The sequence below is a fragment of the Natronomonas halophila genome (assembly GCF_013391085.1).
GTDB classification, from domain to species: Archaea; Halobacteriota; Halobacteria; order Halobacteriales; family Haloarculaceae; genus Natronomonas; species Natronomonas halophila.
In genome coordinates, this window is record NZ_CP058334.1 from 1,366,982 (window position 1) to 1,472,795 (window position 105,814).

Annotated in this window: 131 protein-coding genes (2 of these 131 cut by a window edge); 64 read left to right on the forward strand and 67 right to left on the reverse strand. The window is 65.6% G+C overall.

Going from position 1 to position 105,814, the window contains the following annotated elements:
- Positions 1-2,081: the 5' portion of a S8 family serine peptidase gene (locus HWV23_RS07465; protein WP_178291623.1), read on the reverse strand. It extends 1,081 nt beyond the left edge of the window; only the first 2,081 of its 3,162 coding nucleotides appear in the window; its start codon is at positions 2,079-2,081; the stop codon falls past the left edge of the window.
- A gap of 214 nt (positions 2,082-2,295) precedes the next feature.
- Here HWV23_RS07465 and ubaA point away from each other — a divergent pair, with 214 nt between their 5' ends.
- Positions 2,296-3,111, forward strand: coding sequence for an SAMP-activating enzyme E1 (gene ubaA, locus HWV23_RS07470; RefSeq protein ID WP_178289791.1), 816 nt, complete (start codon positions 2,296-2,298; stop codon positions 3,109-3,111).
- Positions 3,112-3,126: 15 nt separating this feature from the next.
- Here the strand turns inward: ubaA and HWV23_RS07475 are convergent, their stop codons facing one another.
- From HWV23_RS07475 to HWV23_RS07485, 3 genes are read right to left on the reverse strand one after another with little or no spacing between them, the layout of a single operon-like run.
- Positions 3,127-3,774, reverse strand: a complete 648-nt coding sequence (locus tag HWV23_RS07475; protein WP_178289792.1) for an HVO_2922 family protein — start codon at positions 3,772-3,774, stop codon at positions 3,127-3,129.
- A 60-nt stretch (positions 3,775-3,834) separates the two neighbouring features.
- Positions 3,835-4,254: a desampylase gene (locus HWV23_RS07480; RefSeq protein ID WP_178289793.1), complete on the reverse strand. Its 420-nt coding sequence runs from the start codon at positions 4,252-4,254 to the stop codon at positions 3,835-3,837.
- Between the two features lies 1 nt (position 4,255).
- Positions 4,256-5,167 carry an ABC transporter substrate-binding protein gene (locus tag HWV23_RS07485; protein WP_178289794.1) on the reverse strand — a complete coding sequence of 304 codons (912 nt, stop codon included), beginning with the start codon at positions 5,165-5,167 and terminating at the stop codon, positions 4,256-4,258.
- 53 nt (positions 5,168-5,220) lie between these two features.
- On the opposite strand from HWV23_RS07485, the gene HWV23_RS07490 reads away from it, so the two are divergent.
- Both HWV23_RS07490 and HWV23_RS07495 read left to right on the forward strand, forming a co-directional pair.
- The gene (locus tag HWV23_RS07490; protein ID WP_246282740.1) at positions 5,221-5,994 is read left to right on the forward strand and encodes a PHP domain-containing protein; all 774 of its coding nucleotides are present in this window, start codon (positions 5,221-5,223) and stop codon (positions 5,992-5,994) included.
- Positions 5,995-6,076: 82 nt separating this feature from the next.
- The gene (locus tag HWV23_RS07495; protein ID WP_178289795.1) at positions 6,077-6,502 is read left to right on the forward strand and encodes a hypothetical protein; all 426 of its coding nucleotides are present in this window, start codon (positions 6,077-6,079) and stop codon (positions 6,500-6,502) included.
- Positions 6,503-6,726: 224 nt separating this feature from the next.
- On the opposite strand, the gene HWV23_RS07500 is transcribed toward HWV23_RS07495, so the two are convergent.
- Positions 6,727-7,248 carry an archaemetzincin family Zn-dependent metalloprotease gene (locus HWV23_RS07500; RefSeq protein ID WP_178289796.1) on the reverse strand — a complete coding sequence of 174 codons (522 nt, stop codon included), beginning with the start codon at positions 7,246-7,248 and terminating at the stop codon, positions 6,727-6,729.
- A 39-nt stretch (positions 7,249-7,287) separates the two neighbouring features.
- On the opposite strand from HWV23_RS07500, the gene HWV23_RS07505 reads away from it, so the two are divergent.
- The 3 genes from HWV23_RS07505 to HWV23_RS07515 are packed head-to-tail and all read left to right on the forward strand — an operon-like array spanning position 7,288 to position 8,737.
- Positions 7,288-7,677: a UPF0146 family protein gene (locus HWV23_RS07505; RefSeq protein WP_178289797.1), complete on the forward strand. Its 390-nt coding sequence runs from the start codon at positions 7,288-7,290 to the stop codon at positions 7,675-7,677.
- Positions 7,674-8,543: a TIGR01548 family HAD-type hydrolase gene (locus tag HWV23_RS07510; RefSeq protein WP_178289798.1), complete on the forward strand. Its 870-nt coding sequence runs from the start codon at positions 7,674-7,676 to the stop codon at positions 8,541-8,543. The genes HWV23_RS07505 and HWV23_RS07510 overlap by 4 nt, the downstream gene beginning before the upstream one ends.
- The gene (locus tag HWV23_RS07515) at positions 8,540-8,737 is read left to right on the forward strand and encodes a hypothetical protein (RefSeq protein ID WP_178289799.1); all 198 of its coding nucleotides are present in this window, start codon (positions 8,540-8,542) and stop codon (positions 8,735-8,737) included. The genes HWV23_RS07510 and HWV23_RS07515 overlap by 4 nt, the downstream gene beginning before the upstream one ends.
- Here HWV23_RS07515 and HWV23_RS07520 read toward each other — a convergent pair.
- The 6 genes from HWV23_RS07520 to HWV23_RS07545 all read right to left on the reverse strand — a co-directional run bounded on the left by HWV23_RS07520 (position 8,734) and on the right by HWV23_RS07545 (position 15,540).
- Positions 8,734-9,198, reverse strand: coding sequence for a DUF7529 family protein (locus HWV23_RS07520; protein ID WP_178289800.1), 465 nt, complete (start codon positions 9,196-9,198; stop codon positions 8,734-8,736). The genes HWV23_RS07515 and HWV23_RS07520 overlap by 4 nt on opposite strands.
- 48 nt (positions 9,199-9,246) lie before the next feature.
- Positions 9,247-10,590, reverse strand: a complete 1,344-nt coding sequence (locus HWV23_RS07525; RefSeq protein ID WP_178289801.1) for an ABC transporter ATP-binding protein — start codon at positions 10,588-10,590, stop codon at positions 9,247-9,249.
- Positions 10,583-11,746 carry an ABC transporter ATP-binding protein gene (locus tag HWV23_RS07530; RefSeq protein WP_178291625.1) on the reverse strand — a complete coding sequence of 388 codons (1,164 nt, stop codon included), beginning with the start codon at positions 11,744-11,746 and terminating at the stop codon, positions 10,583-10,585. Before HWV23_RS07530 ends, HWV23_RS07525 begins: the two co-directional genes overlap by 8 nt.
- Position 11,747: 1 nt before the next feature.
- The gene (locus tag HWV23_RS07535) at positions 11,748-12,806 is read right to left on the reverse strand and encodes an ABC transporter permease (RefSeq protein WP_178289802.1); all 1,059 of its coding nucleotides are present in this window, start codon (positions 12,804-12,806) and stop codon (positions 11,748-11,750) included.
- Positions 12,806-13,795 carry an ABC transporter permease gene (locus HWV23_RS07540; RefSeq protein ID WP_178289803.1) on the reverse strand — a complete coding sequence of 330 codons (990 nt, stop codon included), beginning with the start codon at positions 13,793-13,795 and terminating at the stop codon, positions 12,806-12,808. The genes HWV23_RS07535 and HWV23_RS07540 overlap by 1 nt, the downstream gene beginning before the upstream one ends.
- A gap of 113 nt (positions 13,796-13,908) precedes the next feature.
- Positions 13,909-15,540, reverse strand: a complete 1,632-nt coding sequence (locus HWV23_RS07545) for an ABC transporter substrate-binding protein (protein WP_178289804.1) — start codon at positions 15,538-15,540, stop codon at positions 13,909-13,911.
- Between the two features lie 165 nt (positions 15,541-15,705).
- Here HWV23_RS07545 and npdG point away from each other — a divergent pair, with 165 nt between their 5' ends.
- A complete protein-coding gene (gene npdG / locus HWV23_RS07550) occupies positions 15,706-16,374 on the forward strand; it encodes an NADPH-dependent F420 reductase (protein ID WP_178289805.1) in 669 nt (222 codons plus the stop codon).
- 6 nt (positions 16,375-16,380) lie between these two features.
- Here npdG and HWV23_RS07555 read toward each other — a convergent pair whose 3' ends face one another.
- Positions 16,381-17,154, reverse strand: coding sequence for an ABC transporter permease (locus HWV23_RS07555; RefSeq protein ID WP_178289806.1), 774 nt, complete (start codon positions 17,152-17,154; stop codon positions 16,381-16,383).
- Positions 17,151-18,098 carry an ABC transporter ATP-binding protein gene (locus HWV23_RS07560; RefSeq protein ID WP_178289807.1) on the reverse strand — a complete coding sequence of 316 codons (948 nt, stop codon included), beginning with the start codon at positions 18,096-18,098 and terminating at the stop codon, positions 17,151-17,153. Before HWV23_RS07560 ends, HWV23_RS07555 begins: the two co-directional genes overlap by 4 nt.
- Before the next feature lie 133 nt (positions 18,099-18,231).
- Here HWV23_RS07560 and HWV23_RS07565 point away from each other — a divergent pair, with 133 nt between their 5' ends.
- A complete protein-coding gene (locus tag HWV23_RS07565) occupies positions 18,232-20,169 on the forward strand; it encodes a S15 peptidase family protein (RefSeq protein WP_178289808.1) in 1,938 nt (645 codons plus the stop codon).
- A 4-nt stretch (positions 20,170-20,173) separates the two neighbouring features.
- Here HWV23_RS07565 and HWV23_RS07570 read toward each other — a convergent pair whose 3' ends face one another.
- Positions 20,174-20,527, reverse strand: coding sequence for a cell division protein SepF (locus tag HWV23_RS07570; RefSeq protein WP_178289809.1), 354 nt, complete (start codon positions 20,525-20,527; stop codon positions 20,174-20,176).
- A gap of 147 nt (positions 20,528-20,674) precedes the next feature.
- Here HWV23_RS07570 and HWV23_RS07575 point away from each other — a divergent pair, with 147 nt between their 5' ends.
- The gene (locus HWV23_RS07575; RefSeq protein ID WP_178289810.1) at positions 20,675-21,445 is read left to right on the forward strand and encodes a DUF1028 domain-containing protein; all 771 of its coding nucleotides are present in this window, start codon (positions 20,675-20,677) and stop codon (positions 21,443-21,445) included.
- 247 nt (positions 21,446-21,692) lie between these two features.
- On the opposite strand, the gene HWV23_RS07580 is transcribed toward HWV23_RS07575, so the two are convergent.
- Positions 21,693-22,172 carry an RNA-binding protein gene (locus HWV23_RS07580; protein WP_178289811.1) on the reverse strand — a complete coding sequence of 160 codons (480 nt, stop codon included), beginning with the start codon at positions 22,170-22,172 and terminating at the stop codon, positions 21,693-21,695.
- A 110-nt stretch (positions 22,173-22,282) separates the two neighbouring features.
- Between HWV23_RS07580 and HWV23_RS07585 the strand changes: the two genes are divergently transcribed.
- Positions 22,283-23,293, forward strand: coding sequence for a threonine aldolase family protein (locus tag HWV23_RS07585; RefSeq protein ID WP_178289812.1), 1,011 nt, complete (start codon positions 22,283-22,285; stop codon positions 23,291-23,293).
- On the opposite strand, the gene HWV23_RS07590 is transcribed toward HWV23_RS07585, so the two are convergent.
- On the reverse strand, positions 23,294-23,491 hold the full coding sequence (locus tag HWV23_RS07590) for a DUF7859 family protein (RefSeq protein WP_178288261.1): 198 nt from the start codon (positions 23,489-23,491) through the stop codon (positions 23,294-23,296).
- Positions 23,492-23,568: 77 nt separating this feature from the next.
- Here HWV23_RS07590 and HWV23_RS07595 point away from each other — a divergent pair, with 77 nt between their 5' ends.
- Positions 23,569-24,354: an ArsR/SmtB family transcription factor gene (locus HWV23_RS07595; RefSeq protein ID WP_178289813.1), complete on the forward strand. Its 786-nt coding sequence runs from the start codon at positions 23,569-23,571 to the stop codon at positions 24,352-24,354.
- Between the two features lie 185 nt (positions 24,355-24,539).
- On the opposite strand, the gene HWV23_RS07600 is transcribed toward HWV23_RS07595, so the two are convergent.
- Positions 24,540-25,064 (reverse strand): metallophosphoesterase, encoded by a 525-nt coding sequence (locus HWV23_RS07600; RefSeq protein ID WP_178289814.1) that lies wholly within the window; start codon positions 25,062-25,064, stop codon positions 24,540-24,542.
- A gap of 66 nt (positions 25,065-25,130) precedes the next feature.
- Between HWV23_RS07600 and HWV23_RS07605 the strand changes: the two genes are divergently transcribed.
- The 5 genes from HWV23_RS07605 to hisE all read left to right on the forward strand — a co-directional run bounded on the left by HWV23_RS07605 (position 25,131) and on the right by hisE (position 28,000).
- Positions 25,131-26,096: a cation diffusion facilitator family transporter gene (locus HWV23_RS07605; protein ID WP_178289815.1), complete on the forward strand. Its 966-nt coding sequence runs from the start codon at positions 25,131-25,133 to the stop codon at positions 26,094-26,096.
- Positions 26,097-26,162: 66 nt separating this feature from the next.
- Positions 26,163-26,741 (forward strand): pyridoxal 5'-phosphate synthase glutaminase subunit PdxT, encoded by a 579-nt coding sequence (gene pdxT / locus HWV23_RS07610; protein WP_178289816.1) that lies wholly within the window; start codon positions 26,163-26,165, stop codon positions 26,739-26,741.
- Positions 26,742-26,787: 46 nt separating this feature from the next.
- Positions 26,788-27,189, forward strand: a complete 402-nt coding sequence (locus HWV23_RS07615) for an SHOCT domain-containing protein (protein WP_178289817.1) — start codon at positions 26,788-26,790, stop codon at positions 27,187-27,189.
- A 68-nt stretch (positions 27,190-27,257) separates the two neighbouring features.
- The gene (locus tag HWV23_RS07620; RefSeq protein WP_178289818.1) at positions 27,258-27,701 is read left to right on the forward strand and encodes a bifunctional nuclease family protein; all 444 of its coding nucleotides are present in this window, start codon (positions 27,258-27,260) and stop codon (positions 27,699-27,701) included.
- Entirely contained in the window at positions 27,701-28,000 is a 300-nt protein-coding gene (gene hisE / locus HWV23_RS07625; RefSeq protein ID WP_178289819.1) for a phosphoribosyl-ATP diphosphatase, read from the forward strand. Before HWV23_RS07620 ends, hisE begins: the two co-directional genes overlap by 1 nt.
- A 47-nt stretch (positions 28,001-28,047) precedes the next feature.
- Here hisE and HWV23_RS07630 read toward each other — a convergent pair whose 3' ends face one another.
- From HWV23_RS07630 to HWV23_RS07640, 3 genes are read right to left on the reverse strand one after another with little or no spacing between them, the layout of a single operon-like run.
- Positions 28,048-28,245 carry a hypothetical protein gene (locus HWV23_RS07630; protein ID WP_178289820.1) on the reverse strand — a complete coding sequence of 66 codons (198 nt, stop codon included), beginning with the start codon at positions 28,243-28,245 and terminating at the stop codon, positions 28,048-28,050.
- A gap of 43 nt (positions 28,246-28,288) precedes the next feature.
- Positions 28,289-28,609, reverse strand: a complete 321-nt coding sequence (locus HWV23_RS07635) for an ASCH domain-containing protein (RefSeq protein ID WP_178289821.1) — start codon at positions 28,607-28,609, stop codon at positions 28,289-28,291.
- A gap of 24 nt (positions 28,610-28,633) precedes the next feature.
- Positions 28,634-28,993 carry a DUF5518 domain-containing protein gene (locus HWV23_RS07640; protein WP_178289822.1) on the reverse strand — a complete coding sequence of 120 codons (360 nt, stop codon included), beginning with the start codon at positions 28,991-28,993 and terminating at the stop codon, positions 28,634-28,636.
- Between the two features lie 122 nt (positions 28,994-29,115).
- Between HWV23_RS07640 and HWV23_RS07645 the strand changes: the two genes are divergently transcribed.
- Both HWV23_RS07645 and HWV23_RS07650 read left to right on the forward strand, forming a co-directional pair.
- Positions 29,116-30,093 carry an NOG1 family protein gene (locus tag HWV23_RS07645; protein WP_178289823.1) on the forward strand — a complete coding sequence of 326 codons (978 nt, stop codon included), beginning with the start codon at positions 29,116-29,118 and terminating at the stop codon, positions 30,091-30,093.
- 162 nt (positions 30,094-30,255) lie between these two features.
- Positions 30,256-30,810 (forward strand): hypothetical protein, encoded by a 555-nt coding sequence (locus HWV23_RS07650; protein ID WP_178289824.1) that lies wholly within the window; start codon positions 30,256-30,258, stop codon positions 30,808-30,810.
- 75 nt (positions 30,811-30,885) lie between these two features.
- Here the strand turns inward: HWV23_RS07650 and HWV23_RS07655 are convergent, their stop codons facing one another.
- The 4 genes from HWV23_RS07655 to HWV23_RS07670 form a co-directional block, all read right to left on the reverse strand.
- On the reverse strand, positions 30,886-31,332 hold the full coding sequence (locus tag HWV23_RS07655; protein ID WP_178289825.1) for a hypothetical protein: 447 nt from the start codon (positions 31,330-31,332) through the stop codon (positions 30,886-30,888).
- Between the two features lie 76 nt (positions 31,333-31,408).
- Complete coding sequence (locus HWV23_RS07660) at positions 31,409-32,158, reverse strand: SIMPL domain-containing protein (RefSeq protein WP_178289826.1); 750 nt, start codon at positions 32,156-32,158, stop codon at positions 31,409-31,411.
- Between the two features lie 64 nt (positions 32,159-32,222).
- Positions 32,223-33,521: a TIGR00341 family protein gene (locus HWV23_RS07665; protein ID WP_178289827.1), complete on the reverse strand. Its 1,299-nt coding sequence runs from the start codon at positions 33,519-33,521 to the stop codon at positions 32,223-32,225.
- A gap of 71 nt (positions 33,522-33,592) precedes the next feature.
- Entirely contained in the window at positions 33,593-34,027 is a 435-nt protein-coding gene (locus HWV23_RS07670) for a universal stress protein (protein ID WP_178289828.1), read from the reverse strand.
- A 77-nt stretch (positions 34,028-34,104) separates the two neighbouring features.
- Here HWV23_RS07670 and HWV23_RS07675 point away from each other — a divergent pair, with 77 nt between their 5' ends.
- Together HWV23_RS07675 and HWV23_RS07680 are read left to right on the forward strand one after the other, a co-directional pair.
- On the forward strand, positions 34,105-34,542 hold the full coding sequence (locus HWV23_RS07675; protein ID WP_178289829.1) for a universal stress protein: 438 nt from the start codon (positions 34,105-34,107) through the stop codon (positions 34,540-34,542).
- Positions 34,543-34,609: 67 nt separating this feature from the next.
- Complete coding sequence (locus HWV23_RS07680) at positions 34,610-35,689, forward strand: DHH family phosphoesterase (protein WP_178289830.1); 1,080 nt, start codon at positions 34,610-34,612, stop codon at positions 35,687-35,689.
- A gap of 27 nt (positions 35,690-35,716) precedes the next feature.
- On the opposite strand, the gene HWV23_RS07685 is transcribed toward HWV23_RS07680, so the two are convergent.
- From HWV23_RS07685 to HWV23_RS07695, 3 genes are read right to left on the reverse strand one after another with little or no spacing between them, the layout of a single operon-like run.
- A complete protein-coding gene (locus HWV23_RS07685) occupies positions 35,717-36,169 on the reverse strand; it encodes a DUF5807 family protein (protein WP_178289831.1) in 453 nt (150 codons plus the stop codon).
- A complete protein-coding gene (locus tag HWV23_RS07690) occupies positions 36,166-36,579 on the reverse strand; it encodes a DUF7112 family protein (RefSeq protein WP_178289832.1) in 414 nt (137 codons plus the stop codon). Before HWV23_RS07690 ends, HWV23_RS07685 begins: the two co-directional genes overlap by 4 nt.
- Positions 36,580-36,599: 20 nt before the next feature.
- Positions 36,600-36,989 carry a 30S ribosomal protein S6e gene (locus HWV23_RS07695; RefSeq protein ID WP_178289833.1) on the reverse strand — a complete coding sequence of 130 codons (390 nt, stop codon included), beginning with the start codon at positions 36,987-36,989 and terminating at the stop codon, positions 36,600-36,602.
- A gap of 729 nt (positions 36,990-37,718) precedes the next feature.
- On the opposite strand from HWV23_RS07695, the gene engB reads away from it, so the two are divergent.
- On the forward strand, positions 37,719-38,339 hold the full coding sequence (engB, locus tag HWV23_RS07700; protein WP_178289834.1) for a GTP-binding protein EngB: 621 nt from the start codon (positions 37,719-37,721) through the stop codon (positions 38,337-38,339).
- Between the two features lie 398 nt (positions 38,340-38,737).
- On the opposite strand, the gene HWV23_RS07705 is transcribed toward engB, so the two are convergent.
- The 7 genes from HWV23_RS07705 to HWV23_RS07735 all read right to left on the reverse strand — a co-directional run bounded on the left by HWV23_RS07705 (position 38,738) and on the right by HWV23_RS07735 (position 45,437).
- On the reverse strand, positions 38,738-39,085 hold the full coding sequence (locus HWV23_RS07705; protein WP_178289835.1) for a DUF8109 family protein: 348 nt from the start codon (positions 39,083-39,085) through the stop codon (positions 38,738-38,740).
- A 109-nt stretch (positions 39,086-39,194) separates the two neighbouring features.
- Positions 39,195-39,893, reverse strand: a complete 699-nt coding sequence (locus HWV23_RS07710; RefSeq protein WP_178289836.1) for a TMEM165/GDT1 family protein — start codon at positions 39,891-39,893, stop codon at positions 39,195-39,197.
- 150 nt (positions 39,894-40,043) lie between these two features.
- On the reverse strand, positions 40,044-40,937 hold the full coding sequence (locus HWV23_RS07715) for an ABC transporter ATP-binding protein (RefSeq protein ID WP_246282741.1): 894 nt from the start codon (positions 40,935-40,937) through the stop codon (positions 40,044-40,046).
- A gap of 1 nt (position 40,938) precedes the next feature.
- Positions 40,939-42,102: a FecCD family ABC transporter permease gene (locus tag HWV23_RS07720; protein ID WP_178289837.1), complete on the reverse strand. Its 1,164-nt coding sequence runs from the start codon at positions 42,100-42,102 to the stop codon at positions 40,939-40,941.
- Between the two features lie 6 nt (positions 42,103-42,108).
- Positions 42,109-43,218, reverse strand: a complete 1,110-nt coding sequence (locus HWV23_RS07725; RefSeq protein ID WP_178289838.1) for an ABC transporter substrate-binding protein — start codon at positions 43,216-43,218, stop codon at positions 42,109-42,111.
- 172 nt (positions 43,219-43,390) lie between these two features.
- Entirely contained in the window at positions 43,391-44,149 is a 759-nt protein-coding gene (locus HWV23_RS07730) for an endonuclease/exonuclease/phosphatase family protein (RefSeq protein ID WP_178289839.1), read from the reverse strand.
- 43 nt (positions 44,150-44,192) lie between these two features.
- Positions 44,193-45,437, reverse strand: coding sequence for an eIF2B alpha/beta/delta subunit family protein (locus tag HWV23_RS07735; protein WP_178289840.1), 1,245 nt, complete (start codon positions 45,435-45,437; stop codon positions 44,193-44,195).
- Between the two features lie 55 nt (positions 45,438-45,492).
- On the opposite strand from HWV23_RS07735, the gene HWV23_RS07740 reads away from it, so the two are divergent.
- From HWV23_RS07740 to HWV23_RS07780, 9 genes are all read left to right on the forward strand, one after another.
- Positions 45,493-45,987, forward strand: coding sequence for a metallophosphoesterase family protein (locus tag HWV23_RS07740; RefSeq protein ID WP_178289841.1), 495 nt, complete (start codon positions 45,493-45,495; stop codon positions 45,985-45,987).
- A 47-nt stretch (positions 45,988-46,034) separates the two neighbouring features.
- Positions 46,035-46,787, forward strand: coding sequence for a coenzyme F420-0:L-glutamate ligase (locus HWV23_RS07745; protein ID WP_178289842.1), 753 nt, complete (start codon positions 46,035-46,037; stop codon positions 46,785-46,787).
- A 775-nt stretch (positions 46,788-47,562) separates the two neighbouring features.
- On the forward strand, positions 47,563-48,096 hold the full coding sequence (msrA, locus tag HWV23_RS07750) for a peptide-methionine (S)-S-oxide reductase MsrA (protein WP_178289843.1): 534 nt from the start codon (positions 47,563-47,565) through the stop codon (positions 48,094-48,096).
- A 76-nt stretch (positions 48,097-48,172) separates the two neighbouring features.
- On the forward strand, positions 48,173-48,604 hold the full coding sequence (locus HWV23_RS07755) for a universal stress protein (RefSeq protein WP_178289844.1): 432 nt from the start codon (positions 48,173-48,175) through the stop codon (positions 48,602-48,604).
- 150 nt (positions 48,605-48,754) lie between these two features.
- Positions 48,755-50,569, forward strand: coding sequence for a hypothetical protein (locus tag HWV23_RS07760; protein ID WP_178289845.1), 1,815 nt, complete (start codon positions 48,755-48,757; stop codon positions 50,567-50,569).
- A complete protein-coding gene (locus HWV23_RS07765; protein ID WP_178289846.1) occupies positions 50,569-50,985 on the forward strand; it encodes a DUF7287 family protein in 417 nt (138 codons plus the stop codon). Before HWV23_RS07760 ends, HWV23_RS07765 begins: the two co-directional genes overlap by 1 nt.
- 2 nt (positions 50,986-50,987) lie before the next feature.
- Positions 50,988-51,569, forward strand: coding sequence for a DUF7288 family protein (locus tag HWV23_RS07770; protein ID WP_178289847.1), 582 nt, complete (start codon positions 50,988-50,990; stop codon positions 51,567-51,569).
- Positions 51,557-52,006: a DUF7266 family protein gene (locus HWV23_RS07775; RefSeq protein ID WP_178289848.1), complete on the forward strand. Its 450-nt coding sequence runs from the start codon at positions 51,557-51,559 to the stop codon at positions 52,004-52,006. The genes HWV23_RS07770 and HWV23_RS07775 overlap by 13 nt, the downstream gene beginning before the upstream one ends.
- Positions 51,999-52,724 carry a DUF7289 family protein gene (locus tag HWV23_RS07780; protein ID WP_178289849.1) on the forward strand — a complete coding sequence of 242 codons (726 nt, stop codon included), beginning with the start codon at positions 51,999-52,001 and terminating at the stop codon, positions 52,722-52,724. Before HWV23_RS07775 ends, HWV23_RS07780 begins: the two co-directional genes overlap by 8 nt.
- Before the next feature lie 24 nt (positions 52,725-52,748).
- On the opposite strand, the gene HWV23_RS07785 is transcribed toward HWV23_RS07780, so the two are convergent.
- Positions 52,749-54,176 carry a DUF7289 family protein gene (locus HWV23_RS07785; protein WP_178289850.1) on the reverse strand — a complete coding sequence of 476 codons (1,428 nt, stop codon included), beginning with the start codon at positions 54,174-54,176 and terminating at the stop codon, positions 52,749-52,751.
- A gap of 101 nt (positions 54,177-54,277) precedes the next feature.
- Entirely contained in the window at positions 54,278-54,505 is a 228-nt protein-coding gene (locus tag HWV23_RS07790; protein WP_178289851.1) for a hypothetical protein, read from the reverse strand.
- An 86-nt stretch (positions 54,506-54,591) separates the two neighbouring features.
- Here HWV23_RS07790 and HWV23_RS07795 point away from each other — a divergent pair, with 86 nt between their 5' ends.
- From HWV23_RS07795 to HWV23_RS07810, 4 genes are all read left to right on the forward strand, one after another.
- A complete protein-coding gene (locus tag HWV23_RS07795) occupies positions 54,592-55,263 on the forward strand; it encodes a helix-hairpin-helix domain-containing protein (protein WP_178289852.1) in 672 nt (223 codons plus the stop codon).
- Between the two features lie 43 nt (positions 55,264-55,306).
- Positions 55,307-55,753, forward strand: a complete 447-nt coding sequence (locus HWV23_RS07800) for a hypothetical protein (protein ID WP_178289853.1) — start codon at positions 55,307-55,309, stop codon at positions 55,751-55,753.
- 25 nt (positions 55,754-55,778) lie between these two features.
- Positions 55,779-56,546 carry an enoyl-CoA hydratase/isomerase family protein gene (locus HWV23_RS07805; RefSeq protein WP_178289854.1) on the forward strand — a complete coding sequence of 256 codons (768 nt, stop codon included), beginning with the start codon at positions 55,779-55,781 and terminating at the stop codon, positions 56,544-56,546.
- A gap of 101 nt (positions 56,547-56,647) precedes the next feature.
- Entirely contained in the window at positions 56,648-57,592 is a 945-nt protein-coding gene (locus tag HWV23_RS07810; RefSeq protein ID WP_246282742.1) for a ferritin family protein, read from the forward strand.
- Positions 57,593-57,751: 159 nt separating this feature from the next.
- Here HWV23_RS07810 and HWV23_RS07815 read toward each other — a convergent pair whose 3' ends face one another.
- Positions 57,752-59,065, reverse strand: coding sequence for an MFS transporter (locus tag HWV23_RS07815; protein ID WP_178289855.1), 1,314 nt, complete (start codon positions 59,063-59,065; stop codon positions 57,752-57,754).
- A 368-nt stretch (positions 59,066-59,433) separates the two neighbouring features.
- A complete protein-coding gene (locus HWV23_RS07820) occupies positions 59,434-59,925 on the reverse strand; it encodes an HTH domain-containing protein (protein WP_178289856.1) in 492 nt (163 codons plus the stop codon).
- Positions 59,926-60,722: 797 nt separating this feature from the next.
- On the opposite strand from HWV23_RS07820, the gene HWV23_RS17180 reads away from it, so the two are divergent.
- Genes HWV23_RS17180 through HWV23_RS17255 form a run of 3 tightly spaced genes read left to right on the forward strand, consistent with a single transcriptional unit; the run spans position 60,723 to position 61,946 of the window.
- Positions 60,723-60,845 carry a hypothetical protein gene (locus HWV23_RS17180; protein WP_281362696.1) on the forward strand — a complete coding sequence of 41 codons (123 nt, stop codon included), beginning with the start codon at positions 60,723-60,725 and terminating at the stop codon, positions 60,843-60,845.
- A gap of 12 nt (positions 60,846-60,857) precedes the next feature.
- Positions 60,858-61,757, forward strand: coding sequence for an NAD(+) synthase (nadE, locus tag HWV23_RS07825; protein ID WP_178289857.1), 900 nt, complete (start codon positions 60,858-60,860; stop codon positions 61,755-61,757).
- A 21-nt stretch (positions 61,758-61,778) separates the two neighbouring features.
- Positions 61,779-61,946 (forward strand): DUF7317 family protein, encoded by a 168-nt coding sequence (locus HWV23_RS17255; protein WP_425487436.1) that lies wholly within the window; start codon positions 61,779-61,781, stop codon positions 61,944-61,946.
- Between the two features lie 457 nt (positions 61,947-62,403).
- Here the strand turns inward: HWV23_RS17255 and HWV23_RS07830 are convergent, their stop codons facing one another.
- Together HWV23_RS07830 and HWV23_RS07835 are read right to left on the reverse strand one after the other, a co-directional pair.
- On the reverse strand, positions 62,404-63,606 hold the full coding sequence (locus HWV23_RS07830; protein WP_178289858.1) for an acyl-CoA dehydrogenase family protein: 1,203 nt from the start codon (positions 63,604-63,606) through the stop codon (positions 62,404-62,406).
- Positions 63,607-64,164: an SCP2 sterol-binding domain-containing protein gene (locus HWV23_RS07835; protein WP_178289859.1), complete on the reverse strand. Its 558-nt coding sequence runs from the start codon at positions 64,162-64,164 to the stop codon at positions 63,607-63,609.
- A gap of 267 nt (positions 64,165-64,431) precedes the next feature.
- Here HWV23_RS07835 and HWV23_RS07840 point away from each other — a divergent pair, with 267 nt between their 5' ends.
- Positions 64,432-65,082 carry a helix-turn-helix domain-containing protein gene (locus tag HWV23_RS07840; RefSeq protein WP_178289860.1) on the forward strand — a complete coding sequence of 217 codons (651 nt, stop codon included), beginning with the start codon at positions 64,432-64,434 and terminating at the stop codon, positions 65,080-65,082.
- A 50-nt stretch (positions 65,083-65,132) separates the two neighbouring features.
- Here HWV23_RS07840 and HWV23_RS07845 read toward each other — a convergent pair whose 3' ends face one another.
- The gene (locus HWV23_RS07845) at positions 65,133-66,287 is read right to left on the reverse strand and encodes a hypothetical protein (protein WP_178289861.1); all 1,155 of its coding nucleotides are present in this window, start codon (positions 66,285-66,287) and stop codon (positions 65,133-65,135) included.
- Between the two features lie 187 nt (positions 66,288-66,474).
- Here HWV23_RS07845 and HWV23_RS07850 point away from each other — a divergent pair, with 187 nt between their 5' ends.
- Complete coding sequence (locus tag HWV23_RS07850; protein ID WP_178289862.1) at positions 66,475-68,136, forward strand: AMP-binding protein; 1,662 nt, start codon at positions 66,475-66,477, stop codon at positions 68,134-68,136.
- 7 nt (positions 68,137-68,143) lie between these two features.
- Here HWV23_RS07850 and HWV23_RS07855 read toward each other — a convergent pair whose 3' ends face one another.
- The 5 genes from HWV23_RS07855 to HWV23_RS07875 form a co-directional block, all read right to left on the reverse strand.
- Complete coding sequence (locus tag HWV23_RS07855; RefSeq protein ID WP_178289863.1) at positions 68,144-68,668, reverse strand: SCP2 sterol-binding domain-containing protein; 525 nt, start codon at positions 68,666-68,668, stop codon at positions 68,144-68,146.
- Positions 68,669-68,991: 323 nt separating this feature from the next.
- On the reverse strand, positions 68,992-69,549 hold the full coding sequence (locus HWV23_RS07860) for a hypothetical protein (RefSeq protein WP_178289864.1): 558 nt from the start codon (positions 69,547-69,549) through the stop codon (positions 68,992-68,994).
- A 61-nt stretch (positions 69,550-69,610) separates the two neighbouring features.
- Positions 69,611-70,786, reverse strand: coding sequence for a hypothetical protein (locus HWV23_RS07865; RefSeq protein WP_178289865.1), 1,176 nt, complete (start codon positions 70,784-70,786; stop codon positions 69,611-69,613).
- Between the two features lie 22 nt (positions 70,787-70,808).
- Positions 70,809-71,219, reverse strand: coding sequence for a MoaD/ThiS family protein (locus tag HWV23_RS07870; RefSeq protein WP_246282743.1), 411 nt, complete (start codon positions 71,217-71,219; stop codon positions 70,809-70,811).
- A 282-nt stretch (positions 71,220-71,501) separates the two neighbouring features.
- Positions 71,502-72,146, reverse strand: coding sequence for a helix-turn-helix domain-containing protein (locus tag HWV23_RS07875; RefSeq protein ID WP_178289867.1), 645 nt, complete (start codon positions 72,144-72,146; stop codon positions 71,502-71,504).
- 189 nt (positions 72,147-72,335) lie between these two features.
- On the opposite strand from HWV23_RS07875, the gene HWV23_RS07880 reads away from it, so the two are divergent.
- Entirely contained in the window at positions 72,336-72,719 is a 384-nt protein-coding gene (locus HWV23_RS07880) for a winged helix-turn-helix domain-containing protein (RefSeq protein WP_178289868.1), read from the forward strand.
- 161 nt (positions 72,720-72,880) lie between these two features.
- Positions 72,881-73,027, forward strand: a complete 147-nt coding sequence (locus HWV23_RS07885) for a DUF7560 family zinc ribbon protein (protein ID WP_246282744.1) — start codon at positions 72,881-72,883, stop codon at positions 73,025-73,027.
- Here HWV23_RS07885 and HWV23_RS07890 read toward each other — a convergent pair.
- From HWV23_RS07890 to nosZ, 6 genes are all read right to left on the reverse strand, one after another.
- A complete protein-coding gene (locus tag HWV23_RS07890) occupies positions 73,024-73,476 on the reverse strand; it encodes a pyridoxamine 5'-phosphate oxidase family protein (protein WP_178289869.1) in 453 nt (150 codons plus the stop codon). The two genes, HWV23_RS07885 and HWV23_RS07890, sit on opposite strands and share 4 nt — an antisense overlap.
- A 102-nt stretch (positions 73,477-73,578) precedes the next feature.
- Entirely contained in the window at positions 73,579-74,484 is a 906-nt protein-coding gene (locus tag HWV23_RS07895; protein ID WP_178289870.1) for an ABC transporter permease, read from the reverse strand.
- Complete coding sequence (locus HWV23_RS07900) at positions 74,481-75,386, reverse strand: ABC transporter ATP-binding protein (RefSeq protein WP_178289871.1); 906 nt, start codon at positions 75,384-75,386, stop codon at positions 74,481-74,483. Before HWV23_RS07900 ends, HWV23_RS07895 begins: the two co-directional genes overlap by 4 nt.
- Positions 75,370-76,758: a nitrous oxide reductase family maturation protein NosD gene (gene nosD / locus HWV23_RS07905; RefSeq protein ID WP_211693337.1), complete on the reverse strand. Its 1,389-nt coding sequence runs from the start codon at positions 76,756-76,758 to the stop codon at positions 75,370-75,372. Before nosD ends, HWV23_RS07900 begins: the two co-directional genes overlap by 17 nt.
- A 2-nt stretch (positions 76,759-76,760) precedes the next feature.
- Entirely contained in the window at positions 76,761-77,483 is a 723-nt protein-coding gene (locus HWV23_RS07910; RefSeq protein WP_178289872.1) for a hypothetical protein, read from the reverse strand.
- A 4-nt stretch (positions 77,484-77,487) separates the two neighbouring features.
- On the reverse strand, positions 77,488-79,329 hold the full coding sequence (gene nosZ, locus HWV23_RS07915; protein WP_425487437.1) for a TAT-dependent nitrous-oxide reductase: 1,842 nt from the start codon (positions 79,327-79,329) through the stop codon (positions 77,488-77,490).
- 309 nt (positions 79,330-79,638) lie between these two features.
- On the opposite strand from nosZ, the gene HWV23_RS07920 reads away from it, so the two are divergent.
- From HWV23_RS07920 to HWV23_RS07930, 3 genes are read left to right on the forward strand one after another with little or no spacing between them, the layout of a single operon-like run.
- Positions 79,639-80,301: a helix-turn-helix domain-containing protein gene (locus HWV23_RS07920; RefSeq protein WP_178289874.1), complete on the forward strand. Its 663-nt coding sequence runs from the start codon at positions 79,639-79,641 to the stop codon at positions 80,299-80,301.
- 41 nt (positions 80,302-80,342) lie between these two features.
- Positions 80,343-80,675, forward strand: a complete 333-nt coding sequence (locus tag HWV23_RS07925) for a DUF2249 domain-containing protein (protein ID WP_178289875.1) — start codon at positions 80,343-80,345, stop codon at positions 80,673-80,675.
- A 2-nt stretch (positions 80,676-80,677) separates the two neighbouring features.
- On the forward strand, positions 80,678-80,911 hold the full coding sequence (locus HWV23_RS07930) for a DUF2249 domain-containing protein (RefSeq protein ID WP_178289876.1): 234 nt from the start codon (positions 80,678-80,680) through the stop codon (positions 80,909-80,911).
- 5 nt (positions 80,912-80,916) lie between these two features.
- On the opposite strand, the gene HWV23_RS07935 is transcribed toward HWV23_RS07930, so the two are convergent.
- A complete protein-coding gene (locus tag HWV23_RS07935) occupies positions 80,917-81,216 on the reverse strand; it encodes a DUF2249 domain-containing protein (RefSeq protein WP_178289877.1) in 300 nt (99 codons plus the stop codon).
- Positions 81,217-81,357: 141 nt separating this feature from the next.
- Here HWV23_RS07935 and HWV23_RS07940 point away from each other — a divergent pair, with 141 nt between their 5' ends.
- The 3 genes from HWV23_RS07940 (at position 81,358) to HWV23_RS07950 (ending at position 84,071) form a co-directional block, all read left to right on the forward strand.
- On the forward strand, positions 81,358-82,467 hold the full coding sequence (locus HWV23_RS07940; RefSeq protein WP_178289878.1) for a TIGR04053 family radical SAM/SPASM domain-containing protein: 1,110 nt from the start codon (positions 81,358-81,360) through the stop codon (positions 82,465-82,467).
- 87 nt (positions 82,468-82,554) lie between these two features.
- On the forward strand, positions 82,555-82,866 hold the full coding sequence (locus HWV23_RS07945) for an Htur_1727 family rSAM-partnered candidate RiPP (protein ID WP_178289879.1): 312 nt from the start codon (positions 82,555-82,557) through the stop codon (positions 82,864-82,866).
- On the forward strand, positions 82,866-84,071 hold the full coding sequence (locus HWV23_RS07950; protein ID WP_178289880.1) for a TIGR04347 family pseudo-SAM/SPASM protein: 1,206 nt from the start codon (positions 82,866-82,868) through the stop codon (positions 84,069-84,071). Before HWV23_RS07945 ends, HWV23_RS07950 begins: the two co-directional genes overlap by 1 nt.
- Before the next feature lie 38 nt (positions 84,072-84,109).
- Here the strand turns inward: HWV23_RS07950 and HWV23_RS07955 are convergent, their stop codons facing one another.
- A complete protein-coding gene (locus HWV23_RS07955) occupies positions 84,110-84,403 on the reverse strand; it encodes a hypothetical protein (RefSeq protein WP_178289881.1) in 294 nt (97 codons plus the stop codon).
- A gap of 399 nt (positions 84,404-84,802) precedes the next feature.
- Here HWV23_RS07955 and HWV23_RS07960 point away from each other — a divergent pair, with 399 nt between their 5' ends.
- From HWV23_RS07960 to HWV23_RS07985, 6 genes are all read left to right on the forward strand, one after another.
- On the forward strand, positions 84,803-85,210 hold the full coding sequence (locus tag HWV23_RS07960) for a universal stress protein (RefSeq protein ID WP_178289882.1): 408 nt from the start codon (positions 84,803-84,805) through the stop codon (positions 85,208-85,210).
- Positions 85,211-85,452: 242 nt separating this feature from the next.
- Positions 85,453-86,712 carry a 4Fe-4S ferredoxin N-terminal domain-containing protein gene (locus HWV23_RS07965; RefSeq protein ID WP_178289883.1) on the forward strand — a complete coding sequence of 420 codons (1,260 nt, stop codon included), beginning with the start codon at positions 85,453-85,455 and terminating at the stop codon, positions 86,710-86,712.
- Complete coding sequence (gene nrfD / locus HWV23_RS07970) at positions 86,709-88,034, forward strand: NrfD/PsrC family molybdoenzyme membrane anchor subunit (protein WP_178289884.1); 1,326 nt, start codon at positions 86,709-86,711, stop codon at positions 88,032-88,034. The genes HWV23_RS07965 and nrfD overlap by 4 nt, the downstream gene beginning before the upstream one ends.
- Before the next feature lies 1 nt (position 88,035).
- Positions 88,036-88,269 (forward strand): hypothetical protein, encoded by a 234-nt coding sequence (locus tag HWV23_RS07975; RefSeq protein ID WP_178289885.1) that lies wholly within the window; start codon positions 88,036-88,038, stop codon positions 88,267-88,269.
- Between the two features lie 67 nt (positions 88,270-88,336).
- Positions 88,337-89,428, forward strand: coding sequence for an Mrp/NBP35 family ATP-binding protein (locus HWV23_RS07980; protein WP_178289886.1), 1,092 nt, complete (start codon positions 88,337-88,339; stop codon positions 89,426-89,428).
- Positions 89,429-89,652: 224 nt separating this feature from the next.
- Positions 89,653-90,072 carry a hypothetical protein gene (locus tag HWV23_RS07985; protein WP_178289887.1) on the forward strand — a complete coding sequence of 140 codons (420 nt, stop codon included), beginning with the start codon at positions 89,653-89,655 and terminating at the stop codon, positions 90,070-90,072.
- A gap of 63 nt (positions 90,073-90,135) precedes the next feature.
- On the opposite strand, the gene HWV23_RS07990 is transcribed toward HWV23_RS07985, so the two are convergent.
- The gene (locus HWV23_RS07990) at positions 90,136-90,408 is read right to left on the reverse strand and encodes a hypothetical protein (protein ID WP_178289888.1); all 273 of its coding nucleotides are present in this window, start codon (positions 90,406-90,408) and stop codon (positions 90,136-90,138) included.
- A 178-nt stretch (positions 90,409-90,586) separates the two neighbouring features.
- On the opposite strand from HWV23_RS07990, the gene HWV23_RS07995 reads away from it, so the two are divergent.
- Together HWV23_RS07995 and HWV23_RS08000 are read left to right on the forward strand one after the other, a co-directional pair.
- Positions 90,587-91,006, forward strand: coding sequence for a DUF8059 family membrane protein (locus HWV23_RS07995; protein WP_484549437.1), 420 nt, complete (start codon positions 90,587-90,589; stop codon positions 91,004-91,006).
- 332 nt (positions 91,007-91,338) lie between these two features.
- The gene (locus HWV23_RS08000; protein WP_178289889.1) at positions 91,339-91,905 is read left to right on the forward strand and encodes a hypothetical protein; all 567 of its coding nucleotides are present in this window, start codon (positions 91,339-91,341) and stop codon (positions 91,903-91,905) included.
- Positions 91,906-92,048: 143 nt separating this feature from the next.
- On the opposite strand, the gene HWV23_RS08005 is transcribed toward HWV23_RS08000, so the two are convergent.
- Positions 92,049-92,357, reverse strand: coding sequence for a DUF7521 family protein (locus tag HWV23_RS08005; RefSeq protein WP_178289890.1), 309 nt, complete (start codon positions 92,355-92,357; stop codon positions 92,049-92,051).
- Between the two features lie 193 nt (positions 92,358-92,550).
- Here HWV23_RS08005 and HWV23_RS08010 point away from each other — a divergent pair, with 193 nt between their 5' ends.
- The 4 genes from HWV23_RS08010 (at position 92,551) to HWV23_RS08025 (ending at position 94,365) form a co-directional block, all read left to right on the forward strand.
- Positions 92,551-93,177, forward strand: a complete 627-nt coding sequence (locus HWV23_RS08010; protein ID WP_178289891.1) for a helix-turn-helix domain-containing protein — start codon at positions 92,551-92,553, stop codon at positions 93,175-93,177.
- A gap of 105 nt (positions 93,178-93,282) precedes the next feature.
- Entirely contained in the window at positions 93,283-93,807 is a 525-nt protein-coding gene (locus tag HWV23_RS08015) for a halocyanin domain-containing protein (RefSeq protein ID WP_178289892.1), read from the forward strand.
- A gap of 25 nt (positions 93,808-93,832) precedes the next feature.
- Positions 93,833-93,997: a DUF7560 family zinc ribbon protein gene (locus HWV23_RS08020; protein WP_178289893.1), complete on the forward strand. Its 165-nt coding sequence runs from the start codon at positions 93,833-93,835 to the stop codon at positions 93,995-93,997.
- Positions 93,997-94,365, forward strand: a complete 369-nt coding sequence (locus tag HWV23_RS08025) for a hypothetical protein (protein ID WP_178289894.1) — start codon at positions 93,997-93,999, stop codon at positions 94,363-94,365. Before HWV23_RS08020 ends, HWV23_RS08025 begins: the two co-directional genes overlap by 1 nt.
- A gap of 2 nt (positions 94,366-94,367) precedes the next feature.
- Here HWV23_RS08025 and HWV23_RS08030 read toward each other — a convergent pair whose 3' ends face one another.
- Positions 94,368-95,588, reverse strand: coding sequence for an acyl-CoA dehydrogenase family protein (locus tag HWV23_RS08030; RefSeq protein WP_178289895.1), 1,221 nt, complete (start codon positions 95,586-95,588; stop codon positions 94,368-94,370).
- A gap of 111 nt (positions 95,589-95,699) precedes the next feature.
- Between HWV23_RS08030 and HWV23_RS08035 the strand changes: the two genes are divergently transcribed.
- The gene (locus HWV23_RS08035; protein ID WP_178289896.1) at positions 95,700-95,999 is read left to right on the forward strand and encodes a cupin domain-containing protein; all 300 of its coding nucleotides are present in this window, start codon (positions 95,700-95,702) and stop codon (positions 95,997-95,999) included.
- A 9-nt stretch (positions 96,000-96,008) separates the two neighbouring features.
- Here the strand turns inward: HWV23_RS08035 and HWV23_RS08040 are convergent, their stop codons facing one another.
- Positions 96,009-96,323 (reverse strand): CGCGG family putative rSAM-modified RiPP protein, encoded by a 315-nt coding sequence (locus HWV23_RS08040; RefSeq protein WP_178289897.1) that lies wholly within the window; start codon positions 96,321-96,323, stop codon positions 96,009-96,011.
- A gap of 100 nt (positions 96,324-96,423) precedes the next feature.
- Complete coding sequence (locus HWV23_RS08045; RefSeq protein ID WP_178289898.1) at positions 96,424-97,458, reverse strand: hypothetical protein; 1,035 nt, start codon at positions 97,456-97,458, stop codon at positions 96,424-96,426.
- 177 nt (positions 97,459-97,635) lie between these two features.
- Here HWV23_RS08045 and HWV23_RS08050 point away from each other — a divergent pair, with 177 nt between their 5' ends.
- Both HWV23_RS08050 and HWV23_RS08055 read left to right on the forward strand, forming a co-directional pair.
- Positions 97,636-97,869 carry a DUF2249 domain-containing protein gene (locus HWV23_RS08050; RefSeq protein WP_178289899.1) on the forward strand — a complete coding sequence of 78 codons (234 nt, stop codon included), beginning with the start codon at positions 97,636-97,638 and terminating at the stop codon, positions 97,867-97,869.
- Positions 97,870-97,939: 70 nt separating this feature from the next.
- A complete protein-coding gene (locus HWV23_RS08055) occupies positions 97,940-98,959 on the forward strand; it encodes a DUF2249 domain-containing protein (protein ID WP_178289900.1) in 1,020 nt (339 codons plus the stop codon).
- Positions 98,960-98,987: 28 nt separating this feature from the next.
- On the opposite strand, the gene HWV23_RS08060 is transcribed toward HWV23_RS08055, so the two are convergent.
- From HWV23_RS08060 to HWV23_RS08070, 3 genes are read right to left on the reverse strand one after another with little or no spacing between them, the layout of a single operon-like run.
- Positions 98,988-99,683 (reverse strand): hypothetical protein, encoded by a 696-nt coding sequence (locus tag HWV23_RS08060; RefSeq protein ID WP_178289901.1) that lies wholly within the window; start codon positions 99,681-99,683, stop codon positions 98,988-98,990.
- Positions 99,676-99,960, reverse strand: a complete 285-nt coding sequence (locus HWV23_RS08065) for a sulfurtransferase TusA family protein (RefSeq protein ID WP_178289902.1) — start codon at positions 99,958-99,960, stop codon at positions 99,676-99,678. Before HWV23_RS08065 ends, HWV23_RS08060 begins: the two co-directional genes overlap by 8 nt.
- The gene (locus HWV23_RS08070) at positions 99,953-100,966 is read right to left on the reverse strand and encodes a hypothetical protein (RefSeq protein ID WP_178289903.1); all 1,014 of its coding nucleotides are present in this window, start codon (positions 100,964-100,966) and stop codon (positions 99,953-99,955) included. Before HWV23_RS08070 ends, HWV23_RS08065 begins: the two co-directional genes overlap by 8 nt.
- A gap of 104 nt (positions 100,967-101,070) precedes the next feature.
- Between HWV23_RS08070 and HWV23_RS08075 the strand changes: the two genes are divergently transcribed.
- Both HWV23_RS08075 and HWV23_RS08080 read left to right on the forward strand, forming a co-directional pair.
- Positions 101,071-101,529, forward strand: coding sequence for an SRPBCC family protein (locus tag HWV23_RS08075; protein ID WP_178289904.1), 459 nt, complete (start codon positions 101,071-101,073; stop codon positions 101,527-101,529).
- Positions 101,530-101,531: 2 nt separating this feature from the next.
- A complete protein-coding gene (locus HWV23_RS08080; RefSeq protein ID WP_178289905.1) occupies positions 101,532-102,425 on the forward strand; it encodes a hypothetical protein in 894 nt (297 codons plus the stop codon).
- Here the strand turns inward: HWV23_RS08080 and HWV23_RS08085 are convergent, their stop codons facing one another.
- The 5 genes from HWV23_RS08085 to HWV23_RS08105 all read right to left on the reverse strand — a co-directional run.
- Positions 102,426-102,659 (reverse strand): DUF2249 domain-containing protein, encoded by a 234-nt coding sequence (locus HWV23_RS08085; RefSeq protein WP_178289906.1) that lies wholly within the window; start codon positions 102,657-102,659, stop codon positions 102,426-102,428.
- 280 nt (positions 102,660-102,939) lie between these two features.
- Positions 102,940-103,224, reverse strand: coding sequence for a hypothetical protein (locus HWV23_RS08090; protein WP_178289907.1), 285 nt, complete (start codon positions 103,222-103,224; stop codon positions 102,940-102,942).
- 76 nt (positions 103,225-103,300) lie between these two features.
- Positions 103,301-103,918 (reverse strand): class I SAM-dependent methyltransferase, encoded by a 618-nt coding sequence (locus HWV23_RS08095; protein WP_178289908.1) that lies wholly within the window; start codon positions 103,916-103,918, stop codon positions 103,301-103,303.
- Complete coding sequence (locus tag HWV23_RS08100) at positions 103,915-104,415, reverse strand: molybdopterin-dependent oxidoreductase (protein WP_178289909.1); 501 nt, start codon at positions 104,413-104,415, stop codon at positions 103,915-103,917. Before HWV23_RS08100 ends, HWV23_RS08095 begins: the two co-directional genes overlap by 4 nt.
- Before the next feature lie 99 nt (positions 104,416-104,514).
- On the reverse strand, positions 104,515-105,814 hold the 3' portion of the coding sequence (locus HWV23_RS08105; RefSeq protein ID WP_178289910.1) for a hypothetical protein. Its footprint extends 65 nt past the window's final position; the window shows 1,300 of its 1,365 coding nt (coding positions 66-1,365); its start codon lies beyond the right edge, outside the window; its stop codon occupies positions 104,515-104,517.

Genomic DNA, 105,814 nt, shown 5'->3' on the forward strand with positions numbered 1-105,814 from the left:
GGCGCGTCCTCCTCCATCGCCTGTGCGACCAGACCGGCAACGCCGCAGACGTACGGTGAGGCCATCGACGTGCCGCCGATAGAACGGTGGTCGCGCGGGACGTCGAGGTCGTTGCTGTCCGCGTCGCCGACCGGCGTGACGTCGGCGTCGGGGGCGGGGTTGGCGGTCGCTCGCACCAACTCGACGTTGTCGGGCGTCGGCGTGCCGACGCCGGGCACGTCGACCGGCGCGAGCGCACCGGGGAGGCCGAGAACGATGGTCGCGAAGGCGTCGGGCTTGATGTCGCCGCCCGGCGCCGTCACGTCCGGCTTGAAGTCAAAGCCGTCCTGGTTCTCGTTGAGTTGGCCGATACCGCCCGAGGAGTAGCCGGTGATACCGTCGAAGGGGTCGGTCGCGACGACCGATATCGCCTCGCCGACCGCCGCCGGCTCCCCGTTGCCGTTGGCCGGCGTCCAGGAGTTACCGGCCGCAGCGACGGTGAGGATGCCGGCGTCGGCCATGCTCCGAATCGCCGGTGCCGTGCTCGGCATCGCGCCGAAAGCGCTCACCGGCGCGCCGAGCAGCGGCCCCCACGACATGTTGACCGCGCGCATGTTGAGCAGGTCCGCGGCCTCCTCGGCGAAGCCGCCGAGGTCCTCGGCGGGGCCGCTGAGGCCCTGAAATCCGGCGAGGCTGAAGTTCGGTGCGACGCCGCCGTGGACCGTCGTCTCGTTTTCGTCGTCGCTCTCGTCGAGCGTGGTCCGGTCGCCGGTCGTCTCCGCGGGGTGCTTGTAGGCACCGACGGCGATCTGTTCGAGGCGACCGATGAGCGGGTTCCCGGCCTGTGCCTGCTCGGCGATGGGAACCGCGGCATCCGTCTCGGCGGGCTTGACCCGAACCGTGTAGGTGGCCTCGCCGTCCTCGTGGACGGTCGGCGCGTCGGCAATCATCGAGTCGAATCGGAGGGGCGACTGGTGAACCGTCTCGCCGTCGTGGACGATTTCGACGACGACACCGTCACCGATGGCGCTGGCGAAGACGCTCGTGCCGGCGCGGGCGGTGACCTCGTATTCGAGGAAATCCGTCGGAACGACCGTCGCGTTCTCCTCGTAGACCTCCGTTCGGTCGGGGTCGATGGTCGAGGCGCGGCCGGTCGCAGTCATGATACCCGAGACGTGCGTCCCGTGGCCGTTCTGGTCGCGCGGGATGTCGAAGGCACCGTAACGCGTCGTCTCGCTGTACCAGGCGACGGTCTTCGGTGTTTCCGTCGTGAAGTCGGACCCCTCCTCCGGAAGCAGCGTCCCGTCGAAGTCGTCGAACTCGACGACGGTGTCGGTCTTCGTCTCCTCGGTAGCGAGGAGTTTCTGTAATTTGACGTCGATATTCCAGGAGGCGATCCCTCGCCACGTAGTGACCTCGAAGCGGTAGGTTTCGTCGGCCTCAACTTCGATTTCGAGTTCGTGTTCGTTGCTGCTGGCGACGGTCAGGCCGTCGGGGCCGAAACTCGCGACGTTGGTGTACCCGTCGCCGGTCTGCCGCTGGAGGGTGGCCTCGACGCTCGCGACCTGTGCCTCGGGCGTGTCAGCGTTCCAGGAGAGGGTCGCGGAGATGCCGTGACCAGCGATTTCCTCGTCGTCTTCTGGGTCCTGAGCCGGAAGTTCGAACGTCGCGGTCTGGTTCGTCAACCCGACTGCGCCGGCACCGGCGTTCTGGCCGCTGAAGGACTTCGCATCGAACGTCACCGGGTTGGTTACCGAGACCTCTTTTTCCACCTTATCAACGCTCTGGACTTCGAGTCCCCCGTTTCCGTCAGGAGAAAGTCGAGCGCCGTTCCAGGGCCCGAGGTCAGGGTGTCGGGCGGAGACGCCGGAGTCGGTCAGTCCGAGCGTCCGGTCCGGGCGGCCCCGGTAGCCTTTCTCCCAGACCTTCTTCGCTTCAGCGACCCGCCAGTTCAGGAGGCGGTCGTCGAGCGGGCCGATATCGGCTGCCGCCGAGCCGACGGCGTTCGCGCCGAGCAACCCGGCGCCAGCGACGGCACCGGACGCCTTCATGAACGTCCGCCGAGAGAAGTTCGTTCCGTCGTCGTTCTGCTGTCCACTCATAACGTACCGTCGCGTACCGACTATCACTAAAAAGGGATTCTGACAAAACCGTCCAAACCACGATGTGAAAACCACTCAAACACCCGTATGAATCTGTTTAACTCCGAAATAAACCATTTCGTTGCTCCCGTTATTCCGGTTGCCTCACCCGGCAATTTAAATACCCACCTCCGCATCCAGCGGTGATTTATGGGTTTAGCCGCTATGTGTCGGTATGACCGACCTCTCGCTGGATGCGAACCAACTCGACCGCTACTCCCGCCACATCATCATGGACGACGTGGGGCCGGAGGGCCAGAAGGAACTCCTCGATTCGCGCGTCCTCTGTATCGGCGCAGGGGGCCTCGGCTCGCCCATCATCCAGTATCTCGCCGCCGCGGGCGTCGGCACCCTCGGCATCGTCGACGACGACGTCGTCGAGCGGTCGAACCTCCAGCGGCAGGTCATCCACGGCGACGCCGACGTCGGCCGGCCGAAGGTCGACTCAGCCGCCGAATTCGTCGCGGACCTCAACCCCGACGTGACCGTCGAAACCCACGAACTCCGGCTGGATCCGAGCAACATCGACGAGTTCCTCGAGGAGTACGACGTGGTGGTCGACGGCTCCGACAACTTCGCGACGCGGTATCTCGTTAACGACGCCTGCACGCTCGCGGGCGTGCCCTTCGCCCACGGCGCCATCCTCCGGTTCGAGGGTCAGATTACCACCTTCGAGGCCAACGAGGACGGCCCCTGCTATCGGTGTCTCTTCCCGGAGGCGCCCGAACCCGGCACCGTTCCCGACTGTGCGACGGCGGGTGTCCTCGGCGTTCTCCCGGGCACCGTCGGCTGTATTCAGGCGACCGAAGCCGTCAAACTCGTCCTCGGCTACGGCGAGACGCTGGACGGCCGGATGCTCTTCTACGACGCCGCGGACATGACCTTCGAGGAAATACAGGTCGAACCACGACCCGACTGTCCCGTCTGCAGCGACGGCGGCATCGAGTCGATTCACGACGTGAGCTACGAATCGACTTGCGCGATTCAGTAGGTGGCCACAGGCGGATTACTCCGCTTCCTCGACGGGCGCGCCGGGCGCGTTCCGGCGGACGCTCCGCAGTCCCTGTTTGGCCTTCTGTTTCGAGGAATAGCCCTGTCCGCTGTCGGCGATGATGTTCCCGTTGTCGTGGCGGAGTCGCCAGCGATACTCGCCCGCCGAGTCCTCGAAGAGTTCGAAGGTGGCGTTGCTGCCGCCCTCCGAAGGAGCCTCGGCGTCGGTCGTCCGGTCGTCGAGGAACGCCCCCGAAGCGTTGGCCTTGACGCTCTCGATGCCGCCTTCGGCGTTGTCCTTCGAGGAGTAGCCCTCGCCGGAATCGGCGATGATGTTGCCGTTGCGGTGGCGGAGCCGCCAGCGATACTCGCCCGCCGAGTCCTCGTAGAGTTCGAAGGCGGCCTTGCTCGCGTCGGCCGCGGTGTCGACGGCGCCGTCGCCTTCCGGCCAGTCGAGTTCGAATTCGAGGCTGACGGTGCCGTTCTCGCGTTCGACTTCGATTTCCATCTCCGGTTCGGCCGGCGGATTGACGGTCACGCTTCCCTCGTCATCGACGGGAACGGGGTCGCCGTCGGCGAGTGCGTCGGCGACGCGTCGGAAGTACGACGCGATTGCTCGACGGCTCCAGACACCCTTCGATTCGTAAATCGTCTCCTCGGACATACGATGGTATTGGCGCGACTGTCGGTTAACTGTGCGTGTCGGAATACCGAACCGTCGGACTCACTCGTCGGCAGTTATCTCGACGGACTCGGCCTCGAAGGCCTCACCCGTCCAGCGCCAACTCCCGAGTTCGGCCTCGTCGCCGGCCAACGAAACGATGACGTAGGAGTGGCCGGGCCATGCGGCCAGACGGGCGTCCGTTTCGCTTGGCCCGGTCGGCCCGCGCGGGTGGGAATGATAGAAGCCGACCACGTCGAGGCCCGCGTCGTCGATGCGTTCCAGCAGGTCCAGTTCCTCAGACGGCGCGATTTCGTAGCGCGTTTCGGGCGCCTCCGCGGCGTTCTCTGCCGTATAAACCCGTCCGACGGTCGAGCGGTCGTCGCCGCGGGCGCCGGCCAACACGCCGACGACTTCCTCGGGCGCGCCCTCCCGGGCGTGAGCGATGATATCCTCTCGGAGAGCAGCGGGCAACGCCAACATCTCAGGCCGGACGTTTCGCCAGCGAGGTGGCCATCCACTCCTCGGGCACGTCGAAGCCCTCCGGTTGGATGAGCGCCGCCAGCGCCTCCAGCGTGTCGACGACGCGCGGCCCCGGGCGGTTCATGAGGTGGTGGCCGTCGACCGCGTAGGCGCGGTTCATCCGGACCGCTCGGAGTTGCTGCCAGCCTTCGCGGTCGGTCAGGTCATCGAGGTTCTCGAACGTCTGGTCGAGTTCGAAGCCACAGGGCGCGGCGACGAGGATATCGGGGTCGTACTCCCTGATTTCGGCCCACTCGCGTGGCGTCGAGGCGTCGGCGGGGTCCGCGAGGCCGTAAGTCCCGCCAGCAATCTCGACCAGTTCGGGCACCCAGTGGCCGGCGACCATTACGGAGTCCATCCAGTCGAGAACAGCTACCTCCGGGCTGAACGGCATCTCCTCGGCCCGCTCGGCGACGGAGTCGACGCGGGCCTGAAGGTCCGCGAGGAGGTCGCTGGCCCGCTCCTCGCGGTCCAGCGCGGCGCCGATGCGACGGATATCCCCGAAGATGTCATCGAGGCTGTGGGGGTCGGTTGTCAGGATTTCACAATCGAGGTCCAACGCCTCGATGGCATCCTCGACGACGACCGTATCGACCGCACACACCTCACAGATGCCCTGCGAGATGACGAGGTCGGGGTCCGCGTCGGCCAGCGCCTCGCGGTCGATTTCGTAGACGCCGCCCTCGGTTTCGGCCTGCTGGACCTGCTGGTCGATGTCGCCGCTGGTCGCGTCGGCGTCGATTCGCGACTCGACGACGCTCGGGCGGTCGGCCGCCTCGGGCGGGAAGTCACATTCGTGAGAGGTTGCCACCGGCTCGACGCCGAGCGCATAGACGATTTCGGTCGCCGAGGGCAGCAGGGAGACGACGCGCATACGCCGTGTTTGGTCTCCAGCGAATTAAAGGGCACCCGGCGCGACCATCGACCGTGCGCGTCGATTACCACACCCACTCGACGTATTCGGACGGCCGCTTTATGTGGTCGATGTGCCGGGCCGCCGAGGAGGCCGACCTGAACGCCCTCGGCTTTGCCGACCACTGTAACGTCTCGCCGCGCGACCAGCAGCACCGCGCCAAGACGGCACTGGGATTCAATCTCGATATCACCTACGAGCGCCGCCGCGAGGCCATCGAAACGATGAACGAGCGGTTCGACCTGACTGTCCACGACGGCGTCGAGATGGATTTCGACTCCCGCGACATCGACGTCATCGCCGACTTCCTCGATGAGGCCGACTTCGAGTACGCCATCGGCAGCGTCCACCACCTCGACGGGACGAACGTCCACGTCGAACCCTACTTCGCGAAGAAAAGCGACGACGAGAAGGCCACCCTCGTCGACGAGTTCTACGGCGAAGCCGTCGCCCTCATCGAGTCGGAACTGTTCGATATCGCCGCCCACGTCGACCTCGTGGAACGCAACCCCGCCCTCCGGGATTTCGCGACCGAGGATCACTTCCACCGTGTCGCCGAGGCCGCCGAGAGTTCCCGCACCCTGCTGGAGATAAACGCCGGGCGCGTCCTCGACGAGTACGGCGAGTTCCATCCTGCCCCCGACTTCATGGACATTCTCGACAGCTACGACCTTGAATTCGTTCTCGGGACCGACAGCCACACGCCGGAGGAGATTCCCGAACGCGTCGAGGAACTGGAGAAGTTCGCGGCCGCACACAGCCTCGAAACGACGGAACTGAACCTGTAACGCCCGACACGGCGACTGGCGGAGGTTCAATCGCCGTTTGACTTTTGCAGGCGTTTATTTCCGGCCGCTACGAGGCATCGACATGAACCGACGGGCGTTTCTCACGACGGTGGGAAGCGGGAGTCTCGCGTTGACCGCCGGGTGTTCGTCCCTCCTGGAAGACCCGGGGGCGTTCCACTTCGGCATCACCAACTGGCGGGAACGGACGTATACGGCCGACCTCACGCTTCACAAGAACGCCGAGGAGACGCTTATCGACGGCCGGTTCGACATCGCCGCGAACGGGCCCGACCGCGACGACCCACCCGGCGTGTATCTGGAAAGCGTGACGCAGGTGAAAAACGGGGACGTCATCGACGCCCGAGTGCGTCTCGACGGCGAGGAGTACCGCGGGAGCTACGAGGTGACCTGCAACCGACGCGAGGGCTCCGAGAACAACTTCTTCTTATATATCCACTCACCGGGGGGCGGTGATATCGAGTTCGGCGGCAGTGAGTGTGGAGTGTAGCCAACGATTTAAAGAGAGAACGACCGGCGGGTTTCGCGGTTACGAAGCATAAACGGTCAAAGCGTCCGCCGAGCGGGGAGTTCAAAGAACACCCCCGAGGCGGTTCTCCGCGCCGACCGGAGGGGAGGCGCGGGACCGAGGCCTGACCGTAGGGAAGGTCGAAGTGTCTTTTTCATCGAATTTTTTGCCGGCGAGCCGAAGGCTCGCCGTGCAAAAAGTTCGTTCTAGAGAACGAGCCGCTGACAGCTCCCACAGAGGTTCTCCTCTTTGACGTCCACTTCGCGGACGGTCGGCGAGAAGTTCATGACACACCGGGAGTTGTCGCAGTGTTCGAGGCCGAGGGTGTGGCCGATTTCGTGGACGACCTCCTTGCGGACGCGGTCCGAGAAGATGTCGCTGGCCGACTTGTTCGAGAAGCCGCCGTCCGAGGAGGTCTGCAGGCGATACGTCGAGATGACCGACCCGTTGCCGGAGAGGTAGGCCAGCCCGAAGACGTAGTTGCGTCGCCGGTAGTAGAGGTCGTTGTCGGTGATGGCGATGTTCTTCTCGCCGCTTCCGACGCGGCCGGCGAGTTCGATGAACTCCTCTGCGCGGTACTGTTCTCGTGCCGGGTCGTAGGCGCCGTCGGGGATGGGTCGCCCGTCGTGGATGGTGACGTCACACTCGTAGACGGACCGAAGGGCGCTGGAAGCCTCCCGCTTGACGACGGCGGGGATGTCGCCGACCGGCACGATGTCGACGTGCATGGGAAAACGTTAGATACCGCTGTTCATAAACATCCCGACGTGAACACCGAGTCGAACGCGGGACTCGTCGACCGGCTAGCCCGGTACGACGAGGTGGTCGAAGTCGGCGTGGGGAACCGCCCGAGCGTTGCGGCCGGACTGGCCGAACGCGGGTGTTCGGTCACCGCGACCGACATCTACGACCGGGAATCCCCCGAGGGCGTTCGGTTCGTCCGGGATGACGTGACCGACCCCGCCGGGAGCCTCTACCGCGGTGCCGACGCGGTGTACGCGCTGAACTGTCCGCCCGAACTCCAGCGGCCGCTCGTGGAGGCCGCGCGCGGGGCGGACGCGGACTGTCTCTTTACGACGCTGGGTGGGGACCCCGCCGTGGTCGAAGCGACACCCGAGACGGTGGGCAATCAGACCGTATTCCGAGCCAAACCATGAACGTAGACGCGGTGATTCTCGATATCGACGGCGTACTGGTCGACGTGGAAGACTCCTATCGGCGAGCTATCGTGGAGTCCATCGAACACGTCTACGGCGATACCATCGACAAGGACGACATCCAACTGTTCAAGAACGCCGGCGGGTTCAACGACGACTGGGAGTTGACCTACGCAGCGGCGCTGTACGTCCTCGCGCGCCGGGAGAAACCCCGCCTGAGCATCGAGACGTACGCGGGCCTCATTACGGCCTCCGGCGGCGGTCTCGAAGCCGCACGGACGGCCATCGCCGACGAACTCGACCCCGCTGGACGCGAAAAAATCCTCAACGAGTGGGACCGCGAGCGCCTCCGTGACGTCTTCCAGCAACTCTACCTCGGGGCCGACCTCTATCGCGAACTCGAGGGCGGCGACCCGGACCTCGACACGGAGGGGTTCATCAACGACGAACCCGTCCTGCTGTCGCCGGAGACGCGGGAGGCCCTGAAAGCGTGGCCCATCGGCGTCATCACCGGCCGGCCCGCCGACGAAGCCGATATCGCCCTCGAACGGGTCGGCCTCGATATCGCCGACGAACATCGCTTCACGATGGACGACTGGGAGGAGGGCAAACCCCATCCCCACGCCCTGCTTGACCTCGCCGATACCTTCGATGCCGACCGACTGGCCTTCGTCGGCGACACGCTGGACGACATCCACACGGCGACCAACGCCGCCGAGGCCGACCCCGACCGCGAATACTACGGTGTCGGGGTCCTGACCGGCGGCCTCACCGGCGATAAGGGCCGCCGGAAGTACCGCGAGGCCGGGGCCGACGTCATCATCGACAGTGTCAACGACCTGCCGGACCTGCTCGATAGCCAATGAGCCTCGAACGAACCCTCGTGTGGGCGGCCGCCGTGGCCTGCTGTGTTGGCTCCGTTCTCGTCTACGGCGGCGTTGCGCGGCCGGACTCGACGGTCGCTCTCCTCGCGCTCGGCGCACTCGCTGCCCTGCCGCTTGCCGTCGTTTTCGGCCGCTTCTTGCTGTCGTTCCGACCCGTAGAACGCGGCTGGCGTTAGAAGAAGAGGTCGGGGTCCTCGTGGGTGAAGGTCACCCGGCTATCGTCCGAAAGCGGGCGGACGTGGGTGTACATGACGCCAGCATCGGTCGCGCGTTCTTCCAGCGAGTCGGATTCGGCGATATCGAGGAACGCCGGGACCACGACCGCCACGTCCTCGCCGTCGGCGTCGGTGCCCTCGACGACGACGATGAAAAAGCGGGCGCCGCCCTCCTCGTTGCGGTAGACGTGGGAGGTGTCGAAGGTGGCCTCGTCGACGAGCGATTCCAGCGCCTCGAACTCGTCGCCGGGTGCCAGCACGTCCAGACCGAACGGAACCTCGGTCAGCGGCGTCACGTCGCCGGTGTGTATCAACAGCGTCCGACAGCCCTGCTCGTTGTATTCGGCGGCGGTCGCCTCGGCGTCGTCCATCAGTTCCTGCCAGCGCTCGGAAACGACCGGCGGCGGAGTGTTCGGGTTCATATCGGGTAGCGGGCACCGAACGGCAAAAACACCCGGGTCACCGGGCGGTCACTCCCGGGTTTCGACCCGGTCGACGTCGGCGGGGGCGACGTCCGCCGGGAGGCCGTTGAGGTGACAGGCCGCCCGCTCGCCGTCGGGCGCGTGGGTCTCACAGACGCTCCGATAGCGGTCCGCGAGGCGGTCGGCGGCCGCCTCCCAGTCGCCGTCGGCAAGCGACTCGAAGGCGGCATCGAGGTGTTCGCGCTCGGCATCGGGCGGGTCGATATCGTCGGGAAGCAGGCGGTCGGCCAGCGCCGACGCGACCACCTCGCTGTCGTCGCCGTCGGCCTCCGCTCGAACCCCTTCGAGGTTGATATCCCGGCTTTCGATGCGCCCGCGGACGTCCATCACGGCACGGAACGCTCGCTGTGAGAGGTCGACGTCGGCCGGCGGGATGACCTTCGGACACCGGGTGCGGAACCGACACCCGGAAGGCGGATTTCGAGGGGAGGGAACGTCGCCCGATAGCGGGTCGACGTCCCGCTGTTGTTCCTCGGTGGATGCGCGAGGGACGCTCTCCAGCAGGGCCTCGGTGTAGGGATGCTGTGGGTCCGAGAACAGTTCGTCGGTGTCGGCCAGTTCGACGATTTCGCCGAGATACATCACCGCGACCCGGTCGCAGATGTGCCGGATGACAGAAAGGTCGTGGCTGATGAAGAGGTAGGTGAGGTCGAACTCCTCCTGAAGGTCCGCAAGCAAGTTGAGGACCTGCGCCTGCACGCTCACGTCGAGGGCGCTTGTGGGTTCGTCCAGCACGAGGAACTCGGGGTCCAGCGCCAGCGCCCGCGCGATGCCGATGCGCTGGCGCTGGCCGCCGGAGAACTCGTTGGGATAGCGGTCCAGTTGGTCCGCCGAGAGGCCGACCCGCTCCATCAGGTGTTCGACCCGCTCGCGGCGCAACTCCTCGTCGGAGCGGCCCTGCCGGTCGACGTCGCTGTCGGGCCAGGGCCACTCGTGGATGTCCAGTGGCTGACGGATGGATTCGAGGACGGTCATCCGCGGGTCGAGACTGGAGAAGGGGTCCTGGAAGACCACGCCGGTTCGACGACGGAAGGCAAAGAGGTCCTCGGCGTCGACGATGTTCCGGCCATCGTATTCGACGACGCCGTCGGTGGGGTCGAGCAACTGGAGAATCGTCTCGCCCGTCGTCGATTTCCCACAGCCGGATTCGCCGACCAGTCCCAGCGTCTCGCCCTCGTGAATGTCGAAACTGATGCCGTCGACGGCCCGAACGGGATCGGTCGTCTCCCCGAACAGTCGGTCGAGCAGCGAGTTCCCCATATCGAAGTGCTTCTCGAGGTTGCGGACCCGAAGCAGGGGGTCGCTGCGCGGGGTGGTTCGGTCGCTACTCATCGAAGTATCCCTCCGGAAGCGCGTCGGCCTCGCTGTAGTCTTTCTCCGCGAGATAGCACATCGTGGTGTGGCCCTCCTCGACGTCGAATTCGGGTGGTTTCTCCAGACACTCCTCCATCGCCTTCGGACAGCGGTCAGCGAAGTAACAGCGGTTTTCCATCTCCTCGTCGACGAGGCTTGGGACGTTCCCCGAAATCGGGTTCAGCCGCGTCGCCGCGCCGTCGAGGTCGGGGATCGACCCGAGCAGGCCCTCGGTGTAGGGGTGGACCGACTCGTCGAAGACGTCTTCGAGGGTGCCCCGCTCGACGAGTTCGCCGGCGTACATCACGCCGACGCGGTCGCACATCCGGGCGATGACGCCGAGGTTGTGCGTAATCAGGACCGTCGTCATCCCCGTCTCCTCCTGGAGGTCGTCCAGCAGGTCCAGCACCTGCGCCTGAATCGTCACGTCCAGCGCCGTCGTGGGTTCGTCGGCGATGAGCACCGACGGTTCGCCGGCCAGTGCCTGTGCAATCATCGCCCGCTGGAGCATCCCGCCGGAGAACTGGTGTGGGTACTCGTCGGCCCGTTCGGCGGGGTCGGGAATGCCGACCATCTCCAGCAGTTCGACCGCGCGAGCGTGGGCCTCCTCGCTGACGTAATCCCGAGAGGGGAGTACGCTGTCGGCGAGGAACTTCGCCAGACCGTAGCCCTGCGTCCGCGAGCGGGTCGACCGCGGGTTCGCCGTCGCCCGACGCTGGACCTCGACGGCCTCGGAAATCTGCTCGCCGACGGTAAGCGAGGGGTTGAAACTGCTCATCGGGTCCTGGAAGATGGTCGAGAACTCGGTGCCACGGAGCGCGCGCCGCTCCGCATCGCCGAGTTCCCGGAGATCGACCATCTCGCCGTCGACCGCTTCCGGCGTCTCGTCGGCCACGCGGTCGGCGATATCGGGCGACCGGAACCACACCGCGCCGTCGGTGATGCGGCCCGGCGACTCGACGAGGTCGATTATCGACAGCGCCGTCACCGACTTGCCCGACCCGGACTCGCCGACGATGCCGAACACCTCGCCTTCCTCGACGTCGAAGGAAACCGATTCGACGGCGTTTATCTGGCCCTCCTCGGTGAAGAATCGGGTCGAGAGGTCCTCGATTCGGAGTTTCGGCCCGGCCATCTCAGACACCACCCTCCCCTTCGATGGAGGGGTCCAAGGCGTCCCGCAGCCAGTCGCCGATGAGGTTCACGCCGATGACCGCCAGCACGATGGCGAGGCCGGGCATCGTGGCGATCCACCAGTAGGACCGCTGGTCGCTGCGGCCGTCGGCAATGTCGGCGCCCCACGTGAGGTCGGTCCCCGAGAACCCGAGGAAGGAAAGCGCCGACTCCAGCAGGATGATGGCGGCGACCTGAATCGTCGCCAGCACGATAATCGGCGTCAGCGAGTTCGGCAGGACGTGCTGTTTGAGGATGCGAAGGTGGCTCGCGCCGGAACTCGTTGCGGCCTTGATGTACTCCTCCGAGCGGATGCTCATGGCCTCGCCGCGGGCGACGCGGGCGAACCACACCCAGTTCACCAGGGCGACGACGAGGGTCACCGTCACGGGGAAGGTAAACTCCGCGGGCATATTCGCGACGTGGTCGGCCCGCGGTAGCAGGACGTTCGGCACGGCGTCGGAGCGGGCCGCATAGACGAAGGGGTCCGGTATCGTCGTAGTGTGGAACTCCGTCTCCCTGAAGACGCCGACCAGCGCGATAGCGAGCACGAGCGACGGGAACGCCAACATCACGTCGGCGCCGCGCATCAGCGTATCGTCGACGTTACCGCCGAAGTAGCCGGCCGCCAGCCCGTAGGGAACGCCGATGAGCGTCGCCAACAGGGCGCCGAGGATGCCGACGAGCATCGACACCCGGGCGCCGTACAGCAGTCGGGAGAAGATGTCCTGCCCGAGCGCATTCGTCCCGAGGGGGTACTCCGTCTGGGCCTCGATTTCGACCGTTTCGCTCCCGCTGGGCGTGACTCGCTCCTGGGTATAGGAGAAACCGAGCGGCGGCAACTCCGAGCGGTCCTCGCCACCGCCGGTCCCGATGTTGGTCGTGGTCGGGTTGTGCAGCGTCAGGAAGGGCGCGAACGTCGCGACGAGGAAGATGACGAGGACGAGCGCGACGCCCAACTGGGCGAGCCGGCTGGTCTTGAACTCCCGTTTGAGGCTCCGACGGACGCGGTCAGACAACATTAGTCGGCCACCACCCGCGGGTCGAGATACGCATACAGCGCGTCGACGGCGATGTTGATGACCACGAAGCCGGCGCCGATGACGATGATAGTGCCCTGAATCGACGTCCAGTCGCGGTTGTTGATACTCGTGATGAGGAATCGGCCGAGGCCGGGCCACGCGAAGATGGATTCGGTGATGACCGCGCCACCGATGAGCGTCCCCAGTTGCAGGCCGAGTACCGTGATAATCGGGATGAGCGTGTTGCGGAGCACGTGTTTATACAGCGTGAGCGTCTCGGGCAGGCCCTTCGCCCGGCAGGCCTTCACGTAGGCCTTGTTTATCTCTTCGAGCATGCCGCTGCGGGTCAACCGCGTGATGAGCGCCGTGAAGTACGTTCCCAGCGTAATCGCCGGGAGGACCAGTTGGGCGGCCCAGCGGCCGAGTTCGGAGACCGACCCTTCGGTGACCAGCGCCGCCGCGGCCGTCGACAACGCCATCTGTCGGCCGGTCGTCGGCAGGAAATCCACGTGGACGGCGACGAAGATGATGAGCATGACGCCGAGCCAGAAGTTCGGCGTCGAGATGCCGAACAGCGAGAACAGCGTCGCGCCGTAGTCGACGGGTTCGTGGCGGCGACGGGCGCTGATGACGCCGAGCGGGATGGCGATGACGATGGCGACGATAGTCGAGGCGACGGCGAGTTCGATGGTCGCCGGCAGGCGGGCGAGGATGAGCGAACTCACCTCGCGGTTGATGGCCATCGACTGACCGAAGTCGCCGACCGCGAGGTCGGTGAGGTAGTCGTAATACTGGACGTAGAGCGGTTCGTCCAACCCGAGGTTCTCACGGAGACGGTCCCGAACCTCCTGGCCGGCGTCCGGCGGGACGAGGGCCGAGGTCGGGTCGCCCGGGGTCAGGAACCGCAGAAAGAACACGACCGTAACGACGCCCCAGATGACGAGAATCCCCTGAAGGCATCGCTTGGCCAGGAACTTGGCGAACCCCATACTGTCGCAAGGCTTGCCGGGAGACTATAAAAAACCGCCGCTCTGTGTCGAATTCGACTGATTAGTCAGGGACGAAAGCGTCGGCCCGAACGGGGGCCGTCCGCAGGGTGGCGCTACTCGCTGCCGCTCGGGATGTTGTTCGCCTGTTCGAGCAGGTCGGCCAGTTCCTGATTGTTGAAGTGCTGGAAGGCGCCCTCGGTGAACCACGGCCCCATCGCGTAGTTGGCGTCCAGCGTCGGGTTGCCCCAGCCGATGAGGAAGAAGGCGGGCGATTCGCTCTGCTCGGCGACGAGTTCGCTCACGAGGTTGGCGAATTCCCGCCGGTTGACCTCACAGGAGACGTTCTCCAGTTCGTCGATCTGGCTGGCACAGGCCTCGGCGATGTCGACGTCCCGGAGATATCGGCCGCGCGGGACGTGCAGTTCGAGTTCGGCACCGGCGTGGCCGCTTTCCTCGACGAGCGCCTCCGCCCGAGCGGGGTCGTGCGGATAGGGGTCGACGTCCGGGTTGTGGCCGTTGTGGCCCGGCAGCGTCGGCTGGCTCGTCTGGTCGCCGAACTCGTTGAGGATGTTGTTGATGATGGATTCGACGTCGACGGCGAAGTTCATCGCCTGTCGGAACTCCTGGCTGTCGAACGGCTCGAAGGCGTCGTTCATCACGAGGAAGATGAGCCGCGTCGACGGCGTGTCCTCGTAGCGGACGCCCTCGGCCTCCTGAACGTCCGGAATGTCGTTGGGCCGGACGTTGACGATGAGGTCGGTGTCGCCGGCGATGAGCGCGTCGACGCGGGGGCCGTTCTCGGGAATCGCCGTGAAGGTGACCGATTGCGGGTCCGGCGTTTCGCCCCAGTAGTCGTCGAACTGCGTGTAGGCGACGCGGGTGTCGTCGACGTACTCGTCGAGTTCGTAGGGGCCGGTGCCGTTCATCACGTCAGCGATTTCGCCGTCGTTGTCATTGACCCAGCTCTTCTCGACGACCCGGCCGAAGGCGGTCAGGTTCCGGAAGATGGCGGGTTCGAGCGAGTTCAAATCGAGGACGACGTCGCCGTCGACCTCGCTGGCCTCGTTGATGTCACCGATGGTCGACGCGACGTCGCTGACGTCCGGATTGTTGGCCCGGTTGATGGAGTAGGCCACGTCCTCGGCGGTCATCCCGTCGCCGTTGTGGAAGGTGACGTCGTCCCGAATCGTCAGGCGGACCTCCTGTTCGCTGGTTCGCTCCCAGTCGGTGACGATAAGCGCGATAGGGCGGCCGTCGCGGTCCCGGTAGAGGAACGGCTCGTATCCCTGGTCGATGACGTTGTAGGTCGACGTGCTGTTGTCGCCGACCGGGTCCAGCGTGGGCGCGAGTTGGCCCTGCGTAATCGTGATTTCGTCGCGCTGGGTGCTGATTTCCTTGACGTTGATGTCCTCGTCGGCGCGGGCGGTCCATTCGAGGTCGTTGTTGACGCCGTAGATGCTGTACTGCTGGTGGAGGAAGACCCACGGCGCGAGTTCGTTGGACACGCCGTTGGCGTGCTGAAGCACCTGCTCGCGGGTGGGGTCCTCTGGGAGTTCACCGTCGTACTCCCGCAGTTCCGCCTCGGCACCGGACGGCGTCGGCGTATCCGTCTCGCCGTCGCCATTGCCGTTTCCGTTGCCGTTACCACTGTCACCACAGCCAGCCAGACCGACACTGGCCGCCGTCGCCGCGGCAGCGCCGCCGTATTGGAGGAACGTTCGTCGATCAACGTCGTCGCGTGACATACACCGTCTATCGGGCAACCCTTACATATACTTTGGTGATAAATACCCCCGCTTTGCGGCAATACGCAACCCCTCGTCGTCGACCGTTTCCAGCCCAGCGGCCCGCCCGACGGCAACCATCTCCGCTCGCACAACGGTTAACCCCCGGAAGAGCGATATTCGGGTATGCGAATCGCACTACTCGGCGGAACCGGCGATATCGGGCAGGGACTGGCCCTCCGGTGGGGCTACGACAGCAGCCACGAGGTCCTCATCGGCTCGCGGGACCCCGAGAAGGCCCGCACCAAGGCCGAAGAGTACGTGACCGAACTCGAAAGCCGCGGCACCGAAGCGGACATCAAGGGCTTCGAGAACGCCATGGCCGCCGACCGCGCCGACGTGGTCGTGCTGGCGGTGCCGGCCTACCATCTGGTCGACACCGTCGAGGACATCGCCGACCGTCTCGACGACGAGACGATTCTCGTCACCCCCGCCGTCGGGATGAAGCGTGACGACGAGGGCTTCCACTACAACCGCCCCGGTGCCGGCAGCGTCGCCGCGCTTGCAGCGGAGGCCAAACCCGACGACGTGTCGCTTGTCGGGGCCTTCCACAACCTGCCGGCCGGCGGCCTCGCGGACCTCGACCACGACTTCGAGTGGGACACCCTCGTCTTCGGCGAGGACGAGGACGCCAAGGGCATCGTGTCGGATCTAGCACGGGAAATCGAAGGGCTACGCCCGCTGGACGTCGGCGGCCTCGCAAACGCACCCGAAGTCGAGGCGATTACGCCGCTGCTTATCAACGTCGCCTCCGAAAACGATGGGATGCACGACCTCGGCGTGCGGTTCCAGTAGGCGACGTCAGTCGATGAGGCCGTAGCCGCGCTTGAAGAGGTAGATGTCCAGCGCGATGACGGCGGCCGTCAGCCCCGACAGCACGCCCAGCGAAAGCACGGGGTCGACCTCCTGAAAGCCGAGGAAGCCGTAGCGGACACCGTTGACCATGTACACCATCGGGTTCAAAAGCGACAGCGTCCGGTAGACCCCCGGCAGCACGTCCAGCGAGTAGAAGACGGCGCCGAAGAAGACCAGCGGCCGGAGGATGAACTGGTTCATCACCGTCAGGTTGTCGAAGTCCTCGGCGACGAGGCCGCCGATGACGCCCAACGCGGCAAACAGCAGCGGCACGACGACCATGAACGCCACGAGGAAGAACGGCTGCCGGACCGGCACCGACGTGAACACGAGGCCGATGCCGATGATGATGAGGCCGACGATAATGCCCCGAAGCGCCGCCGCGAAGATGTAGGCCAGCACCATCGACGAGTAGGAAAGCGGCGAGGTCAGCGTCTCATGGATATACTCGTTCCAGCGGCCGTGGAAGATGGAGAACGAGGAGTTCTCGAAGGCGTTGCCGATGGCGCCCAACACGACGAGGCCGGGCAGGATGAACAGCAGGTAGTCGAAGCCGGCGATGTCGTCGATACGCTGGCCCAGAATGACGCCGAAAACGGCGAAGTAGAGGACGTTCGTAATCGCTGGCGGGAGGAACGTGTTCCGGGGCCGGCGGACGAACCGCAGAATCTCCCGCTTGAGCAGCGACCGAAAGCCGACGCCGAAGACCGAGGTGCTCATTGCAGCACCTCCAACTCCTCGGCTTCCTCGCCGGGCCGAGTCATGTCGACGAAGACCTCTTCGAGGGAGGCCCGCCGGATATCGAGGTCCAGCACCTCGTAGCCCGCGGCTTCGAGTTCACGCAGGAGTTCCGGCGCGACGCTTCGGCCGCCGCCCGCCGTAACGAGCAGGCCGTCGTCCTCGACGCGGTACTCGATGACGTCGTCGACTTTGATGTCGGGCACCGATTCGGGCGGGTTTGCCAGCGTGACGTGGAGCTGGTCGGTCCCGCGCGACCGCAGGTCGTCGGGCGTGGCGACCTCGACGACCCGCCCGGAGTCACAGATGGCCACGCGGTCACAGAGGCGTTCGGCCTCCTCGATGTAGTGGGTCGTCAGGAGGATGGTCGTCCCCTCGGCGTTGAGGCGCTCGATGACGCCCCAGAGGTCCCGCCGCAGTTGGACGTCGACCCCCGCCGTGGGTTCGTCGAGGATGAGCAGGTCGGGATTCGTGACGAGCGCACGCGCGAGGAGGAAACGGCGCTTCATCCCGCCGGAGAGCCAGTCGAAGCGCGTGTCGCGCTTGTCGTAGATGCCGACAGTCTTGAGTGCGTCCTCGGCCCGTTCGGCGGCCTCCTCGGGCGGGACGCCGTGGTAGCCGGCCTTGTGTTCGAGCACTTCGTGAATGGGGAAGAATCGGTCGACGTTGAACTCCTGTGGCGCGAGGCCGATGCGGTCCCGAGCCTCCCGATAGTCGTCTTCGACGTCGTAGCCGAACACCTCGGCGGTGCCGCCGTCCTTGCGGACGAGGCCGACGAGAATGTTGATAAAGGTGGTCTTGCCGGCCCCGTTCGGGCCGAGCAAGCCGAAGAACTCCCCGCGCTCGACTTCGAAAGAGAGACCGTCGAGCGCCCGGACGTCGCCGTATGACTTCCGGAGGTCGTCGGCGCGTATCGCAGGTTCCATACGAAAACGGAGTCGATTCGGCCGGTTAAGGGTGCTGAAACCGGACGTGACGTGGCACCGAACGCCGGGCAGGGTTTAAATAACCCTTCATTGTCGGCGATGAACCTATCCGGGAACCTTCCGACCCGCAGCCATGGATAGACGAACGTTCGTGACGGCTGCGGGGGGAATCGGGCTCGCGTCGCTACTGGGGACGGGGACGGTCACCGCGGCGGAAGGCGACGGCTACACTCGCGAGGAACACAGCGTCGAGTCCTTCGACGGGACCGAGATACCCGCCGTGCTGTTCGTGCCCGACGGCGGGGCCGACGCGGCCCTGATAACGACCCACGGCTGGGGCGGGTCGAAATCCAGCGTCGAAGGCTACGGCCCGCTGGCCACCGACAACGGCTATGCACTCGTGGCGTTCGACCAGCGTGGCTTCGGCGAGTCGACCGCCGAAGTCGGCCTCTCGGGGCCGAAAGAGGTCGCCGACGTATCGGCACTCATCGACTTCCTCCGGGCGGACGACCGCATCGACAACGCCGCCGACGGCGAGCCGAAAATCGGGATGCTCGGCGCCTCGTATGCCGGCGGTATCCAACTCAACGCCGCCGCGGTCGACGACCGCATCGACGCGCTGGTTCCTGTCGTCCCGTGGCACGACCTCGCCTTTTCGCTGGTGCCCAACGGCGTCCCGAAACTCGGCTGGACGACGCTGCTGTACGGGTCGGGTATCGCCGCGTCCCGCGGCGTCGAGAGCCCCGACCCGGAGAACCTCCAGCGCGGCGTCTCCCCGCGACTCCACGAAATCTACACCAAGACGGTAGGGCAAAACCGGCTTCCGCCGGAGGGCGAGTCGTTCCTGAAGGTCCGCTCGACGGTCTCGAAGGCCGACCGCATCGACACCCCGGCGCTGGTCGTACAGGGGCTTCCCGACACCCTCTTTACGCCCAACGAGGGCCACCGCATCGTCGAGACGCTCCGAAACGACGGCGTCGATTCACGGTTCGTCCTCTTCAACGGCGGCCACACCGCGACAGAGACGGCCGAACCGACCGAACAGGTCGAAGAAATCGAGTCGATGGCGATGTCGTGGTTCGACCAGCACCTCCGGGACGACGGCGACTCGGGAATCGCGTCGCTGACCTACTGGGACATCCAGAACGGCGAGTTCCGCGAGGCCGACGGCTTCCCGCCGAGCGACGCCGAATCGCTCGACGTCTCGCTTTCGGATCTCACCGGGGAGGGACAGAGCCCCGTTATCAACACCGCAGCACCCACGTCGACGAGTCACTTCAGTCCCGAGAACACCGACGCCGTACCCGCGTCGGTCGCGGAGTTCGACCTGACTATCGGCGACGATATCGAGGTCCTCGGCACCCCCGAACTGTCCCTCTCGGTGACGCTTGTCGGTGCCCGAGCGTTCCTCTTCGGGAAACTGTATCACGTCTCCGACGGCGAGGCGACGCTGCTCAACAATCAGGTCGCGCCGGTCGCTATCGAGGGCACGCCCGGGGAGTCGCGGACCGTCGAATTCGAACTCGTCGGCACGCAGCGACACCTCGAATCGGGCGATACGCTCCGCCTCGCGCTGGCTGCGACCGACGCCGGGTTCACCTCCGCACGCACGGGCGCTGGCGCCCTCGTCGACCACGCCGGGTCGACGCTGACGCTGCCGGTCCGGAGCGACGAGAGCGACGGCGACGATGACGAGGAAGCCGATACCGATGCGACGGTGACCCGTTCGGGCGGCAGCACCGTCTCCACCGGCGGGTCACACCACAGCCACGAGTTGGACGTCGAGGGCGGTCCGACGTTCGTCCGCGACCGGACGCCCGATGGCTGGGTCGTCGTGGACGCCGACCACCCCTACGAGCGAACGGCCCCGCCGGAAACGACCGAGAACTACATCGAGTTCCACGGCAAGGTGGCCGACGACAGCAGAGAATATCTGACGCGTGCGCCCGCCGGCGTCGACCAGAGCAACGTCTACACGTTCGGTCCGGTCGAAGTCAGCGACGACGGCACCGAGTGGCGGACCGTCTCGGGAACCGAACGGACGGTGTTGCTCGTCGGCGCCGACGTCTAACGGGTTATCGGCCGAGTTTCGACCGCGAGATGCCGACGCCGCCGGGCGTGATGACGATCTGGTCGTCTTCCTTCTGGACGATGTCGCCGCCGACCTCGTTGGCGACCTGCTTGAGTTCGTCCGAGATGTGCTCCATCGTCCGGTCGGTCGTCGTATGCCGGGTGATGTCGGCGATGACGACGTCGCCGTCGTAGACGGCGTCCTTGATGTCGACGACGTCGCCTTTCTCGCTGATTTCGGCGAAGTGTACCTGCATGCTCGCCGCGCCGGCGTCAGCGTCGAAGTCATCGATATCGAGTTCGACGTAGTCCTCGGCGTTGTGGGAGTTGCCGCCGAGAAGCTTGCTCATGAGACCCATACCTGCGAAAGCGGGGTCTGGCGGCATAGGCTTTACGTCAGACGACGCGTCGAGAGGGCCGTCGGCGGGTGCGCCACCGCGTCGACGACCCGACGCTCCGTTTCCGCCGAACACATCTTTTTGCATCGCCGTGGCCCAGATGGGACCATGACCTTCAGCATCTGCGTTCGCGAGGAGTACGAGGACGACGACGGCACCGACCAGACCCGATTCGGCGTCGCCGTCACCACCCGGCTTGCGGGAGTCGGCACGCTCTGTCCGTTTATCAGTGAGAACGGCGCGGTCGCCACCCAGAGCCTCGTCAACATCGAGTTGGGCGAGAAGGGCATCGAGTACATCGACGACGGGCTGGCCGTCGAGGACGCCCTCCAATCCCTCCTCAATGCCGACGACGGCGCCGCAAACCGCCAGCTCCACGGCGTGGACAGCGAGGGCTCGTTCGTCTTCTCGGGCGAGGAGTGCAAGCCGTGGTACGGCCACCACGACGGCGGGTCGTTTACCGTCGCCGGCAACCTCCTGACCGGCGAGGAAGTCATCGAGTCGGTCACAGAGGCCTACGAGAAGAGCGCGCCGCCACGCGGCGCGGACAGTCGAGCGGATACCGAAGGGAACCGCGAGACGGGCGACCGCGAGGAACCGCTCGCCGAACGCCTCATCGACGCCCTCGAAGCGGGTCACGAGGAAGGCGGCGATAAACGAGAGGAACTGCCCGTCCAGAGCGCCGCGCTCATGGTCGAATCCACCGAGGAGTTCGCGCTGGACCCCGCCTACAACGACCTCCGCATCGACGCCACAGAGACGCCAATCGAGGACCTCCGCGAGACCTACGAAACAGCCGTGCAGGGCCACGAGGACGCGATGGAACTCTACGAGGACGCATACGAAGAGGACGAGATGAACGACGTGGGCGAGGAGTAAGACGACCACCCTGGTGGACGAAGGGCGAGGGCTTCGGGAGCCGTTTTGTGGATACCGAATACGGAACCGCGAGCAACATCTCTGAAGCCCTCGCACGCTACGGGAGTCCGAACCCGCAAGCACCGCAACGAGCGAAGCGAGTGAGGAGCGCAGCGCGGTTCAGACGACCGTAGCGCGCTCGCCCTTCATCCGCCAGGAGCCCGGTTTATAAATGGTCTACGCAGGGAAGAAAGACGGCCGGCTGAAATCACACATGAAACTCGTATAGCTCGTCGCCGACGTGGTGGAGGTTCTCGACGACCTTCCCGGAGTCGCCGACCATATCGTTACCATCGGCCTCGGCGCGACCGACCGCGAGCGCCTTGCCGTGGTTCTCCTCGACGACGATGACGAGGTCTCCCGGCGCGATGTCGTCGGTGGCTTCGACGATGCCGGGCCGCATGATGTTGGCACCGTCGGAGACGAAGGAGATGGCCCCCGAGTCGACGGTGACGACGTGGTTTTCGGGCGGGTGTTCGTTGGCGCCGACGACCGTCAGGAAGAGTTCGTCGTCGAAGGAGGCGACCAGCGGCTCGCCGTCGACGAGGACGACTTCGCGGTCGACGTCGTCGAACTCGACGCGCTCGTAGCTGTCGCCGTCGAGGTCGACGCCGAGCTTTTCGGCGAGGGCGTCCTCCAGTTCGCTGATTTCGTCCGACCGGAGGTGGTGGCGGGACTTGACGTCCATACCCGGGCTTGGCGCGTCACGAGTTAAAAACCGCCGGTCCGGGCCGGGAGCGGCGCGGCGCCTCGGGACCGTCCCGTCACCGCTAAGGCCGCGGCGGCCCGCGTGTCAGTATGATAGATTTACGGAGCGACACGGTAACGAAGCCGTCGCTCGGGATGCGTGAGGCCGCCGCCGACGCCGAGGTCGGCGACGACGTCTACGGCGAGGACCCGACGGTCAACGAACTCGAAGCGAAGGTCGCCGACGTGCTCGGCAAGGAGGACGCACTCTTCGTGCCCTCGGGGACGATGGGCAACCAGATAGCCGCCCGCGTCCACACCGAACGCGGCGAGGAGGCCCTCGTTGAGGCCGAAAGCCACATCTACAAGTGGGAACTCGGCGGCCTCGCCCAGCACTCGGAGGTGCAGGTCCGCACCGTCGACGGCGGCGAGCGAGGCGTCATCACGCCCGAGGCCGTCGCCGAAGGCTACGTGGAGGCCGACGACCACCGCGCCGGAACCGGCCTGCTGTGTCTGGAGAACACCCACAACAGCAAGGGCGGCACCGCGATTGCGGCCGAGCGCATCGACGCCGCCTGCGAGGCCGCCCACGAGCGCGGCGTGTCGGTCCATCTCGACGGCGCGCGCCTGTTCAACGCCGCGGCGGCGCTGGATACCGACGCCGCGCGACTGGCGGAGAACGTCGATTCGGTGATGTGCTGTCTCTCGAAGGGCCTCGGCGCGCCCGTCGGGTCGATGCTCGTCGGCAGCGAGGCCTTCATCGAGGAGGCCCACCGCGTCCGCAAACTGTTCGGCGGCGGGATGCGGCAGGCCGGCATCATCGCCGCGCCGGGCCTTATCGCCTTAGAGAACCGCGAGCGACTGGCCGAGGACCACGAAAACGCCCGGCGACTGGCCGCGGGACTGGACGAACTCGACGGCATCGACGCGCGCGACCCGGAGACGAACATCGTCCTCGTGGAGACGAACGAACCGGCCGAGGAGTTCCTCGACGCCTGCGCGGAGCGGGACGTCCTCGGCGTGCCCTTCGGCGACAACGTCGTGCGGTTCTGTACGCACCTCGGCGTCGACAGCGAGGATATCGAATCGACGATTCGCCGCATCGAGGGCCTGCGCGGCTGATTACTCGTTGCCCCCGCGGCCCCGCCGAAGCCCTTCGGTGAAACTCAGGAGGATACGCCGGACGAAAAGGAAGAGCCCGAAGACGATGAGCAGGAGAACGACGATGATGCCGACCAGCGCGGGCGAGACGTCGCCGGGAAGGATTTGAAGCCCGGCGAGGGCCGCCGCGAGCGCGGTGAGTGGCGCGAGCGCATCCATAGTCGGCGGTTGCCGCGCCGGGGCAAAGGCGTTTCGGGGAACAAAGTTCATGCCCACGGGTTCAAAAGCTACGTTCGATGAGTCTCCTGCCCTCCAGTCCGGATATCTCCCCGGACAGCGAGCCACGGGTTGTCGGCCTCGACAGCGAGGAGGCCGACGACCTGATGGCGGCGCTTTCCTCGACGACGGCCCGGCGGCTTCTCTCGGAGTTACACGACGACCCCGCGCCGCCCGGCGAGTTGGCCGACCGCGTCGACACCTCGCTGCAGAACGCCCAGTACCACCTCGAAAAGCTCGAAGACGCCGGCGCCATCGAGGTCGTCGGTACCGCCTACTCCGAGAAGGGCCGCGAGATGAACGTCTACGGCCCCGCCGACAGCCCGCTTGTCATCTTCGCCGGCGAGCAGGAACGGGCCTCCGGCCTCCGGGCCGCGCTCTCGCGACTCTTCGGCGGCTTCCTCGCGCTCGGTGTCGGCGCGCTGGCGATTCAGGAACTGTTCGGCCGCAGCCTCCTCCGGGCGGGCGGGGAGGGCGCCGCGCCGGCCGGTACCGAGACGCCGACGCCGGAGCCCTCGGCGACGGGGACGCCGACGTCCACGGAGGGCGGAAACGGCGGCAATGTCGGCATTCAGTCGACCGAGACGGAGGCGGCCGCCGATACGCCGGCCCCGACGGAGGCCCCGGAGGCCGCCGAGACGATGACGCCGACCGAAGTCGCGACGGAAGCCGCCGACGGCATGGACCTGCCCGCCGTCATCGACGCGCTGGGCGGCGGGCTCCCGCCGGGACTGGCGTTCTTCCTCGGCGGCGCAACTGTGCTGACGGTCATCGTCGCGCTGACCTACGTCCGGACCCGGCCGTAGCGTCGCTTTCCGTGGGTTTTCGATACCTAAAACGCTTTTTTGACCTTTCGCCGGTGCCTTATCAACCATGCCCGTATGAATAGATGCGCTGAACGCTTCGGCCCTCCACCCCGCTGACGTTTGCCCTTGCCCGACCGATCGGCGTTCGGCGCGTTCTTCCTCCCCCACTCTGCCGCACAATCCGGCTATCCGTCGATAACTCGCGGTTCCACGGTGAACTCCTCGAAGACCTCACCCGAGGGTTCGACCAGTCGCCCCCGGGCGAGTCCACTCTCCTCGTCCCACGTCAGTTCGGCGTGTGCCGGCCGGTTCCAGCGCGGGTCCGCGTGGCTACCGGGGTTCAACATCGGGACGGTGCCCGTCCGGAACTCGGGTTTGTGGGAGTGGCCGAAAACCAACAGGTCGGCGTTGGATTGTCGGGCGAACATCGACAGCGCCGTTTCGGTCTTCCCGTCGCCGTGGGTGACCGCGATGCGGAGGTCCTGCCAGTCGACGACCCGCTCGGCCGGCAGGCGCTCGCGGACCGCCTCGTCGGCGTTGTTGCCGTAGACCCCCCGCAGGTCACAGCGGTCGTCGAAGGCATCGAGGACGGGTTCGGTCATGAAATCGCCGGCGTGAATCACGACGTTGGCGGCGTCGACGGCCTCGGCAGTGCGACCCTCGAGCCGGGTCGACTCGTGGCCGTGGGTATCCGAGAGGGCGACGAGCATACCGGCGCTACGGCGAGGGGGCCCATGACACCAACGCCTTAGTCCCGGCGGGGAGTGGTCGGTCGTATGGCAAGCGGCAGTACCGGCGTCGTCGTCGCAGCGATGTTCGCAAACGGGGCCATCGCCGTCCTGAAATTCCTCGGCTTCCTGCTGACGGGGAGTCCCTCCATGCTGGCCGAGACCTACCACTCCATCTCCGATACGGGCAATCAGGTGCTCCTGCTGGTCGGCATCAAGTACAGCCAGCAGGAGGCCAACCGGGCCCATCCGTTCGGCTACGGCCGTGCGCAGTTCTTCTATGCCTTCCTCGTCTCCGTGTTGCTGTTCGGCATCGCGGGTTGGGAGAGCCTCAAACACGGCTACGAGGAACTCCGCCACGGCGGCCACGAAACCGAGGCCGGCGCCGCCGAGTTCCTCGGCTACACCATCGACATCCCGCTACCCGTCGACCCCTTCTGGGTGTCGGTGGCCATCCTGCTGGGCGCTATCGTCTTCGAGGTCTACGCGTTCGTCAAGGCCCGCGCGGAACTGAAACGGCAGATGGACCAGTACGGCTGGTCGGGCTACCGTGAGACCTTCGAGCGGACCAGCGACATCACGACGCTGACGGCCTTCACGGAGGACACCGTCGCCCTCATCGGTCTCGTCGTCGCGCTGGTCGGCATCTTCGCGACCCGCATCACCGAAAACCCCGTCTACGACGCCGCCGGGGCGGTCGTCATCGGCATCCTCCTGATGGTCTTCGCCATCCTGCTGGCTATCGAGAACAAGCGACTCATCCTCGGCGAGAGCCTCGAAAAGACGGCCGAAAACGACCTCCGGGAAATCATCGCTAGCGGCGACGGTATTCTCGGCATCGACGACCTGCAGACGACCTTCGTCGGCCCCCAGAAGGTCCTCGTGGTCGGCGACGTGCGCTTCGAGACGGACCTCTCGCCGGCCGACGTCGACCTCGCCATCGAGGACGTCGAGAACACACTCCGCGAGGCCGACGACCGCGTCGCGTTCGTCTACATCGAGCCCGCGGACTGACTGCCCGGCGTCGGTTCGGACGCCGCCTTTCGAGTCCTTTTTCCCCGCCAGTCGGCAAGGGTCGGTATGCTTACAGCGGGCGTCATCGCCGTTCAGGGCGACGTCTCCGAACACGCCGACGCCATCCGCCGGGCGGCCGACCGCCACGGCGAATCCGTCGAAGTCCGGGAGATTCGCGACCCCGGCATCGTCCCCGACTGCGACCTCCTGCTCATGCCAGGCGGCGAATCGACTACCATTTCCCGCCTCCTCCGACAGGAGGGCATCGACGACGAGATTCGGGCCTTCGCCGCCGACGGCAAGCCGATGCTCGTCACCTGTGCCGGCCTCATCGTCGCCAGTCGCGACGCCAAGGACGACCGCGTCGAGACGCTCGATATCCTCAACGTGACCGTCGACCGCAACGCCTTCGGCCGGCAGAAGGACAGTTTCGAGGCCCACCTCGACGTCGAGAGGCTCGAACAGCCGTTCCCGGCGGTCTTCATCCGCGCGCCCGCCATCGACGAGGTCGGCGAGGGCGTCGACGTACTCGCGACCGCCAAGGACCGCGTCGTCGCCGTCCAGCAGGACAACATCGTCGGCACCGCCTTCCATCCCGAACTCACCGAGGACTCCCGGATTCACGGACTGGCCTTCTTCGAGTAATCGAGGCGAAAAACGAAGTGGGCGCGCGGTCGACGTTCGGACAGCAATGGAATCGGAACAGGTTCCAGACGACGGGGATACCCCGCTGGAGGAGGTCACCGCGGGCGTCGTCATCACGCTGACGCTACTCGCTGGCTTCGGGTTGCTGTTCGCGGGGTTCGAGTTCTTCTGGGTCGCCTTCCCCGTGGGGTTCGCCGGCCTCCTGCCGGCGGCGATGGGGGCCGTCAAGTACTATCAGCAGTCGACCGACGGGACCGCGTCGTCCCCAAGCGAGACGGACCAAGCCCTGGACGACTTGCGCCAGCGCTACGCGCGCGGTGAGTTGACCGAAGCGGAGTTCGAAGCACGCGTCGAACGCCTGCTGGAGACGGAATCGGTGGGCGACGCCCGGGACTACGCCGACCGAATCGAGACGCGCCCCGAGGCCGACCGGGAACGCGAGCGCTGAGACGGTCGGCCGAACCGCGGCGTTGCAGAGACGAACGCGTTTTTAGCCGTGCGTGCCGTGCCGAACGTATGGACGCACACATCGACGGGGTTCGGGTCGCCGAGACCCCAACGGGACTGGCGGCGGTCGTCCTCCTCGGCGTCGCGGACAGCGAGGACGTACTGCCCATCTTCATCGGCGTCGAGGAGGCGACCAGCATCGCCCGCGGACAGGACGCCACCGACATCGGGCGGCCGCTGACCCACGACCTCATGCTCGACGTGATGGAGGAACTCGGCGGCCGCGTCGACCGCGTCGTCATCTCCGGCCTCGACGAGGACACCTACGTCGCCGACCTCCACATCGAGACGCCGCGGGAGGCAGCCGTCGTCGACGCCCGCCCGAGCGACTCGCTGGCGCTTGCGGCCCGCACCAACGCCGACATCGAAATCGAGGACGGCGTCTTCGAGGTGGGCCGTGAGTCCCCCGACGAGTACGACGAACTGGACGACGTCCGCGAGGTGATGGCCTGATGAGCGAGGGGTCGACCGACGAGATTCTCGACGAACTGTTCGCCGTCATCGAATCCCGAAAGGAGGAGTTGCCCGAGGACTCGTATACGGCCTCGCTGTTCACCCACGAGAAAGGCGAGAACGCGGTGCTGGAGAAACTCGGCGAGGAATCGACCGAACTGATTCTCGCGGCCAAGGACGACGACCACGAGGAACTGGCCCACGAGGCCGCCGACATCGTCTATCATATGCTGGTTCTGCTCTCGATGAAGGACATGGACGTCGCGGACCTGCGTGCGGAGCTTCGTGAGCGTCGGTGACCGCATTTCGTGTTGTTTGTTTATAAAACGAACCCGTGCGAAAACGCCTAGCGGTCGATGTGGTGGATTGCGCCCGGCGAGAGCAACGTTCCATCGGGCAATTCGACCCACCCGTCCGGTTTGATGGTCGCCGGTCCCTCGTGGAGAACAGTCGTACCGTCGTCACCGTAAATGACGGCGTCTTCGAGGGACGTCTGCAGAAGTTCCCGGATGGCTTTGGCGAAGGGTTCGGCGGGAGCGAACATACCCGATAAATCGGGCCGACGGGACAAAACGGTCCGGCCTAGTTTACTGCGGTTCGAACCGGTAGGTCAGGATTTCGCTGGATTCGTCCCACTCGAAATCGCCGGGATGGACCTTCTCCATGCGCTTCTTGTAGGCGTCCAGCGACGGCGACCCCTCTCGCTTGGCGTCGGCGTCGGTCAAATCCCCGAGCGTGCGCTCCTCGACGCTCGTCACCTCGAAGGTGGTCCCGTCGACGTCGAAGGTGTCGCCTGCCTCGGCGTAGCGATTGCCGGCCCCGCGGCTGAGTTGGGTGATGTCGCCGTCGAGGGCGGCCTGTTTGACGCGGTCGTTCGGCAGCAGCGCGTCGGCGTCGATGCGTGCCATACCCCCAGTACGGGTGCCAGCCCCTTAATCGAGGAGGCCGCCGACGGCGCCGCCGATGGCGCTGTCGACCGCGAGTAGGACGGCGATGAAAGCGACCACCGCGAAGACGCCGAGGCCGCCCACCGCGCCGACGGGGCCTTCGAGCGTGAGGCCGATTACCGCCACCAGCAGGCCGGCGATGACCGCCAGCAGGAGACCGCCGAGCGCGCCCGCAAGCAGGCCGTGCCAGGCGCCGCGGAGGACGCCGCCGCCCGCAATCAGGCCGGCGACGAACCCGCCGACTAGCCCCGCGCCGACGTGGCCGACGACCGGCAGTGCGAACGCGAAGACCCCGGCGACGATACCGACGAGAGCGCCGATGAGGACGGCACGCCAGTTTACCATGGGCGCCATAGGTCGCCGTCGCGCAAATGGCTTCCGGCAAGCGGCTTGCCGGCCGGAAAACGGGGGTTAGCCGCCCGTACGCGAGACACGCTCCTTATAGGGACGGACCCACTATCCGAGGTATGGACTTCGAAGACCTTCCGACGGTGCCCCGGTCGGAGGAGTTGGTCGACAAGGCGTTCTCGCGGGCAGCACGCGCGGGGCGAGCGAAACAGGGGATCGAGGCCCAGGAGTCGATGCTCCAGACCTCGGCCAACATCCTCTCCGATAACCTCCAGAACGTCGTTACCTCGTGGCCGGATTTCGGACTCGTCGACGAGTTCTACTACGAACTCGCCGACGCGACGCTCGCAGAGACGGACGTCGGCGGCGTCGACAACCTCCGCCAGCACCTCTCGTCGGTCATGAGCGCCGGTCGCCAGATCGAGAACCTCAAAGAGGAGTACCACGGCCGCATCCGCAACGCCGACAGCGACACCGCCCGAAAGCTCCGCAAGCAGGCCTTCGCCCGCTTTGCGGACGTAACCGAAGGCGTCGCCGACGACCTGCTGGCCATCGGCGAGGCACGGGACGCGCTGAAAGTCCTGCCCGACATTCGGGCGGACGAACCCGCCATCGTCGTCGCCGGCTACCCGAACGTCGGCAAATCCTCCTTCGTCAACGACGTCACCAACGCGACGAACGAGACGGCCTCCTATCCGTACACGACGACGGGCATCAACGTCGGCCACATCGAGCGAAACCACATCCGCTATCAGTTGGTCGACACGCCCGGCGTCCTCGACCGGCCCTCCGAGGAGCGCAACGCCATCGAGTCGCAGGCAGTCTCCGCACTGGAGCATCTCGCCGACGCCGTTTTATATATGGTCGACGCCAGCGCGGCCTGCGGCTACCCCCTGGAGGACCAACTCGACCTGCTCGAAGAGGTTCAGGACCGATTCGACGTGCCCGTCCTCGTCGTCTGCAACAAGTCGGACCGCTCGACCGACGTCGAGGCCGATTACTACATGAGCATCGAAACGGGCGAGAACGTCGAGGAGGTCCTCGATGCCGCCATCGAAGCGGTCGGCCACGAACCCGAACTGCCCTTCGAGGAGTAACCGGCCTTTTTCAGTGCCCCGCGAATCGATAGTCAATCGGCCAGTAGCTTCGGAGAAGCGCTCTCCGGCCCGATCAAACCGTTTTAATCCGAATAAATTCGGTCAAACTCCGTGTGACGGTTTACCCCCTTTATCTTCCGTAGGGCCGTCGTGCCGACTGCAATGTCAGTCTCAAAGACCCTGGTGGCAGTGCTGGCAGTATTGCTCGTTGCTGGAAGCGGTGCCGCAGTAACGGGACTGGCCCAGACGGATGCCGGCGCGTCGTCGGCGTCCGTATCCGACCTCGAGATGGATGCAGCGCTCGATAACGAAACCGTCACGGTGACCGTGACTGACGACGGCGCGCCCGTAGAGAACGCCTCGGTCACCGTCGAAGGCGAAGAGGAGGTAACCGTCACCACCGACGCGGACGGAACGGCGACGGTCAACCGCTCGGCGCTCAGCGAGGACGATGAGTCCCTCGAAGAACTCGAAGTCGAGTACGAGTCCGACCACGCGGAGGGCGAACTGGAGTACGTCGTCGATGACGGCTCGCTCTCCCTCGTCGAAGAGGAATACGAGTACGACGTAGAGGAAGAAGACGGCGAGGCGGATGACGACGAGAGCGAGGAATCCGAAGACGAGGACGACGAAGAGGAAGACGACGACGATGAGGCAGAGGAGGATGATGAAGAAGAGGACGATGAAGAAGACGACGAAACCGAGGAAGACGCCTAACCGCGCGTAAGGTCCCCCGGTCTGTCGACGGACGGCACAGTTTTTCGCCTGTTTTTCTCGTCAATCGGCCGCTACTCAGGGCAGCAACGACCGGCCGAACTTCGGCAGCATGCCGACCGCGGCCGTCGTGAATGCGATACCGGCGGCGGGCGACGGCAACCTATCGCCGAATATCCAGCGATAGCCCCGAACCGGTGTGAGCGCGCCCATGGCGATGACCATGTGCGCCGGGATGTCGACCGTCGCGTGTTCGACCGGGTGGTAGTGGGGGTTGTAGTGGTCGAGCGAGACGACCCACGAGGTGGGGTACTCCCGAATCTGGAGGTGTTCGCCCTGTTCGTGCTCGCGGTAGACCGAGACCGCTCCCTTATGAATCGACCACGGGAAGTTCGACCGCCGGAGGTCGATATCGGTGGGAAGCGCCGGCTCGGCGGCTTTCGGTACGGCCACCGACTCCTCGGCGCCGAGCGCACGCGCCAGCGTGACGGCCTCCTCCCACGACTCGACGGTCTGCTTCTCCATACCTATCATACGAACGGCACGCGGATAAAATAGCCGGCTGTGGACTCGAAACGGTCCGTGGGGAAGAAGCGACGCGTCAGTTCACTGCGGTCGCGTTGTAACTCACGCGCACCTGATAGGAGACCGACACCGACCCGGTATCGAGTCGCGTGTTCGCGCCATCGGCCGACGCCTCGGCGACGGCCCCCTCGTATCGGACCGGGCGGTAGTGCTGCTGGGAGGCATCGACGGTGGCGACGTTGGTCACCTGCAGGTCGCCGTTGGCCGCGATGGCGTCGGCCTGCGTGCGTGCGTCGGCCATCGCGTTGTCGATGGCGTCCTCACGGAGGTCCGTGCGGGTGTCCTCCGAGAGCGTGAACCGGACGGCGCCGACCTCGGCGTTCGCGGCGGTGGCAGCGTCGATGACGTCCCCGGCGCGGGCGGGGTCATCCACCGTCACCTCGAAGGCGTGGACGCCGCGGTAGGCGGGCCCCTCGCGTTCCTCCTCGCGCGGGTGTCGCTGTTCGTGAATGCGGTATTCGGTCGTTTCGTAGGCCGATTCGTTGACACCGGCCGCCGCGAGTTCCTCGCGGAGGGTCTCGGCGTCGGCCACGAGCGCGTCACGGACGGCGCTCGCGTTGTCGCCTTCGGCGGTCGCGGCGACGCGGACGACGGCCTGGTCCGGCGGGGCGTCGGCCTCACCGGTCGCGTCGACGGTAATCGCTCGGTTCGCGGGGTCGTGTGCAGTCGTGTCGCCGCTCGCCGCGGTGACGAGCGCGGCGCCGGCCAGCGCCGCGCCGAGGATGGCGATGACGACGACCAGCACCGGGAGGGCATCTCGTTGCATACACGTCTCCGTGCGGCGGCGACTACCCTATAAACGCCGAAACATCAAACGCGCCTTTGAGTCTTCAGGCGCGTTCGACCTCGAAATACAGCACCTGCACGTCGATATCGAGGCCGTGTTCGGTCCGGAGACGGTTGTCTATCGCCTCCGCGAGGCCCGGCCGTGGGGCGTCGGGCGGGACGCCGACGGTGACGACCACCGTCTCCGGGCGGTGGAAGAGCACGTATTCGGTCTCCGTTCGGACCTCCAGTTCGACCAGTTGATAGCTCTGATAGGCCGGGTCCGCCAGTTCCGTGTTCACGCTCTCGCGGATGTCCTGTTCGGCCGTCGCCGTCTGATAGGAGTCGTAGGTGACGCCGCCGAGGAACAGCGACAGGAGCGCGATGGCGGCAACGAGGACGCCGACCCGTTTGAGGGTCGCGACGCGCGCACGGTCACGGCGGAAGAAGTGTTCCGGCCGGTAGCCGGCATACCAGAGGACCAGCAGGGCCGCGAGGTTAATCGAGAGGACGTTGACCGCGACGAGGACGCCGGACCCGACCGCCAGCGCGGGAAGGCCGTAGGCGATGCCGATACCCACCGTCGCCGCGGGCGGAATCAACGCCACCGCAATCATGACGCCGACCAGCGCGGCGCTGATGCCGGTCATCAGGCTGAGCGCGCCGGCCACGCCCGCACCGAGGGCGACCACGAGCGAGAGGAAGTTCGGCGAGAGCCGTTCTTCGACTTCGCTCAGGGCCAGCGGGTCCAACCCCGGCGGCACGAGGTTCGCCATCTGCACGAAGACCGCGAAGCCCGTCGCCGCGACGATAGAGAGGAGAACACCAAAGACCTGCAGGAGGATGCCCCGTCGGAAGAGTTCGGCGTCGTCGACGACGCTACCGACCGCCGCGGCCATCGCCGGGCCGATAAGCGGCGCGATAACCATCGACCCCACGACGGTCGCCGGCGAGTCCAACAGGAGGCCGGCGGTGGCGATGACCGCCGAGACGATTGTCATCACGACGTAGGTCGGCAGCGAGGAGGCCAACTCCTCGGCGCGGGCGACCAGTTCCTGTCTGGCGATGCGGTCGCTGCTGTCCCCGTTTTCCTCCCCGTATTCCTCCTTCAAGCGGTCGAACTTCTCGGAGACGACCGTCTCCGCGCTCAATACGACCGTGTAGGCCTGCCGGTCGAGGCCGACCTCGCGGAGGTCCTCCAGAATCGGCTCGACGGCGTTCGTCGGCAGCGGGAAGTACGCCACAGCCGTGTACTCCCGGCCGCTGGTCTCGTCGGTGACGACGTAGTCGATACCCTCCTCGTCGAGGACCTTCAGCACCGTCTCCCGCTTGCCGGCAGGGATGGTCACCTGAACGAGTCGCACACTGGCCCGTCGAACGGCACCGCGTTAACCCTGTCGCCGTCGGGAGAGCCGACCGAAAACGGGTGCCGGACTCACACCGAAAGGACGGGCTGGGAGGCGTGGGCCAGCACGTACTCGGCGGCCTTCTCGATGACCGCCTCGGGGTCGCCGGTGACCGGTTCCCGCGGGACGACGACGAAATCCGCGTTCAGGGTCTCGGCGACGTCGAGAATGACGCTTCCGGGGTGCTGCGAGAGCCGCGAGACCGAAAAGCCGCAGGCCGACGAGTGGGTGATCGGCACCTCACCGGAGAGCGTCCGGACGGTGGCCATGATTTCCTCGCCCTGCTTGGCGACCGATTCGGCGGTAACCTCGCCGTTGGCCATCGCGTCGCCGGCGTTCTCCGCGACGAGATACACCGCGTGGACGCCCGCTTCGTAGCGCTCGGCGACGGCGGTGGCGTACTCGACGGCCTCCAGGGCCGTCTCGGAACCGTCGACCGGAACGAGGACCGTATCGACCTGCATACCTGAGTCTTGCTCCGGGTACTCAAAAAGCTGTGTCCGCGGGTACTTTTAAGCCGACGGCGGGCCGACAGTCTGGTATGTTCGAGACGGTGGTGGTCGCAACCGACGGCTCCGAGAGCGTCGGCCGGGCCGTGGATTGCACGCTCGACCTCGCGGCGAAGTTCGACGCCACCGTCCACGCGCTTTACGTCATCAACGAGAGTCAGGTAGAGTCACTGCCCGAACGGCTCCACAGTGACGTCCGGCAGGCTCTCGACGAACAGGGACAGGACGCGCTGGATAACGTTATCGAAGCCAACGAGGACCGCGAGTATCCCGTCGACCTCGAAACCGCGGTCCGTGTCGGCCGCCCGGCCAAACAAATCGTCGGCTACGTCCGGGATATCGAGGCCGATGCGGTGGCGATGGGTACCCGTGGCCGGAGCGGCAAACACTCCTTTCTGGTCGGTAGCGTCGCCGAACGCGTCGTCCGCACCTCGCCGAAGCCGGTGTTGACGGTTCGGCAGTTGGATTAGTCGGGCGCGACACGCACGCGCCACCGCCGAACGAGGGATTATTCCCCGGGGCGCCCCACCCGTCGGTATGGACGATTGGCTCATCGACGACGAGACCCTCCCCCTTAGCCGTCGCTCGGTCCTCCCGGGCGAGGGCTTTTTCATGCCGGATTCGCTCGACGAGGCACAGGCCGAACAGGAGGCCCGCGAGACGTTGGCCGACGCCGACCGCGTGGTCATCGCCGACCCCGACGCCGACGGCCTCGGCTGTGTCGCCCTCCTGCGGCAGGCCTTCGACGAGGCCTCACTTCTGCCTGCTGGCCCCCACGAACTCGGCGAAGCCCTCGAATACGTCGCCGAGTACGCCGAACCCGGCATCGACGTCTACGTCTGTGACCTCTGTCCGGATTCGGAGTACGACATCGAATCGCTGCCGCTGGTGGCCGAACTCGCCGACTCGGTGCGCTGGTTCGACCACCACCAGTGGGACGACGAATACGTCGACCTCGTCCGCGAGCACGCCGAGTTGGTCGTCGGCGACTCCGACGAGGAGTGTACCACCGACGTGGCGCTCCGCTCGCTCGATTTCGACTTCGACGACCGCTTCGTCGACCTCGCGGCAGTCACCCGCGACCACGACCTCTGGATTCGCGACGACCCCCGCAGCGACGACCTCGCGGACAACTCCCACTGGGCCGACCCCGAGGAGTACATCGAGACGGTGACCGAACACGGCGCGGACCTGCCCGCCGAGGTCCAGGACTTCCTCGAGGAACAGCGCGTCGAGAAGGAAGCCCTCATCGAGAAGGCCGTCGACCGCGCCGAGTACAAGGTCATCGGCGACTGGACGGTCGGCGTCACCTACGGCCGGTGTTCGCAAAACGAGGTCGCTGAAGCGATGCGCGAGGAGGGCGCCGACGCCTCGGTCATCGTCAAACCCGCCGGCTCCGCGTCGATTCGCGGCACCGACGAGTTCGAGCGCTGCCACGAAGTCGCCGCACAGGTCAGCGGCGGCGGCCACCCGAAAGCCGCCGGCTGCAAGCCCGATATCTACGACGACATGCTGGATTACGCCCACCACTGGACGACCCGCGGCGCCATCACGAAGCAGGTCATCCTCGACGCCTTCCGGAACCTCGACGACGAGGAGTCCGAAGCCGACGCATAACGCGAAAAGAACGGAACGTTCCGCCCGCTATTCCTCGACGACCCACTTGTCGGAGTAGGTCGTCCCGCAGGCACAGGCCGCGTAGGCGTGAATCACGTCGCCCTCGGCGTAGATACCGCCGACGGCCTCGTTTTGCTCCTCGGCGAAGGCGAAGACGAACTTGACGTAGTGTTCGTCGGCCTCGCCGTCGCCGACCTCGGGACAACTGCCGCTGGTGCAGTCCTCGGCGATGTCGCCGTCGGTCTGCATCGCCTGCCCGGCGAAATCCATCGCATCCAGCCCCGTCGCGCTCTGGAAGGCGGCCTTGCCGTCGTCGCCCGGCAGAACGAGGATGACGCCGTCCTCGACGCGCGTGCCGATTTCGAGCAGGTCGTCGATGGAGCCGACGCCCTCCTCGTGGAGGTAGATGAGGATGTCCTCGGGGCGCTCCCCGCGAAGAAAGGCGTCGTAAAGGGCGCTCTCCTCGCCGTCCTCGCTCATCCGTCGAGGTCCTCCGCTATCGAGGCGAGGCTGTCGTCCGGGCTGTCGGCGACCTGGTAGACCGCGTCCTCACCGGGCGCCCGGAAGCCGTACTGTTCGCCATCGACGACGATATCGACGAGCACGGACCGGCCGGCTTCGAGGTCCTTCTCGTCGACCCACTCGCTCAGACGGTTCTGACCGTCGCGTTCGCGGGCCAAGCGGGCGTTCTCGTAGAGCCCGCGAATCTCGACGTCGCCGTCCAGTCCGACCTGCACGTCGGCGTGGTAGGTTGTGTTGCCGGCTTCGACGCGGACCACGCCCTCCGGCATCGTCCCCTCGGGAACGACGACTTTCGGACGGTTCAACGCGCCAGCCTGCTCTATCGACGCACGGACGGTTTCGACACCGTCTGAAGAAAGGCTCGGCATGAAAGAATGAACCGCGGTCGTTACTCGTCGTCCTCGCCGCCGAGGAGGTCGTCGATGGACTCCTCGCCCTGCTCGACGATGCTGGCGTTGATCTGTCGCGTGTCGTCGGAGATTTCCGCGCCGCGAACGGTCACGCGCTTGCGCTCGCCGTCGACGCTCGGCTCGAAGCCGACGCCGCCCTCGAGGAGGATTTCGGCGGTGTCCGTGCCCGAGACGTCCTCGCGCATCGGTCGGCCCGACGTGTCGGAGCCGCCCGTGATTTCGAGTTCGTAGCCCGAGAGGCCGAGGGCGTCACCGTCGACGGTTTCGCCGATAGAACGGCCGATGAATCGGTTCGCGTCCTGTCCGTCCACCTCGAAGGAGTACGTAGTGCCGTCCTCGTCCCCGACGACGACCTGAAAGTCTGCCATACGGGATGACACTCGGTGCGGCGGCAAAAGGGTATTGAAACAGATTGGTGGCTGGGCGTTTTTGGATTCGGTATCTATTCACCCGCTTCGGCGCGCTTTCGGGTGTTTTGCTCTACTGGGGTTGTGTTCTTTGGCGGTTTATAAATCGAGCTTGGCGACTCCTCGGCTGCAAACAGCCGGAAAGCCCTCGGCCGCTGGCGGTCGCTCAGCGACATATCCTCGCTTCGCTCGGATAGTGGTCGCTGAGGCGACTATATAAACGCCAGCGCACCTCGCCCTTTCTGTCCGCCAGGAACCGCGACCGCACCGCGCCTGCCCTTCCCCGGGTCGCGAGGGTCGCCGAGGGCGACCACTCGCTCCCGGCCAAGTGAGTCTTATAAATGGCGCGCGCTGGCCGACCGCCGCGAGCACACCGCGAGCGGCGGTCAGACGGAGCCGTGCGAGGGACGACTGAACCCGAGCGAAAGCGAGGGTGAAGGAGTCGGTTGGGGAGGGTGTGGCTGCGGTCGCGGTACCTGGCGGAATCGAAGGGCGAGGCCGGATGGACGAAGCACGGCGACGCAAGCACCGCAGGGAGCAACGCGACCGAGGCGCGCAGCGAGCCGCGCGAGTCGAGCCGGCCGAGGGCTTCGGAGGCGGCAGTCCCTCTTGAGTAGCAGTCGGCAACATCAAACCCCTCAATTCCAGCAGAACCGGTCGGCTTATCCGAGCCAGCAGTCAAACATACATATGTTCGATTCACGCCCGAACCGCGATGCGGAGGTCGTCCTTCTCGGGCGGTCCAACGTCGGGAAATCGACGTTGATGCGGGAGATTACGGGCCACAGCAAGTTCGCCACCGGTGGCAGCCCCGGGGTCACGAAGAAGCCGAACCACTACGACTGGACTTCGGAGGACTTCGTCATCACCGACCTGCCGGGATTCGGCTTCATGTCCGGCGTCCCCGAGGACGTCCGCGAGGACATCAAACGCCGCGTCGTCCAGTACCTCGAAGAGTACGCCGACAACATCCTCGTCGGCGTCCTCGTCGTCGACGGCAAGGCCGCCGTCGATATCATCGACCGCCACTCCGGCCCCGACGAGATTCCCCACGACGTCGAGATGTTCGGCTTCCTCCAGGAACTCGACATCCCCACCGTCGTCGCCGTCAACAAGATGGACAAGGTCGACGAGCAGGACGACCGCCTCGACGAACTCGCCGAACGCCTCGGCTTCTATCCCCCGTGGCAGCAGTTCGACCACATCTTCGCGCCAATCTCCGCCAAGCGGGGCAATATCCAGCCGCTCAACGATGCGGTTCGGCACCATCTGCACGAACAGCAGCGGGACGACCTTTTCAAGTTCTTTTAAACCACGAACTTTTTGCCGGCGCGGGTTGCGGGCTACGCCCGCAACCACATGACGTGGCGGCGAAGCCGCCACGCTCGCGTAGCGCGCCGTGCAAAAGTTCGATGAAAAAGACACGTCGGCCCTCCCTACGGTCGGGCCTCCGTCCCGCGCTCCCTGCGGTCGCGCGGAGAACCGCCTCGGGGGCCTTCTCCGAAGGCCCCACTCGGCGGATACTAACCGCTCGTTGATTGTTGAAGCCTCTCGTCAGAAGTTGGAACGGTGGCTCAGAGAAAGTCCCTCATCACAAGGGGCTCAGAGGGGGTAACTGTCGTCACCGCCACCATCGGCACTTGGCTCTGGACCACCAAGAATCCACGCTTACGTGCTCACAGGGGCGAGGGGTTCGCCTGCTCGTGGAACTACGTCTCCGACTGCAGGATGTCCATCAGTCGGCTCTTGCCGAGTTCCTCGATGAGCACGGAGAGTTCGAGGATTTTCTCCTCGCCGAGTTCCTCCACGAGGGCTTCGATTTCGTCGGCCGTGAACGTACGTGCGAGACTCGCCATCGTATCGACGACCTCACCGGTGCGCTCGGCGGCGTCCTGCGACGGCGAAATCGTCAACGGCCGGTTGACGAACTCACCCTCCTTGTAGTAGCAGAACCGGAGCTGGTTCTCGTCGGCGTCCTCGGGCGTCACGATCTGCACCACGCCGTAGCCGTCCTCCCATTCGTCGACTTTCTGTTCGAGAATCGTTCGGTATCGCATTACGACAACGCTTGTCGCCTACATACATAAGCGCTTTCGCTTAGAAGATTCGTGGAATGGGAGAATAGTCAGTCCACAGCTAGCCGCTGTCGTCCCGGGACAGTAAGTGCTACGCCAGCGCCAGCACGGTGTCGGCAACCGCACCGACGATCGTCTCCCACACCGAGACGTCCGTCGCCATCGCCAGCACGGTATCGAGCCCGAAGAAGGCAAACAGGCCGGCGGCGACGAAGTGGACCGTCCGCGCCTCGAAGAGGTGGGCAAACCGGCTGAACACGTAGGCGTTCAGCAGGCTGACGGGGATAATCGCGAGCATCTCACCGAGCCAGATGGCTGCGGTGGCGCCGTACTGGGCGGCGAGGCCGATGGTTACCAGTTGCGTCTTGTCGCCGAACTCGCCGGCCGCCATCAATACGAAGATGGGGAGATAGCCGCCGAACACCTCCGGGACCTCCCGGTCGATGATGGGAACGCGGACGTCCTCGGCGACGCCGAGGCCGCCATCGGCGACCGTCGACATGTCCTGACCCGGGTCGGGCGCCGACCGCGCCAGCAGATACGCAAAGAGGAGGAACATCCCGGCGGTGATGCCGTCGAGAGCGAGCGGCGGGAGCACCTGCTGAAGCAGATGACCGAACCAGATTTCCAGCGCCGTCCAGCCGGCGAAGGCGGCAGTCGCGGCGGCGACGACACCGAGGGGATGATAGCGCGTCGACAGCCCCGCGATGATGAACTGGACCTTCTCGCCCGGCAGCACCGCGAGTTGCGCGACGAAGGCGACGGCGACGATAGTGAGGAACTCGGCCATATCAGCGGGTCACCCCGACGATACCGCGGCCTCGTAGCGCGGCGGTACTCGCCCGGATCGCCACGGTATCAGCTCCCATTACGTGTAATTAGATGCCCCTAATCCTAAAAAGGTTCAAATCTAATCCGAGCGGCGAGGGTGAGGGGGTCGTCAGTCCTCGAGCGGCCCGTGCGGCATCACTTCGGGGCCGGGGTTGCCGTTCGTGACCGTCGCATTGACGCCGAAGACGTCCGCGAGGAGGTCCTCGGTGACGACGTCGTTCGGCGGCCCCCAGTCGTAGGGCGACCCGTCCCGAAGCGCGACGAGGTTGTCGGCATAGCGGGCCGCCTGTGCGATATCGTGGAGGACGAGGCCGACGGTGATTCCGTTTTCGCGGTTGAGCGACTGGACGGTTTCCAGCACCTGCAACTGGTGGCGCAAATCGAGGAACGTCGTCGGTTCGTCGAGCAGGAGAACGTCGGGTTCCTGTGCCAGCACCATCGCGATCCACGCGAGTTGGGACTGGCCACCGGAGAGTTCGGCGAGTTGCCGGTCCCGGAGGTGTTCGATGCCGGTTCGCTCGATGGCGCGGTCGACCGCCTGCATGTCCTCCTCGTTGACGGGGTCGAGGAAGCCGCGGTAGGGATACCGGCCGTGGGTGACCAGTTCCTCGACGGAGACCGACTCCGGCGACTCCCGTTCCTGTGAGAGGAGGCCGATGCGCCGGGCGCGGGCCTTGTCGTCCATCGCGTAGACGTCGGTATCGTCGACGGTGACGTCGCCGTCCCACGGCTTGAGTTGGCCGGCAAGCCCCTTCATGAGCGTCGATTTGCCGGAGCCGTTGGGGCCGACGAGGGCGGTCACTTCGCCGGCAGGCAGAACGACGTGGTCGCACTCGACGATGGGACCTTCCGCCGAGTCGTAGCCGATTTCGAGGCCGTCGCCGACGAGTTCCGACCCCACCGGGGCGGCGTCGGTCGCGTCGGTTCCGTCGGCCGACCGACCGTTCGTCGCGTTGTCGGTCCGGTGCTCCGTCTCCATCGGTGGTGGCGTCGCGTCGCTCATGTTAGAGTTCACCCAGTTGCTTGCGCTTGCGCATCAGATACAGGAAATAGGGGCCGCCGATGAGGCCGGTCACGATACCGACCGGCAACTGCGTCGGGGAGTTGAACACCAGTTCGAAGGAGAGTCGCGCGGCGGTGTCGGCGACGACAAGCAGCGCGGGCCCGACGAAGGCACATCCGACCAGCAGGCGTTTGTGGTCGCTGCCGACGAGCGTCCGCACCATGTGCGGGACGATGAGGCCGACGAAACTGACGATGCCGGCGACGGCGACCGAGGACGCCGCCGCGACGATGGCGACCGCCGACAGGACGAACCGCGCCCGTTCGACGCGCATGCCGAGGGCGCTGGCGGTTCGCTCGCCCAGCAGGAGGACGTTGAGGTATCGGGCGCCGAAGATGGCGCTCGGCAGGACGATGAGGACCGTCCACGGGGCGACGATGCGGACCTGTTCCCAGTCGACGCCGGTCAGCGACCCGGTCGTCCAGGCGATAGCCGCCTGCACGGTTCCGACGTCCTCCGCGAAGAAGAACAGCGCCGTCTGCATCGAATCCAGCACCATGGCGACGATGACGCCGGCCAGCACGAGTCGCACCGGCGATGTGCCGCCCTTCCAGGCGATGAGGTAGACGAGCAGCCACGCGGCGGCGCCACCGAGGGCCGCCGTCAGCGGCAACAGCGCCGCGACGCCGGTGAAAACGACGATGGTCAGCAGGATAGCCAGTCCGGCACCGGAGGAGACGCCGAGGATGAACGGACTGGCGAGTTCGTTGCGGGTGACCGCCTGAAAGATGGCCCCCGAGATGGCGAGGTTGAAGCCGACGAACGCGGCGACGAACACCCGCGGTAGGCGGATGTTCCAGACGATGAGGGTTTCGCTGGCGAGGTCGGCCTGCGTCGAGAGGCCGAGCGCCTGTGTGGCCGCGTCGCCGAGGAAGAAGGACAGCAGCACGCCGGGGTTGCCCCAGACCGCGGGGTCGAAGACGGCCCGCCACGCGTCGACGAGCGTCATCGAGTAGGTGCCGAACGACACCTGCACCAGTGCGGCGGCGAAGGCGGCGGCGATGCCGCCGATAATCGTCACCAGCAGACTCCGGTCGACCCACTCGAGGCGGCGGGACGAACCGGCGTCGTGACGGGGGGAAACCTCGTCGGTATCTGCTGCCATGAGGGGTTACTCGGTGATAATCGAAGCCAGTTCCTCGCGGTCGAAAAGTTCCCCGGAATAGGAATCCGGGAAGTAGAGTTTCGCGTACCGTTCGGTGAGGAACAGGTTGTGAATCGGGCCGGCGTAGATGGGGCCGCCACGGAAGACCTGCCCCTCCTGAACGGCGGTCAGGTCCGAGGCGACGTCGTGGTTTTCCATGAACGCGAGGACGGTGTCCTCGAACTCCTCGCGGGTCTTGGTTTCGTGGCCGCGGATGAGGATGGAGTCGGGGTCGACCTCCAGCATCGTCTCGTAGTCGATCTGGCCGCGGTCGTTCGTCGAAAGTCCCTCGATGCCGGTGCCCGAGAGCGCGTCGGTGATACCGAGGTCGCGGAACTGCTTTTTGTTCGTCCCCTTGTCAGACAGGCGGTACGGGTAGAAAGCCTCGGGTTCGTTGCCCGCGGCGAAACACAGCAGGGCGTTCGGCCGCTGGTCGGCCGACGGAAGGTTCGTCTCCACCTCGGTGATGAACCCGTCGTGGAACTCGGCGAAGGCCTCGTAGCGGTCGACCTCGTCGAAGACTTCGGCGACCTTCTGGAAGGCCTCGTACATCGTGTAGTAGCGGTAGTCGTGCCACGAGTCGGTCCGCCGGAAGATGGTGTTGCCGAAGAAGGGCGCGACGTTTTCCGACAGTTCGTCGACATCGGCCTGCTCGAAGCCGAATCCGTTGTTAATCAGCCACTGCGGGTCGATGAGATGGAGGTCGCTTTCCAGTTCGTAGAAGATTTCCTTGTCGATAGCACCGTCGGTGACCAGTTCGGTGAGACTCCCTTTGTCGATGTCGACGCCGTCGAGTTCCTCGTAGTGGTCGATGTGATAGCGGTTGATGATGCCGGTGGAGTTGATGGCGTCGCCGTGGCCGAGCGCGACGGCCATATCCGCGTAGCCGGGGAAGTAGTTGGCCACGTTCTCGGGGACGCCGTCGAGCGTTACCTCGCCGACGGGTTCCATCGACACCGTGCGACCCTCGCCGTTGTCGTCGCCTGCGCCGGGCGACGATCCGCTCACACAGCCAGCAAACAGTCCGACGGCACCGGCGGCGCCGGCACCCAGCACGTCACGTCGTGTGCGTTGCATATGCTTTAGGCCAGCCTAAACGAATAAAAGAACATCGGTTTTTAGGCAGGCCAAAATACAACCACTTGGTCGAGAATATAGGCCGTAAAGACCCCAAATATCGTACTTTTCTGCGTTTCGAGAATTAGACATCCCACGACAGGAGGGCGGTCGACGCCGGGGATGAAACGCCTCACTCGAAGGCGCACTCGACGAGCAGCGCGAAGTGGTCCGAGGGGTACATCCCCCGCGAATCGAGGTCCGTCCGAACGCCGAACCGCTCGATTGCGACGTCCTCGGAGACGAACGCGTGGTCGATTCGTTTGTCCGGTTGGGCCGCCTCGAAATCGTTGAACGTCGTTTCGGGCCCGTGGGGCGCGTCGGCGAGTTCGCGGGCGTCCCGCAGGCCCGAGTCGGTGACGATGCGGTAGGGGTCGTCGTCGGGCGTCGCGTTGAAATCCCCGACGAGCAGGGTCGGCAACGCACCGTCGGCGAAGCGGTCGGCCAGCAGGCGCGCGCTCTCCCGTCGCGCGGTCGGGTGTTCGTGGTCGAAATGCGTGCTGACGACGCGGAACGCCTCGCCCGTGGCCGTCTCCTCCAGTACGGCGGTCGTCGTCACCCGCGGGATGGTCGCATCCCAGCCGATTGCGTCGGGTTGGTCGGGCGTCTCCGACAGCGACAGGGCCGCCTCGTCGGCGACGACGAACCGCTCGGGCCGGTAGCCGATGGGCGTGTGTTCGCCCTTATGAACCTCGTGGGCGACCCACTCGTAGCCCGGCAGACGCGTTCGGAGGTCGTCAAGCTGGTCGAGCCACACCTCCTGCAGACAGACCACGTCGGGGGCGTGAAACCGAATCACGCTCGCGACACCGTCGCGACGCTTCGGCCAGACGTCCTCGCCACTGTCCACCGCCGCGTATCGGACGTTATACGAGAGGACGCTGACCGACATATTGGGGGAAGGTTGCGGGCCGGTTACTTAAGGGGACGGGCTGTCAGCCCGCCGATTCGGGCCACTCGGCGAGGGCGGCGTGCTCGTCGGCGACGGCCGCGACGTCGGACGCCGAGAGCGGGCCGTCCTCCGTGATGACGCCGTCGAGACGCTCGGCGGGCACCGCCTCGAAGGTCGGATTGAGCACGCCCACGTCGGCGTCGCCGTCGTAGACGGCATTCGGCGGCCCGGGCTCGCGGTCGGCCTCGGTTCCGGGAACGATTTTGTCACGGGAGCAGACCGCATAGCAGTCGACGCCCGCGGTTTCGGCGGCGAGGGCGGCCGGGTGGCTACCGACCTTGTTGACGACCGTGCCGTCCGAAAGCACCGTATCCGCGCCGAAGAGGACGGTATCGACGTCCTCAGTTCGGATGACCTCGGCGACAGCCGCGTCGACGAACACCGTGACGTCGAGACCCGCATCGGCCAGTTCGTCGGCGGCGTCGACGCCCTCGCGTGCCGGCCGGGATTCGGCGACGTAGACCGCCTCCGGCGTCGCCTCGCGAAGCGCGTCGAGGACAGTCCCGGACCGCGAGAGCGTGAGGACGCGCTCGCCGAGGACGCTCATGGCTGCCTCCGCTGCCTCGGCGTCGCTGTTGACCGCCCGCTGACAGGCTTCCGTCGCCGCCTCAAGGACCGATTCGGGCGTCGTCTCGGCGGTCGCCATCACCCGGTTGATGCGGTTGACGACGGCGCCCATGCTCGGCCGCGCGTCGCGGAGGTCACGGGCGAGGGACCCGTAGTCGCCATCGCCCCGCTCCGCCGCGACGGCCGCGCGGTCACGCAGCACCTCCAGCGCGCGCAGGGAGATGTACGCCGACCCGTGGTCGGTATCGGCTCGGACCGACTCGACCGACGGCGCGACGGCGGCGTAGGCCGCCCAGAGTTTCGGCACCGTCTCCCGCCGGAGGATTTCGGGCGGCTGGACCCACTCGTAGTCGACGAGTTCCTCGTTGAGGGTCACGTCGGTCGATTCACAATCGAACAGGTAGGGGTGGACCAGCCAGCGCGTCCCCCGGTCGTCGTCCTCGACGGGAATCGGGTCGGCCGACCGCACCTGCGTGACGGCCGTCAGCAGGTCGACTTCCTCGGCGATTTCCCAGCGGGCCGCCTCGTGTGGCGTCCCCTCGGCGAACCCCGAGACGCCACCCCACTTGCCGGGATAGGAGCCGACCGACTCGCCGCGGCGGACGAGGAGTACCTCCGTCCCGTGGCGGAGAAAGCAGGTCACGACGGCGCGTTCGTCCATAGCGGGGCTTGGGACGGCTGGCGCTTATAAGTCGCCCCCGTACCTACGACCGCTCATGCGCGTCGCCCTCCTGAGCGATACCCATATCAAATCCCGCGCCGCTCACCTCCCACACTGGGTCCGCGAGGAACTGCGGGCCGCCGACCACGCTATCCACGCCGGCGATTTCGACTCCCGGCCCGCACTGGAGGAGATTCGGTCGCTCGTGGCCGACCACACTTTCGTCGGCGGGAACATGGACCGCGCGTTCGACCTCCCCGAAGTCGCCACCGCCGACCTCGGCGGCGTCCGCTTCGTCGTCACCCACGGCACCGGCCCCGACGCCAACTACGAGTCGCGGGTCGTCGCCATCGTCGACGAGTACGCCGCCGCCGACCGCCCGACCGTCGGCGTCTCCGGCCACACCCACGGCGTTCTCGATACCACCGTCGACGGCTATCGCCTTTTGAATCCCGGCAGCGCGACCGGCGCCTGGCCCGCACAGGAGGCGACGATGATGGTCGCCGAGGTGGCGGACGGCGACCTCGATGTCGAGGTTCGGCGCGAATAGCCTCGTCGACCGCGAGCCTTTTGAGGCATACCCACCGACTCCGAAACATGGAGGCCTTCGCCGTCGAGGGACTGCCGGAAATCCGTGCGGGCGACGACCTCGCCGCGCTCGTCGCCGACGCCGTCGAGTTCGAGGAGGGCGACGTACTCTGCATCGCCAGCACCGTCGTCTCGAAAGCCGAAGGGCGGAAGGCCGACCTCGCGGATTTCGAAGCCAGCGACCGTGCCCAGGCCATCGCCGAACGTATCGAGGCGATTACCGGCGACGAGAAGGACCCCCGGTTCGCACAGGCCGTCCTCGACGAAAGCGAGGAGTTGCTGACCGAAGCACCATTCCTGCTCACAGTCACGCACTTCGGCCACATCACCGTCAACGCCGGCATCGACCGCTCGAACGTCCCCGGCGCCGACCTGCTGTTGTTACCCGAGCATCCGAGCGAATCTGCGCGGCGACTTTCGGAGGCATTGGGTGTGCCCGTTGTCGTGACCGATACGTCCGGGCGGCCGTTCCGCTACGGCCAGCGCGGCGTCGCCGTGGGCTGGCACGGTATTCCCGCTTCCCGGGACTGGCGCGGCGAGACGGACCGGGATGGTCGGGAGCTCGGCGTGACCGTGCAGGCCGTCATCGACGAACTGGCTGCGACCGCGAATCTGGTCGCTGGTGAGGGTGGTGGCGGGACGCCTGCTGTGGTTATTCGCGACTGGGAATTCGGCGACCACGACGGTAGCGAGAACCTCTTTCGGACCGAAGAGGACGACATCGTTCGGGAGGCTCTTCGGGATTGGAACTTCGGGGAGTAGTTTCGTCTGTGTTTCTTCTTTTATAAATAGAGCTTGACGACAGCGGGACCGCAAACAGCCGGAAAGCCCTCGGCCCGCTAGCTTGAGTCGTTTCTTTAAAAATCGAGTTTGGGAACGAGCAGACCGCAACGACATAGAAAGCCCTCGGCCCGCTGGCGGTCGCTAATCAGGATATCCTCGCTCGCTCCGCTCGCTCGGATAGGGCCTGATTAGCGACTATATAAACGCCAGCGTGCCTCGCCCTTTCATTCCACCAGGACAGCACCTGCCCTTCCCCGGGTCGCGCGGCGGCCCTGACGGGCCGCACGCGCTCCCGGCCATCTGGATTTATAGATGGCGCGCGCTGGCCGACCACCGTGAGACTCGCCCGAGCGGTGGTCCGGCCAGCCAGCGCGCGAGGGACGACCGACTGAGCGCAAGCGAAGGAGGGAGTCGGCTGGGGAGGTTCGTGGTGCGGTTGCGGTGCTGTGCGGTCCTTGGAGGACTCGAAGGGCGAAGTGGTTCGAGAGAGCGAAGCTCTCTCGTCATCACGAAAGGCGCGAAGCGCCTTTCGGACGACCGGCTGGCGCTTGCATGGTCGTCTGAGCGGCCACTATCCGAGCGACCGAAGGGAGCGAGGATATGCCGCTCAGCGACCGCCAGCCGGCTGAGGGCTTCGTATGCGCTGTGGTCGAGACCGTTCGCAGGTTTGTTTATAAATCCCCCAACTCAAAGTGGTCCTCATCCCCTTTCCGACACGGAGAGGTTCAAGCGTCTGGAGGCCCAACAACACGCCATGAGCGAGAACGAAACCGCGACGCTCGCGGGGGGCTGTTTCTGGTGTATCGAGGCGGCGCTGAAGGAGTTACGCGGCGTCGAATCGGTCGTCTCGGGCTACGCCGGCGGCCACGTCGAGGACCCGAGTTACGAAGCCGTCTGTCGGGGCGAGACCGGCCACGCCGAGGTCGTCCAGGTGGAGTTCGACCCGAACGTCGTCTCCTATCGCGATTTGCTGGAGGTCTTTTTCACCATCCACAACCCGACGACGCTGAACCGGCAGGGCCCGGACATCGGCGAGCAGTACCGCTCGGCGGTCTTCTACCACGACGACGAACAGAAGGTGACCGTCGAGGACGTCATCGAGGACCTCCAGCCGCTGTACGACGACGATATCGTCACGGAGGTCGAACCGCTGGCGGAGTTCTACCGCGCCGACGACCACCATCAGGACTACTTCGAGAAGAACCCCGAGGACACCTACTGCGTGGTCAACATCAACCCGAAACTGAAGAAGATTCGCGAGAAGCACGCCGAACTGATGGAGAGTTAAGGGCAGTCACACGGGTGGTCCCGTCCCGCGGGACGCCGCCCCTATCTCTTTATATCCGCCCTTCGACGGGTCGAATATGTACGACAGAATACTCTTGCCGACTGACGGGAGCGACGCGACCAACCCGGCCGTCGACGAGGCCATCGGCCTCGCCCGGGAAACGGGCGCGGAACTGCACGTCCTCTTCGTCGTCGAGGACATCCCCTACGCGCCGGAGATGATGGACGACCAGGTCGAGGGGCAACTCCGAGAAATCGGCGAGGACGCCATTCAGGACATTCGCGAACGGGCGAGCGAGGAGGGCGTCGAGGTCGTCTCGGCGCTGCGGGAGGGCGCGCCGCACAACTCGATTCTCGGCTACGCCGACGAGGAGGGCATCGACGCCATCGTGATGGGCACCCACGGCCGCAGCGGTCTGGACCGCTATCTGCTCGGCAGCGTCACCGAGCGCGTCGTCCGGACCGCCGATGTCCCCGTGTTGACCGTCCGAAAGACCGACGAGGAGTAGCGCCGATACCGGCCCCGAGGCCGCGAGCGACCGGCGACTAGCCGGATGTTCGATTCTGCCGCCCTACATCGTATCATCACTGGTCCGCGATATATCCAATAATGTTAGGCACGGCAATAATCCGGATGCCGACCGGACTATTGATAACTAATGGCAGACGCCGACGACCGTGGACAGTTGCTGGTCATCGGGGCCGTGGCGATGGCGCTGGTATTGGTGGGGTTCGGAATCGTGCTCAACGCGGTTCTGTACACCGACGCGCGGGCGGCCCAGGAGCGAGCCACGAGCGGCGGTGATACCTATCGGTTCCACCAGTCGATACACGACGGTATCGGCGGCGGCGTCTTCTATGCCAACTACGACGACTACGGGAGTTACGCCCGACTCGTCGACCGCGTCCGAACCAGCACGCGGACGTGGACGGAAAACGCGAGCGCCCACTACGCGGTCAACGCCGTCGCCATCGTGAGTCGGGTCCGCGATTCGACGAACGGGACACAGGTGACCCAATCGGCCGACCGGCCGCTTACCAACGCCGGCGGCGAGTCCGACTGGACGGTCGCCTCGGACGTGACGGGCGTGCGCCGCTTCTCGTTGAACGTCTCCCGGGATTCGCTCGTAGAGTCCGCCGCCGACCCGACGGTGTCGGACCTGAACTCGCAGGGCGTCACACGGATACGGGCTGAAGACGACGACAGCGCGGCCGAACGGACCGTCTACCTCTATCGCAACAGCAGCGATTACGTGGTCGTAGAGACGGCCCACAACGGTACGTCGCTCGGCAGGTGCAGCGTACAGGCGCCGGAGGCCGCCGTCGATTTGACCGAGGGAACGGTCGCGAGTCAGAACTGTCCGAGCCTTCAGTTCCCCGCCCTCGCGGGCCCCTACAGTATCGAAATCGAAAACGGGGACAGCGCGACTGCCCGCTATTCGCTCGTCGTCGACGAGGAACGGCAGAACCTCGACGACGATAATTTCACCGGCGCCGGAAGCGACTGCGGTGGCACTGCCGGCCCCATGGCGACGCGGGCGCTCTACTCGGCGACGGTCAACGCCTCCTATCTCACCGACAAGCAGGCCTACCGGACGAACGTGACCGTCGCCCCCGAAACCACGCCGCGCGGGCGAACGTACTCCGTCGGCAGCGGTAGCACGGTCCCCCGAGAACTCGTCTACACGAACTCGTCGGGCGGGCTGTTCTCCATCTCCACGGGCGGTGCCGTGACCGAATATCCGGTCACCGACGCACAAGCAATCGGCCCGCGGACCGCCGACCTCGACGGCGACGGCGCCTGCGAAATCCCGTACGTGAACAGTTCGAACGTGTTGAAGCTCGTCGACGGGGGCGGCGATATCGACACGCTCGCGGAGAGCGCGACCAAATCGAAAACACGGCTCGCTGTCGGGACCTGGAACGGCAAGCAGGGCGTCTACTACGTCAACAGTTCCGACGGGAAGATGTATCGAGCGACACCCGGTGAATCGCCGACGGTCGTCCTCGCAGCCGACGGCGACACCGACGGTATCGGCGCCGTTGCGGGCATCGCCGACTACAACAGCGATGGTGACACCGACATCGTGTTCACCGACGGCTCACAGCTCGTCACCTACTACGACGACGGAACCACCCACGAAACGTCCGAAGGCGTCGGGCAGAACAACGGCGTCGCGGTCGGCGACCCGAAGGACTTCAACGGGAACGGAAGCCGACGGGCCCCGATAGTCGACGGGAGCAACAACGTTGCGCTACTACCCACGTCGGGGACGAGCGAGGACCTGACGAGTAGCGGCCCGGCCGCGAAATCGCCCGTCGCCGGCATCGACTGGACGGGTGACGGCGACAAAGAAGTCGTCTACATCCACAACGGAGAACTCTACTACGTCACGCTCGGTGGAACTATCGAACGGATCAACGACGCCAGCGGGGACCCGGTTTCCGCCGAGGACGACCGGGGGGTGGCCTGATGCCGGACAACCGCGCACAGACGGCACTCGATTATGCAATCGGTATCGGGGTGTTCATCATCGCCGTCGCGCTGGCGTTCACGTTCGCGATGAACATCCTCGCGCCGACGACCGACACGAAGGGCCACGGTAACCTCGTAGCCGACCGGACGGCGACGCATCTGGCGGTCGAGGAACTGGCCGACGAGCGGTACGTCTGGAACCGTACGGCCGTCGACGCGTTCTTCGCGCTGTCACCGCCCGACGCAGTCGACCGGGTGCCGCTCGATGACGGCCAGTGGAACGCGACGCTCGAAGCCGGGGGGAATAGATGGACGGTCGGCCCGACGCCACCGGACCGCAGCAGTATCGGCACGGCGTGGCGCGTCGGCACGCTCGACGGAAACAGGGCCGACCTCCGGGTTCGGGTGTGGTAACCATGCGAGCACAGGCTCACGCACTGGAAGGCGTCATGGCCTCGTTGATAATCCTGCTGGGGCTGTTTTTCGCCCTGCAAGCGGTGACGGTGACGCCGCTGACGGCCAGTCTCGCCCAACAGCACGTCGCCGACCAGGGGCAGGCGGCGGCGACGGGAACGCTGACCGCAGCCCAGGAGACCGGCGACCTACGGCCGACGCTGCTGTACTGGAACGAGAGCAGGGCGACCTTCCACGGGGCGACGGGGCGCGGCTTTTACGTGGCCGGTGGGCCGCCGACGGCGTTGGGCGGAATGCTCAACGAGACGTTCAATCCGCGGCGGCTCGTCTTCAACGTCAATCTCGTCTATCTGGATTCCGCGGGCAACCGCCAGCGGCGGCCGCTCGTCCGGTCGGGCGAACCGCCGGCGGACGTCGTCGTCGCGACGCGGACCGTGACGCTCTACGACCACGACCGACTGCGGGACGCCTCCGGCGAGCCGACGAACACGCACCTCGAAAACGGGAGCTACTTCGCGCCCGACGTCGGCTCCGGTGAGGTCTACAACGTCGTCGAAATCGAGGTGGTCATATGGCAGGGATAGACGCCGAACGCGGCCTTTCGCCGGCGGTCAACTTCGTGCTCGTGACGGGCATCAGTCTGCTCCTTATCGGGAGCCTGTTCACCGGCATCTCGGGCGTTCTCGAAGACCGCCGCGAGGCCGCCGTCGATGACGGCCTCGAAGTGACGGGCCACCAACTCGCCGCCGATATCGCGGCGGCCGACCGGGCGGCCCAGACCGCCGGAGAGGGCCACATCACCGTCGAATCGCGACTCCCCACCCGTATCGCGGGCACGCGCTATTCGGTCGAAATACGGCGGGACGGGTCGTCGGTCGTGTTGCTACTGCGGTCCGACGACCCCGCGGCTACGGCCCGGACGACCGTGAACAACGAGACGGCCATCGAGACGGGGACGTACAACGGCGGAGCGATACGGCTCGACTGGAGCGGCGATACCATCGAGGTGAACGATGTCTAGGGGCGTCTCACAGCTGGTCGGCTTCGTGCTCGTATTCACCATCGTGCTGTCGACTGCCGGCGTCGCCTACACCGCCGGCGTCTCGTCGCTCGGCGAGGTTCGGAGCGCCGAACAGGCGAACAACGCCGAACGGGGGTTCCAGTCGCTGTCCCACAACATCGACGACATGGTGGCCAGCGACGCGACGCGGCGCGTCACGAGCGTCAGACTCGGCGGCGGGACGCTCACCTACGGTGATACCGTGACGATGAACCTCACGGTCGTCGGCAAGGACGTCAGTTACGGGGCGTCGTATCGCCCGCTCGTCTACGAGACCGAAAACGGCGAACGGTTCGTCTATTCGGGCGGGATGGTGACTCGCGGACGGGAGAGCGGCCACGCGGTCGTCCGACAACCGCCGTTCAGGTTCGGGACCGACACGCTGGTTCCGTTCATGGTCACGCGTCCCACCGGGTCGAACGCCGGCGCCATATCCGGCCGGACGACGGTCGCGATTCGGACCACCCTCGGCGGCAGACAGGAGTTCGCCCGGCGTACTGACGGGCCCTACACGATACGGTTCAACGTCACGACCTCCCGGACCGACGTCTGGCAGCGGACACTCGAATCGAACGGCCTCGATTGTTCAACCGCCGATGCGACGACGGTTACCTGCGAGACGACGACCCAGAGTATCCATGTCGCGCTGGTCCGCCTCAACGTGAAGTACGTGGCCTGACGTGAGAATACCCGCGGGGCGCCCTCAGTCCGCTCGCGTCACGTTGACGGCGTTGTCGGTGATATGCAGGTAGGTGACGACTTCCGACTGACCGTAGTCGAGGGTTCCGCTGGAGGCGGATTCGGAGACGCTCCCCGAGGAACTCCGCGCATTGCCGTTGCCCTTATCGGACACCGTCAGGTCGACGCTCGACCCGAACAGCGCCAGATAGTGGTTGACGAGTTGGTCGACCTCGGTCGAGTCCCCGTGTGTGAACGTCTCCGGTTCGTCGGCATCGTGGTCGAAGTCGACGCTACTGGGGCCGCTGACGTATTCGAACGATTCCGCGCCGGTCAGGTTGACCGATAGCGTGGGCGTCCCGTCGCAGCTGTACGAGAAGGCGCTGTCGCTCCCGTTTTCGACGAAGGCGTCGTTCGCACGCCAGACGTGTTCGTTGCCGTCGGCGTCCTCGTAGCGAATCGTCGAGTCGACCTCACCGCCATTGCACGGCTTTCCGCCATCGGAGACCAACGAGATTTCGAAGGACTGCTCCGCCGTCGATTCCTGCAGCGACCATTCGAGGTTCGCGAAGTTGGCGGCGTCCTCGTCGGGCCGGAGCGTGAGTTCGAACTGGTCGACGGAGTGGCTGTCGTTCAGACCGCGGAGGCGGACGTCGTTGCCCGCACGCGGCATCTGGAACGGCCCCAACATCCCGTTGGCCGTCAGGCTGAGCGTCACGGTCTTGCGGTTGTGGTTGACGGACTCGACGTCGCCGTCGGTCTGGGTCCGGAAGTACTCCGCCCAAGCCTCGTAGTAGTCGCTCTGGACGGTCACGTGAACCCTCCCGCCGCCCACCGGGTTGCGATACGAATCGCCCGTCGCGTTGTAGGTCTCGTTGGAGGGATACACCGGCGCGTCCTGAACCGCGGGCGAGACGCGGACGGTCGACCCGTCGATCGACCCGACGTCGCCCTGTGTTCGGAGCACCGGAAGCGTGAGCGTCTTCCGCTGGTAATGCAGTTCCGGCGGTGAGACGAGAACGGACCCGCTGCCGTGGCCGTTCCCGCGGAAGACGCCGCCGCCCTGATAGGCCACGTTCGTCCCGCCGTTCTCGTAGACCACCGCCCCGAGCGTCCGATTATAGATGGTCTCGGTGTTGCCATTGGAGTAGTTGATGTGTCTGACCCGAATCCAACCGGCGTCCTCCTGAACCGTCGCGTCGCCGTCCACGCGGGCAAAGGAGACGGTTCGGGACCCGGATTCGCCGACCCCGACGAGGGAGGCCTGACGGTCGAACTGTGCCATCGTGGTTTCGGCCTGCTGTATGTCGGCGTCGGAGCGCGTCTCGGTGATGGCCTGATTGCCCATCAGCAGTACCCCCCCGGAGCCGACCGTAATCATCCCGATGAGCAGAACGACGGACATGACGCTCGACTGCGCTCGGCCATCCGCCGTCACCGCCGTGTTATCCATACCCACAGGTACTGGTCACTCAGCCTTCATTAGCAGGCCTATACAGTTTGGGTATCCAGAAGTCGACGGCGTGGGAGGTTCACATCGGGGTCGAACGAGGCTTACCGGAGGCCGAACGCACGAACCGACGCGTAGCCCGCGATGACGGCCAGCGAGGCCGCGCCGACCGCGACGAGGAAGAATATCGGCGCGGTCGTCGCGCCGTAGGCGGTCGCCTGTATCGCGCCGAAAGCCGACATCGCGGCGAGCCACATGAAGCCGATCCCGTAGACGGCGTCCCGAACCCGAATGAAGCCGTCGCCGGGGTCCTCGACCGGGTCGTCGCTCATATCCGAACGCGGGCGTCCGAACCGATAAGCCCTCGCTTCCCGATGGGGGGTTAACTTATTACTCGCGGCGGCGCACATCGCTTCCCATGCCAGAGTTGTCCGTCTCCGAAGCCCAACTCCAGCGGCTCGAATCGGTCCGCGAGGACCTCGAAGCCGCCTACGTCGGCCCCTACGGGACCATCAGCCGCGAGGAAGCCCTCGAATACCTGCTGGACACCTACACGCCACCGGAGGAACACGACGCGGAGGCCGATACGACGGCCGCCGAGACGGGAGGAGAGACCGCCGAACCCGACCCAGAGACGGAAGCGACCAGCGATGTCGACACCGATACCCAACCGGTCGGCGAACTCACCGACATCGTCGGCGTCGGCGAGGCGACCGCCGAGGCGCTCGCGGCAGCCGGCTTCGGTTCGATAGCCGACGTTCGGGACGCCGACCCCGCGGCCCTGACCGCCGCGGACGGCATCGCGGAAAAACAGGCCATCGATATCAAGGCCGAAATCGCCGATTTCGACGGTCCCGGCAGCGACGACGAGAGCGATGGCGACACGGACGCCACGGCCCCGGGCGAAACCGAGGACGAAAGCCCGGAAAACACCCTTCAGCAGGCGATGAGCCTGCTGGAACAGCACGACGACAAGTGGCGGGAGAGTTCGGGCGACGAACCCTACGAAGTCGACCTTCCGGACGGGGGGACCGAGGCGGTCCGCACGAAGGACGACATCAAGCGCCTGCTGTTCAAACACTGGCGATGACCGGCGGCAATACTGATAGGCTCGCGGCCGCTACGGGCGACTAATGGGGCTACTCGACGGGGTTCGACGGTGGTGGAAACGACAGTTCGGCAACGGCGAGGAGGCCGACGGTGGCGCCGAAACCGCAAGCGATACCGGTTCGTCGACCCAGCCCACCGGCGCGGGCTACGAGTGTGCCATCTGCGGCACCAGCGTCGAGGGGCCCGAGGCGACCTGTCCCGTCTGCCAGTCCGGCGATATCGTCGCCGCCGACCGGGATACGTCCGACGGCCGGTCGGCGCCGGCGACCACCCGTCAGCATATCGAGGACAGCGACGACGAGACGGTCAACCGCCTCCAGCAGGTCCACGACAGCAGCGAGATTCTGGCGGCACACGAGGACCACTGGACGGAGGCCGACGGCGAGTTCCGCGTCGAAACCCCCGACGGTGAGGTGACGGTTACCTCCCGAATCGAGGTGGCCGCGCTGCTGGAAGAACACTACAAGTAAAGGCGCTGGCGGTCGGCCATCGGCCATGAGCGTCGAGTTATCACGCGACGGACGCGTCGGCACCATCACCATCTCGAACCCCGAACGGAAGAACGCGGTCGACGCGCCGACCGCGGAGACGATGGCCGACTACGTACACGAACTCGCCTACGACGACGACATCCGGTGTGTCGTCGTCACCGGCGAGGGCGACGCCTTCTGTTCCGGCCTCGATTTGGCGGGCGATATGGGCGGCGGCGACGTGATGGCGGAACTGGAAAACGGCCTCAACGCCATTGCCCTCGGCCTGATGCGCATGAAGAAACCGACCGTTGCCCGAGTTCCCGGCCCCGCGGTCGGCGCGGGCGCCTCCATCGCGGCGGCCTGTGACTTCGTCTATCCCGTCGAGGGCACCTTCTTCGAGTGGGGCTTTACGAACATCGGGCTGGCACCGGACACCGGCGCGACGTATATCCTCCCGCGACTGGTCGGCCTCCGGCAGGCGCTGGAGTTGATGATTACGGGCAAGCGCATCGACGCCGACCGGGCGGTCGAGTTGGGTATCGCCAACGAGACCGTGCCCGAGGACGACTTCGATGCGTTCGTCGACGAGCGCGCCGAGACGCTGGCCGGGCGGCCGACCAAAGCCGTCGCCGCCGCGAAACGCCTGACCTACCGGAGTTTCGACCGGTCGATGGAGGAGACCCTCCGCGAGGAGGGCCTCGCACAGGAGGAGATGATAGAAAGCGAGGACTTCATGGAGGGTGTCGCGGCGTTCATGGCCGACCGGGAACCGGAATTCGAGGGGCGGTAGACGGCCGAGACCGGCACCGTCGGGCGCCCGACGGCGTGTTTTATACCCCCTCCTATGCGGGGAGGTAACTCAATACGCCCGTGTATCGTTGGCACATCTGTATGACACAGATACGGGATGACAGCCGCGAGATGCGCATCAGCGAGGATACCGTCGGCGGCGGCTATTTCAAACACGCCGTCTACAACCACTGGGACCCCTACGAGGACATCGAGGCCGAACTCATCCAGACGGACCTCGAACGGAGCGTGGACTCGGATTTCACCGAAGACGAGTATTTCGAGACGATGCAGTATCTCGCGCTGTTCGGCGCGGGCGAGGAGGCGGTCACCGAGGACCTCGCACCACTGATGCTCGCGCTGGAGGACATCAACGACCAGATGTTCGTCTCCTCCCAGATTTACGAGGAGGCCAAACACACCCAGTTCTTCGACCGCTACTGGCGGGAGGTTATCTACCCCATCGCCGAGGAACAGGGCTTCGAGAAGGTCGCCCCCACCGACCAGCGGTTCTTCCCGGACGGCTACATCGACCTCTTCGACCGCACCGAGGAGGCCATGGAGACGCTTTTGACCGACGACACGCCCGAAAACCGCGTCCGAGCGTACTGTCGCTACCATCTGGTCGTCGAATCCGTGCTGGCCCAGACCGGCTACTACGGCATCACGAACGTGATGGGCCCCGACGAGGACAGCGAGGTCGCGCTCCGACAGGACACCCCACACCTGCCGGGCCTCGTCAAGGGCGTCAACTACATCCGCAGCGACGAGGGGCGCCACGTCGGCTTCGGGATGCAGAAAGTCCAGAAACACATCGCCGAGGACGACGTCGACCCCGATATCGTTCAGGAGACGCTGATGGACCTGATGCCGCTCGTCGCCGAAACCGTCTCCGTCGGCGACGGCGTCGTCGACCCGATGCCGCTTGTCAACTACGCCCGCGACAAACTCTCCCGCCGCATCGACATCATCACCGACGCCGACGCAGAAATCCCGCCCGTCGAGGAACTGGTCGCGCTGGACGACGCACCCGCGGCCGCCGACTGAGCGCGCGCAACGTCATCGTCACGGGGACCCGAGGACGAGGCGGCGTCGACGGATACCCGTTCGAACGGCCGAACCGCCCGTATTCACGGGGCGGGACGACGAGTCGGGTTCGACGGGTGCTGTTTTCTGTCGAGAATATAGAGACACAGCAGGGCGTCGTCAGTCGTCCGCCATGACGCTCCCGTTCGGCTCCGTTTCGGAGACGAGCCAGCCGCTTTCGGTCGCCTGCTCGGCGATATCGGGCTGGAACACCCAGGCGGCGAGCGCGAGGATGGGAATCATCGTCGCCGCGGCGATGGCAAAGCCCCAGTGGAGACTCGGCAGGAACGGCGCGGCGAAGACCAAGGGGTAGATGGAACCGCCCGAAGAGCCGATGCCGCCCACGACGCCCGCGACGCTGCCGGAGTCGTCCGGGAACATCGCCGGCACCTGCGCGAAGATGGCGCCCTCGGCGAAGGCACAGCCCATACCGACGAGGAAGGCGGCGCCGACGGCGGCGTAGATGCTGCCCGTGAGGCCCGCGGCGGTCATCCCGAACATCGCCGCGATGACGAACACGAGGGTCACGAACGTCCACTGTTCGCGGTGGCGGCCGGCGAACCACGGGAGGACGTCCCACTCGTTGCGAGCGGAGAGGTCGCTGATGTAGCCGCCGATGGGACGGAGCAGGCCGGCAGCCACCGAAAAGGTCGCGGCGAACGTGGCGGCGATGACGAGGTCTCCCTGCCCGAAGCCCTCGCGGTAGTAGGTGCCGAGCCAGCCGTTCATCGCCAGTTCGAGGCCGAAGGTCATGACGTAGGCCACCGAGAGGACGACGGCGCCGTAGCGGGTCGCCACCCACATCCATTGTTTGAAGCCGACGCCCTCCTTCGTCGCCTGTCGCTTGGCCTCGCTTTTGGCGGCGTCGCCGACGAAGTAGTAGGTGATGCCGACGAGTATCGCGAGCGCACCCGTGTAGAAGAACGCGGCCCGCCAGTTCGTCGAGAAGAGCGGGCCGGCGTAGCCCTCACCGAAAATCCGGGGGAGCGTGAAGTACGCGCCGATGCCCGCACCGGCGTTGCCGATGCCGGCGAAGATGCCCTCGGCGGTTCCGAGGTTCTCCTCCTCGAACCACTCGGAGACGTGCTGGATACCGATGACGAAGGTGATGCCGGACAGCGAGGCGATGACCCGAGAGCCGATGAGCACCTCGTAGGACCACGCGAACGCGCTGATGACGGCGAACGAGCCGACGATGACCATCGTCCAGCCCGCGGTCACCGGCGCACCGTAGCGGTCGGTCAGGGGGCCGATTACCATCCGTCCCAGCGGCACCGCGATGACCGCGGAACTGGCGACGATACCCAGTTGGGCCACCGAGAGCCCGAACTCATCGGCGATGCCGCCGGTGTACGGCGCAAAGGAGAACCAGATGACGAACCCGAGGTTGAACATCGCGGTCGCCAGAATCAGGTTCTTCCACTTGTCCTTCATGCGGTCACCCCCGAACGGCGGTCGGCGGACGTCCCGTCCGCCACACTATCCCGAGTCCATTCGTCTAATAATACCAAAATATCGAACACATACGACGTTTCTGTCATCGTTTTATGCCAATAGACACTATATTATAGGGATTAGCGTTGATGGACGTCCAGATAATAAGGCCCAGGGATGGAAGAGCAGACAATTACTATGGACCTAGTATATGTATATATAATCGGTTGCCCGGAACGACTCTCGAATAGTAAACGTTCATGCGCATTTACTCGGGAGGGCGCTCGCAGTCACACGCAGGCAGCGGGCGCTCCGCGGGGCCGATTTCGTCGTGGGGACACAGTACATCGACCGCTCGCTCGGCCGGCTCAGGAATCGAGGTTCGCTATCGGTTCGCCGCGTGAGAGGGCCGTAACGGAGTCCTCGATACTGTGATGGGTACCGTCCTGCCAGCAGGGATAGAGCCCCCGAACGGCGTCGTCGTCCCGGAGCGCGATACAGACCGGGGGCAGCGCGACGACGTACTCGTCGCTTCCGGTCGCCGCCTTCCGTTCGAAGAACGGTTCGAGGGAGGTCCGCCCAACCGCCTCGACGAACCGTTCGTAGGCTTCCGCCACGGTGTCATCGTTCGGGAGGGTAGCCCGTTCGGGCCACTCGACCACCGAGACCGAATCGAGGACGCCCGCAGCAGTCAACGTATCGAACACCTCACGGACGTTCCGCTGACGGCGCCGGACGTATGTGGGAGGGTCCTCGCGCACGTACACCGTAATATCGCCAGTGAGGTCGGCTCGGTCCGCGACCTTGACGATCACCGCATCGTCCCCACGAGCGTTCCGTGCGTCTATTCCTCTGAGCATACACTCCGTTTCGAACGAATTATTAAATACCCTCGTATGAACAAGCATCTCTTTTTAGGACTAATTAGTAATTATATACAAGATTTTAGTCCAAATTAGACCATATATAGCTAGATATCCGACCATTATAAGACATTCATAAATCACTTCACGATAGACGCTACAAAAGACGAATCGGCCATCGCCGACGTCTCGGACAGACAACGTCGGCACGAGCCGATGGGACGTCCCTGCTCGCCACGACAGGGACATGACAGAGTTCTGGACCACGGCTGCAATGGCAGGCCCGATAGCGCAGGTGCCAGAGAGGGTCGACTCGTGTGTTCACCAGACTTCGTTCCACCTCCCGTTTCGAACGGTCGTTTCGGCAGAACTCCCCGTGACGAGCCGCCCGAACGAGCGACACGGAACCCGTCCGGCACGGCACCAACACGCGATGAGTTCTGCGAACACCACACAAACGAATGTGTCCTTATCTGGGATAAAGTTTTCCTATAAACATCCTAGAACTGTATTTTGAATATGAACGTTCATCTATCCCCAGTACAAGATTAGAATCAAAATCATCTATTTCGTTCCGAGCACCACCCACATCCGATTAGCGTTCAAATCACCCCAGTTCCGGCCGCTCAGCGTTTCACGCGCTGATACCCTGCGTCCTGCTGACCATCATCCAGACCCCATTATTTTACAATCAAGGCTAGAATCGGTATTTTAGAAAATGTTTCTAAACCTAATACTGTTCTAGACACCTTATCAAGAACCTTTATCTACTTCTTCTGGATATTCGTTCCTGTATGTCAGCAAAACAGCCTTCGTTCGTTGGCTCAGCGAGCTTCGCACCGTGTCCGAACTGCAACGAGGGGGCCCTCACGTGGGACCCGACGAAAGCCGAATCGACCTGTATGGTCTGTGACTGACCCTTTTCAGAAATGGCGACACGCGACCGGGCGAACGACAGTCGTCCAGTTATCGACGGGTTTCGAGACGATATCGAAACGGTCGAAGAGGAGTGCGTTTCGTTCATCCGCTCGGCCGTCGACGATGCCGGCGTTCAGGAGGTCGTCGTCGCGCTGAGCGGCGGCATCGATTCGACGACGGCGGCCACGCTGGCGGTCGAGGCACTCGGCAGGCGCTCGGTCAATGGCCTCGTCCTCCCCTCCGAGACCAGCGACGAGTCGAACATCGACGACGCCCAACGGGCGGCCTTCGACCTCGGTATCGACTTCCGAACAGTGGACATCCAGCCCGTCGTCGACACGCTCGCCGAAACCATGAGTTCGGACCACTGGTTCGAACGAGCGGTGGCAGACGGCGGGCCAGCATCCGTCCACTCCGAGGATACCACTAACCCAAACGGCGAATACAGGCGAGCGGTCGGGAACGCGACCGCCCGCGCACGTATGATGGCGACCTATTTCGAGGCGAACCTGCACGACCGGCTCGTGCTCGGTACCGGAAACCGGACAGAACTGGCGCTGGGGTATTTCACGAAATACGGCGACGGGGGCGTCGACATCCTCCCGCTCGGCGACCTCTACAAGACGGAGGTCCGCCGACTAGCCGAACACCTCGACGTTCCCGAGCGTATCATCGACAAGCAGCCGACCGCGGGGCTCTGGGACGGCCAGACGGATACCGACGAACTCGGGGCGTCCTACGGGACTATCGACGCCATCCTCCGGAAACTGTTCGACGAGGGATGCAGTGTGGCCCAGACCGCCGCAGAACTCGGCGTCGAGGAGGACCTCGTCGTCCGGTTCGCCGAGATGTATCGGGACGCCGCACACAAACGGGCGACCCCGCCGACGCCGGACACCTACGTCAGCTAATCGTGACGTATGTTACCTGAAATGACACGATCCTCAACCACGACCGCGATGACGCTGTATCGGAGCCGAACGCTCACGCTGGACCAGGCGGCCGATTATACCGGGATTCCAGCGGCGAGACTCACCGCGACGCTACAATCGCACGGTATCACGCTCGACGAACCCGACGAGCGAGCCGGACGGAGATAACCGCGAAGGAAACGCTCTTCGAAGGCCGCCGGGTCCGTCGCCAGTACCTCCCGAAGGCGGTTGACGGGGGCGGTCAGACGAAAATCTAGATTGAGATCGGTGATAGAACCTGTGGGTGGTCCTGAGGGGTTCTATTTAAAAACAAGCAAACCACGTGCGATAGCCGGCTGAACAAGCAACGAGGTTGGCATCCGCCGAGCGGGGCGTTTGAAAAACGCCCCCGAGGCGGTTCCCGGCGACGAGCGATAGCGAGACGCGACCGTAGGGAGCGTCTCGGAAATGCGAACGGCGAACGAAGTGAGCCGTGAGCAAAGCGAGTCGCCGTAGCGCCCGACGACTACCGCGCGGCCGTCAGGCCGCGCGACTGGAGGAGGGTGCGCATATTTTCACCACGTTTTTGCCGAGAACCGGGGTCGCGGCAACGCTGCGACCCGCGTTCTCGTGCAAAAAGTGGCTGTTAATAGGCAGCGTAATCCGTCAGTTCCTTCCCGACGACGAGTTTCTGAATCTCGGTCGTCCCGTCGGGAATCGTCATGACGCTGGCGTCACGGTAGTAGCGTTCGAGGCGGTTCTCGGTTTTGAGACCCGCGCCGCCGTGCAGTTGTAGGGCGTTGTAGGTGGCGTCGACGGACCGTTCGGAAGTGTAGCCCTTCGCGAGCGACGAGATGAGGCGGGCGCGGTCGTCGCCGCGTTCCAGCAGTTCCAGCGCGTGCCGGGAGAGTTGGCGGGAGGTTTCGAGGTCCCGCAGAATCTCGTAGAGTTTCTCCTGGACGAGTTGGTTCTGGCCGATGGGTTTGCCGAACGTCTCCCGTTCGTGGACGTAATCGAGCGCCTCGTCGAAGGCCGCTTGCATAATGCCGACGGCCATGAACGACATACCCGTCCGCATGAACGAGAAGGTCGCGTTGAGCGCCTTCTGTTCGAAGAACAACTGCGAGACGGCTTCGGGGAAGGGAACGATGTCCTGCATGTCGGCGCCATCCATCAGGGCGTTGCCGACGATGTTCGAGAGGCGGTTGTCCTCCGGAATGCGGACGCCGTCGAAGTGCATCTTGCCGTTGTTGACGCCCTTCCAGCCGAGTTTATCCATGGTCTCCGTCTCGAAGGGGGAGTTGTGCTGGTCGACGAGGAACATGTCCTGGGTGTCGGCCTCGTCGTCGTGGGCGACCACGAGGGCGACGTCGGCGATGGGCGCGTTGCCGACCCACTCCTTCTTGCCTTCGAGGACGTACTCGTCGCCGTCTTTGTAGGCGACGGTGTTCGGGCGGGCGGTGTCGGAGCCGCCTTCGGGTTCGGTGACGGCGAGACAGCCGATGCACTCGCCGTCGTGGAGTTTATCGAGGAGTGCGTCCTGTGTCTCGTCGGCGGCGTGCTGGACGAACACCGACGGGAAGGACATCTGCAGGGCGACGTTGAGGCTGGGCCAAACGCGGGAGACCTCCTCGGAGACGATGGCGAACCGTTCGAGGTTCCCGAAGTACTCCTGAGCCATGTCGGGGCTGAAGCCGATGTCGAGTTCCCGGAGGACGCCCGTGTATTCGAGGAACTCCTCGCGTGTGAGGGGTTCTTTGTCGGCCTCGTCGACGATTGGCTCGATTTCCGCCTCGAGGAGGTCCTGCAGGTTCTCCCGGAACTCGCCGCCGTCCTCGTCGTAGAACATCTATTCGTAGTGCTCCGAGAGCGCGCCCATGATGGGGGCGAGCTGGGTGCCAACCTGAACGGGGCCGTCGAGTTCGTACTGCTGGCTCATGAAGCCCTGCACGGGGTCGATGGTGCCCGTGATGAGGCCGACGAGGTTGTCGGCGGGGCCCTCGATTTCGAGGATGGGGTCCTCGAGCGTGCCGGCGCCGCCGGTCAGCGTCTCGCTTTCGGCGTCGACTTCGAGGTGGCCTTCCATCGCGCAGTCGTCGGCCTCGAAGTTGACGGTGATGTCCTGGGTAATCTGGTCGCGGACGTTCTCGTCGTTCTCGACGAGCACCTGCGTGCCCGTCCACAGGAAGTCCTGGAAGCCGTCGGCGGTTTCGGGGTTGGCGTCGACGAACGCGGCGATGTCGATTTCCTCCATCCGGCCGACGACGTCCCCGAACAGTTCGGGGTTCGCGCGGACGAAGGCCTCGGTTTCGCCGTCGATGTCCGCGAGGAAACCGGACAGTTCGTCGGCGAGTTCGTCGGTCGATGCGTCGAGCAGGTCTTCGGCGTAGGTGGTTGCTTCGGTCATGGTCGTTCTCGGGGCGGTACCCCGTGTACCCGATACGTTCGGAGAACCAACCCTGTGGGTTATCCCTCCCATGGGTGGAGATTTATAAGCAATCGCGGAAACGGGCGTTTCGGAGCCGAAAAGAGGCGAATGCAGCGGTGTTTTGCTTAAGAGACCCCGCCCGCTGATTCGACACCATTTATATACCCCATACTGGCGCGCGCCGGAACGGCGGTTTTCGGCGCTTGGGAAGCGCTTATCCGTCACTACCTCCCTCATTCGGGTAGTATGCGCTACGTCCGGACGGTCATCATACCGCGGGAGGGAGGCTTACACCCGGTCGACGAGGCGTTGGCCCAGGAGCCGAAGATAACCCGGGAACTGCTCCACAACATCAGCCTGCTGGACGACGGGACCGCGATTACGCTGTTCCAGTTGTCCGGCGATATCGACCGCGCGCGTGACATCGCCGAGGCCTCCGACGAGGTGCTGGACTTCCAGCTTTCGGAGGGCGACGACCACATCACGGTCTACGCTCACTTCGTGCCGACACAGGACATCATCGACCTCCTGAGCCTCTTCCGGGAGTACGAACTCATCCTCGATATGCCGCTGGAGTACACGACCGACGGCTCGCTGCGCGCCCACATCGTCGGCGAGGAGGCGGTCATCCGCGAGGTCATCCCGAAAGTCCCGGACGGCATCGGCCTGAACCTCGAACAGATAAGCGACTACGTCCCCGAGGAGGAACGCCTCTTCTCGATGCTCACCGAGCGCCAGCAGGAGACCCTGCAGGCCGCCCTCGAAGTGGGTTACTATCAGGTGCCGCGACAGGCGACCCATCAGGACATCGCCGACTATCTGGACCGCTCGGACGGCACCGTCGGCGAACACCTCCGAAAAATCGAGGCCAAAGTGATGGCCGCAATCGCGCCGTAGCGCGGCCGCTAGTCGGCTTTTCTTAAAAAACGAAGTGAGAAGCGTCGCGGTCAGCCGACGATACGGCGGCCGGCGAACGCCGCGACGACGGCGACGAGAGCGGCGATGGCACCGAAGCCAGCGCCGTCGCCCTCGGTGTCGGTCTGCTCAGTCTCGGCCTCGTCACCGCTCGCCGTCCCCTCGGTGGCGGTGTCGGTGGCCGTTTCGGTCGCCTCGTTGCCCTCGACCGTCACGGTCGCGGTCTGGGCGGCCAGTTCGGTGCCGTCCTCGGCATGGACGGCGACGGTGACGTTCGTGGTCTCGGTGAGCGTCGGTTCGAGGTCGAGTTCGAGGTCCTCGACGGTCGTGCCGGCATCGAACGTCCGCGTCTTGTTCAGGTCGCCCGCGTCGGTGTGAACGTCGACGTAGTAGGGCTTGCCAGCGGTCACCTTCTCGACGTTGATGGTGTGTACCTCGTCGTGTTCGTCGACCTGCCGGGTCTGGTCGGAGAACGTGACGCCGGCGGTCGTGACCGTCGCCGTCTGGGCGGCCAGTTCCGTGCCGTTGGTCGCGTGAACCGCGACGGTGACGTTCGTCGTGTTCTTCAGCGTCGGGTCGAGCACGAGTTCGAGGTCGGTCTGGGCGGTGCCCGCCGCGAACGTCTCCGTCGTGTTCAGGTCGCCGTACTCGGAGTGAACGTCGACGTAGTACTCCTCGTCGGCGGCGACGGTGTCGACCGAGATGGTGTGAACCTCGTCGTGCTCGTCGAGTTCGCGGGTCTGGTCGGAGAACTCGACGGTCGGCGCGTCGACGACGTCGACGGCGATGGTCTGGGCTTCCAGTTCGGTGCCGTTGGCCGCATGCGTCGCGACCGTCACCGTGGTGTCCTCGGTCAGCGTCGGGTCGAGGACGAGTTCGAGGTCCTCGACGGTCGTGCCGGCCTCGAAGGTCTTCGTCGTGTTCAAATCGCCCTGCTCGGCGTGAACGTCGACGTAGAACTCGGTGTCGGCGGTCGCGGAGTCCACGGTAATCGTGTGCACTTCGTCGTGTTCGTCCATCACCTGCGTCTGGTTATGGACGACCAGATCGGCGCCTTCCGGATGTGCGGCAGCCCCACCCGCAAAGAGCGCGATGGCCAGAAGCGAGACGGCGGCGAAAAGCGCCACCGGGAGAACGTGTCGGTTCGCGTTCGATCCACCCCCTGAATCGGTAGAGAGTAACTGCATGATGCACTCGGGGCTGCCCCTTCCCTGCACTTATGATTGGCTAAATTTAATCGTAAGACTTGCGGTAGACAGAAAATTAGCCTCGAGACAATCGGACAACGAACGGCCGCTCCCGAACGCCGGACCCACGTAAACCCCCTCCCATACGAGCGAACACCGATTGGAACGGGCAGACGAACGGTCAAGTATGACCGACGAGCCACCGTGGTACGCCGAATACGACGCCTTCGGCGTCGACCACTCCCTCGAACCGTATCCCGACTATCCGCTCCATCAGTTCCTCTACGACGCCGCCGACCAGTACCCCGACCAGGGCATCGTCCAGTCGGGCCGACACGTCGGCTACGAGGAGTTACGCGAGGACGTCGACGCCTTGGCGGCCGCCCTCCAGGAACGCGGCATCGAGAAAGGCGACCGCGTCGCCACCGTCCTCCCCACGTCCGCCCAGTTCGTCGTCGCCACTCACGCCATCTCGCGTGCGGGCGCGGTCCACATCCCGAACGACTTCCTCGATGCCGACGAGGACCTCGTCTACCGCCTCGAGGGGGGCGACCCCGACGTTCTCATCGGCCAGAACAAACACCGGGAGTTGCTCGAACGACTCCAAGAGGCCGCCGACGTCGACCATCTCATCCTGACGGACCTCGACGATTACGCCGAGAACCCACCCGAACACGACTCCGAGGCGGGCGTCGAGTGGTGGCCCGCCGTCCTCGACGACGCGGACAACCCCGACCCGGTCGATATCGACCCCGGGGACACCCACACGCTGCTGTTTACCGGCGGGACCACCGGCAAGCCGAAGGGGTGTCTTTTGACTCACCGCAATCTGGTCGCCAACGCGAAGCAGGCCATCGCCGCCCAATCCCGGCTGCCGGACCTGATGCGCGGCCGCGAATCCGCGGTGCTGGCGCTGCCGGCCTACCACTCCTACGGCTACACCATCGCGAACATGCTCGTTTCGCTGGGGCTGGATCTGCTCGTCGTGCCCGACGCCCGCGACACCGAGTTGATGCGCGAACACATCGCCGAGTACGACCCGCTCGTCATGTTCGGCGTCCCGACGCAGTTCATGGAAATCGCCGACGAGGAACTCGAACACGACGTCATCGGCCTCTCGGGGTCGGCGCCGCTGGCCGAGGAGACCAAGGAACGCTTCAGCGAGCAGTCGACCGGCATGTCGCAGGGCTACGGCCTCTCGGAGATGTCGCCCATCACCCATTTCAACGTCGCCGGGATTCAGGAAGCCGTCATGGGCGATGCCGCTTCCACCGACGACGCCGGCTACGACCAGCCGACCATCGGCGTGCCCGTCCCCGACACCGAGGTCAAACTCCGGGACGTCGAGGACGACGAGGAGATTCCACTCGACGAGGCCGTCGCGGAGGAACGGGAAGGCGAGATGCTGGTCAACGGCCCCCAGCGCATGAAGGGGTATCTCGACACCACCGACCCCTTCGACGAGGAGGGGTTCGTCGCCACCGGCGACGTGGCGAAAGTCGACGAGAAGGGTCGGTTCTACATCGTCGACCGCGTCAAGAACATGATCAACGTCTCCGGCCTGAAGGTCTACGCCGAGGAGGTCGACGAGGAACTGTTCGGGATGGACGGCGTCCGCCGACCGGCGACGGTCGGCGTGCCGGACCCCGACCGGCCCGGTAGCGAGCGCGTGAAGATTTTCGTCGAAGCCGAGGACGGCGCCGATATTTCGGCCGCCGACGTGCGTTCGTATCTCGACGGCCGGGTTCCGCGGCAGGCGATGCCCGACGAAGTCGAGTTCGTCGCGGAGATACCGCTGACCGATATCGGGAAGACGGACCGCGAGGCCCTGAAGAACCGCGAGAACTGAGCGGCGCTTAGTTCTGGAACGTCTCGTCGGCGTATTCGGCGTCGATGCGGGTTGCGGATTCGGTGAGGTGGACGGCGGCCTGCGAATACTGCATCACCTTCTGCATGTCGCCGTCGATGTCGAAGGAACCGGACATGATGCCGTCGACGGCGCCGATGTCGCCGTTGATGAGGTCCTTCCAGGTGTCGTTGTCGGCGGTGAGTTTGAAGCCAGCGTCGACGTCGTCTTCGCTCTCGACGAGGTAGGCCTCGGTGCACTCGCCGCCTTCGAGGCCGAGATAGCCGTACCCGACGTACTCCTCGCCTTCCTGTTGGACGTACTCCTCGATGTCGCTCCGGAGGCTCTCGGGCATCGCCTCGGTGTCGAGTTCGTCGATGGGCATGTCCCGCATCTCGAAGATGAAATCGCCGTTGAAGCCGACGCCCCAGTCGGAGGCGGCTTCGGCGTAGGCGTCGTGGTCGTTGATCTGTTCTTCGTACTCGGCGAACCACGCCTGGCTCGGGAAGTAAACCGCGTCGTTTGCTTGTGCCATAGGGCCACATAACACACGGACCCGGTTGGTTCTACCTCCGCGAATCGGAGGTGGTTTATTAAGCACCGGGAGAAGACGGCGACGGCGAATCGGCAGTCGGCGGGCGGACTCACCGGAGCGATTCCGCACACCTAAAATGTGAGCCATCATCTTGAACCGGCGTCCGGAGCATCGTTCGAGTGGCCGGTTCCGCGACAGCACGGTCGTCGCCCGCGACCGGACCCTGTCGCCCCGCATGGGATAAGCGGTCGTTCGACCCCACGTCTGGCCTCTGACACCACATCGGGTGGGCAACCGATACTGGAACCGGCCGGGTTTCTCAGTTAGCCGCCCCCGTTCTCGTCCCCGTCGGACTTCCGACTGAGTGCTCTCGTCGCCACCCGCAACCGCTCGATATCGGTATCCGTCGGGCCGCGCAGGGCGATTCGAAGGGTTCGCTCCGGCGTCCACTCGATGACTTGCCGTTCGAAGGTCTCGCGGTCGATACCGAACCGTTCTCGGATGATACGGTCGGCGGCCGACGTTTCGTCGCCATCGGCATCCACATCGGCCTCCGCGACCCACGTCTCGACGGTTCGGTTCCATGCCTCCTGCTCCATGCCCGCGTACTGCTCGGCTTCCGCGGGGGTTTCCAGTTCCTCGGGGGCCTGCTCGGCAACGAAATACCCCCAGAGGTCGTCACGGAGGTGGTGGTCGACCAGCCGCTGAAGCTGGTCGATGCGCTCTTCGGGGGCCTCGCGGTCGGCCGGCGGGTCGACGCCCAGCGCCTCGTAGTGGTCCTGAATCGCGTCGTGGAGGTCCCGCTCCATGCCCGCCAGCGCGGCGGCGACCGCACGCACCGCCTCGCTATCGGCCGGGTCCAGCGCGTCCGTGAGGTTCATCATCGGACCGCGGGCCGCCACGGGGTTAAGCTATCCGCCGCGCTCCGGGCGCGTCGTCGCTTCAGCCCCGCGTTCGAAGCACGGCCAGCACGACGAGGGCGTGCAGCACCGCGCCAAGGAGTGCGAGCCAGCGGCCGAGTTCGACGAACACGTCGCTCCCGCCGAGCAGACCGCCCGCTTCGAGGAGAAGGCCGACGGCGAGCAGGCCGACCACACCCGTCGCGGTTCGGTCGTCGAGATGCGGAGTCGTGGCGACGGCGGGCGGATAGAACTGGTAACTGACGCCGACGACGGTCAGGCCGAGGAATCCGAGCAGGCCGAGTCGGGCGTGAGCGTCGGCCATCGCCGGGTCGATACCCGTCATCGCCATCGTGAACCCGAGGGCGCCGACGCCGAGACCGAACGTGACCGCGAGCAGGACCGTATAGAGGCCGAGGCGTCGTCGCTCGCTTCGGTAGAAGACGTCAGCGTAGGCGACGGCGAAGCCGACGAGGGCAACCGTCACCAGCGTGCCGCCCAGTTGAAACACGGCTCCGCCGCCGAAATCGACCGCCAGCAGGGCGGGGCCGACCGCTCCCGCCGGCAGGACCACGGCCGCGAGCCACCGTCGCGGCGCGACCGTCAGGAAGCGCGGGAGCAGGCGGAACCCGAGCGCGAAGACGAGCAGCGCCGTCGTCCCGACCGCAAGCAGGTGTGTCACCGGCGGGCCGATAGCCGGGATGGGTGTCGGAACGCCGAGGAGCGCGGCGACCGGCAGACCAGCGCCCGCGAGTAAATACGCGAAGACGACGGGAACGAAGCCGTTGGCGAGGCGGTCGACCGGGCGGTACTGGGCCTTCGCGTCGGCGGTCCCCGTCTCGCGTCCGAGGGGGTTGTCCCGGACGCTCCAGAGGAGCGCTCCGACGAAGACGACACAGCCGAGTGCCCACGCGACCGTGCCGACCGCCCGGGCGTCGACGATGCCGGCCGCATCAAGCGCCATCGCGGCGGTCCCGCCGGCCGCCAGCGGGAGCTGGACGAACGGCGCGCGCGGAAACGCCAGCGGCCGGTCGAAATACGAGGGGACGAGTGCGTAGGCCTTCCCGAAGACCATGTGGAGAACGAAGCCGTAGAGGCCGAGAACCACCGATACTCGCCGGCCCGCGCCGAAGACGGCGGCCGCCTGCCAGCAGACGAACCACGCGAGGCTCGCGACGACGAAGGCCCGCGCCCCGCGGGAAACCGTGGCGGCCGACATGGCTACCGGGACGACTCACCGGTCAACAACAAAAGATGAAGGGGTACATGAGCGAGACCCGGTCGCCGTCGTCGAGTTCGGTATCGAGGCCGTCGAGGTGTTCGTTGAACTGACCGTTGATGGCCACGCGGGCGAACGCGCGGGTCTGTTCGCCCTCGGGGTTCTTCGCCCAGTCACCGGCGGCCTCGACGTCCTCGGGCACCCACCCGTGTGCGGTCGCCTCCTCCTCGGTTTCGGCGATGAGCATGTCCGCGACGTCGTACTCCTCGAAGAATGCGTCGAGGAACGCTCGGAGCGTCTCGCCCTCGAAGGTGTAGTCCATATCGGGTTCGCCGACCTCGCGGCGGATGTGGCCCGTACAGCGAACGGTGACTGTCGTCTCCGGCGCGGCGTCGGGGGTCCGCTCGACCGTCGCCGATTCGTCCGTACTCATGGGCGAGGGAACGGCCCCCTGTCGGAAACGAACTACCCCGAACATGTTCGCCCATCCGGTGCCGGATAAAGCGGCACGATACCGTGGGTGTACGCTCAGGTGGCGTCCCGCCCTACCTGTTTCCGCTGGCGACGGGTATCCACGAGGCTCGGACGCCAGCCATCGACCGCCGCTCGGCACAACCCGTACCCCTTGCAGGACGGACCGCGAGCGCCGAACGCGGCCTCGACCACCCACCCGGCGTTCGCGGTCGCGCGTCTCGCGTTATGCAGGCCGCCGGCATCACTCGTCGAGAACCGCATCCAGCAGTTTCGACTGGGCGGCCGCGAGGTGTTCCGAGAGGGTCGACCGCGAGATGTCGAGTTCTTCGGCGACATCGCCCGCGTTGGCGGTCTTCGGATGGTCGAAATATCCCATCCGGTGGGCGGTTTCGAGGACCTCCCGCTGGCGGTCGGTCAGTTCGCCGCGGTCGAGGAAGACGAGGTTCTCGTCGGGGCGGTCGTGCTCCGAGCGGAGCAACCGCTGGACGTCGACGGTCGGGTATTTCTCCTGCAGCGAGCCGATGACCGACTGGAGTTCCTCCATGCCGGCCGCATGGAAAACGAGATAGAGCATCCCCTCGCGAGTCCGGATGTCGATGACGGGCGTATCGAAGGTCTCGACGGCCTCACAGGGACAGCCACGGCCCATCTCCCGGGAAAAGCGGTAGACCTTCTTGTCGCCGTAGTCGAACACCTTCGAGAGTTCGACGTCGGCCTCGGGGGCGTCGGCTTCGAGCATGAACTCCTCGGTGACGCGGTCCGGGGATTCGGGGGAGACGCTCCGGGAGACGGAGTAGGTCGGCGCGTCCGCCGAGACGGAGGCCTGGACGACCGGACACGTCCCCGCGGCGTCGACTTTCACCTCCGCTCGAATCCCCGCTGTCATGGCACGTACCTCGTTTCCGAAGGCCCCTAAGCCTGACTCCCGACTCGTCGGGTGTGTCCCGAACCCCCGCTTGCGGTGGCTGCCTGAGACGTCGGTTCAACGTCTGACCGTCCCGATTTCGGATTTGCTTATAAACACCCCACATACTGTGGGTCTCAATTCCCCACCCTCCAGTTCTATCTAACATATATGACGAGCGGCCTCTCACAACTGTCGCTGGGCGACGAATCGAACGGTCGAGTCGGCGACGAAACCGTCGACTGCGAGCGGGTCTTCACCGCGCTGGAGGACCCCGACTGCCGAACGCTCCTGGAGGAAACCGCCGACGAGGCGCTGACCGCCCAGGAACTCACCGACCGGTGTGACATCCCCCGGTCGACGACGTACCGGAAAGTCGAGATGCTGGCCGATGCCGGCCTGCTCGAAGAGCAGGTCCGCCTGCGGGCCGACGGCAAGCACGCAAGCGAGTACCGCCGCGCCTTCGACGGCCTCGTGGTCTCCATGGACGCCGGCGAACTGGAAGTCGACCTGGAAGTCAGCGCCTCGGGCCCGGCGCCCATCGGAGCCGACTGAGATGGCGCGGTTCGATGCGAGCGGGCGTACAACGGCCACGACCGATGCCGATGACCAATAGCAACCCAGATGGGGAAATCTATATGCGTGGGCCGACTTCGCACTTATATACTGGCCGCGTGCGGACGACCCACCGACGACCGAACGGGAACTGACACACCGTGACAACCCAATACATGTTCAGATGCCCCGAATGCGGGCAGGAAATCGAGGTCAACGCCTCCATGCGAGAGGCGATACTCTCGAGTGGCTGCCCCGTCTGTACCGAATCGGTGGCGGACGGCTGTTTCGAGAAAGAAGAAGCCTAGAACTCGCGGTCGATTTCGATGAGGCGGCCACTCAGCGATTCCGGAGCCAGTCGATAGAGTTCGATTTCCAGTTCGCCTTTCTGCTGTGGCCAGATTTCGAACAGCGGTCGCTTTGCGTCACCGTACTGCTGAATCTCCTCGACGGACAACTCCTCGGGGTCGATGCGTTCGAGGTCGCCGATCGCGATGACGCTCCGGTAGGTGTCCTCGATGTCGTCGTAGACGACCAGTCGGGCCTTCGGCTCGGAGTCGAGGAACTCTCGTTTCTCGCTTTCGGGCGTCGAGACGAGTCGCATGTAGAACTCACGGGCGTCCGCGTCGAAGCCGTATGAGATGGGAATCGCGTACGGCGTGTCCTCGCGAGCGAGCGCGAGTACCCCCGTTTCCTGCCGACCGAGGAACGCGGCCGTCTCCTCCTCGGTCATCTCCGTACGCCGGTCGATTGGCATATAGGGCCACTAACGCCCCACTACTTATACACGTTTATTCATCAGGCCGTCTCGACCCGCCAGCGGCGAGCGAGCGCGAGCAGAAGAACGGAGCCGTAGCGGTCAGACCCGCCGGCGGCGGACGAGGACCGCGGCCGCACCGACCGGAACGACACACCACGCCACCAGCGAGGCGACCAGCAGGCCCGTCGAGAGGCCCGTCGTCGCCAGCGCGGCGGTAAAGCCGCTGCCGGCAGTCGCGCCGAGTTGGCTCAACACCAGCACCCGGAAGACGCCGGCCGGGTTGGCAAGCACCAGCGCGGTCAGCGCCGACTCCGGCAGCGAGAACGCCGCGACGACGCCCAGCGCGAGCAGGTCGTGGACGAGGACGAACCACACCCACACCAGCAGCGCGAGGCCGAGCGCGTGGGTCTTCTCGCGGGCGACCGTCGAGACCAAAAGCGACAGCGCGAGGAACGCCGCGCCGACCGCCACCGCCCCGCCGAGGAAGGCAAGGAACGACCCCCAGTAGGTGGTGCCGAACTCCCGAATCAACAGGAGGCCGACGAAGCCGAACCCGACGACCGTCGCGCCCGCGAGGACGACGAAGCGGCCGAGGTAGGTCCCGACGACGACCCGCGCCCGGGAGACGGGCAGCGAGAAGACGACCTCGAGCCAGCCCTCCTCGTCGCGGCCGACGACGGCGTCGTAGCCGAACGCCAGCGCCGCAAGCGGAACGAGATATACCGCGAGGCTCGTGAGGCTGGCGACGACCCGCTGCATGCCTTCGGGGCCGACCGCCGACCCGCTGAAGGTGGCGAGCATCGCGCCGAAGAGGACGAACAGCCCCGTCAGCGCCAGCGCCCAGCGGCTCCGCATCGCGAGCCGGTATTCGGTGTGAGCGACCGTCACGAGCTGTCGGAGCGACCGCCGCCCGCCGCCGTCGGCGACCAGTTCGTGACCGCTGGCGTAGCCGCCGTCGGGGCGGGCCTCGTTTTCGGCGTCCTCCCTCGGCGCGTCGTCGGTCATGCGTTCACCTCCCCGAGCGCGTCGTGGAACGCCGCATCGAGACCGTCGCGGTCGACGGTCACGTCCGCGAGTTCGATGTGCTCGGTCGCCTCGAAGAGGTCCGGAACCGCCTCGACGGGACACCGAACCGTGACGGTACCGTTGGTGGCGGAGGCAGTGCCGACCTCGCCGCCGGCCGCGACGAGGGCCTCGATTCGGTCGGCGCTGGCCGGCCGGAGTCGAACCGTCACGTCGTCGGTGTCGACGAGGTCGTCGACGGCCCCCGAGGCGAGGACGCGGCCCGAATCGAGGATGGCGACGCGGTCGCAGAGCCGCTCGATTTCCGAGAGGACGTGCGACGAGAGGACGACCGTCGCGCCGGTTTCGGTCCGGACGCGGTCGATTATCTCGTGGAACTCGGCGACGCCGCGGGGGTCGAGGCCGGCGGTCGGTTCGTCGAGGACCAGCACCGACGGCCGGGGTAGAACCGCCGCCGCGAGGCCGAGGCGGCGCCGCATCCCGTTGGAGTACCCGGAGACGGCGCGGTCGGCATCCGCGACGTCGAGGCCGACCATCTCGATGGCCTCGGCGATGCGGCCGTCGTTCGGAAGCCCGCGCATCCGCGCGTGGAACTCCAGTATCTCCCGGCCGGTCAGCGCCGACGGGAAGCCGACGTGTTCCGGCAGGTAGCCGACGTGCTCGCGAATCTGCAGGCCGGCGTCGGCCACCTCGCGGTCGCCGACGGTCAGCCGCCCGGAATCGGGGCGGTCGTGGCCGACGAGCAGTTTGAACAGCGTCGTCTTGCCGGCGCCGTTGGTCCCGAGGACGCCGAACGTCGACCCCCCGGGTATCTCCAGGGACAGCCCATCGAGGGCCGTCACCGAACCGTACTCCTTGCGGACGTCGTTAGCTGTTATCTGCATATTTCCTCCAGTCGTCGTGGTGTGGTTCGGCCAGCGGCCGCTGGTCGACGATGCCGGGCGCCTCGACGACCGGGAAGGAACTCTCGGCCAGTCGGACCGCGTCGAAGGCGGGGCTGGCGGCGAAGACCGCCACCTGCGGCTGCTCGGTTTCGAGGTACTCGACCAGCCCCGCGGGCCGGTGGCGAACCTCGCTGATGCCGTCCGAATCGAGGTCGGCCGTCCGGGCGTTCGACCAGTAGTTGCCGCGCTCGGTGCCGTTCCAGACCTCGAGGTCCTGTGTCGTCGTCGTGACCGCGTCGGCGTTGTGGATGAAGCTGTTGGCGACGACCTCCTGACCGCCGCTGCCGGCGGTGACGTGGACCCCGACGTCGTTGCGCAACAGCAGGTTCTTCGCGATGCGGCTGTCCTGCGTGTTGTAGACGTAGAGGCCGTTGCCGTTCTCGATGAGGACGTTGCCCCGAACTTCGGAGCGCTCGATGTCCTTCAGCAGGATGCCGTGGCCGCTGGTGCCGTCGTTGCGGACCGCGGTGTTGTTGACGACCTCCAGCCCGTCGCTGACCATCAGCGCGTAGCCGACGTCGTTGTCGACCGCGAGGTTGTTCTCCAGCCGGTTGTCGTCGGAGTACATGTAGTGGACGCCGTAGCGGCTGTCCCACATGGTGTTGTTCGTCGTCACGACGCCCTGGGCCCACGAGTAGTAGATGCCGTCGCGGACGTCGGTGATTTCGTTGCCGTGGATGACGGTGTCCTCGGTCTCCCAGAGGTTGATGCCGTTGCCGCGGTCGGTCCGACGCTCGACGTCCTCGCGGCCCTCGATGCGGCTGTCGGCGACCGTCACCTCGTCGGCGCCGTTGACCCAGACGCCGAAGGTAATCTCCGAGAGGTAGAGGCCCCGAAGGGTCGTCTCGTTGGCGGTCTTCGCGATGTAGACGCCCGAGTCCTCGCCGCCGGCCTCGTAGCCGGAGTTGCGAATCCACAGGCCGTCGAGGGTGACGCTTTCGCCGCGGACGACGACCACGTTGCCCTCGCCACCGCCGTCGATGGCCGCGCCTTCCGGGCCGGCCGCGACGGTCACGCCGCTCGTGTTGATCGAGAGGTTCTCGGCGAACCGGCCTTCGAGGACGACCGTCTCGCCGGGGTCGGCGGCATCGACGGCGGCCTGTGCGGTCTCGTAGGTTTCGCCGTCGACCGTCGCGGTGCTCTCTTCGGGCACCTCGGGGGCCTCATACGAACGGTCGATATCGAGGTCGAAGCTCTCCTCGGCGTCCGCGTCGGGCGCCGCGACGACGAACGGCGCCGTCGCCGACATCACGAGCATCCCGACGACGGCCAGCAGGAAGCCGAGTTCGGCGGTGCGACCGGGCGCGGACATGGTCACCGCCCCCTGACGCGGCCCCGGATGCGGCCGAGGGGCGTGTCGCCGTCCCGTGCCTCCTCGAGCATGGCCGGAACGTCGCCGAAGGTCGCCTCGCTGTCACGGAACAGGAAGGCGATGACCAGCAGGCCGACCGCGACGACCGTCAGGTAGCCGCCGGGGCCGAACCACGCGTAGCCGGTGATGTTCGCGACCTCGTAACTGCCGAGCAGCGGCGGCGTGAACTCCTCGACGCCACGAAGCGGTGCGTTCGGGTCCAGCGAGTGGCCGGCCTGGTAGAGCCGGTACTGGATCCAGACGAACATGCCCGTAAAGAGGGCGATGGTGCCGGCCAGCATGCCGGTCAGCCCGAGTTTGAGCTTTCGGACCGTCGGCGCGAGGGAGACGAAGACCCCCAGCGCCGCCAGCGCGACGAACACGACCGGGCCGAGCACCCACTCGGGCGTCTTGATGGACCCGTCGTCGAGCGGGAAGTTCGGCTCGACGTAGACGGGGTCGGGGTAGTAGAACCCGACGTACTTGTTGAGTGCGTGTACCTCGCCGTAGTCGCCGCCCAATTTCGGGTAGGCGTACAGCTCGACGACCAGCGCCTCGCCGGGGTACTGCGGCGCGGTCAGCGTGATGCGCCACATCGGCAACGCGAGGGCGACGAGCAGCAGCCCCGCCGCGATGAGCGGCAGGCCCCGTCGGAGTTCGGTAAATCGGGCGAGCGACTGTCTCATGCTATCAGTCCTCCGGCTGGACGATGAGGCGCGAGCGCATCTCCAGGTGGAGTGCGCTGCAGAAGAACCCACAGTACATCCAGTAGACCCCGGGGTCGTCGGCCTCGAAGGTCACCTTCGTGGTCTCCTGCGGCGCCATCTTGATGTTGATGTCGTGTTCGGGGATGACGAGCGAGTGCAGGATGTCGCTGGTCTGCTCGATGTTGGTCACCTGCATCTCGACGGTGTCACCCTCCTTGACCGTGATTTCGGGGAAGCCGAACTCGTTGCGCATCGAGTACATCTTCACCTCGACGCGGTCGTCGGCGACCCGCTCGATGGTCTCGTCGCCCGCACCCGTGTATTCGAGGTCGATGTCCTCGGGGTCGTAGACCTTGGCGGGCTCGATCTTGTCGGCCTGGACGATGGACGCGTCGTGCGGCTCGGCGTACGACGGCTTGTCCTTGACCAGTTCCATCCCGTTCTCGTCGTCGCCGATGTAGATGAGCTGGTCGTTCTCGGGGTGCATCGGCCCGACCGGGAGGAACCGGTCCTTCGAGAGCTTGTTCAGCGAGATGAGCCAGTCGCCCTCGGGGTCGGACGTGTAGGACTCCGAGGCGATGAGGTGGCCGGGGTTGTAGTGGACGTCGATCTTCTCGACGACCGGGTCCTCGGACATGGCCTCGGCCTCGACGGCCGCCTCGATGTCCCACTTGACGACCTGCGAGTCGATGAACAGCGTCGTGTACGCGTGGCCGCGGCCGTCGTAGGCGGTGTGGAGCGGCCCCATGCCGAGGCGCGGACGGCCGACGATGGCCTCTTCGGGGTCGCTGACCTCGTCGAGAGCCTCGATGTCGATGACCGACGCCGTCGGGTCGAGTTTACCGCTCGCGATGGCGTACTTGTTGTCCGGCGTGACGCTGACCCCGTGGGGGCTCTTCGGCGTCGGGATGTACTTCACGATGGGGTCGTCGCCCTGGTTCAGCGAGCTGTCCTGTCGCCCGTCGACGACCGGCACCTCGTTGATGGTCTCGTAGTTGCCGGCCTCGACGGCCGCCTCGATGGCGGGGATGTTGAAGGCCTTCACCATGTCGCGGTCCGAGCGGGTCATCTCCGATTCGGTGACCCCCTCCTCGCTGTTGTAGCCGGTGGTGAAGAACCACTTGCCCTCCTTGCCGCCGTCCCCGTTGTCCATGTTGCCGTCGACCAGCACCTCCCACTCGACGTTCATCGTCTCGGGGTTGATGGCGGCGAAGACCGAACCGTACTCGGAGGGGTCGTCGACGTCGCGGCCGTCGTTCGGGATGGGCGCGCGGAACTCCCCGACGCCGATGACGTACTTGGTGTCCGGGAGGACACAACAGGCGCCGTGGGTCCCCTGCTGGTTCGGGATGTTACAGATGGCGTCCGTCTCGAAGTACTGCAGGTCGATACGGGCCATCCGGCCGTTGGCCTTGTCGTTGACGAAGGCCCAGCGGCCGTCGTAATCGTTGTCCGTCTGGCTGACACGCGGGTGGTGGGTGTCACCCCAGGTGTAACCGCCCGCCTCTTCGAGCATCTCACGGCTCTTGTCGTCGAAGCCGTATCCGCGTGCGCTCTCGTGGTTGAACACGGGAATCTTCATGATTTCCCGCATCGACGGCAGGCCGAGAACGCGGATGTCCCCGGAGTGGCCACCGCTGAGGAACGCGTAGTACTCGTCGAGTTCGCCCGGCGGGACGTGGGCATTGGGCGCGCCGTTCGTGGTCTGGCCGCCCGAGTTGTCGTCGAGCATGCCGGTACAGCCGGCCAGCCCGCCGAGCGCCCCGGCGACCGCACCGGCTTTCATGAAGTCACGTCGTTCCATCCCCAGGTTGGGGAGTATCATCTCTCTGTCGCGGTCGGGATGCGAATCGTCGTGGTCGTCCGCCGTGGACGACGTGTGGGTTTGGTCTGCGGTCATTGGTTTTCCGTTTGGGGTGGTTGCCAGCGGTGCTACATGCGGTAGTTACAGGGCTACCCATATACTCGGGCAAGGCGAGTCCCGAGCGGTGAGAATCCCGCGAACATGTTCGGCCACACATCATTTATAAGGAATACGAAGCTGGTGCGTGGCCGAATTCCACTACAGAATCCTGATTCCCAGCGGCTGGGACCGGGCCACCCCCCTTATGCGCGCACGGACGAATCTCCGGGTATGCCGCTGGTTCAGCTTAGCATCGAGTTGCCCGAGCAAACCTGGGTCCACGACGTCACCGAGGACCATCCCGAGGCGACGGTGCGCGTCCTCGCCGGGATGCCCGACGACGACGTCGGCTTCGCGCTGCTGGAGATTACGGCCCCGGACATCGAGGCCGTCCTCCGGTCGATGGCGGGCCACTCACTTTTGACCGACATCGAACCGCTCCAGTTGGGCGACGAGCGGGCGCTCGTCCAGATCGAAACGACGGCGCCGCTGCTGTTGCTTTCGGCGCAAGCGTCGGGCATCCCCATCGAACCGCCAGTCGTCATCCGGGACGGAACCGCTGACGTCGAACTCCGGACTTCCCACGACCGGCTGTCGGCGCTTGGCGAGGAACTCGACCGCTTCGGCTTCACGTACACCGTCGAGTCGATTTACGACGCCGCCGACCCCGAGCGCCTGCTGTCGGAACGCCAGCGCGAACTGATACTCACCGCCGTCGAGGAGGGGTATTACGACACCCCGCGGGAGTGTTCGTTGACGGAACTCGCCGAAAAGGTCGGTATCGCGAAATCGACCTGTAGCGAGACGCTCCACCGCGCGGAGGGCATCATCGTCCGCCGGTTCGTCGACAAGCACCTCAGCGAGAAACCGCCCAAACTCGCGGCCCGAACATAATCGGGGGAAGCGCCACGACCATCCGCGGAGCAGACCCACGTATGCCAGCCATCGAAACCGAACGCGTCGTCGACGTCCGGACGGTCAAGGACCCGCCGTTCGACGCCATACTCGCGGCGCTTGGCGACCTGACGGCCGAGCCGGTCGTCGTCATCGACAGCGCCGAACCGGCGGCGCTGTACGACGCCCTCGCCGGTCGGGACCTGTCGTATCGGACGATTCGACGCGACGGGGACTGGCATGTCCGCATCACCGCCGAGGAGAGCGGCCGAGCGACCGACCCGCGCTCCCGCACGGACCGACGTTCCCGCATCGACCACGACCGCGACCGCGCCGAATCGATAGCCGACCTCGCGAACCCCGAACTACTCTAACCATGTCCGACACCACCCTCGACGTCCGCGACGTACCGCCGGCCGAACGCCACCCGAAGATTCACGACGCCTTCGTCGACCTCGATTCCGGCGAGGAACTCGTCATCGTCAACGACCACGACCCCAAGCCCCTCTTCTACGAGTTCGAGGCCGAAGTCGACGACTTCGATGCGGACGGCTACGCGGTCGAACAGGAAGCCGAAAATCGGTTCGTCGCCCGGTTCCCGAAACGATAGGAGCGCTACCGCCAGATAGCCGTCAGCGCCACGTCACCGACCGTCTCCGTCCGGTACTCGAAGCCCCGGTCGTCGAGTTTCGGGTAGAGGAACTGCGGCTCGCGGTCGTTCAACTGAACCAGCACCGTTTCTTCGTCGAGGTCCGCCACCCGTTCGAGCGTCTCCTGTAACGGCTCGGGCGGCGGGAGTTCGCGAACGTCCAGCGGGTCGATTGGGCGGTCCTCGGAGATATCGAGTGCGCGCCGCCACGTTGCTTCCGAGTGTTCCGGCCCCTCGTCGTCGCCGCCGGTGGTCGAGCGGGACATACACGACGGTTGGCCCAGAACGGTCCAATTCCTTCCGCCGAACGTGTTCGGGAGTGTACTCTCGGGGTGCCGAATCGAAGCCCCGCCCATGTGTCGAGCAACGGTCCAGTCCGACGAGCACAGCGCCAGGTGTTGCCGCCGATGACCGCGAAGCCACCCGTCTCCCCGTCGGCCATCGACACCGACCAGCGCCCGTTCGTCCTCGTCTGGGAGGTGACACAGGCCTGCGAACTCGCCTGTGACCACTGTCGGGCGGACGCCCGACCGGGTCGTTACCCCGACGAACTGACGACCGAGGAGGGCAAGCGACTGCTCGAGGAGGCCGCCGACTTCGGCGACGGGCAGTTGGTCGTCCTCTCGGGCGGGGACCCCCTGCTCCGCGATGACCTCGTCGACCTCGTCGACTACGGCACCGACCTCGGCCTCCGGATGACGCTCACCCCGAGCGGGACGACCTCGCTGACCCGCGAGGTACTGGAGGACCTCAAAGCGGCGGGCCTCCAGCGACTCGCGCTCAGCATCGACGGCCCGAAGGAGGTCCACGACGCCTTCCGCGGCGAGGAGGGCAGTTTCCGGCAGACGGTCGACGCCGCAATCATCGCTCGCGAACTCGGCCTGCCGGTCCAGATCAACACCACCGTCTGCGAGGCGACGGTCAGCACGCTGCCGGCGGTCCGTGACCTCGTCGCCGAACTCGACGCCGTGCTGTGGTCGGTCTTCTTCCTCGTGCCGGTCGGCCGCGGCCGCCTTCTGGAGAACGTCACCTCCCAGCGGGCCGAGAGCGTCCTCGAATGGCTCGACGAGATTTCGGAGGACGCCCCCTTCGGCGTGAAGACGACCGAAGCGCCCCACTACCGGCGGGTCTCCCTCCAGCGGAACGGTGACCCGACCGCCGCGCCCGACAACGACGCCATCGGTCGCCGGGGCGGCATCATCGCCGGCGACGGCTTCGCCTTCGTCTCGCATACGGGCGAGGTGTATCCGTCCGGCTTCCTGCCGAAACCGGCGGGCGACGTCCGCGAGGACGGCCTCGTGGACACCTACCAAAACGCGCCCCTCTTCCAGCGACTCCGGGACCGCGACGAGTTGCAGGGGAAATGCGGGGCCTGTGAGTTCCGCCACGTCTGCGGCGGCAGTCGCTCCCGGGCCTACGCCGCGACCGGCGACCCGCTCGGCAGCGACCCGCTCTGTGGGTATTATCCCGAAGGCTACGAGCCGGAGGACGCCGAAGCCGCCCCGTACGAGGGGTGACGGACGGGACCGGAGGCGACGGCCGCACCTGCGGTATCGAACATCTTCGGGGGAGGTGATTTGCTGTCCCGAGCGCCCAACTACGGCATGAGCAATCGCGTCGAGCGAGCCGCCAGGAACCGGGTCGACGTCGAGAACCGCGCGCCGACGAGCCGCGAGTGGGAGGTCTTCGTCCGGAAGGACATCGAGCAGCCGCTCCAGCACGTCGGCAGCGTCCGGGCGCCCGATTCCGACGCCGCCTACGAACTCGCGACCAAACTCTTCGCGTGGTTCGCCGACGACCTGTGGGTCTGTCCGGCCGACGCGGTCACCCGCTATACGACCCACGACCTCGCCGACGACACCGAGACGAAGGAACCGCCGGCCGGCGACGAACCGCGAAACCGGGAGTGGTCCTGATGATTTCGGTCAGCACGCTACTCTGTGACCACGCGGCGGGCGGCAACCGCCTCCGCTATAACGTCGACACCGGCGACACCGACCCCGTCTCGACGGACCCCCAGCGAAAGCCCGTCGTCGTCTGGAACACGACGAACCGCTGTAACCTGAAATGCGTCCACTGCTATGCCGGCGCGAAATCGACGCCCGAGCGGGGCGAGTTGTCGACCGCCGAGGGCAAACGTCTCCTCTCGCAGTTGGCCGACTACGGCGTCCCAGTCGTGCTCTTTTCCGGCGGCGAACCGATGGTCCGTGAGGACCTCACGGAACTCGTCGCCCACGCGGCCGACGAGGGAATCCGGCCCGTGCTGTCGACCAACGGGACGCTGCTGACGCCGGACCGCGCACGCGAACTCAAGGACGCGGGCCTCGCCTACGCCGGCGTCTCCGTCGACGGCCTCGCCGAGCGCAACGACGAGTTCCGGGGCGTCGACGGCGCCTTCGAGGCCGCCGTCGAAGGCATCGAGACCTGCCTCGACGTGGGGCTGAAGACCGGCCTCCGCTATACGGTGACCGGCCAGAACGTCGAGGACCTCCCGGGCGTCGTCGACCTGCTGCTCGACGTCGGCCTCGACCGCTTCTGCTTCTACCACCTCGCCTACAGCGGCCGGGGTGCCGACCTCGACGACATCGACCTCTCGGACGACCAGCGACGGTCGGTCGTCCGGTACATCTGCGACCGGACGGTCTCGGCCCACGAGGGGGGCCGCGATATCGAGACGCTGTTGGTCGGCAACTACGCCGATGCCGCCTATATCGTCGAATACGCCCGCGAGGAGTTCGGCGACGAGGCCGCCGAGCGCGTCTATCGCCGCCTCGAACGGAACGGCGGCGACCCCGCCGGCGAACGCGTCGCCGCCGTCGACTGTCTCGGCAACGTCCACCTCACGCAGTTCTGGCGCTCGTATAGCGTCGGTAACGTCCGGGACCGCTCGTTCGGCGCCATCTGGGAGGACGAGTCGAACCCCCTGCTGTCGATGCTTCGGGACCGGCCGGAGAAACTCGAAGGAAAATGCGCCGACTGCCGATACAAGGAAATCTGTCATGGCGGGTCGCGACTGCGTGCGCTGGCGTCCAGCGACGATCTGTTCGCGCCGGACCCGCAGTGCTATCTCACCGACGAGGAACGGGCCGGCGAGGTGCCGATGGAGACGCCCGCGGACTGACACAGCAACGACAGTCGGCACGGGAAAATCACGCATCCCTAGCGGCGGCGTCTCACTGCCCAGACGATAGCGAATCCGACAGAGAGAACCACCAGCAGACCGCCGAGGACGGTGAGAAGCGGGATTTCGTAGTTGTTGCATCCGTCGCTCACCACGAGCAGCCCACCCGCAACCCCGACGAGGCTGAAGTCGGTCGAAGTGCCAGGACATTTCGCCAGCGTGTGCCCTGCCGGCCAGATGAGCAACCCCAGCGCCATCAGCACGGTTCCAAGGACCGCTCCGAGGATGGGCGTTCGCCAGTCCTCCGTCAGGTCCGGCACCCGTACAGTCACGTTCCGGCGTATACTCGAGAAATAAAAAGAGCCAACGGTGGGATACCCGCTTGCCCCCCCGACTATACCGTGGCGTCGGGCCGTCTGCCCCGAGTTGTATATAAGACCCACCATACCGTGACCGATCGTTTTCCCCGCTGACGGCAGTACGAACACACGCTGGCAACCGCCAGCAGACAGTCGGTCGCCAGTCGACTGTTCGGGTTGCCCGACCGACCCAACTTCCGACGCACCGCACGTCGGTCGTCTCATGCGGTCCCCCGTCGCTCCGTCAAGCGTCGGGGGCTGGTCCCTTTCGTGCGTCGTCGGCGTTTGCGGCATACCTTTTAAACGCTCGACCAGTCCCGAGCGCCGGGATTCAGATTGAGGGCTTTGCCTGTTGGCGGTGAACCGTCGGGTATGTACGACGGCATCCTCTTTCCGACCGACGGCAGCGGCGACGCGAACCGGGCGCTCGAACACGCCATCGAGTTCGCCGAACGCTTCGGGGCGACCCTCCACGTCGTCTTCGTCATCGACGACCGGGCCGGCGAGCGGGGCCGCGAACGCCAGCAGGGCCGCGGCGAGGCGGCGCTGACGGCCATCGACGACGCCGCCCGCGAGTACGGCCTCGACGTCACGACGTCGGTACTGGAGGGCCAACCCGCCGAAGAACTGCTCGCCTACGCCGAGTCGGAACCGGTTGATATCGTCGTCATGGGCACCCACGGCACCGACGGCGAGGACCGCGACCGGCGGCTGCTGGGCGGCGTCACCGATGCCGTGCTCCGACAGAGCGATGCCCCCGTGGTGACGGTGAGCCCATAGCTGCCAGCCCTATTTTACTTCGGTTCCTCCGAATATGTTCGCCCGTCCTCCCAGAACCTGAGATTCTGAGCGTCATTCATGCCGTGTTCGTTGGTAGCACGAACGAGGCGAGCCATGAGCACAGGTCGTATACACGCCGGGCGGCCACGGCGGGTGGTCGTCCCCGGGAACGGGTACAGCGCGACGAACGTGCGGAACGGAACGCCGACGGGGTCGCCATACGACACCGGGGAGGCCAGTCCATGAGCGCTCCCGGGCCGGTCGACTTCGACGACGAGTGGGAGACCCGCATGGAGCGCCGGCTCGACGAGACCGACGCCGACTCGGACCTCGGCCTTGAGATGGCCAAGGACGCCCAGCGCGTCGTCGCCGGCGAGATGAGCGATGCCGAGTTCTACGAGAAGTACCACGAACGCGTCTTAGAGGAGTTCGGCGCCGACGACCGTGAACTGCCCAATCTGGATGACCTCGACGCCGAAGCGCTGGACGACGCTGGCGACGGCGAAGGCGGCGGCCTCCAGGAGTCGCTGTCGTCGCTGCTGGACGACGAGGACGTCTCCCGCCGTGAGGTGATGAAGAAGGGCGGCGCCGCGGCGGCACTGCTGTCGCTCGGCCTCGGGTCCGGGGCCGGTGACGACGGGACAGCGGCGGCGGCCGGCGCTGGCGGCGACGGCGAGGGCACCCGCTGGGGGATGACGATCAACCTCAACAACTGTGACGGCTGTCTGGCCTGCATGACGGCCTGCCAGCAGGAACACGGCCTCTCGCGGGGCGCCAACTGGATGTACGTCTTCACCTACGAAGAGGAAAACCAGGACGACGAGAACTTCCTCGTCCGCCCCTGCCAGCACTGTACCGACTCGCCGTGTACGAAGGTGTGTCCGGTCGGCGCCCGCCACACCCGCGAGGAGGACGGCCTCGTGTTGACCGACTACGACATCTGTATCGGCTGTCGGTACTGCGAGGTCTCCTGTCCCTACGGCGTCAACTACTTCCAGTGGGGGGAACCCGACGTGCCCGAGTCGGAAATCGACGACGACCACCAGATCGACGACCGGGGGCGGTGGGTCGGCGCCCGGCCGCCGAAGGGCGTCATGGGCAAGTGCACCTTCTGTGTCGACCGGCAGGACGGCCAGATGGGCGAGGAGAAGGTCGGGACGACGGCCTGCGAGGAAGCCTGTGCGATGGACGCCATCCACTTCGGCGACCTCAACGACCCCGAAAGCGACCCGAACCAGCACCTCCGGGAGTACCGAGAGTCGCAGGACAACGACACCGAGACCTTCCAGAACCGGAAGGAGCACACCGTCTCCACCTTCGAGTTGATGGAGGAACGCGGCACGAACCCGAACGTCCAGTATATCGGCAACGCGCCGTCCCAGCACGCCGAACAGGTCGAGGGACCGGTCACCTACGAGGACGCCGGCCTCGTCGACAACCGCAAGGAGGAGGTGCTGGATAACGGCGCGATGGCCAACGAGGAGGGGTGGGAAGAAGCATGAGCACCGACACCCCCGATATCGGCCCGGACGTTCTCGTCCGGCCGATTCAGTCCCGCTCGAAGGGGTATCTCGCCCTGCTTGCGGCCTCGCTCGTGGCCATCGGGGTCTGGCTGGCCTTTTATATCCAGCAGCTCCAGCAGGGGCTCATCGTCACCCATCTCGGCGACTGGGGCTCCGGCGGCGGCGTGCCGTGGGGGCTCTACATCGGCGCGTTCATCTGGTGGGTCGGCATCGCTCACGGGGGTATCATCCTCTCGGCGGCGGTCCGGCTCATCGGCTTGGACCGCTACCAGCCGGTCGCCCGGATGGCCGAACTGTTGACCATCGCGGCGCTGACCTGCGCCGGCCTGTATATCCTGATTCACGTCGGCCGGCCGGACCGGCTGGTCACGAGCGTCCTGCCGGCCTGGCCCTGGCGCGTCCACTGGTCGCCGCTGGTGTGGGACGTCACCGTCATCACCGCGTACTTCGTGCTGACGGCGACGTACCTGCTGTTGACGATTCGGTACGACATCCACCGGCTCCGTGACCGCCTGCCGGACCGCCTCGAACCGATTTACAAGGTGCTGATGGTCGGCTACACGGAGAAAGAGGACGCCATCGTCGAGCGGATGGTCTGGTGGCTCGCGTTCGCCATCATCATCATGGCCCCGCTGTTGTTGCACGGCGGCGTCATCCCGTGGCTGTTCGCGCTGCTGCCGTCGATGGCCGGCTGGGCCGGCGGCGTCCAGGGGCCATCCTTCCTCTCCATCGCGCTGACCTCGGCGGTCAGCGGCATCATCATCATCGCCGCCGCGTTCCGCTATGCCTACGACTGGGAGGAGCTCATCCCCTACGACGTCTTCCAGGGACTGGCCAAGTGGCTCGGCTTCTTCAGCCTCATGTTCCTGTGGCTCCAGCTCCAGCAGGTCATCACGGGCATCTTCGCGGCGCCGACGACGCTCCAGCACGCCACCGAGGTGAAGATTACGACGCCCGCCTACTGGGCCGCAATCGGCCTCGTCAGCCTCGCCCTGCTGTACATCTTCGCGTCGGCGCTGGAACCGTCGCTGTTCAGCATTCCGCGCATCGTCGCGGTGTCGGTCGGGGTGCTGGCCGGGACGCTGGTCGAAAAGACGCTGTTCGTCGTCGAGGGGCTCCAGCACGCCCACTTCGCGCTGTACGACGGCGTCCCCGGCGTCTACGTCCCCTCGCCGGTCGAATTGTCGTCGGTGCTCGGTACCGTCGGCATCGTCGTGCTGTTCTTCCTGGCCGTCTCGAAGGTGATTCCGGTGGTCGAACTGCACGCAATCGAGGACGAACACACGGAGGAGGTGAACTGAGATGCTCCCACTCGCGAGCGCGCCCTACACGCTCCCGCTCGTCGGGCCGGGCACGTACCTGATATTCGGTATCGTGCTGTTGCCGGTCTACCTGATGCTGGCCGCGTGGTTCCGCGGCGAGCCGAGCGACCGCTCGACGGCCCTGCTCGGCGTCGCCTACCTCGCCGGCCTCACGACGGTGCTGTGGGGCGGCCTGTTCGTGGCGACGATGGTCATCAAGTTCGCGTTCTTCTGAGGCGCGACCCACCCCGAGGAATCGCCCGCCAACTACCCGCCTCCCGGCGGGTCACACACCCGACACAATGACACTCACCGAAACCGAACTCAAGGAACGACTGGCGACCGTAGAGGACCCGCTGAACGACGACGACATCGTCTCGATGGGACTTATCAACGACGTGTCCATCGAGGGCGAGACCGCCGAAATCTCGCTGGCGTTCAACACGCCCTACGCGCCGACGGAGTTGGACATCGGCAACGAGATCCGCGACGTCGTCGAGGAGGCGGGACTGGACCACGACCTTCGGGCCCGCGCCGGCGAGGAGCAGGGCTTCGACGAGGAGATCCTGCCCGGCGTCCGCAACGTCATCGCCGTCGCCTCCGGCAAGGGCGGCGTCGGCAAGACCACCGTCGCCGCCAACCTCGCAGCCGGTCTGAACGACCTCGGCGCCCGGGTCGGCATCCTCGATGCGGACGTCCACGGCCCGAACGTGCCACGTATCCTGCCGACCGAGAACGAACCCGGCGTGACGCCGAACGAGGAAATCGTCCCGCCGCGCTCGGACGGCGTGATGGTCATGAGCGCCGACCACATGATGCCCGACGGCGACGAACCCGCCGTCCTCCGGGGGCCGATGGTCAACAACGTGATGATGAAGTTCATCAACGAGGTCGAGTGGGGACGGCTCGACTACCTCGTCGTCGACCTGCCGCCGGGGACCGGCGACGCCTCGCTGAACCTCGTCCAGACGCTCCCGCTCGCTGGCGTCGTCATCGTCACGACGCCACAGGAGATGGCCGTCACGGACGCCCGGAAGGGCCTGCGCCTCTTCGAGAAACACGACGCGCCCGTCCTCGGCGTCGTCGAGAACATGAGCGCGTTCCACTGTCCGAACTGCGAGGACACCCACCGCGTGTTCGGCACCGAGGGGGGCGCGGAGATTCGCGACGACTACGACGTGCCCCTGTTGGCCGAACTGCCGGTCCACCCCGATTTCGACAGCGAGGACCACGACGGCCCGACCGTTCGCGATGACGACAGCCCCGTACAGGGGGACCTACAGGACCTCGTGGATTCGGTCGCCGACCGGGTCGGCGAGGTGAACCGCCGGAAGGTCGCCGAAGCGACGGATGAGGACGACGGCGAGCGGGTGCCGGTCGAAGAAGCCAGGTGACCGACCCGACGGCTGGAGGGTGGGGTTCCGCTTCGCCCCACGCCGAAGCCAGACGTTCGTAGCGTGGGGGCCGAACCGGCATCACCGGGTAGATGGGTTGGTGGATGCAGGGTATTTAGCGACAGGGAGTTATTTTCGCCGGAGAGACGCGCTGAATAGCTTCGAGAGGCGCGGCGTTATTGGCTCACATGAAGACATTTACGTGCCGGCTTGGACTCGTAGCTATGCAGAGAAGAGGATATCTTCGCGCAGTCGGAGGGTGTGTCGGCGCCATGTCGGTGTCCGGGTGTGCGGAGAGTCTCCCCGGTGGCAATCAAGGCCCCGAATATCCGGGTGGAACGCTGGTCGTCGAAAACACGGGTGATTCCCCTGTGCGGGTCTCGGTGGAAACGAAACTAGAGCGGTACGACGCCGCAGTCGATACCGACGTACCCGGTGGGGAGCGGCTCGTTCGTCGCGAGTTCGTTACCGCTAATCAGGGTGAAATCGTGACTCTTGTGGCTCGACTCGGCGAGACCGGGGACCGAATCCGATTCCAGTTCCTCCCCGCAGGCGGAGAAGAGTCCCCGCCAGAAGTCGCCCAACTCACGTTCGAGAACGCTGTCGAGGCGAGTGCGACCTGGACCGCGACAAGCGGGACATAGACCGTCGTAGGTTTCTGGACTGGGTGATATCGGCCCCAAAACAGCCGTTTAGGTCCGACCGTTCTACGCTATGGCAATCGTCGCGCCGACGAGGAATGCGACGGCCGCGAGCGCGAGAAGAGCGGCCGAAACCCGGTTGCTCGTCGGCGGTTCTCGTTCGAACGTGTCCCATTCGAGCAGCACTCCGAGTCCGATACCGATGGCAGCACACCCACCAACGAACCCGAGGACCGACCAGAGCGAAAGGCCGCTTTGGACGACTGCACCTGCTGATTCAAACGCGAGCAAGACTCCCGTGAGTAACGGCGCTGCACCGACCGCCTTCTTGGAGGGCATACAACCGATATTTCAGGTGCATAGAGTATAACGATTATCATCAGAGCACCGTATCAAGCAGGCACCCAGATACAGGGCGTTTATAAACCGACCTTCAGTTCCGAACGCCAGGGGCCACCGCGAGTGTGGCGTGGTACCACTACTTTTATTGGAATCACCCGTGCGCTTTCCGTTGCGTATGACGAAAGCACTCAAAGCAAGCGGGTTTTTGGGGTTAGCAACGATGATGGCTGTTGGGTTACACCAATTCGTCATCTTGTCAGGTGGAAGCGCGGTTCCAGGATGGATGATTGGGGGCCATGCCCATCTTGGCGTCCTCTCGATTCTGGCACTCGTGATGGGGTTTGCCGTCCCCGCCGTAGGCGTTACTGGCACCCTCCGTACCGCCGTTACCGTCCTGTTTATCGCCGGCCAATGGGGAATCCCGGGAATCGTCTGGCTCGGTGAAGGCTTCGGGCTGATGTTCCTGATGCCGACCGGCTTCCTGTGGGGTGGCGCACTCATCGTCTCGATGCTCATCATGCTGTACGCGACGCTCACTCAAGACGCAGCCACGAGCGGAACCGGACCGGCCGGTATGGCACCAACTGACGACTGACGCACCACTCCGTTATTTTCCGGTTTTATCCGTAGGCGGGCGCGCTGTCGCGGTTCGTTCAGGTCTGTCGCGCTGCGACCATCAATAGCGAATCCGTCAATGTAGGCTTCTCACTAATCGGTGAGAACGGCGGTATCAGATTTGTAATTGTGGATATAGCGTAGCATCGCTTTTGGCACCCAAATATGTCAATAAATTTTTAGAAATGTTCTATAGTGAATTTTTATTATAATCCTCTGCCAATGTATAGCGAACATGGGGGAGAGACACAAGAATGGGGAACAATTCATCGGAGGGCGTATGGATAAATCACTAAATTAGGTACTACAAAGATGAAGCAAAACGAAATACAAACGCGACGTGGAGTACTAAAGACAATCAGTACAGGTGTGGTGGGGGGACTCGCCCTCACGGGAGGGGCTTCGGCTCAGGCCAACGGTGGTCTGCAACGCGAACTTGCTGAAGTCCGTGCGGCAACCGCCCAGTATAACGACCCCGAGAACGCCTTGGCAGACGGCTACCTCCCCGAGGAAGAGGCTGTTTGTGGCATGGGGTATCACTACCCCCATGAAGACTTCGTCTCGGCGATGCAATCTGAGGACCCTGCAAAAATCGCAGCGTACCTGAACTCCCTTGACCGCACGGAGCCGCCCGTTCTCGCCTATGGTGAGGGCGATGACGGCCTTGTCCTCGGAGCAGTCGAATATCTTACGTTGGACGACGAAGAGGACCTCTTCACCTCGACCGAAGAGGACCACTGGCACCCGTTCTTCGGCCCGCTGTACGCAATGCACGCTTGGGTACACAACCATAACCCGGAGGGCGTTTTCCACCCGATTAACCCACGCCCTCAGTTCTCAAAACCCGAGTGGTGCGATGATGGAGGTGGAGAACACTAATCAGCGCCGAGAACGGTAGTCTTGACTATGTTCTTTCGTCAGCGGTCAATACGCAGAGTAACCTTACCAGCTAATCCGCCGAACCGGACGTGGAATCAACGCAAAGGACCGACGACATAGCGGAAGCCGCCCGAGCGACGCCATCAGGGTGGGGAAATCCGCGCCTCGACGTCCGTTTCGCCCGACTGCAGCAGCGACCACCCGAGGAACAGGAAGCCGGCGGCCACCGAGAGGCTCTGGACGGTGACGCCGACCAAAAGCGGCGAGAGCCCGGACTGGTGGAGCAGGCCGCCCAGCAGCGTCCCGAAGGTGATACAGCCGAGGCCCGCCGTCAGCGACCGAAGCGACCGGGACTGGGTCCGCCGGTAGGCACTGAATCCGAGCCACGTCACGAGGCTGCCGACGACGAGCGTCACCGTGTTCGCGCCGACGATGAGATACTGGAGGTTCATCGCCTCCCTCCGTCACATCGCGCCGGGAGCGGTTTCGAATGGGGCATATCCGAGACTACCACAGGCCGGTACTTGAACGGTAACGCGGCGTCTCAGCGCGTGGGAGAGGTGGCAGAGGCGGGGCAACGGGGGCAAATCCCAGTGAGTGGGATTCGCCACGGGATATGAACCGTTTCGATGGACAGCCTCGCGTATGGGGCTCGAAGCGGCGGTCACGGTGAACCGACCTCGGGACTGCCCGGTCGCGACGGCCTCGGCGGCGACCGACGCCACGGTCGGCGAGGTCGCCCGCAGTAGCGTGGCCGACGGCACCGTCGTCGAGGAATTCGAGGTGGCGGGCGAGGGGGACCCGCCGACGGACGCCCGTGAGGTGTTCGAGGACGACCGCTACACCGTCTATCGGTTCGAGCGCGACGCCGACCGGGCCTGTCCCTGCGAGCGCATCGAGACGTTCGGCTGTCCCGTCGCGGATATCAGCGCCGTCGACGGCCGGTTGCGCGTCGTCTTCCGGCCAGAGGACGTCGAAACGCTCCGGGACGTCGTGGCGTCGCTCCGGGAACGCTACGCCGAAGTGAATCTCGAACACCTCGTTCGCTCCGGGGCGTCGACGGCGGGCGAAACCGTCGTCGTCGACCGCGGACGACTGACCGACCGCCAGCGGGAGGTCATCGAAACCGCCTACGAGATGGGCTATTTCGACCATCCGAAGGGGGCGAACGCCGCGGAGGTCGCCGCCGCACTGGATATCAGTTCCGCGACGTTCCGCGGGCATCTGGCGGCCGCCCAGTCGAAACTGCTCGACGAGGTTCTGGACGGCTAATGGGACGGAGGGGGCAGCTACTCCGGCTTAAAAGTACAGGCCTATCTCAAGCCGTGGGACACGGATTCCCGCTTTATTCGTGTTGGGCGGCTACGACCGACTGTAATGAGAGATACCGACCGACGGACGTTCGTCAAGCTCGCCGGTGCGGCGGCCATCACGCCGGCCATCGCCGGCTGTAGCGGCGACAGCGGAAACGGCAATGGAAACGGCAACGGTGGCGGAAACGGGAACGGTGACACGCCGACACCCGGTGGCAACGGCGGTGGCGACGTGCCGCAGGAAATCGCCGACCACCTCGACGGCGCGAACCTCTACGAGGGCTCCGTCGAGGACCTCACCGGTCAGGACGAGGTAACCGTGAACGTCGGCGCCGGCGACGGGCTGGCCTTCGACCCGCCGGCGATTCGCATCTCTTCGAGTACGACCGTCGTCTGGGAGTGGACCGGCGCGGGCGGCAGCCACAACGTCGCCTCCGTCGAAGGCTCCGAAAGCGACTTCACTAGCGACTACTCCAACGAGGAAGGCTACACCTTCGAACAGTCCTTCGACAACACCGGCATCCAACTCTACGTCTGTGAACCCCACCAGACCCAGGGCATGAAAGGCGCCATCGAAGTCGTCGAATAATCGCAACACGCCCTGTTCTCACGGCATGAAGCCCGAATACCGATTCACCTGTACCGCGTGTAACGCGGACGTTACGGTCGTCGGGGAGTCCGTCCGCCGGAGCCTGCTTGAGGACGGCTGTCTCGTCTGTTCGGCCCCCGCATCGCCCGACGATTTCGAGCCGCGCGAGGCGACAATCGGGGAGCCGTAGTGCCCGACGCCGACCTCCCGGAACTGGACGGCGTCCGCCCTCGCGCGAGGACGGCCAGCGACGACCCTGCCGTCGAAGTACGGTTCGACAACGGCGCGAAAATCCGATATCGTGCCACGGACGACGGCATCCGCGAGGAGTGGTTCGACCCGGCAGCCGACGGCCCGGTTCAGTCACACGTTGTGACGAGTCCGGTTCCGCACGAGGGCAGTGGGACTCCATCCGACACCGACGGCCCGCCGGACACGCGGACGCTCTCGGACCGAGCCCTCTGTACCATCGGCTCCTATCTCGATTTCGACGGCCGAAAAGAAGCCGAGTTCGCGTGGGGCGAGGCCAACGTCGCCGCCCTCTGTGACGACGCGTAGCCCTATCGCTCGATGTCGAAGGTCGGCAACGGTTCGAGTTCTTCCGTCGGCGGGTCCCGAAGCAGGTCACGGGCGATGACGCGCTTGTGGACCTCGTCGGCGCCGTCGACGATGCGGAACGGCCGGACCGACTCGTAGAAGTCCGACAGCGGGAGGTCCTTGCCGATTCCGCTGCCGCCACAGGCCTGAACGGCCGTGTCGACGGCATCCTGTGCGATATCGGCGGTGAACACCTTCGCCATCGACACCTCGACGCGGGCCTGCTCGCCGGCCTCGATGCGGTCTGCGGCGTGTCGGACCATCGTCCGGGCCGCGTGCAGGCGGGTCGAGGCATCCGCTAACGCGAACCGCTGGGCCTGCTTTTCGGAGAGTTTCGACCCGAAACCCTCCCGTTCGGAGAGGTACGCCGAGGCGACGTCGAGAGCGCGTTCGGCGAGACCCGAAAAGCGGAGACAGTGAGTCAATCGGGCGGGTCCAAGCCGTTTCTGGGCGATGGCGAAGCCGTCACCCTGCGTTCCCAGCAGGTGTTCCTCGGGCACGCGAACGCCCTCGAACTTCACCTCGGCGTGGCTCTTGCCGGTCGGTCCGCCGCCCATATGCGGGATGTTCCGGACGACCTCGACGCCGGGCGCGTCGGCGTCGACGAGGAAGAGCGAACAGCCGTCGTAGGCCGAGGCGTCGGGGTCCGTCCGCGCGAGGACGATGAAGACGTCGGCTTCCACGCCCTGCGTCGTCCACCACTTGTGGGCGTCGATGACCCACTCGTCGCCATCCTTCTCGGCGCGACTGCGGAGCATCTTCGGGTCCGAGCCGGCACCCGGACTCGGTTCGGTCATCGCGAAGGCCGACTTGATGTCGCCGTCGACGAGCGGCCGGAGGTACTGCTCCTTCTGGAGGTCGGAGCCGGCCAACTCCAGCGTGTGCATGTTGCCCTCGTCGGGGGCGTCGACGCGAAGCGCTATGGGACCCAAAAGCGACCGGCCCGCGACCTCGAAAACCGGCAGTGATTCGCGGAAACTCAATCCGAGGCCGCCGTACTCCTCGGGAATCTGCGGCGCATAGACGCCGTACTCTCGGGCCTGCTCGCGGAGTTCGCGGACCGTACCGGCCGAGACGGTACCGCCCGATGCCAGCGACCGCTCTTTCGGGATGACCACCTCGTCGAGGAACTCCTGTGTCTTTTCGGCGACGATGCGCCCGGGTTCGGGGTCGTCGTACTCCATAGTGGATGATTGCCACACACCGAAAGAACCGCGGCGGTGAATCTCACGCCCTGAGACCGCGACGAACATGTTCGGAGGTGAAGCGAGAGGGTGGGCGGGTCTACTCCCGGTGTGCCGACGAAACACCACCTTCCCGACCTCGAAACCGAACCCCACGCCGAGGTGTTCCCCGGCGAGGAACCGAAGACCGTCCGCCTCTCGCTGGATGCGGGCGAGCAGGTCCCCAAGCACAGCCATCCCGACCGCAAAATCGTCTGCTATGTCATCTCGGGGACCGTCGAACTCACGCTGGGCGAGTCGACACACGGCCTCGATACGGGCGATATCGCCCGCTTCGACGGTGACCAGGACATCTCGCCGCGCGCGGTCACCGACGCGACGGTGCTGCTCGTTCTCGCGCCTCGGGACTGAAAGCCGGTTTTACTCGACGTAGACCCGGGTTACGTGGCCGCCGCAGCCACACTGCTGGATGTATTCCCAGTCGACATCCTCGTCGTACTCCTCGGCGAGCGCGTCATAGAGGAACTCCTCGGGGTGGCCGAGGTCGCCGTGGGTGACGAGGTTGACGTGGTTGCCCGGCGCCGTATGCTCGATGGCCACGATGCCGTCACGGACGGCGAGTTCGGGGTCGTCGGCGTACTGCGGCTTTTCGAGGTTCGCGGACCAGGAGTTGTCGTGGACGCGGTCGGTCACCGCTTCGGCGTCGTGGTCATGGTCGTGGGAATCGGTGGCCATGCGTAACTATAGGGCCTCCTCCGTGTTTAGTCAACGGGCGAGTCCCAGTACGTGGGAATCCGGTCGAGATGGGAAGGGCGGGCCGTCGGCGGCGGCCCCGTCAAAAGAGGGCGTTCGTATGGTCGAGGAAGAAAACGAGCAGCGAGAACCCGACGCTCACGCCCAGTTTCAGCAGCGAGGGGAGATTGATGGGCCACAGGTTCATCCGGTTGAGCTGGTGGAACATGGCCTGCATCGCGAGGATGTGGACCGCCTCGGTGAGTCCCTCGCCCTGCTGTTGTTTCTTCCAGTAGGCGTGTTCCTGCCGGTTGAACGCCATCTGCATGCGTTCGACCTTCCGGTCCCGGATATCGAGGAGGCGACGGCGGACGAGCGACGTGATGGTGATGGCGCCGAGCAGGACCACCGTCAACAGCACCAGATAGATGCCGGTCACTACCACCTGAAAATCGGTAAAGGGCGTGAACGTGACGCTGGAGACGATGACGAAGTCGATGGTGATGAGCAGGATGCTGTAACTGGCCATCGTGACGATGCCGTTGCCGATTTTCCGATAGCCGCCGACGCCATCGGGGTCCATCAGGTCGATGTCGATGATGAAGTTCCGGAGACCACGAACGACGATATAGAGGATGGCGGACACGGGCCCGAAGAAGGCCCCGTGTGCGGCGCCGACCCCGAAGTTCATCAGGCGGTACGGATACGCGGCGAAGACGTCGGTAACCGCCATGACGCCCAGCAGAAACGACCCGGAGATGACGGCGCCGACGAGAATCGACGCCGGATGGTACCCGAGAAACAGGACGTTCGTGAGTTCCGTGCGGATGGCCTCCGGGTCGGCATCGGTCGGGAGCGAAAGCGGGTCGGTGCGGTTCCGTCGAGCGATGCGGGCGAGTTCGTCGACGCTCTGCCACATCACGCCGTGGGACCACCGCAGAATCACGACCGTAGCGAGCAGGAGCACGATAGTGACGAAGAAGGGGTAGTTGTACGGGATGCCCGTCTCGGGAAAGCCGACGAGGGCGAGGTCCACTACCGCCGCGACGGCGATGAGAACCACACAGAGCCTGCTGAATGACCCGAACCGAGAATCGAGGACGACGTCCGGCGGATACCGATACGCTCGGTCAGTCACTATGGTCGGCATCCGGGCAAAGCGTAATAATAGTTGGTAGCGGACGCAGTGGCATCTCAGCAGTCCCCCCCGCCGTCGAACGAATCGACGGGGCGGACGGCCGGTCCCGACGCGGGGCGGAGTGCGAATATCTTCGCGAAAACCGTCTCGGTGGGTGCGACCCACGGTTCCGACGTAATGGTCGAACGACAACTCGATGTACGAGAGGTTCCGCCACCGCGACGCCACTCGAAGATCTTCGACGCGTTCGAGGCATTAGAGAGCGGCGAAGCGCTGGCCATCATCAACGACCACGAGCCGACGCCTCTGTATCACCAGATGGCAGCCGAAGTCGAATCGTTCGACGCCGAGGGCTACAGCGTCGATTGTGTCGGCCCCGAGGAGTTCATCGCGACGCTCCCCAAGGAGTGACGCCCCGCCATCACCCCGGCGAAGACGTTCGCAAACGCGCCTATTAGGCACGGCGTCCTCCACGGACGTGATGACGACGCTCGATACCCGTTCCGACTCGCTGGCTGACCGCCGGGAAACGGTCTTCGAAGCGCTCGATGCGGCGGACGCGGGCGAGACCGTAACGCTCGTTACCGACGACGACGCGGCCGTGCTCCTCGCCCAGTACCGGATGAAACGACGCTTCGACCTCCAGTGGGAAACCGACGAGCAGGGCGATACGGCGGAGGTTCACGTCACGAAGGGCGAGCCCCTCGATGAGGGCGAACTGGCCGACTTCGACGTTCGCGATATGCCGCCCCAGCGGCGCCACGAAGTGCTCACGGATACCTTCGATTGGCTCGACTCCGGCGAGGGGTTCGTGCTGGTCAACGACCACGACCCGAAACCGCTGTATCACGAACTCCGCTCGACCCGCGGCGACGTTTTCGAGTGGGAGGACACGAACCGCGACCCACAGGAATGGCGCGTCGAGATACGCAAGACCGACGAAACCCGGACGCTCGACCCCGCGGTTGCCGCGTCCTTCGACGTCCGTGAGATTCCGAAAGAAGAGCGCCATCCGACGATTCACCACCGCTACGGCAACATCGCGGACGGTGAGACGTTGGAAATCATCGCACCGCACGAACCGAAGCCGCTGCATCGCGAGTTCCAGCAGCGATACGGGGACGCCTTCGAGTGGGACATTATCGAGCACGAACCCGGCCACTGTCGGGTCCACGTCACGAAGCGCGCGGACGACGGGGCGTCATCGAGCAGTGGCTCGCTTACCGTCACTGAGGAACTGGACGTTCGAGAACTTCCGCCCGCGCAGCGACACGAACGGATTTTCGAGGCCTACGATGACCTTCAGACAGGACAGGGGTTCGTGCTGGTCAACGACCACGACCCCAAGCCGCTGTATCACCAGTTCGACGCGGAGGCGGGCGACGAGTTCTACTGGGAGTACCGTCAGAAAGAGCCCGGCGAGTTCAGAGTCCTCATCGGGAAGGACGAGACGGCCGACGTGGAGATAGAGCAGGGCGAAAATCCGGAAGCGCCGTTCTAAGCGGAACGCGGAACGAAATCGACTGTTTTCACTCGTCAGTTTCGGACGCCAGTTCGACGGTAAAGGGACCGCCGTCGGCGGGTGCATCAAGGATTCGCTGGACGCGGCCGTGCCACTGTTCGCGGAACGCGGCCGTCTCCTCCGCATCGGCGTCGCCGGAGACGATTTTCCCGAGCGCCTGCATCGGCGCGCCGCCGCCGTCATCGGGGTCGACGCCGGTCGCCGACGGGGCAAAGGAGACGACGACCGCGGCGCCGGTATCGGTCCGTTCGAACCGGAACGCACGGCCGGGAGCCTCGACGGTCCCGAACGAGAGGAGGTCGTCCCGACCGCCGAATCCGGCGAACCCGGCGAATCCGGTTTCGTCAGCAGCGCCGGTGATGTGTCGGATGACGTTCGCCATCGGTCCGAGCCCCGGGTCGCTCGGGGCACCGCCGACGGTAACCACGACGTTCGACCGTACCGGGTAGTCGTCGGGGTAGAGGCGGTCAAGCGCCAACTGTGTGCTTCGATACGCGCCGGCGACGGCCGGGCAGGCGTGGCCCGCGGCTTTCGCCACGTCGGCGAAGGTCACGACGAGGGGGTCGCCGTCCGGGACCATGCCGAGAACCTCCGCGAGCGGGTCGCGGATACGAATCGGGTCCGCGCTCGCGAGGCGCTGCCAGGGGGTTTCGTCGGGAGTCTGTGCGGGACTGTCGGCTGCTGTCGAGTCGTGTTTACTCATGATGAATCTCCAGATAGGTCGTGTATTCTTTTCTGAGGAGTCGTCCACGCTCGCTTTCGATGGCGAGCAGTTCGTGGTCGGTCTGTGCTGCCAGTTGCGGATACTCCTGCTTCGCTCGCTTGTCGGTACTCCGAACGACCAGCACGGCCCCGTCCGGTAGGTCTTCGAGCGCGCGCTGCACTCGGGCGATGCCGCTCGCACAGCCGCGACCGCGGTTGTCGACGGTCATGTCCGGTTCGACGTCGGGCGCCGTCTCGGGAATCACGCTCTCAGTCATCGGTCGTCACCTCCGGCTCTCCCGTCGGTTCGCTGGCCGGCGACGCGGTCGGTCCGGCATCGTCCCCACCGAGGTCCTCGATGTCGCAGACGCCCTCGATGGGCGAGCAGGCCCGCCACATCGGACAGAGCTTGAAGATGACGACCAGCAGGCCGATGAAGCCGATTTTCGCGAGGATGGCCGCGCCGACGACGCTTCCGAGATACCACCCGAGGTTCGTTCCGAACCCCTCGACCGCCTGATAGAGCCCGGTCACGAACAGCGTGGGGATGATGAACCGAACCGCCCAGCGGAACCGTTCGAGCTGTTGGCCGGCCGCCCGAACGACCTCGACCGTGGGTTGCTTCTGGCCCGTCGGCACGGCGACGAAGATGTTCCACACCGCGCCGCCGATCCACAGCGCGAACGTCAGGAGGTGGAGCACGCGGACGCCCGCGGCGACGGGGTCGAGTCCGACCATTGCGACCTCGGCGATGGCCGTCGCGACGACGACCGCCACCGCGAGCGCCAGCGCGGCGAGGCCGGTCGGACTCCGGAACTGCCGCTCGACGGTATCGCTCCGGTACGTCGAGACGCCAGCAAGCCCGAGCCACGCGAGGACCAGCGTGCCGTACCCGACGACAGGGACCGTCACCCCGAAGACGCCGAGATACTCGCGGAAGACGACGGCGCCGCCGACCGCGAGGACCGCAATCGCGCCGGCCGCGATGTCGTCGAACCGGGCGTACATCTCAGCGCAGTAGTCGGCGGCCCCGTCCCCGAGGTCGGCCGGCCGAACGAAGCCGTGTTTCCAGACGAGACCGCCCGTGAGGACGCCCATCGCCACGAGATAGCCCCACTTGGCCGCGGTGAGAATTGGGGCAGTGGAGCCGTTTCGAGTCGTGGAGACCCACGTCCCGACCACCGACGCTGCCAGAATGACGGCCAGCGCGATTTTCGGCAGCGTGTACCTGTCGAAGAGTGCGTCCGTCCGTTCGGCGGCAGTCGGGGTCTGGGGGTCTGGCATAGCGAGTGGGGTCCACCGGTGAACGCTTGGTGACGGCCCAAACTAACCGTCCGGGCGAAGATATTCGGCCGAGAGCACTCGACCTCTCGGCCGGAACTCTGACCATGGAAACGGCATCCGTCGACCGGGAATACGCCGCCTCCGAATCCCGCATCCGTTCGATACTCGACAACGTCACCGTCTTCCTCGATGCCGCCGGCTTCGACGTCGAGCGCGACGGCGACCGCCTCGAACTGACGAAGCGGGTGGCCGTCGCCCAGTTCGAACTGGACGTCGAACTACGCGAGGAGGAGTCGGCCGCGCTCGCGTACGAACAAGTGTCCGGTCCCTTCGACGCGATGGTGACCCGATACTACGTCGACGCGACGGCCTCGGGGAGTCGCCTCACGATAGAGACGTCGTTCGACCCGCCGACGTCCGGGTTCGGGTCGTTCCTCAACAGCGCGGCAATCAGACGCCAGCGGCGAGCGGAACTCGATGCGGTCACGTCGCTGCTGGAGGCGACCGACGGACCGTCGAACCCGGCGGAGGACCGCCCTGCAGTCGAAACCGGGGGTAAGTGAGGATGACGGGCGAGGCGGGCGTCGCCGATGCTCGAACGTCCGTCGAATGGCGACGGATACCGCCGGATGGGGTATCGGCGCCTATCGTCCGGTCGCTTCCCTACCTCGAACTCAAACTCGAACACCCGAGTCTCGACCCCAGCGGCTACGGCGACCGTTTCTTTCCGGATGCCGTACCCTACGAACTCGACGGGGCCTCGCGGGTCTTCTATTGGCGGCCCGCGATGGCGTCGTCCATCGGGACGCCGGTGGACTGGAGACTGGTCTGTGCAACCCCCCACGACCTCGTCGGCTTCGACTCGCTTCCGGCGGATGGGCCACCGCTCGTGACGGACGGCCAAAGCAGCACGACGCTCGTCGTCGACGGGACGATTGCGGGCGATACGACGACGGCTTGCGTCGCGTCGTACTCGGTCCCCGACGTGTCCATCGAGAGTCGGTCCGCCGGACGAATCGAATTGACGGTCGCCGGAGACGAGTACAGCGTTTTGGCCGGCGGGCGGCGTCGAATCGGCCTCCCCAAGCGACGCGTTGAACCGATAGACGGTGAGGGAGCATCGACGGTGACACCGGAACTCGTCGTCCGCTTTCCGGGGTGGCGGGAACTCCATCATCCGGCCCCTGAAGCGACATACCGGCTGTTCCCGTCGTTCGGCCTCGATATCGACGGGATACCGGATCCGATGGCGGTTCCGACCACGGTCGACGAACTCGACGAGACGGCGCTGGCGGCGGAGTTGGGCGTCGACCTCTCGCGGCGTCCCTATCCCGAGCGGGTGCTCTGGCAGGCGTTCGCGTATACGGCGTTCGGCCCGCACGTCGACATCACGCCGGAACTGACGCAACTGGAGACGGGCCACCTCGTCGTTCGGACCGGGAACTTCCGTACGGAGTAGTCAGGCCTTCGTGATTTCGACGTGCCACGTCTCCGGTTCCGGATTGGCCGTCTCGTATTCGAAGCCGCGGGTTTCGAGCACGTCGTAGAGCGGTACCGGCTCGAAGCTGTTTATCAACAGTAGCGACTCGTCGTCGGGCAGGTCTTCGAGGGCGGCCATGATGTCCCCGAACGGCTCGCCGTCTATCTCGCGGACGTCCAGCGTCCGATCCGCATCGAATCGTTCCACGCTCATACTCGGCCGTTGGCGCGCACGGAACTGTAACGTTCGCCCGATGATGTTCGTTCCAGAGATGACATTAACGTCAGTGGGACCGAACCGACCGCAACAATACCTATGCCGATGGAATGACAACGCCAACCATGGGCGACCGCGCGTGTTATCGGGACTACTGCCCCGAGTGTGACCTTCAGGTGACGATTACCGACGAGGAATGTCCGGAGTGCGGCACGTATCTCCCCGAAGACGAGTAGCCAGCCGTTCGGGCGATTTCCATCACGGCGGAGCGACGGCGTCACTCGGCGTCCATCGTGACGAAATACGGCCCGTCCCACGCGTTCACCCAGTCCGGCGCCGCCGAGTGGTCCCGAAGTCGGTTCGCCTCGTAGGACTCGTCTTCAAAGACCTGTCCCGAGGAGTCGGTGCCGTCGGCCCGCGGAACGGTGAAACGGACCGGCTCACGGCCCTCGGCCGGAATCAGCTGTTTTCGTCCCCGCTCGTGGGATTTACCGGCCGTATCGACCCACGCCTGTGGGTGGAAGGTCACGTCGATACGCGATTCGGGGTCGGAATCGGACATATATCGCGTAGGCGGCCACCGGGTATGGGTCCCGGGACGAAGATATTCGGGTGAGTCGAGGGATTCGGGCCCGCTATCAGTCCCACTCGATGTGCGGATACGACTGCCGAGGTCCCGAACTGTTCCGTGCGACGAGTTCGACGACGGCGCTGCGGCGGCCGTCGTCGCGCCGCTCGATTCGCTCGGCGTACTGAAGCACCGTCAGGTCCAGACACGCGCCCAACAGTTCGTTGGCGGCGAAGCGATGGCGGTCGTCCCCGGACCCGCTCTCGACCGGGTCGTCCGTCCGGAGATGGTGCTGGACGAACAGAACCCCACCGGGAGCGAGCGCCTCCTTGATATCCGGAAGGCGGTCGACGGCACGATAGAAACTGATGGTGACGAGGTCGTACGTCGCCGGCGGGAACGCGTAGCTCCCGACGTCGGCCTGTATCCAGTCGATACGGTCGGCGACACCCCGCTCGCGGGCGTTCTCACGTGCGAGACGCAGCCCCGGCCTCGACTGGTCGATGGCGTGGACCCGATAGCCCTCCGTCGCGAGAAAGACCGCGTTGCGCCCCGTACCCGTCGCGATGTCGAGCGCCCGCCCGTCCGGACAGGCGTCGAGATAACGCCGCAACACCGGCGACGGTTCCGGGTCCGAAGGATACTCCCCGTTTTCGAACCGTTCGTCCCACCTCGATAGCCGACTCATTCGATTCGGTCCAGCGCGATTTCCTTGGCCGTATCGCCGGCCACCGGTTCCGACTCACGGACTTCGAGTTCCGTGACCCACTTGACGCTCTCCCAGCAGTCCGCGCCGCCGTCGGTCGGCACGAGCCGGGCCGGCCCGCCGTGGGGCACCGCCAGCGGCTCGCCGTCGAGCCCGACCGCGAGCAACGACTCCTCCGCGCGGGCCCGCGACAGCGAACACGCGTAGTCGCCGTCCATCGCGTGTACGAGGACGTACCCATCGTCGATGGTGGGGCCGGCACGGTCGAGGACCGTACTGACGCGGACCCCCTGCCACGAGAGGCCCGCCGCGACCCAGCCTTCGACGCACTCGAAATCCTCGGTGACCGTCTCGACGGGAAACGCCGCGAGGTCCTCGCGATCGACGCGGAGTGGGTCCGCCACGGCACCGGTAACGCGGAGGGTCCAGTCGCTCGGTTCGACCTCGTCGGGAACGTCGTGGGTTCGAAGGTCGGACATGGGTAGGTTCCTCGGGAATCACCAAAGTCGGCGTGCGAGATAGTGTCTCGCGCGACAAAATAGCTCCGTGGCGAACATGTTCGAGGAAGATGCCCCCGGCTACTCCTTGGTCGGGGACTCCCCGGCCGGCGTCGCCGTTCGGCGCGGGTCCAGCGAACCGAGGAGGATGCGACCGAGCGAGTGCGGACTGTGGTCGCGTACGACGAGGAGCATGTTCGTGCCGAAAACGACGATGCCGAGGCTCACGAGTACGCCGCCGGTGCCCTGGATGGTCGACGAGAGCCCGAACCACTCCGAGAGGACGAGCAGGATGGTCCCGCTCGCCAGCAGCGTCGCGTCGGCGGCCGCCAATCGGTCGTCGTAGAGGTCGTCGATCATCGGGACGTCCTCGAGTCCGAGGAGGTCGCTGTACCGGTGGACCCAGATGATAAAGGGGATAATGTGATAGAGGGTTCCGACGACGACGAAGCCGATGGCCCCGAGAACGAGGAGGTGGACGGTGCCGGGCGCGCCCAGCAGGTTCTCCGGGGCGGTCGGCGCTCGCAGCCACGCGGGCGCCGAGACGAGCGCCCAGGCGGCCAATCCGGGCGCGGCGACCGCGTACCGCGTGTGCATCGGCGTCCAGTTGACCTGCATCTCGTAGAGTTTCCGCCCGAGTATCGCGCTGAACGCGAGCGCGGCCGCCACCACGAGCACGGCGCCGAGTCGAGCCACGAGCATCGCATCGAGGAACCGGCCCACGGCCAGCAGCACGACGCCGACCGGATGCCCGAGTTCCTCGACCGGTCGGAGGTAGTCGTCGATGCCGTGGAGTTCGGTCTGGGTGAACATCGTCGCCAGTTGGTAGAGCGCCCCGTAAACGGTCGTCAGGACGGCCCCGAAGACGGCCAGCGTCGCGTGCATCCCCACGACGTTGACCCGATTGACCGACAGGTCGGCGAACAACGGATGCGTGAAATCGACCGCGAGGAGGAACCCGAGCACCGTGAGCACCGCGAAGAACCCGACCGAGAGCAGGAAGTGGCGCTCGGTCACGTCGTAGGAATCGAGGGACGCCATCGTCCGGGTGATGTTGTAGACGAACGTCCAGAACCCGGCGAGCATGAGCGCGCCGAACGGGATGAGCCAGACGAGCGAGTCGACCACGAGGCCCGTCGCGAACCCGAGCAATCCGACGACGACGAGCGTCAACTGCGCGCTCGCCAGTCGCTGGGAGTGCAGGGTCGCCCCCGACCAGACGGGGACGAACTGGGTCATCGCGCCCATGATGGTGATGCAGATCCACCCCGCCAACAGCAGGTGAACGTGTGCGAGCGTCCCGAACCCCGGCACGGCGTCGGCAGCGATACCGAGACCGAGAAGCACGCCGACGAACAGGAACCCCAGACCCACGATGAAA

What these genes read in the sequence shown, in the direction of transcription:
- ubaA (WP_178289791.1), top strand. Translation starts at nt 2,296, where the DNA reads ATGACCGACCTCTCGCTGGATGCGAACCAACTCGACCGCTACTCCCGC.
- HWV23_RS07475 (WP_178289792.1), bottom strand. Translation starts at nt 3,774, where the DNA reads ATGTCCGAGGAGACGATTTACGAATCGAAGGGTGTCTGGAGCCGTCGA.
- HWV23_RS07480 (WP_178289793.1), bottom strand. Translation starts at nt 4,254, where the DNA reads ATGTTGGCGTTGCCCGCTGCTCTCCGAGAGGATATCATCGCTCACGCC.
- HWV23_RS07485 (WP_178289794.1), bottom strand. Translation starts at nt 5,167, where the DNA reads ATGCGCGTCGTCTCCCTGCTGCCCTCGGCGACCGAAATCGTCTATGCG.
- HWV23_RS07495 (WP_178289795.1), top strand. Translation starts at nt 6,077, where the DNA reads ATGAACCGACGGGCGTTTCTCACGACGGTGGGAAGCGGGAGTCTCGCG.
- HWV23_RS07500 (WP_178289796.1), bottom strand. Translation starts at nt 7,248, where the DNA reads ATGCACGTCGACATCGTGCCGGTCGGCGACATCCCCGCCGTCGTCAAG.
- HWV23_RS07510 (WP_178289798.1), top strand. Translation starts at nt 7,674, where the DNA reads ATGAACGTAGACGCGGTGATTCTCGATATCGACGGCGTACTGGTCGAC.
- HWV23_RS07515 (WP_178289799.1), top strand. Translation starts at nt 8,540, where the DNA reads ATGAGCCTCGAACGAACCCTCGTGTGGGCGGCCGCCGTGGCCTGCTGT.
- HWV23_RS07520 (WP_178289800.1), bottom strand. Translation starts at nt 9,198, where the DNA reads ATGAACCCGAACACTCCGCCGCCGGTCGTTTCCGAGCGCTGGCAGGAA.
- HWV23_RS07525 (WP_178289801.1), bottom strand. Translation starts at nt 10,590, where the DNA reads ATGAGTAGCGACCGAACCACCCCGCGCAGCGACCCCCTGCTTCGGGTC.
- HWV23_RS07530 (WP_178291625.1), bottom strand. Translation starts at nt 11,746, where the DNA reads ATGGCCGGGCCGAAACTCCGAATCGAGGACCTCTCGACCCGATTCTTC.
- HWV23_RS07535 (WP_178289802.1), bottom strand. Translation starts at nt 12,806, where the DNA reads ATGTTGTCTGACCGCGTCCGTCGGAGCCTCAAACGGGAGTTCAAGACC.
- HWV23_RS07540 (WP_178289803.1), bottom strand. Translation starts at nt 13,795, where the DNA reads ATGGGGTTCGCCAAGTTCCTGGCCAAGCGATGCCTTCAGGGGATTCTC.
- HWV23_RS07545 (WP_178289804.1), bottom strand. Translation starts at nt 15,540, where the DNA reads ATGTCACGCGACGACGTTGATCGACGAACGTTCCTCCAATACGGCGGC.
- npdG (WP_178289805.1), top strand. Translation starts at nt 15,706, where the DNA reads ATGCGAATCGCACTACTCGGCGGAACCGGCGATATCGGGCAGGGACTG.
- HWV23_RS07555 (WP_178289806.1), bottom strand. Translation starts at nt 17,154, where the DNA reads ATGAGCACCTCGGTCTTCGGCGTCGGCTTTCGGTCGCTGCTCAAGCGG.
- HWV23_RS07560 (WP_178289807.1), bottom strand. Translation starts at nt 18,098, where the DNA reads ATGGAACCTGCGATACGCGCCGACGACCTCCGGAAGTCATACGGCGAC.
- HWV23_RS07565 (WP_178289808.1), top strand. Translation starts at nt 18,232, where the DNA reads ATGGATAGACGAACGTTCGTGACGGCTGCGGGGGGAATCGGGCTCGCG.
- HWV23_RS07570 (WP_178289809.1), bottom strand. Translation starts at nt 20,527, where the DNA reads ATGGGTCTCATGAGCAAGCTTCTCGGCGGCAACTCCCACAACGCCGAG.
- HWV23_RS07575 (WP_178289810.1), top strand. Translation starts at nt 20,675, where the DNA reads ATGACCTTCAGCATCTGCGTTCGCGAGGAGTACGAGGACGACGACGGC.
- HWV23_RS07580 (WP_178289811.1), bottom strand. Translation starts at nt 22,172, where the DNA reads ATGGACGTCAAGTCCCGCCACCACCTCCGGTCGGACGAAATCAGCGAA.
- HWV23_RS07585 (WP_178289812.1), top strand. Translation starts at nt 22,283, where the DNA reads ATGATAGATTTACGGAGCGACACGGTAACGAAGCCGTCGCTCGGGATG.
- HWV23_RS07590 (WP_178288261.1), bottom strand. Translation starts at nt 23,491, where the DNA reads ATGGATGCGCTCGCGCCACTCACCGCGCTCGCGGCGGCCCTCGCCGGG.
- HWV23_RS07595 (WP_178289813.1), top strand. Translation starts at nt 23,569, where the DNA reads ATGAGTCTCCTGCCCTCCAGTCCGGATATCTCCCCGGACAGCGAGCCA.
- HWV23_RS07600 (WP_178289814.1), bottom strand. Translation starts at nt 25,064, where the DNA reads ATGCTCGTCGCCCTCTCGGATACCCACGGCCACGAGTCGACCCGGCTC.
- HWV23_RS07605 (WP_178289815.1), top strand. Translation starts at nt 25,131, where the DNA reads ATGGCAAGCGGCAGTACCGGCGTCGTCGTCGCAGCGATGTTCGCAAAC.
- pdxT (WP_178289816.1), top strand. Translation starts at nt 26,163, where the DNA reads ATGCTTACAGCGGGCGTCATCGCCGTTCAGGGCGACGTCTCCGAACAC.
- HWV23_RS07615 (WP_178289817.1), top strand. Translation starts at nt 26,788, where the DNA reads ATGGAATCGGAACAGGTTCCAGACGACGGGGATACCCCGCTGGAGGAG.
- HWV23_RS07620 (WP_178289818.1), top strand. Translation starts at nt 27,258, where the DNA reads ATGGACGCACACATCGACGGGGTTCGGGTCGCCGAGACCCCAACGGGA.
- hisE (WP_178289819.1), top strand. Translation starts at nt 27,701, where the DNA reads ATGAGCGAGGGGTCGACCGACGAGATTCTCGACGAACTGTTCGCCGTC.
- HWV23_RS07630 (WP_178289820.1), bottom strand. Translation starts at nt 28,245, where the DNA reads ATGTTCGCTCCCGCCGAACCCTTCGCCAAAGCCATCCGGGAACTTCTG.
- HWV23_RS07635 (WP_178289821.1), bottom strand. Translation starts at nt 28,609, where the DNA reads ATGGCACGCATCGACGCCGACGCGCTGCTGCCGAACGACCGCGTCAAA.
- HWV23_RS07640 (WP_178289822.1), bottom strand. Translation starts at nt 28,993, where the DNA reads ATGGTAAACTGGCGTGCCGTCCTCATCGGCGCTCTCGTCGGTATCGTC.
- HWV23_RS07645 (WP_178289823.1), top strand. Translation starts at nt 29,116, where the DNA reads ATGGACTTCGAAGACCTTCCGACGGTGCCCCGGTCGGAGGAGTTGGTC.
- HWV23_RS07650 (WP_178289824.1), top strand. Translation starts at nt 30,256, where the DNA reads ATGTCAGTCTCAAAGACCCTGGTGGCAGTGCTGGCAGTATTGCTCGTT.
- HWV23_RS07655 (WP_178289825.1), bottom strand. Translation starts at nt 31,332, where the DNA reads ATGGAGAAGCAGACCGTCGAGTCGTGGGAGGAGGCCGTCACGCTGGCG.
- HWV23_RS07660 (WP_178289826.1), bottom strand. Translation starts at nt 32,158, where the DNA reads ATGCAACGAGATGCCCTCCCGGTGCTGGTCGTCGTCATCGCCATCCTC.
- HWV23_RS07670 (WP_178289828.1), bottom strand. Translation starts at nt 34,027, where the DNA reads ATGCAGGTCGATACGGTCCTCGTTCCGGTCGACGGTTCCGAGACGGCC.
- HWV23_RS07675 (WP_178289829.1), top strand. Translation starts at nt 34,105, where the DNA reads ATGTTCGAGACGGTGGTGGTCGCAACCGACGGCTCCGAGAGCGTCGGC.
- HWV23_RS07680 (WP_178289830.1), top strand. Translation starts at nt 34,610, where the DNA reads ATGGACGATTGGCTCATCGACGACGAGACCCTCCCCCTTAGCCGTCGC.
- HWV23_RS07685 (WP_178289831.1), bottom strand. Translation starts at nt 36,169, where the DNA reads ATGAGCGAGGACGGCGAGGAGAGCGCCCTTTACGACGCCTTTCTTCGC.
- HWV23_RS07690 (WP_178289832.1), bottom strand. Translation starts at nt 36,579, where the DNA reads ATGCCGAGCCTTTCTTCAGACGGTGTCGAAACCGTCCGTGCGTCGATA.
- HWV23_RS07695 (WP_178289833.1), bottom strand. Translation starts at nt 36,989, where the DNA reads ATGGCAGACTTTCAGGTCGTCGTCGGGGACGAGGACGGCACTACGTAC.
- engB (WP_178289834.1), top strand. Translation starts at nt 37,719, where the DNA reads ATGTTCGATTCACGCCCGAACCGCGATGCGGAGGTCGTCCTTCTCGGG.
- HWV23_RS07705 (WP_178289835.1), bottom strand. Translation starts at nt 39,085, where the DNA reads ATGCGATACCGAACGATTCTCGAACAGAAAGTCGACGAATGGGAGGAC.
- HWV23_RS07710 (WP_178289836.1), bottom strand. Translation starts at nt 39,893, where the DNA reads ATGGCCGAGTTCCTCACTATCGTCGCCGTCGCCTTCGTCGCGCAACTC.
- HWV23_RS07715 (WP_246282741.1), bottom strand. Translation starts at nt 40,937, where the DNA reads ATGAGCGACGCGACGCCACCACCGATGGAGACGGAGCACCGGACCGAC.
- HWV23_RS07720 (WP_178289837.1), bottom strand. Translation starts at nt 42,102, where the DNA reads ATGGCAGCAGATACCGACGAGGTTTCCCCCCGTCACGACGCCGGTTCG.
- HWV23_RS07725 (WP_178289838.1), bottom strand. Translation starts at nt 43,218, where the DNA reads ATGCAACGCACACGACGTGACGTGCTGGGTGCCGGCGCCGCCGGTGCC.
- HWV23_RS07730 (WP_178289839.1), bottom strand. Translation starts at nt 44,149, where the DNA reads ATGTCGGTCAGCGTCCTCTCGTATAACGTCCGATACGCGGCGGTGGAC.
- HWV23_RS07735 (WP_178289840.1), bottom strand. Translation starts at nt 45,437, where the DNA reads ATGGACGAACGCGCCGTCGTGACCTGCTTTCTCCGCCACGGGACGGAG.
- HWV23_RS07740 (WP_178289841.1), top strand. Translation starts at nt 45,493, where the DNA reads ATGCGCGTCGCCCTCCTGAGCGATACCCATATCAAATCCCGCGCCGCT.
- HWV23_RS07745 (WP_178289842.1), top strand. Translation starts at nt 46,035, where the DNA reads ATGGAGGCCTTCGCCGTCGAGGGACTGCCGGAAATCCGTGCGGGCGAC.
- msrA (WP_178289843.1), top strand. Translation starts at nt 47,563, where the DNA reads ATGAGCGAGAACGAAACCGCGACGCTCGCGGGGGGCTGTTTCTGGTGT.
- HWV23_RS07755 (WP_178289844.1), top strand. Translation starts at nt 48,173, where the DNA reads ATGTACGACAGAATACTCTTGCCGACTGACGGGAGCGACGCGACCAAC.
- HWV23_RS07760 (WP_178289845.1), top strand. Translation starts at nt 48,755, where the DNA reads ATGGCAGACGCCGACGACCGTGGACAGTTGCTGGTCATCGGGGCCGTG.
- HWV23_RS07765 (WP_178289846.1), top strand. Translation starts at nt 50,569, where the DNA reads ATGCCGGACAACCGCGCACAGACGGCACTCGATTATGCAATCGGTATC.
- HWV23_RS07770 (WP_178289847.1), top strand. Translation starts at nt 50,988, where the DNA reads ATGCGAGCACAGGCTCACGCACTGGAAGGCGTCATGGCCTCGTTGATA.
- HWV23_RS07775 (WP_178289848.1), top strand. Translation starts at nt 51,557, where the DNA reads ATGGCAGGGATAGACGCCGAACGCGGCCTTTCGCCGGCGGTCAACTTC.
- HWV23_RS07780 (WP_178289849.1), top strand. Translation starts at nt 51,999, where the DNA reads ATGTCTAGGGGCGTCTCACAGCTGGTCGGCTTCGTGCTCGTATTCACC.
- HWV23_RS07785 (WP_178289850.1), bottom strand. Translation starts at nt 54,176, where the DNA reads ATGGATAACACGGCGGTGACGGCGGATGGCCGAGCGCAGTCGAGCGTC.
- HWV23_RS07790 (WP_178289851.1), bottom strand. Translation starts at nt 54,505, where the DNA reads ATGAGCGACGACCCGGTCGAGGACCCCGGCGACGGCTTCATTCGGGTT.
- HWV23_RS07795 (WP_178289852.1), top strand. Translation starts at nt 54,592, where the DNA reads ATGCCAGAGTTGTCCGTCTCCGAAGCCCAACTCCAGCGGCTCGAATCG.
- HWV23_RS07800 (WP_178289853.1), top strand. Translation starts at nt 55,307, where the DNA reads ATGGGGCTACTCGACGGGGTTCGACGGTGGTGGAAACGACAGTTCGGC.
- HWV23_RS07805 (WP_178289854.1), top strand. Translation starts at nt 55,779, where the DNA reads ATGAGCGTCGAGTTATCACGCGACGGACGCGTCGGCACCATCACCATC.
- HWV23_RS07810 (WP_246282742.1), top strand. Translation starts at nt 56,648, where the DNA reads ATGACACAGATACGGGATGACAGCCGCGAGATGCGCATCAGCGAGGAT.
- HWV23_RS07815 (WP_178289855.1), bottom strand. Translation starts at nt 59,065, where the DNA reads ATGAAGGACAAGTGGAAGAACCTGATTCTGGCGACCGCGATGTTCAAC.
- HWV23_RS07820 (WP_178289856.1), bottom strand. Translation starts at nt 59,925, where the DNA reads ATGCTCAGAGGAATAGACGCACGGAACGCTCGTGGGGACGATGCGGTG.
- HWV23_RS17180 (WP_281362696.1), top strand. Translation starts at nt 60,723, where the DNA reads ATGTCAGCAAAACAGCCTTCGTTCGTTGGCTCAGCGAGCTTCGCACCG.
- nadE (WP_178289857.1), top strand. Translation starts at nt 60,858, where the DNA reads ATGGCGACACGCGACCGGGCGAACGACAGTCGTCCAGTTATCGACGGG.
- HWV23_RS17255 (WP_425487436.1), top strand. Translation starts at nt 61,779, where the DNA reads ATGACACGATCCTCAACCACGACCGCGATGACGCTGTATCGGAGCCGA.
- HWV23_RS07830 (WP_178289858.1), bottom strand. Translation starts at nt 63,606, where the DNA reads ATGTTCTACGACGAGGACGGCGGCGAGTTCCGGGAGAACCTGCAGGAC.
- HWV23_RS07835 (WP_178289859.1), bottom strand. Translation starts at nt 64,164, where the DNA reads ATGACCGAAGCAACCACCTACGCCGAAGACCTGCTCGACGCATCGACC.
- HWV23_RS07840 (WP_178289860.1), top strand. Translation starts at nt 64,432, where the DNA reads ATGCGCTACGTCCGGACGGTCATCATACCGCGGGAGGGAGGCTTACAC.
- HWV23_RS07845 (WP_178289861.1), bottom strand. Translation starts at nt 66,287, where the DNA reads ATGCAGTTACTCTCTACCGATTCAGGGGGTGGATCGAACGCGAACCGA.
- HWV23_RS07850 (WP_178289862.1), top strand. Translation starts at nt 66,475, where the DNA reads ATGACCGACGAGCCACCGTGGTACGCCGAATACGACGCCTTCGGCGTC.
- HWV23_RS07855 (WP_178289863.1), bottom strand. Translation starts at nt 68,668, where the DNA reads ATGGCACAAGCAAACGACGCGGTTTACTTCCCGAGCCAGGCGTGGTTC.
- HWV23_RS07860 (WP_178289864.1), bottom strand. Translation starts at nt 69,549, where the DNA reads ATGAACCTCACGGACGCGCTGGACCCGGCCGATAGCGAGGCGGTGCGT.
- HWV23_RS07865 (WP_178289865.1), bottom strand. Translation starts at nt 70,786, where the DNA reads ATGTCGGCCGCCACGGTTTCCCGCGGGGCGCGGGCCTTCGTCGTCGCG.
- HWV23_RS07870 (WP_246282743.1), bottom strand. Translation starts at nt 71,219, where the DNA reads ATGAGTACGGACGAATCGGCGACGGTCGAGCGGACCCCCGACGCCGCG.
- HWV23_RS07875 (WP_178289867.1), bottom strand. Translation starts at nt 72,146, where the DNA reads ATGACAGCGGGGATTCGAGCGGAGGTGAAAGTCGACGCCGCGGGGACG.
- HWV23_RS07880 (WP_178289868.1), top strand. Translation starts at nt 72,336, where the DNA reads ATGACGAGCGGCCTCTCACAACTGTCGCTGGGCGACGAATCGAACGGT.
- HWV23_RS07890 (WP_178289869.1), bottom strand. Translation starts at nt 73,476, where the DNA reads ATGCCAATCGACCGGCGTACGGAGATGACCGAGGAGGAGACGGCCGCG.
- HWV23_RS07895 (WP_178289870.1), bottom strand. Translation starts at nt 74,484, where the DNA reads ATGACCGACGACGCGCCGAGGGAGGACGCCGAAAACGAGGCCCGCCCC.
- HWV23_RS07900 (WP_178289871.1), bottom strand. Translation starts at nt 75,386, where the DNA reads ATGCAGATAACAGCTAACGACGTCCGCAAGGAGTACGGTTCGGTGACG.
- nosD (WP_211693337.1), bottom strand. Translation starts at nt 76,758, where the DNA reads ATGTCCGCGCCCGGTCGCACCGCCGAACTCGGCTTCCTGCTGGCCGTC.
- HWV23_RS07910 (WP_178289872.1), bottom strand. Translation starts at nt 77,483, where the DNA reads ATGAGACAGTCGCTCGCCCGATTTACCGAACTCCGACGGGGCCTGCCG.
- nosZ (WP_425487437.1), bottom strand. Translation starts at nt 79,329, where the DNA reads ATGATACTCCCCAACCTGGGGATGGAACGACGTGACTTCATGAAAGCC.
- HWV23_RS07920 (WP_178289874.1), top strand. Translation starts at nt 79,639, where the DNA reads ATGCCGCTGGTTCAGCTTAGCATCGAGTTGCCCGAGCAAACCTGGGTC.
- HWV23_RS07925 (WP_178289875.1), top strand. Translation starts at nt 80,343, where the DNA reads ATGCCAGCCATCGAAACCGAACGCGTCGTCGACGTCCGGACGGTCAAG.
- HWV23_RS07930 (WP_178289876.1), top strand. Translation starts at nt 80,678, where the DNA reads ATGTCCGACACCACCCTCGACGTCCGCGACGTACCGCCGGCCGAACGC.
- HWV23_RS07935 (WP_178289877.1), bottom strand. Translation starts at nt 81,216, where the DNA reads ATGTCCCGCTCGACCACCGGCGGCGACGACGAGGGGCCGGAACACTCG.
- HWV23_RS07940 (WP_178289878.1), top strand. Translation starts at nt 81,358, where the DNA reads ATGACCGCGAAGCCACCCGTCTCCCCGTCGGCCATCGACACCGACCAG.
- HWV23_RS07945 (WP_178289879.1), top strand. Translation starts at nt 82,555, where the DNA reads ATGAGCAATCGCGTCGAGCGAGCCGCCAGGAACCGGGTCGACGTCGAG.
- HWV23_RS07950 (WP_178289880.1), top strand. Translation starts at nt 82,866, where the DNA reads ATGATTTCGGTCAGCACGCTACTCTGTGACCACGCGGCGGGCGGCAAC.
- HWV23_RS07960 (WP_178289882.1), top strand. Translation starts at nt 84,803, where the DNA reads ATGTACGACGGCATCCTCTTTCCGACCGACGGCAGCGGCGACGCGAAC.
- HWV23_RS07965 (WP_178289883.1), top strand. Translation starts at nt 85,453, where the DNA reads ATGAGCGCTCCCGGGCCGGTCGACTTCGACGACGAGTGGGAGACCCGC.
- nrfD (WP_178289884.1), top strand. Translation starts at nt 86,709, where the DNA reads ATGAGCACCGACACCCCCGATATCGGCCCGGACGTTCTCGTCCGGCCG.
- HWV23_RS07975 (WP_178289885.1), top strand. Translation starts at nt 88,036, where the DNA reads ATGCTCCCACTCGCGAGCGCGCCCTACACGCTCCCGCTCGTCGGGCCG.
- HWV23_RS07980 (WP_178289886.1), top strand. Translation starts at nt 88,337, where the DNA reads ATGACACTCACCGAAACCGAACTCAAGGAACGACTGGCGACCGTAGAG.
- HWV23_RS07985 (WP_178289887.1), top strand. Translation starts at nt 89,653, where the DNA reads ATGCAGAGAAGAGGATATCTTCGCGCAGTCGGAGGGTGTGTCGGCGCC.
- HWV23_RS07990 (WP_178289888.1), bottom strand. Translation starts at nt 90,408, where the DNA reads ATGCCCTCCAAGAAGGCGGTCGGTGCAGCGCCGTTACTCACGGGAGTC.
- HWV23_RS07995 (WP_484549437.1), top strand. Translation starts at nt 90,587, where the DNA reads ATGACGAAAGCACTCAAAGCAAGCGGGTTTTTGGGGTTAGCAACGATG.
- HWV23_RS08000 (WP_178289889.1), top strand. Translation starts at nt 91,339, where the DNA reads ATGAAGCAAAACGAAATACAAACGCGACGTGGAGTACTAAAGACAATC.
- HWV23_RS08005 (WP_178289890.1), bottom strand. Translation starts at nt 92,357, where the DNA reads ATGAACCTCCAGTATCTCATCGTCGGCGCGAACACGGTGACGCTCGTC.
- HWV23_RS08010 (WP_178289891.1), top strand. Translation starts at nt 92,551, where the DNA reads ATGGGGCTCGAAGCGGCGGTCACGGTGAACCGACCTCGGGACTGCCCG.
- HWV23_RS08015 (WP_178289892.1), top strand. Translation starts at nt 93,283, where the DNA reads ATGAGAGATACCGACCGACGGACGTTCGTCAAGCTCGCCGGTGCGGCG.
- HWV23_RS08020 (WP_178289893.1), top strand. Translation starts at nt 93,833, where the DNA reads ATGAAGCCCGAATACCGATTCACCTGTACCGCGTGTAACGCGGACGTT.
- HWV23_RS08030 (WP_178289895.1), bottom strand. Translation starts at nt 95,588, where the DNA reads ATGGAGTACGACGACCCCGAACCCGGGCGCATCGTCGCCGAAAAGACA.
- HWV23_RS08040 (WP_178289897.1), bottom strand. Translation starts at nt 96,323, where the DNA reads ATGGCCACCGATTCCCACGACCATGACCACGACGCCGAAGCGGTGACC.
- HWV23_RS08050 (WP_178289899.1), top strand. Translation starts at nt 97,636, where the DNA reads ATGGTCGAACGACAACTCGATGTACGAGAGGTTCCGCCACCGCGACGC.
- HWV23_RS08055 (WP_178289900.1), top strand. Translation starts at nt 97,940, where the DNA reads ATGACGACGCTCGATACCCGTTCCGACTCGCTGGCTGACCGCCGGGAA.
- HWV23_RS08060 (WP_178289901.1), bottom strand. Translation starts at nt 99,683, where the DNA reads ATGAGTAAACACGACTCGACAGCAGCCGACAGTCCCGCACAGACTCCC.
- HWV23_RS08065 (WP_178289902.1), bottom strand. Translation starts at nt 99,960, where the DNA reads ATGACTGAGAGCGTGATTCCCGAGACGGCGCCCGACGTCGAACCGGAC.
- HWV23_RS08070 (WP_178289903.1), bottom strand. Translation starts at nt 100,966, where the DNA reads ATGCCAGACCCCCAGACCCCGACTGCCGCCGAACGGACGGACGCACTC.
- HWV23_RS08075 (WP_178289904.1), top strand. Translation starts at nt 101,071, where the DNA reads ATGGAAACGGCATCCGTCGACCGGGAATACGCCGCCTCCGAATCCCGC.
- HWV23_RS08080 (WP_178289905.1), top strand. Translation starts at nt 101,532, where the DNA reads ATGACGGGCGAGGCGGGCGTCGCCGATGCTCGAACGTCCGTCGAATGG.
- HWV23_RS08085 (WP_178289906.1), bottom strand. Translation starts at nt 102,659, where the DNA reads ATGAGCGTGGAACGATTCGATGCGGATCGGACGCTGGACGTCCGCGAG.
- HWV23_RS08090 (WP_178289907.1), bottom strand. Translation starts at nt 103,224, where the DNA reads ATGTCCGATTCCGACCCCGAATCGCGTATCGACGTGACCTTCCACCCA.
- HWV23_RS08095 (WP_178289908.1), bottom strand. Translation starts at nt 103,918, where the DNA reads ATGAGTCGGCTATCGAGGTGGGACGAACGGTTCGAAAACGGGGAGTAT.
- HWV23_RS08100 (WP_178289909.1), bottom strand. Translation starts at nt 104,415, where the DNA reads ATGTCCGACCTTCGAACCCACGACGTTCCCGACGAGGTCGAACCGAGC.